Here is a 115343-nt window from a genome sequence, read left to right on the forward strand (position 1 = left end):
AGTGGGATATCAATATGTCTTACCTTGACTCGCATATACAAAAGATTAGCGGTATGAATAAAACTCAGATGCTAGAGTTGAACCAGTGTGTTGAAGATGGTAACACGGCGTTGCGCGAAGTCTCGACGACATTTGCTAAGAACACGGAGGTTCTTCAATCGATTATCCAGACTATCAATAGATAAGTGTTATAGATTAGAAAGGTTATTATGGATAATAGTTTGCAAGCAGTAGAGTCGATAACAAAGCTTATGGCTGATTATGCAAACGAGGTTTTGCAAGGCAAAGAGACCGTTTATCAGGCAAGGGGAATAGAAAGACAAGCAATGGATAGCTTGTACGGTGTTGCTCGCAGTTTTTATCAAAATGGTAAATATGAAGATGCGGTAAGAATTTTCCGCCAGTTGTGTTTCTACGACCACAATAACGCGCATTATTGGATTGGTTTGGGATACGGATTGAAGATGCTAAAAGAATATAAAGAGGCGATGACCGTATTGAGCTTTGTGCTATCGTATTTAGACAGTGGCGATAAAACTGCGGAAGTTTATCTGCAACTAGCCGAATGTTGCGGTTTATTGGGTAGAGATGAAGAAGCTAAGGAATATGTTATGGAGGCAATAAAAGGGGGCAACCAGTCAATAAAAGATAAAGCAAGTGTACTGCGCAATGCGCTGGATGCCCGTTAGTAAATTTTTAAGGGAGGTGCAAAATGGCAAACGACGATGTAAATATAAATAGACCTGCGACCTCATCACTGCAGAATGCGCCGCCAGTGAGTGATGGACAGATACCACCATCCTCGTCGACCTCAAGTCCGCGAGTCGATGCTGGCAATGTTCAGGCAAGCGGAAGAAGTGGACAGGGTGTGTTCAGCAGCGGACCTAATCTTGATTTACCTAAAGTCATGTCGACATCGGCAATGGCTACAATGCTGATGGCACTAGAGCAAAAAATAAGTACGGCTCGTGTCAAAAATGCTAAAGATAAAATAAAAGAAGAGACTCAAAATCAACAAGATGCCGATAAAAAGAGGATAGGCGATATCAAAAAAATGATGAAAGCGAAGGAAAAAGCTCATCACCATGGCCTACTTGGGAAAATATTTGGCTGGGTAGGTGTTGCGCTTACCTATGTTGCTGCGGCTGTGGTAACTGTGGTTACGGGTGGTGCGGCAGCGGCGCCGCTGTTCGCAGCTGCAGTGTTGATGACCGGCTTGATGATCGCACAACAAACTGGTGGCATACACAAGTTTGCTCAGGCGGTTGGTATGAACGACAAAGCAGAGATGGGCTTAATGATTGGTTTAACCGCTGCAGTTTTGGTAGTGAGTATAGTACCAGTAGTGATGAGCGGTGGTGCGGCAGCTATGAGCCTTGGTAGTACGGTTATGAGTATGATTTCGGAAGCGACTGCGACTGGCGCAGAGGTAGGTGCTGGTGCTGCTGAATTAGGTGCGGCTGGGGCAGAAGCTGGTAGTACTGCTGCAGAGATTAGCGCAGATGCAACCGAAGCTGCCGCAGAGGGCGCTGAGGTAAGTACTACATCGGAAGAAGCAAGCACAGCGGCGGTTGATGCGAGTTCGGAAATGGCTGATGCCGGGGCAGAGGCTGGCGACAGCACTACCGAAGTAAGCGAGACTAGTGAACAAGCTAGTCAGACAGCCTCTAAAGCAGATGATGCCGATAGTACTTTAGATGAAGAAGAAGGGAGCGATGTTGTCGAAAAATCTGCCAGTAAAACTCAAAAGGTAGCAGCGCGAGTTGGCAATGTAGTTAATCTTGCATCTGGTGGAGCCCAAGTCGGTAGTGGCGCAACTGGTATTCAACTGGCAGAAGACCAACACGATGTAGCTATGGCAGAAGCGGATGCAACTGATCAGCAAGCAGTCATTGCAAATGTACAAGCACTGCAAGCTGCGACCATCAGGAAATTGAGGAAGATACTTGAAGAGATGCAGGCTAATACTAAAACCATCTTCTCTATTGTGTCTTCATCCAATTTAATGCAGGAAGAGATCAGCAAAGGTTCCTCAGTGTGATAGCGCCAATAACAGGAAGGTTAGGAAATGGATAATTTAGCTTCACGACTTGCAGAAATATCAGCCTTGCCCGATAACAGCGAAGTTAAATGGCAAAACATAGAGGATATAGCTACTAATTTATTCGAAGAAGGTGCGTCTTTAGGTTCTATTAAAGGCTTTACGAATGATGAGATAGAAGCGGCTTATCATATGGCCTATGGCCTTTATCAGCAAGGCCGTTATGACGAATCGGAAAAAATATTTCAATATTTTTCGATATACGAATATACCGATAGGCGGTTCTGGATGGGTTGGGCTGCGTGCTTACAGAAACTCAAAAAATATGATTTCGCAATCAAGGCATATAGTGTTGCAACTATGATAGATGTAGGAAATCCGGATGCGCCTTTTCATGCTGCCGAATGCTACATCGCAATGCAAGATTGGGATAAAGCAAAGCAATCTTTAGAAACAGTGCTGATTATTGCCGAAAATGAGAGTGCGCATGTTGCTTATGCCGAACGTGCGAACAATCTTATGGAACTAGTTGTTAATAATAAATAGGAAAGAGGATTAAAAATGTCAAATAAAGAAAATTTTCAGAGTATATTGAAAAGTTTTGGTGCCGCGATTAATTTGCCAGATTTAAGTTTGGATGAAGACCAGCGTTGTAATCTGTTTTTTGACGAAGTACCAGTGAGTATAGAGTTAAGCCCGAATGAACAGTACATTTATATGTATTCTTATTTAGGCGATGCGCCAATGGCGAGTTCTGCAGGTATAGCAGCTAAGTTGCTGGAAGCTAATTACACATACAACGAGACTGAGCGATGTACACTGGGTATTCAAAGTGTTTCGCGCAAAGTTGCACTGATATGTAATGAAAGGATCAAAGGTATGGAGTTGTCTGATTTTGAGCAATCTTTGGAGAATTTCATTAATGTAGCCGAGTATTGGATGAGAAATATGACTGCCGAACCTTCTACTAAAGGCGATGACACTAGCGAATCAGATGTAGATCCGAGCGCAGTTAAGGTTTAATCTATAAGGACAAGTTATGAGCGAAGAGAAATTATCGTTCTCCCTTGAAGAAAAACTTAGAGAGGATGATACTGGAGAGTTGAAGCGTGAAATAGAGCGTCAGTTAAACGATCAGATTACCGAAATAGATGGATGTATCAAAGACGGCGTCTCTCCGGATCAGTACACTGAGTTAAATCAAGTTAGAATAGGTTTGCAAAGTGCATTGACAGTACTTGAGAAAGTCTGGCAACAATTTCATAAAGATACATCTTGAAAAAGTTAGATTTGGCTATGTGAGCAATGCCCGTTAGCGCTGACAATTTTAGAGATATTTCTAATGCCGCCGGTCGGGTGGCGAGTGCCGGGAAAACCGTACATCTGTCTAAATCAGGGGATGCGCTGGTGATGCGGGGTAGTAGCCGCTTTGGCAGGATAGTGTCTTGGTTCCGCGGTTATAGATCAGCACAGCACAGTGAGGTTAGAAAAAGTTTTCTTGATGCATTGACCTCTGTGTATGGTAAAAATGTTGCTGGGATGACAGCGGCTCAAGTAGGATTAAGCAGTGCTGAGAATATGAAAAAAGCACTGACTTCTCGCGACATCTATCTAGCCTTTCAGATGGCCGATCAGCATAAAAGCAACATAGAAGAGAATAATGATCAAATGGCTACTCGCTATTCTAACACCTCTGATACTTCGCCTAATTCAGTGAAATCCAAAGTATCTGAGATACTATCTAAGGGTGATTCGCAGGATATGCAAAAGGTTCGCGAGCTTATAGATGTCAATAATCTCGGCGACACGATACGAAAAAGTATACAAAGACGAGGCAAGAACGCAAAGCATTGGGTAACTAAAACTGAGGCGGAAAGTATTGCGAATAGTGATATCAGCAACGCAGTAGCTGAAGAGTACAAAAAAATGCTCGTTGATAAATACACCATTCCTGGGGATGCTGTTAAGAAGGATAACGAGGGCTTCCAGCTATTATCTAAATCATACCAACGCCTAGGGATGACTGTGGATGCCGAGAAACTGGGGACTGATACCACCGAATATATTAATGACCAAATATACGAAGCCATTGCCAATGAAGTGCATCGTGGGACAACTTACGAACCTCCGGCAGTGCCTAGTAAAGAGCGGATTGTTGGATTAATTGAGGAACGGCTTGATAAATTTACCGAACAGCGAGCACAAGCAAAGCAAGCAGTTGACGAGCTGGATATTGGTGATAAAAGAGTAAAGGAAGAGCTTAGTTCTTTTGTTAGCCACACGAACATGACTATCGCTGATGTTAAGAATGCTTGGAGTGCAGGTATAGCCGCCAGCCCGCATCTAAAAGTTATTGCTGATGCTGATGCGGTGTCCGAAAAAGAACTAGCACAAGCAGTGAAAGGATATATGGATGCTGTTTTTGCTATCGGAGATCCAACTAGAGAAGAAGACCACAGTATTAAATCGACAAAAGCAAGGAGCTATGTGATGATGTTAGCACAAGGATCGTGGGACACAGCGCTAAAACTGCATTCTCAGATCACCAAACCAGGACCTTTCAGAGATTATAGGAGGGCAATGAATTATTATCGCATCGCGTTCCCTGCTTCTGAAAGTTGCCAAAAGCAAGAAGCTCTTTATTTTCCCTCGTTGCGGAAAGCTCATGAGCTTGCTGCTTGGATGGAAGGATTGGGGATGACTTTAGCTGAACGATTTGAGGGGCCGGAAGCACAAGAACGAATTTTAGATGACGAGGAATTTCCGCAATCACCCGACATGGATGATAGAACACTTACCTTGATGCGTAATACTGGTATCAAAATACCAACTCCGGATCGTTGGAATTGCGAAGGTGAGGGAACTTATTGTGATGAGGCGGTTGGATATATAGAGAAAAAACTAGCTGCCGGTAATTTAGGTAAGGTGAAAGACGATATCTGCGAGCAATTTCTACTGGATATGGGCGTGCGTTCTGATATTTATTTTAATGGTGTACAAGCCTCAGCTAATGATGTGGTGGATAAGTTGAAAGATTTTTGTACTAATGAAAACGGACAATTAGATAGAAACATGATGTTTGGTCTTTCGCAAATACATCAAGCCACATTAGCTCCTCAAATGGATTTATGCTTTAATGAACAAATCGGCCCGGTGCCTGGTGTACCGGTCGGCACAGACAAAACTGCCTATCACTTTGATAAGAATGATGATGGTAGTGTCTCAGTGAGAGCGAGTACCGCAAAAAATAGGGTACCCATAATGTCTTCTATAAGATCAGGAGATGTGCTATTAGATCCTACTAAAAGCAACTTTTCAATCGCATTGGATCTGCACTTGGATCCTAATATATTTACTGCCGAAAGAGATCATTATTTCCCTGCTAAGGTTGTCAATGCAACTTATCAATATAGTCTGTATACCAAGGATGATTGAGGAACGGAAATCGATTTACGATGAAAGTGTTTATTTTTGCGCTTTTGCTTATCAACATAAGCATTGCGCAAGCTCAGCCCTCGCAATCTGCTCAACCTGCCTGGATTCACTCTGATTACGGATATTATTCGCAAAACAAGCCTTTAGCCGAAGTTATCGCTGACTTCGCTGCGGAATTGAAGTTGCCAGTGGTGATTAGTCCGGAAATTGTCGGCGCAGTCAGCGGCAGTTTCCCTACTATGAAAGCGGTAGATTTTTTGTCTCTGCTTGCCCGAGTTTACCGTTTGATGTGGTTTTACGACGGTGCCGTTTTACATATTTATAGTACTAAAGAAATTAAAGAGACGATTATCCCGTTGTCTGCCAAGCGTGCCACTGAACTCGAACAAGCATTCAAGGAGATGAATGTCATAGGCACCCACTATCAGTGGAAGCTTATTCCTAACAGAAATCGTATTGAGTTATCGGGCCCGCCCAAGTTTTTAGAATTAGCACAAGAGGTTATAGGTTCCGTCGAGCCATCCAGCAACATTGCTAAGTTGCCACCTCTGGGCGATGATCATGTAGTCAAGATATTCAATCTTAAGTATATTTATGCACTCGCCGACGGTGAGCAACAAACAATAGATATAGCTCAACTGTTAGGACGAATCATGAATGTCGGCTATTATGTGACCGAAGGTAGTGGTCCTACAGGACAAATAATCAATCCTAGCGGAAAATTATTAGGGAGTGGTGTCTCTCCCAGTTACGGTGCCGACGCGAATGCTACAGCGCAGTCTATGCCGGTAGCAACTGAGGAGAATTCCATGCCAGATAAAGACACAGGAGATGCTTATGTTATCGTTGATACTCGATTGAATATGGTGATAGTGCGAGATAAAGCTGAACGCATGCCGTTATACGAGGCAATCATAGAACAGCTAGATAAACCGCTCGACCAAATAGAGATAGAAGTATTGATACTGGATATTAACGATGATGCAACGAAAAATTTGGGTGTTGAATGGAATTATGAATCAGGTGATTTTGTTTATCAAGGATTGTCAGTTGCCGAAATGACTGCACAGCAGAGTCTCGATTTTAGAATTAGATTGGAAGCTTTGGAAACCGAAGGTCGTGCACGGATATCGGCGCGTCCTTCGGTGTTAACTCTGGATAACCACGAGGCTGAATTTTCTAATCAAGAAACTTTTTATGTAAGGTTGGGTGCTGGTGACGAGAGTCAAGCCGTCGATTTAGTGCCTGTTACTTATGGGGCGACGCTTAAGGTCAAGCCACACATCATCTATAAGTCCGATGATCAACGCGAGATACTTTTGACTTTGGATATAGCGGACGGCCGCCGCTCGGATAATACTCGAGAGGTCGACGGTGTGCCGTCAGTCACCAATAGTACGATTAAAACACAGGCGATGGTCGGTAACGGTAAAAGCCTACTTATCGGTGGCTATAAGGTTGAGCAAGAATCGGTCGGTGTTGAAAGAATACCATTTCTGGGTTATTTACCAGTAGTAGGTTTGTTTTTCAGAACAGAAAGAACGACAGACTTGGATAACCGCCGTTATTTTCTGATTAGTCCTAGGTTAGTTAGATCAGAAGTTGTATTTGAGTCTAATGTAGATGATGAGGAAATAATTCGGCGTGATAATCAAAATCATCAAAATAGATATCCGAGTCTTAAGAATTTAGAAGCATCGCGTGCAAACCTTCAACCTCTGCAGAGCTTCAATACGATTGAGCGTAGCCATGCAGGTCCGCCGTAGATAGATTTTTATAACAGATAGTTGACGAATGAATAGCAATAAAGCATGGTTGTTAAAAGTTTTAACCGGTCCCCATATAGGTTCCGAAGCGATGCTATCATCCGGCAGTTATGTTATAGGAAGCGATGATGACTGCGACATTATTCTGCACGATAGCAGTTTGTCTGGGCGTCATTTTCAATTGACTCTAGATACGGATAAGATAATTCTGAATATTCTTGCACAGGATCATCCTTGCTATATAGACGGTGAAGAAGTAGCTTCCGATGACTCAACAACTGTAATCGAACCCTATCAGGTAATTTCTAGTGGCACTTTTTTTTTCACACTAGGTTTTGTAGACAAAACCTGGCCACCTATAGAATTGCTTGGTGCTGGGCAGAATTTTAAACAGGAGGCAGCACATACAACGAAAGCGGAAACAACTCAAGAGGTGATAGAAAATGCCGATGAAAAATTGCCTCCGCTTCCATTAATGTTATGGCAGAAATTGTCGAGCAACTATAGTTCGGTAAACCGCATCCACTTATTGGTAGGTATCTCTCTCATTAGCATAGCGATTAGTATGTTGCTTATCGTTTTAACGACAAGCGATGTTCATCAAGGGAACCTAGAAACTGAGACTGTAGAAATTAATGAACTGATAGAAACTCATGGATTAGATGCAACGGTCGAAACTATTTTCGTTGACGGTCAAAAAAATCTCTCTATACAGGGTTATGCCAAAACCGAAGACCAACGCCAAGCTTTTATGGAAGCACTGGGTAAAGCCGGGATCAGTGCGCGTACACAATTATACTCTGCCGATAAATTACATTCTGCGATATTGGTTATATTAGAACAAGTCTTAAATGCCGAAAGCGATGAGGTTAAAGTATCTGCGGTGCCTGGTTTCCCTGGTAAAGTTATATTGTCTGGTTATGTCGAGGATAGTAATGTGTGGCAAAACATTCTGGATACAATTAAAACCGATGTGCCGGGTCTACAGGACTACGACGATAGAGTATGGACTATGGATGATGCCGTACAGGCATTGGAACAAATGCTAGCAGACCAGAATCTTTCCGAAAAAGTAGTCATCGATAGGTTAAAGCACACGATTTATCTGACTGTGCACACGCTAAGTGAAGCCGAGCAACAAAGACTAGAGATGATATCAGAGAACTATAAAGCAAAATATGACAATAAACCACAGCTTATGTATCAGGAGCAAGGCACCCCTCCGGTAAAGCAGTTTGAACTTGATGTAGTCATACAATCGGTTAGCTTCGGTCAATTACCCTATTTACAAACTGATGATGGGAACCGTTATATTACTGGCGGGATTATCGGCGATGGTTATACTATAAAAGAAATTAACCAAGATTTTATTCTGTTGTTGAAAGCAGGTGAATTAGGGCGCTACTACTTTTTGGAGAGACCACAGATTACCGCGCCATAGGTCTAAACTGATAACCAATAGGTTGTAATACAATACCTGCCGTCGTAGCGTAGGCAACCTGCCTTTTGCAGGTGTTATGTTGGCACATGTTGTAGGTACGCTACGATAACCGCACATATCATAGTTTAAGGATTGCCGATCCATGCTTCACCAATACCTCTAGGGTCGGATGCCGCATCCATTTTATTGCGACCATAATCCCAAATTACTATCTGCATATTACCGTATGTACCATCGTAAGGTTGGAGTTTATGACCTAAGTTGACTAATGCGCGTTGCGTGTCGACTGATAAAGAACCAGGTTCAAAACTAATTTCGTCGGGTAGATATTGGTGATGATAGCGGCGAGCTGAGACAATTCCGGTAGCACTATCGCCTTCCATAAAGCGCATAATCGCTAATAATACCATTGTAATAATACGGCTACCGCCAGGCGTGCCGAGTATCGCAAGCCTTTTGCCGTCGTCAACGAAAGTAGGTGACATGCTCGATAGCATGCGTTTGCCAGCGGCTATTTCATTCGCTGTAGAACCGACCAAGCCGTATAGATTAGGTACGCCTGGTTTTGCTACGAAGTCATCCATCTCATCGTTTAACAGGATACCTGTGTCCTTTGCGACGAAGCCTGAACCAAAAGCGTAATTGATAGATAGTGTTGCGGCAACGCGATTGCCGTCGGCATCAATAATAGAGTAGTGCGTCGTCTTTTCGCTCTCTGGTATATTTTTTGTAATCTCGGATAGTTCCAAACTTGGAGTCGCTCGATGGCTGTCAATACTGCGGGCAAGTTCACCGGCATAAACATCACTCAATAAACGCGCAATAGGTACATCAACGAAATCCATGTCACCCAAGTAGCGGGCGCGATCGTGATAGGCGCGGCGCATCACCTCTACGGCGTAATGAATCTGGGTTGTTGGGTTTGCTTGGTATGCGTTTAGTTTTTCTAGAGTGTTGAAAATAATGCCTAGCAAAATACCACCTGACGACGGCAGAGTCGCACTGATGATTTCTGTGTCATAGTAGTTTATGCGTATTGGTTGCCGTTCAACAATTTGATACTGTGCGAGATCTGTCAGGCTCCATATACCGCCATTATCGCGCACACTTGTGACTAATTTTTCCGCCACCGCACCTTCGTAGAAACCGGCGGCACCTTTTTGTGCCAGCAGTTGCATGGTGTCTGCAAGATCTTTTTGTATAATCCGCTCGCCTAAGTTTGGAATTTCGTTGTTTACTAAGAAAATATCTGCAGCATCGGGTGATGCACGTAGGGCATCCAGCCGCCGAGCTACCATTTTCCGGTATATCTGGTCAACTGTAAAACCGTCTTGCGCAATTTTAATCGCTGCTGCTAAGGATTGCGCCAGTTCAAGTCGACCGTAATGCTCCGCTAGGTATGCGAGACCTGCAGGTGCACCTGGGATACCAGCCGCTAGAGGCCCATTTACTGATGCACCTTCAATCAATTGACCGTCATCATCTAAATATAATTTCGCATGCGCTGCTAGAGGAGCTTTTTCTCTGGCATCTATCATGACTGTAGAACCATTGCTACGCTGTAGCAACCAAAAGCCGCCACCACCCAAGCCTGAAGAATAAGGTTCTACTACCGCTAAGGTTGCGGCAACCGCGATCGCCGCATCAAAAGCATTGCCGCCTTGATTTAGAATTTCTTTTCCTGCTGCAGTTGCTAACGGATGCGCGGTTGCGATGGCTGGTACACCAGGGCGCATATCGTTGGCTATTGCAGCCGACTCTATGAAAATAATAATTAAAAGTATAAATCTAATCATCATAAGAGATTCTCTATATAACGGTTTAGAGATTACGGTTGAGTGCATGATATTTGGCTTGCAGACTTTCAAGGTCTTCGGAATGTTCAGGGTCTTGAATAATGCAATCGACCGGACAGACTGTAACACATTGTGGGACTGGGTGATAACCCACACATTCAGTGCAACGAGACGGCGCAATTACATAAATCTCATCGCCTTCGGAAATTGCATCAGTAGGACACAGCGGTGCGCACAAATCGCAGTTGATACATTCATCAGTAATTATCAAAGCCATTGTTAACCTCTAATACGGGTCAACATCGCACGCGCAACCTCAGTGGCGACAAAAGCTGATATATCACCACCTAAATACGCCACTTCACGCACCAAAGCTGAAGATAAGAAAGCGTATTTTTCCGATGGAGTCATAAACACTGATTCTAATTGTGGTGCCAATGCGCGGTTCATGCCAGCCAGTTGAAACTCATATTCAAAATCAGACACTGCTCGCAACCCTCGTAAAATCACTTTGGCATGGCATTGCTCTGCAAAGTCTACCAACAAACCTTCAAAAGCCAAGACTTCAACTCGTTTGTGTTTAGCCAGTACCGTCTTCGCTAGTTCAGTACGCTCGGCAACTGAGAAAAAAGCCTCTTTGCCAGACGCCACTGCGATGCCGACTATGACTTTGTCGAACAAGCGCTCGGCACGGCTGACCAAATCAGTGTGTCCGTTGGTCAAAGGATCAAAAGTACCTGGGTATACAGCAATCAAGTTTTATCTCCATAATATACTAGGAGATTATACAGATATTCGCCGAATATATAAAAGAGATGGGACAATCATTTATCTTTCAAACTATTTACCAAATTCCTAAGTCTGCTGATCCTACTAGGGATGAATCAATGCCTGTGCCATAAAGAAAAGTTCATTCATAGGATGACGCAGAATTGACACTGAAGTAACCGACCTTAAAGATATGTCGATATCATCATAGGCTTGATCCTAACAAAAAATAGCGCACTTGTTTAGTCTTAGCAGAACGCATAACCTTCCATTCGGTCTTTGTGATATCCAATTGTTTCGCGATGGGCATTTCAACATAGAGCATTGCCTGAGGGTTTAGTATTGGGTGCTTGGACAGTGTATGCACCAGTACCGACGCCAATTCGGAGCGAAAAGGTGGGTCAATGAAGACGATATCGAAGGTCTCTGAGGTATGGTTGATAAATTGAGTTGCTTCCTGATGGACGATACGGATATTTTTTGCTTCTAGGCGTGCCGCTTGTTGGCGAAGTTTTGCACATACGCGTAGATTATTGTCTACCATGACGACGGATGCTGCGCTTCTTGATAATGACTCAAAGCCGATAACACCACTACCGGCGAATAGGTCTAGGCAGTGGGCTTTGCTAATAGTTGGTGCTAACCAGTTAAATAAGGTTTCTCGGACGCGGTCTGGAGTAGGGCGCAGCGATTGCAGGTTTAGAAACTCAATTTTTCTACCTCGCCATCGCCCAGCAACGATGCGCACTTTAGGCAGCATTTATCCTCCGACGATAACTGCAGTCATTTTGTCTGGTTGTATGTGCTTCTTGAAACTGTTAATGATTTGCTCTTGGCTTACTTGTTCAGTTTTTTCGGTGAAAGTGTTGACATAATCAGTTGTTAGCCTTTCTATGATGGTGCGTCTTAGCCAACTGGAGATTTGTGCGTTGCTAGCAACCCGCAATGGAAAGCTACCTTTGATGTGTTGTTTGCTGAGTTGTAATTCATCAGCGCTAGGTCCGTTTTCTATATATTCGGCAATGAGTTCGCGCACCAATGTTAGTGCATCGTCGGCTTGATCTATGCGAGTTTGAAAACCGACGATAAATGGTCCGCGCATTCGCTGCGGTACAAAATAGCTCCACGCGCTGTAGGCGTATCCGCGTTGGACACGGACTTCTTCTAAAAGGCGAGAACCAAAACCGCTACCTCCCAGTATGTGGTTGCCTACATAGAGTGGAAAGTAATCGGCATCGTTAAACCCTATCGCAAGTTGTGCAACATAAACATGTGCTTGTTGCGAGTCAAAAGGAATACGTATTTCTTTAGCATCAGTTGCTTGTCTGGCAAGCGGAATTGGTGCTGGTCGGGCGCCTACTGCAAGCCCACTTGTCAGACTGTCAGCGAGCTGTTCAGCTTGCGTTGGATTGATATCACCAACGATTGATATTTGTACATTGCTTGCTACAAAATATTCTTTGTAAAAGTTTTGCACATCATCTCGGGAGATTGCCGAGACCGTTTCTTCGCGACCAATGCGAGGGTGTCCGTAAGGATGGTCGCCGTAGAGTGCGTCAAAAAGTGCGATTGAGGCAATCGTCCCAGGTTCCTGGTTTTGCTTGCGTATTGCAGTCAGGATGCGCGCTTTAACTTGTCTCAGCATTGGTTCGGGAAAATCAGGCGCTGACAAGATAGTGGCCAACAGTTCAGTAGACTCTTGTAATTGGTTGGTCAAAGTCCTAAGTCCGACACTGGTTACATCTCTACCTGTATCAGTGCGGTATTGTGCTCCAATGCTGTCAAAAGCGGTGGTAATTTGATCGGCATCCATCCCTCCGGCTCCATAAGCTAGCAATTCAGTGGTCAGATGTGCCAGACCATGACGCGTGCCATCACGTGCACTGCCGGCATCAAAGATAAGCTCTATATCGACCATTGGCAGTTCGCGTTGGTACACATAATAGACTTGTACACCGTTATCTGTTATCCAATTCTCGATATTGAGATTAGCTTGCACTGCGCCGGTATAAATGATGAGACAAATTATAAAGAGCGCACGCAGAATTCGGTGTTTATATTGAGTGTTATCCATAAGGTATTGAATGGCTGGTAAGTTTATTAGGGTGACCTTTGAGATTGATATCAAACTTCAAAGACGGTTCTATTGCAGTCCTCGCATTGTGTATCCGAAATGAAACTTGCCATCCTTCATCAAAAACCATAAAGACGGTATTTTTTGAGTTCGGCTTAAGTGCTGTTTCAATTATCCGACTCGGCAAATTAAGGCGCTTGCCCCATTTCAATGTATTATACATATTAAAAGATTGAATAGATATATTCCCATTTTCTTTAATTATTTTATAAAAGTCATTTTTTCCCAACAGATATTTCATCATTTCCGCTGCGACTGCGTACTCTTTAACCTCTCTAATAAAAGCTTGTAATATCGGAATATAAACACTATTTTCTTTGTCGGATAAATCGCTCCATTTTTGTCCTAGAGGCTCCCGTAGTTTTTTGAAGACTGGTTCGATAGCTTGCCAATAGTTTTGAGAACATTGCACACCGTACCATTCTTTGCCGAAGTCTATCTTTTCGGACAAACGGGAATGTTTTAATGCTTTGTGACGATGTTTCGCAGATATACCAATGGTTTCGCTACTATTCATGGCAACTAAAATATCTCTTACATCCCCACAACGGCCTCGTGCATCACTTTGCATGGTCATGTGTTGTGCATTTTTCAATCGCTTGTCGTAATGACATAAAAAATGGATGGCTTGCTCAGCTGCTTTGTCTATTTTTCTCTGTTCTGCAGGAGAAAATTGGTTATATAAGCACTGTGCTTTATCTCTCGCACTGTTTTGTGTTAACCGAATTTGCAATATGTTGGCACACTTTCGAGCTAGCCCGTATTCCCATGCTTTACCGCTTTGAGTCGGTTTAATATTAGGCATTCAATATTAATAATTCTTTGGAATGTTTATTATCCGACATTCCATAAGTCCATCGTGGCTTAATTTGCTTATATTTTTTGTAGAGTTTTCTAATAGATGGGCAATCATTATAACTCAATATCCAGCCGTCTCTTTGCTTTAGCAAATCCGCTAATTGATCGTGATTAAACCCTTCATGCATATTGCCTCTTTTACCATAGAGCTTGCCGCCGTTGGCATACGGTGGGTCGAGATATAAGAATGTATCATTGTATTTATTTAATGTATTTTTGTAATCTGCGCAGCCAGCATGTAGATTCTTGGCTTTAAATTTTCGCAGCCGATCAATAGCTGATATGGTGAAACGTAAATGACCTGGGGACATACCACCTGATAGAGTCGTGCCGCTATACGAGCTACGATTGAGCACGAAGAAAACCGCTGCTTGTTCTAATACATCAGCAATTTCATTATAAGATTTTTGTAAATAATAAAACTTGTCTCGACTGAGCGGATAATAATGCCGTACTTGTGTCGCCAATAACATGGGCTTATTTTTTGCTTGCTTCCAAAAGTTTATGACTGGTTCGAATGCATCTGTGCCGTACACTTTTATTCCGTCAGCGGCACAAGATAACTCTACGCTGGCACCGCCTAAGAAGGGAGAACACAAGCAATCTATATCGTCCGGTATGTAATGGCGTATAGCTTTAACTGCCCTTGTTTTCCCACCCGGATAACGCAAAGGAGATTTGGTCGTATCCAAGCTTTTTGGGTCTCCGACTAATTCTATCGTCAACTGCTCAGACACATTTCGCATATCACTTAAGGAACTAAGTTTTGCGCTTTCGTTTGCCTAGTGATTAGTCTATCCGGTTTTTTCATTCTATTGAAGAATCGCTATGCAGAGGTAGAGGTTTGAGTTCAGCGACAGTGCGTTGGGATGCGACTAAATACTTGTTAGCGACTTGCTTGATTTGTTCAGCAGTCACAGCTTGTATATGCTGCGGGAAGCGAAAGTGTTCTTGCCATCCTGCGCCGCTGGTTTCAAGGCGACCCAAAGCGGCAGCGCGGTGTTGTATGGAATCTTGTTCGTAGACTTTATATGCGAGCAACCGGGTTTTTATCTTTTCCAGTTCTTCGGCGTCCACCAGCTGTTCTTTTAGTTGCGTCAATTCATCTTCAATGGCGCGCTGCAGTTCGGCGACATCGCTTGTGGTGTTTGGAGCAGCGAAGATGACAAATAGGTCTTGATAGCGATTATATACATCGAAATAAACATTTGCGTAGAACGCGATGCCTTTTCCTCTGATAAGATTTTTAGAAAACCTAGAACTATCGCCAGAGGATAATATTTGTGCCAGCACTGACAGTGCATAAGCGTGCCATGACTCTTCGGCTTGTCCGACCCGTGGTGTTTTGTAAGCGATGGCGATGGCGGGTTGGGTTGTCGGTACTGACAATGTGATGCGTTTCTCACCGTGTTGCGATATCTCCTCACGAGGCTTCCTATCAGGCAGTGGTTGCGGTTTTAAATCTGCGAAATATTGTTGTGCCAATGTATAAACTTCGTTGGCTACCACATCGCCGACAACTATCAATGTGGCGTTGTTGGGGGCATACCATCGGCTATACCAATCCGCTAAATCGGCTAATTTCAAATTAACTAAATCGTTGTCCCATCCGATGACCGGATGCCTATAGGGTGCGCTATCAAAGGCTGAAGCATAAAGCTGTTCGTAGAGTCGAGACTCAGGCTTGTCGTCCACTCGCCATCGCCGTTCTTCTCTGACTACCTCGCGTTCTTTATCAAAATCCTCTTGCTTTAGTTGCAGATTGATCATGCGATCGGATTCGAGCTCAAAGCTCTTTTCCAAATAGCTTTTTTCAAACAATTGATAATAGGCAGTATAATCACGACTGGTAAAAGCGTTATCCCGCCCACCGTATTTTTTGATAGTTTCGGTGAATGCTTGGCGCGGATACTTTTCGGTGCCTTTGAACATCATGTGCTCAAGAAAATGGGAGATACCAGTTATCCCGCCGTGCTCGTCGGCACTGCCGACACGATACCATATCTGCGATACGACTACGGGTGCTCGATGATCTTCCTTCACCAGCAGCTTCAGGCCGTTAGCTAAATTAAACTCGTGGACACCGTAGGCGGTCGTAGCGGATGGCATATCGTTAGTCGGAACATTGCTTTGCTGCGACGCCTCCGCATAGGCCGTCAATAATACTGCCGATAGTAATACAATTTTTAACATAAAAAACACTATGATTGATACAATACCGTATTTAATTTCATAAAAATGATAAGTACAGACCTATTATAAACAATATGAAGTGGCACACCAAACTTAGAGAAAAATTGCAAAGTAGCCGAGGTTATCTAACCTCAGGATTGAGTGCACTTTTCAAAGCACAGCCTGACGAGCGCTTATTAGATGAGCTAGAGCGACGCTTTCTGATGACTGATGTTGGTATGGCAGCTGCTAAAGAGATCATCGCAAAGGTCAAAGTGCGCACACAACGCGAAGGTATTCAAACGCTCGAACGGTTGCTGTCAGCAGTGGAAGAGGAGATTGTAACAATCCTCAAATCATGTGAATCTACCATAGATCTACCGCAGCGAGATAAGCCATATGTTGTTTTAATGATAGGGGTTAACGGTAGTGGTAAGACTACGACTGCGGCTAAGCTCGCATATCATTACAAGCAACAAGGTAAATCAGTGATGCTGGCGGCAGCCGATACTTTTCGCGCTGCTGCTACAGAGCAACTGCAAATGTGGGCAAGTCGTTGTGGTTTACCGTGCATCGCACAGCCGCCTGGTGCTGACAGCGCAGCGATAGTCTACGATGCGATGGCGTCGGCAGAAGCCAAAGGCATAGATATGGTGATTGCCGACACTGCAGGGCGGTTGCATACTGACAAAAATCTGCTTGACGAGCTACGCAAGATCAAACGGGTTGCAGCTAAGCAAAATGCCGCTGCACCTGATGAAACTATACTGGTTATTGATGGTACGACTGGACAAAATGCTCAAAGGCAAGTCGCTGAATTTCACAAAGCTTTAGGCATTGACGGATTGATAGTCACTAAATTGGATGGTACTGCCAAAGGCGGTATTCTGGTTGCTGTCGCGCAGGCGACCGCAATTCCAATACGATTTATAGGTGTAGGTGAGGCATTGGAAGACTTGCAGGTTTTCAATGCCAAAGCGTACGCTGCAGCAATGCTACAAACATAATCAACTCAGGCTATGATCTTTTGCTCGAGCTATAAAGAAATATCACACCAAAACCGCAGGTGTAATGAGAGAGCTCTGCTTGGTATGTTATGGCATTGTGCGAGCGTAGCAACAAACGACATATTTTTGCTATAATAGTATCTGAAATTAAAAATTTGTGAAGAGCCTAATCAATTACATAAGCCATGCGCCCTCAATCTGCAATAATTCACAAGTCCGGTCCACATAGTTTATTTTTGACTTTCAAGGTCAAGGACAGAAGCAAAAAACTCGCCCAAGCTATCGCTGACTTGGACCCATATATAGCTAATGTTAAAAAATTCGACCGAGTGTATAGTGCGATAAGTTTTGGCGAAGCATATTGGAAACATATTACACCATCGTCCGACGGGATACCCGAAGGCATCCGTACTTTTAATGGCATAGAAGGAGATTACCCGGCTCCAGCAACAGGTGGCGATATATTCCTACACTTAAATGGTAAGCATGCTGATTTAAACTACGAGGTTGCTTGGAATTGGTTGCAGTCTACTAAAGGTGGACTTGAAGTGATACACGAGCAGGCTTGTGCACGCTATTTAGATGAGCGAGATATTATTGGCTTTATAGATGGCACTGAGAACCCAGAGAGTAGTCAGGAACGCAAAAAAGCTGCTTTGATAAAAGCTTCCGCCGACAGTAAATTGCTTACGGCCAGTAGCTTTGTTTTTGTTCAAACCTTTCAGCATAAAATTGCCAAGTGGAATGCTCTGACGACATTGGATCAAGAATATGTGATAGGCCGCACTAAAGAAGCAAGTTTGGAATTAGCTGAAGATAGAAAGCCACCGACCGCTCATATCAGTCGCGTGGTTATAGAAGAGGACGGCGAAGAACTTGAAATCGTCCGCCACAGTCTACAATATTTCAAAGTTAGGGGTAGCAAAGGATTGGTTTTTGTTGCGTATACCAGAGACTTGGACATCATAGAAAAAATGCTCGCGCGTATGTTCGGTACAGCTGACGAATTTCACGATAAATTGATGGAATATACAACACCCATAACTGGTGCGATGTTTTTCACGCCTTCCAAAGAATTGCTTGATCTAATCAAAAAAGCAAAGGAGTAGAAAGTGGCTAACAAGCAAGCATTTGCCACCCGTGCTATACATGCTGGAGGCAAGCCTGATCCAACCACCGGTGCGCGTATCACACCCATACATCAATCAACTGCATTTGTCTTTGAAAATGTTGAACACGCAGCAAAATTATTTAATCTAGAAACCGAAGGTTTTATTTATTCTAGGCTGACAAATCCTACGGTAGATGTACTACAGAAAAGACTTGCCGATTTGGAAGGTGGTATTGCCTCAGTGTGTAGTGCATCTGGACACGCGGCTCAATTGTTGGCATTATTTGCGTTGATGGAGTCAGGTGATAATTTTGTTGCTTCTAAAAAACTCTACGGTGGTTCTATTAACCAATTTGGTTATTCATTCAAACGTTTCGGGTGGCAAGTTAAGTTTGTTGACCCCGATGATCCGGAAAATTTTCGTAGCGCAATAGACGAGCGTAGCAAAGCTGTTTTCACAGAAACTATCGCCAACCCTGGTGGGGTAGTTTGTGACATAGAAGCAATCAGTGACATTGCCCATCAAGCTGGTATCCCGTGCATTACTGATAACACGCTTGCAACACCAGCACTGATGTGTCCGATAGAATATGGTGCCGATATCGTTGTACATTCAACGACCAAGTTTTTGTCTGGACACGGTAATGCAATGGGTGGTGTGGTGATTGACAGTGGCAAATTCGATTGGCAACAGAACGATAAATTTAGGACGCTTACCGACGCCTGCCCGGCGTATCACGGGATATCGTTCGCCAAGAATTTCGGCGCCGCTGCATATGCGGTATATACATTGGCAGTGAGCTTAAGAGACTTGGGTCCGACGATGGCACCACTCAATGCTTATCTGACGATTACCGGTACTGAGACTTTGCTACTGCGTATGGCAAAACATAGTGCTAATGCTCTGGCAGTCGCGTGTTGGCTGGAGCAACACCCAAGTGTCTCGGCGGTCTCTTATGCCGGCTTACCATCCAGCCCCTATCATAAATTAGCACAGAAATACTGTCCGACAGGTAGCGGTTCAGTTTTTACTTTTAGCCTCAAAGACGGCTATAAAGCTGGTATTAGATTAGTCGAACGAAGCAAATTATTTTCGCATTTGGCAAACATCGGCGATACTCGCTCGCTGATAACGCATCCGGCGTCTACTACCCATCGCCAACTTTCCGATGAACAAAAAGTATCGGCAGGCGCTGGTCCCGAAGTCGTACGACTGTCGATAGGACTGGAAGATACCGACGATATTATTGCAGATTTAGAACAAGCCCTGGCGTAGAGTTGTTATATTAAAGACTTCTCTGATATTGTCTTTGCTCAATACATCGTAGCTGCGACCGTGTGCGAATATTCGTCCGTTATGTAGTAAGCAGACCTGGTCGGCGTATTGCAAGACTAAATTGAGGTCGTGCAATACGGCTAATATTCCCAAGCCTTTGGTTGCTAGATGGCGTAAATAATCGAGTAGCTTGTATCGGTGTCCCCAATCCAAAGAATTTAATGGTTCATCAAGTATCAGCCACGCTGTTTCTTGGTGACTTAAGCGAGCTTGCAGTATCACTCGCGCTAGTCGCACGCGCTGTTTCTCACCACCCGATAGAGTATGGTATAGCCTATCTCGTAAGTGTTTGATCTCCAATGTTTCGATAATCTCCGCAGTTAGCTCTTTCAGTGGTCTGCGTATAGATTTATCGTTAAACGGCAATGCCGCTAAGTCTACTATCTCGCTGACGCTGAGAATTGTATTGAGGGAGTCGTGTTGCGGCAATACCGCTCGACGGCGAGCGAGTTGTTTAAGATTGAACTGAGCTAAGTTGTTGCCATTTATTAAAATTGAACCTGTGCAAGGTTTTAGAAAACCGGCTAATAATCGCAGTGCTGTAGTTTTACCAGCACCGTTGTTTCCCGTTAGCATATTGATTTGTCCACTATTAAAACGACAATTTATTTTCTTTAACAAGCAAGCATGCCTCGCATAATAGCTTAGGTTATGCGCAGCCAAATAATTCGTCATAAGCGCTCGCTATAGCGTCTCAACACCAATAAAACGAAAAAAGGCACGCCGACCATCGCCGTTAATATCCCTATAGGTAACTCCGAGGGTTGAAGCACTAATCGAGCAAAAGTGTCGGCAGCTAATAGCAGTAAAGCACCGGCTGCCGCAACCGACGGTAATAAAAAACGATGATCGCCACCGACCACCAGACGAAGCAAATGTGGTATGACTAAACCCACGAAGGCAATTATACCAGCGACTGCAACTGATACGCATACACATAACGCGACACACAGTAGTGCTAGTTTTTTAATATGCTCAATATTGAATCCTAAATAAACAGCGTCTTCGTCGCCTAACGATAGTGCGTTTAGCGGTCGTACCATAGATAATAGCAAAACCAATGCGGGTAGCATCAACGCAAAGACAGGTAACAGATACATTCGGTCAATGTCGGCAAAACTACCGAACATCCAAAATATAAAACCGCGTAACTCGGCATCGCTGCTGACATAAGTAATAAAGCCTATGGCTGCCGCTGCCAATGTATTGATAGCGATGCCGATGAGCAATATAACAGCATTGTCTAAGGTGTCGTATCGCTGTGCTAACTGATAAATAAACAGTGACACGATAAACCCGCCCAGAAAAGCTATGGCAGGCAGAAGAAGAGCATACTCAGCAGTCCACGATAAAGGTGCGATTCCTACTACTAGTGCTAAAACAACAGCTAAAGCTCCTCCTGAGGAAACTCCCAGCAACGCCGGGTCTGCTAATGCATTCCTAAATATTCCTTGCATCACGGCACCGGCAACCGCAAGCGATGCTCCGCTAGCAATAGCAATGAGTAGGCGTGGTAACCGCAATTCCCAAAGGATGATTTCTATAGTTGGGTCAACCGACTGGTTGATTAAACCAATTGCCGAAAAAAGATCGTACCAACCGATTGAAACAGTGCCTTGTTTTAGGGCAAACAGTAGGCCGCTTGGTAAGAGTAGTGTCAGAAACAGTACAATCCTGCGACGGGTAGTTATACTGACAGGAAACTGCAAAAGCACTGTTAAGACAGTAGCCCAGGGCTATGTCAAAGTTAAGTTATTTAGCGCAGTGCGCCCTGATCAAAATCGACTTCAATAGTGATATCACTGGTCAACCGACTTTGACACGCTAAAATCATACCTTTATCCAACATTTCTTTGTCAAGCACATAAGCAAAATCATTAAGCGGTTTTATTTTTCCTTCTTTTAAGGTGCATCTGCATGTGCCACAACTGCCAACTCGACAATCGTGCGGCCATTTGATCCCTTCATTCAGTGCAGCCTGCAAAAGATTTATTTTGCCTTGCACTTCAAAAGTTTGACCAGTATTGGCAATGGTTGCCTTAAATTTTTTGGGCTTTTTTTTCAAAAAATCAAACATGAAATTATTTCTACCATAGATAGGTTTATCGTCTTACTGAAGGCTAAATTGCCGAGATCTATGCCGAAGGTAGCGTAGAGCATTATCAGTAAATGCTAATATAGCCGATATCAGTCAGCAGTGTCAAGTTCATGGAACCAGCAGTCGTATTAGAATAATAGCAATGGATTGGAAAGATATATTAACCGAACCCTTGGGAAAGGATTTATCGGAGTTTAGCAGATTTTTATCAGCGCGTGGCATCAACCATCGCATTGTTGAATGTGATGGCTGTCAAGTATTGCGTTCGAGCTATGATCGAGATACTATCAATATTTGGTTTGAGCAATGGTGTGCAGGTCAATTGGATATACCACCGCTGATTCCTAAAAATAATAGTGGTGTTTCCTTTCCCAAGCCGCTAAAAATTCTTGCGCGCTATCCGATTGTTTTAATAACCAGCACACTTGCGGTGTTGATCTATGTGCTAGCGAGGTATAGTGATGCGCCGCTGTTGTGGTTAGCCTTTCAAGATACTAGGATTAACAGTAGTGGTTTTTTATATACCGACGCAGCTATTGATGGTATAGCAAGCGGCCAATGGTGGCGACTCTTAACACCAATATTTTTACATTTTAGTTTATTGCATTTGCTATTTAACGGTCTTTGGTTAATAGAATTCGGGCGCAGAATAGAATCGCTACAATCGCATACTGTATTACTAGTAGTCATTATAACTAGCGGGATCGTCTCTAACCTTTGTCAATACATCTACCAACCATCGGTTTTATTCGGCGGGTTGTCGGGCGTAATCTACGGTTTATTCGGTTATAGCTGGCTATTAGGCTATTGGCAGTCGCGCGTTGAGAATGGAGCGCAACGCAGTATTGCCCCGCCGCCGGGTATTGCGCCATTTCTATTTTTCTGGTTGCTGTTTTGCATGTCAGGTGTTTTGAGAATAGTTGACATTCATGTTGCGAATGCTGCGCATATCAGTGGTCTATTAAGTGGTTTTCTGATGGCAATTATCTATCGTTTTAAATGATGCATAGCGATAACTTAGCAATGTCGTTTTCAGGCTTACAATATAAATACTCGACAGTTTTTCTGCTGTTGATAGTGCTACTTAGCAGCTGTGCTTCTATGGACGGCAAAACTACCATATCTTTAACTTCGCTAGACATAAACCGACAAACGATACAACTTAAAATAGATGTCTATAGACCGTCGGCTCCAGCTCCGTATCCAGTGGTAATAGATATGCATGGTTGTAGTGGTGTAGTTGCGTCGCGTCAACAACTATGGGTTGAACGGCTACGCGCCTGGGGCTATGCGTTAATTAAAACCGATGGTTTTAGCCCGCGAGGTGACAGCAATATCTGCGATGACACGCTTAAAATTTCGCCGTTTGAGCGATTAGCCGATATTGAAAGTATCATAAACTATATACTGGCTAGCGACGAATTTGATCATCGCAATATATTTTTGATGGGTATGTCGCACGGTGCCACTACCGCGTTATTGACGCACCATTATCCTCGCCCTTTGTTTGATAAACTTGGTGGAACAATCGCATTCTATCCATATTGTAGCGGTCGCATACCGGCGTTGCTGAATGACACATTGATTTTAATCGGCGGACGCGACGATTGGACGCCTGCTGAGTATTGCACGCAGACTGTCGTTACCACTGCCGGTGATTATGAGCTTGACATCGTTGTTTATCCTGATGCATATCATAGCTTTGATGTACCGTCAGCTAGAGGATTCTACTACGGCCATTTTTTGCTGTACGACAAAGCTGCAGCTACCGATAGTGGTCGGCGAGTGAGAGATTTTTTATCCGAACACAAAAGATAAATTAGTCGCGGCGTAATCGATCGTCTAGAGCAACTGGCGAGGGATATTTCTTAATGATTAAATAAGGCGATATCATAAAGGTTATCAGCGTCATCGTTTCTATCAGACTCAGAGCCAATTTATCCGCTATACCAAGTTGTGCTGCCAGCGCAATAATCAACAGCGTGAACTCGCTACCTTGCCCCAACCTGAGTCCAACCTCTTTAGCTCTAGCCTTTTCTTCGCCTGATCGATGCAAAAGCCATTCAAAGACCCAAGGTTTTAACGCCAGTAGTATAACTGCCAGTATCAGTGCCGGAAGCCATATTGCGCCTACCGCTCCCGGCTCAATGCTACTACCCAGAGCGAAGAAGAAAATAACCATGAAGAAATCGCGTAGCGGATTTAAGGCATCCGCCACATAAGCTGCAATTGGATGAGTTGCCATCAGCACGCCAGCGATAAAGGCACCGATTTCATAAGAAAAACCTAGCCAAGCAGTGAGTTGTGCAATGCCGAAACACCAACCGATCATCAGTATAAAGACATATTCTTTGATTTTATCATAATGCGACAATAGCTTAACAAGTAGATGTTTTTGTAATAGGTAAGCTAGAGCTACCATCACTGGCAACATCAGCATTTTGATGAAAGGTAGCGACGAATTAAGTTCCTCATTATTACCATAAAATAACCGTAAGCCCAGTATTATTAAAATTGCAATGACATCTTGTAGTAACAGTATACTGATAATAATCTCTCCGGTGGATTTATGGTGTAGCACTGTTGTCGGTAATAACTTTAGACCTATGATCGTACTGGAGAACATCGTCGAAATTGCCAGTAGTGTAATAGAGATAGCGTCAAAGCCCAACAGGTAGCCAATTGCAATTCCAGGTAGTGTGAATATTACTGAACTCACCAGTGTAGGGCCAATAGTTGTTCGCACGACTTTTATGAATTTAATCGGAGACAAGTTTAGTCCGAGCAAGAAAAGCAACAAAACAATACCTATATTTGAGGCAATGCGCATAGCTTCCATACCAGAGTCCACTACCTTGAACACCGCAGGTCCCATGATTAGCCCAAGAATGATATAACCGACCAACATAGCTTGTCTTGCATATAACGCGAAGGTAGCTATCACTGCCGCTCCGGTAAATATAAGGAAAGGGATAATGAGTGGAAAGCTATGATGTTCCATTTATAAGTCGTAGCATGAATAGTAATATAAATTTATACCGTATATGATAAGCTAATTATCCTGCAAAGTATATTTTTGTATGAAGTATTGTAATAGATATACATGAATAGAACGATAGATGATAGATGTCGTGACATACTATAATCCTTTATTTTTATGAAAAGATATTCCGACGATGGTAAAAGAAAATATTAGTGCGGTAATCTTGGCCGGCGGAAGAGGCTCGCGTATGGGCTATACTGATAAAGGGCTGATGACGCTAGCCGGACAGCCTCTGATAGCGCATGTCATAGCACGCATAGTCCAGCAAGTTAACGCGGTTTATATTAACGCCAATAGAAACTTGCCAACATATCAACAATATGGTTATCCAGTTATTACCGACGAGAACGACGATTTTATGGGGCCTTTAGCCGGAATGGCGAGTGCGCTGAGTTGTGTGCAAACACCATATTTGTTAGTTTGCCCGTGCGACACGCCGCATCCTCCTGCTGATTTAGCACACCGCTTGTATGCAAAATTGATTGACAGCGACGCCGATATAGCAGTGGTCAATGACGGCGAACGGATGCACCCCATCTTTTGTCTGATGAAAACAAACCTCAGAGCGTCTTTGTTGCAACAGCTGGCACAAGGTGAGCGTAAAATAGACCGATGGTTTGGCACACTTAAAGCAGTTGATTGCGATTTCAGTGATCAAGCCGATGCATTTAGGAATATCAACAGACCCGAAGATTTGAAAAAAATGGAGATAGAGATGATTAACTTTAACGACCATATTCCGCCGATTATAGGTTTTTGCGCGCATAGTGGCACTGGCAAGACCACATTGCTCAAACAGGTTATTCCGATCTTAAACAAAAAAGGCTTTAACTTAGGTATAGTCAAGCATGCGCATCATAACTTTGATACCGACCAGCCGGGCAAAGACAGTTACGAGCTTAGAAAAGCTGGTGCTAAGAATATGCTGGTATCGTCAAGTAAGCGATGGGCATTGATAAACGAACATTATGACGACGCTGAAGCCACACTAGCAGAATTGGTATACATTATTACTCGCCAAAGATTGGATATTGTTTTAGTTGAAGGTTTTAAGAATGAAGCTTTCCCTAAAATAGAATTACACAGAAGCACTATGGAGCATCAGTATATTTATAGTCAAGACACTCATGTCGTTGCTCTCGCTACTGATGAAAAGCCGCCTTCTGGTATTACGATTACGATTCTGGATATCAACAGCCCTAGCCGCATTGCGGAGTTTATTGTCGAGTATTGTCGGTTAAGCCAAGGTCGTTAAGATACTTCGGCAGGCTGATATGCATTGCACTTTTTTGCCATTCTCGCTTTTATTTTTTTTTTATTGTCGTGTTCAGTAATCAACGAAACCTTCTCTGAACATCTATATGTGGGTTTTAATGTAGTATTCCAATTTTTAGGCGTGCCGATAGGTAGGTAAGCAGTAGGCTCCTGTCCTGGTATAGTTTTCCAAACCCAGGTACTGTCAATAACTGTTCGCCGGCTAAATATCACATTGCTGAGATTTGCTGAAGTAAGGCTTACCGCAAAAAGATTGGCATTGGAGAGGTTTGCATCAGTGAGGTTGGCGCCGGTGAGTCTGGTACCGAAAAGATTCGCGCCAAGCAATCTTGCTTTAGAGAGGTTTGCGCCTGACAAGTTTGCCTTATAAAGCTCCGCTCCAGTCAGGTTTGCGTTGGACAGGTCTACATTATGTAGACGAGCGTCCGAGAGATTTGCATTTGAGAGATTTGCGCCCGACAGATCGGCTTCAGATAAGTTTATACCAGAGAGATCGGCACCGGCAAAATTTACATTTTTTAGGTCCAAGCCTTTTTTAATCTCTAATGCTTCAGGGGAAATATCCAACGCGCGCCAAAGTTCTTGTTCTCCAGCAAAATTAGAGTTAGCGAGCGATACTCTTTTACTGGCAAGATATCGCAATGCTTCTATTCTGTCTGTTATATCGGCGTTTTTGTCAAATAGTATCGTTTGATTCTTCGCTATAGTACTGTCCATAAATATTATCTCTCCGCCTATAGTCACAATGAGTAACACCATCACTGTGAATAAAAAACTAGCACCTCCCAATATTTTATAACGCCGTCTTTTAAGATTAGGTTTCCACATGCTTTATCTCCTTAGTTGAATATTATACATAATACCACGCAGCGTGCCGACGCGTATCTACGACGCGCTAGATAACTTCGTGATATCAGCGATAGTTGTAGCTACCTTGCGTATTCTTATCGCAGATAATTTGCCTTGTCTCAGGCTGTTCTCGCACAGCGCAGTTCTAAAGCCTAAATAATCGGGTTTCATCATCGTCAGTGGTTCAATGTCCTCATATTTTAATGACCCGGCGATGCCGCATAACAATTGGTTGCGTTGTGCAGTTTGCACGAATTCAATAAGTTCGTCGTTGCTTTTCATTGTCCGTAGCGAACCGTTTTTTTTATTTGCCGTATCAACCATTACGCCACTAAACCCGGCAGACTTTAATAAATAGCAAGGCCCTGATAAATCGGCGAAATAATCGGCGAATAAAACACCGACTAGGCTGTTAGCAGTAGCGATAGCTTTCAACCCCGGCAAACATTTTAGTAACCAGTCTTCACCGAATATCCCGATTTTAATATAATCAACACCAAGCTCAGCGGTCGCTTGGGTTTTTTGTGCAACTAGTTTTGCATCGGCTGGTAAATCGCCGATTGTTGCACTTGTTAGACAAGCATCTGCAGCTAATTTTACAATTTCAGCGATAGTGCGAGCATCCAGTGCACCCAAAGCACCTTGTGCAGGGTCTTTGATATCGAGTATTCCGATTGGAGCCTGCAATGCGGTGCGTGCTTCCTCAGTGGTTGAGATGCTAGCCAGTAATTGTGTCATGAGGTATCTGATTGTAGCTGAAGTTTTTGCTCTACACATTCCATCAGCCACGACCATGCCTCAAGTTCATTCGCGCCGGCGGTTTTATCAAGGGCAATTTTCAAATAATCTATCTCAGCGAGGATCTTTTCGGGTGGCAGACGATCTAGGCGACTAACGAGTATTGCCAACTCAATGACCGCGAATTGCGCGCGGTTAAAACCAACGAATGGTGCGTGTATGGCTTCGTGTAAAACCTCGGCGTATAGCTTAGGCCTGACTTCATCATCTTTGCTTTTGACAATTTTAACTTCCATATGACTCAGCGCCACCGCCAATCGCTTAGCTACCATTTGTTCAACTGCGATTAAAGGCCAAGTCTTGCGACCGCTCAAGCAACCAGCAAAAACCCGCACATCGTCAATTCGATTAATCACTGCGTACGGCACACGCATGAGATTGTCTAGAGTTTTAGAGGGTCTGAAAGGCGCTAATACAATATACGAATCCGCTTCCCATACGCCCATGGGTGCCAGATGCGTGCTACCGTTCTCGTTGCAAGTGGCGACAATAGTTTCAAGTATTTTCATTTATTTTATGCTTTTTTCGGTTTTTTATTTTTTCACGGCGCTCTTTTAGAGTCACACCGGCCTCCTTAAAAGCACTAAGATCTTGCTCTTTCGGTTCTACTGCACAACCCCAGAGCAACTCTTCATCCTGATCATAACGCTTTCCCAGTTGCCAGGCGATTTGTGCTCGTGCCAGTTCTACGCCTAAATAAAAAGCGTGTCCGCCGTTATCTGAGACATTAAGGTCGGTGTAAAAATCAAAAGGGTCGGTGGCAACTTTGTAAAGGTCGCGATTATACACATGTATGCCTTTTTCGCTGAGCTGTATTCTATAATTATCATCCTTGATTGATTCGGCAATCGCTTTAATTTCATCAGCACGGTAGGGGAAAGGGTGGCGTTCGTGCAGAGCCATCAAACCATTGGTTATGCCGGCAGGCGGAGAACTGCACAAGCGCGCTGCGTGCATAATGCGTCTAGCTAAATCGACTTCTCGGATCACACAGCGGCAATGTTCGCTAACTTGAGTCGTTAACAGATAGCCGATGTTGAGCTCTGAGATAATGCCCAATAATAGAGTATTGATGCCAGCGGTGTCGGCGTGCGTCAACTCGCTTAAATTACCAATGCCCATCATCATTTCTATGTGCGGATAGTCTTGCCGTAAGCGGTGATAACGCGCCAACGAATCGATAAACCCATAATGTATAGGATCCAATATAGGATCGGCAATAAAAGCTCTATTTTTTTGCTCCAACTGTTCTATGCATTGATAGAGCGTTTCTATTTCCTGAGGTGTGTCTGGTATCACTATAGGCGTTGCTTCGCTTTCGTCGGCAATCCATAGCGTGTCTCGTTTTAAGCTCAGCAAATAATCCGCTCCGTAGTGCGACGCAGCTAATAACTGATCGTTATTATGCGTGTCCACGCTAACCTTAAAATTGTGTTCTTTGAGCAGGGCAATGGTGTCGGCGAGTTGCGGGAAAGGAGTGTCAGGCATAAAGCCTATATCTATCACATCAGCACCGTCGGTTCTATAGCGTAGCGCAATATCTAATGTTGCTTGTGGAGACAAGTTAACGGCTTCGACGATTTCACCGATAATAAGTACATCGCTATCGCTTAAATCGTATTGGTGTTTTTTACCAAAGAAGGCTGGTATGTCTTTGAGTTCCTCAGGGCCTCGCTCAAATGGCACTCCGAAATAGGAGGATAATTCGTCTAAATTGCCACGAAAACGTCCTGGTAAAATAATCCGGTTAAATTGTTCTATATCTTTCAGTCGTCGCTTGATAATATTTGTAGTCATCATAGAAGCGACACTGAGACCCAAGTTACGCACACTGTAAGTGAAAGCATCGCTTTGCATATCTTCCAATATTTGTACCAGGCCAGGATAAGCGAGTTTGCCAGTTAGAAATAAAATATGTTCGGTCTTTTCAATGGTTTTCATGACATAATATCAGTGAGTATAAATTTCACATTGATTTTTATGGATTAGTTGTATAATAATACAGTGCAGGTTGGTAAATCAATAATTTACACTAGCAAGCCTGTATCAGTAAAATAATTCATAGAAATTTTATGATGAACGCCTACGTTCCTTCTAATTATAAAATACCAGTTCCCTCAAAAGCCTATTTTGAGAAGGTGCATACGGTAGTATCGGTGTCCACACTTCCTCGTTCAGGTTCAACTTTGCTAGGTTATTTGCTGACCGCACATCGTAATATGGTCGTGGCTAATGAGCCGGCGGTGAAGCAGGAAAATTTATACGATGCTCTTCCTCTCAAAGCGTTGGCGAATTATATTTTATATATTGACAAGATGAGATTAGCGGACGCAGTAGAATCTAGATTGGGTGTTGAATCGAGAAGTGTTTCGCTAGCGGATAATCCGACAGCTAGAGCTTTTAACAAAAGAGACCGTTATATATTTGTTCCTAATCAGTGGCAAGGTTGTTGTGATTCACTTGAGGTAATAGGAATTAAGAATTCTTTCGGGATGGCGAATAGCTTGTTGAAACAAGATGTTTTGAGAAAATTTGAGTATAAAGTCCTTAAAAATGGACACTTTTTTGAAAAAAAGTGCAAATTCAAATTTATTATTACGATGCGTAATCCGTACGATCTGATTTCCACAGACCTCGTTTATAGAATGAAAAATCCAAACCGTCCGCCGCTTCCCAGAGGTGAAATACCCGCTATAAACAAAGCAATAAAGGCATTCATTGAGCGATACGAAAGTATTAACAGGATTTTTGAATTGATGGCATCGAACCTTATATTGGTAAGTAGACACGAAGATATGGTTTCTAATCCTACTAAGCAATTAACTAATATATGTAAGTTTTTAAAGGTGTCCGCTCCCTCCGATTATCTTAATGATTGTGCTTCTGTGGTTCGTGAAAAAGCTAACAAAAGTCGCTATGAACTGAACTGGGAACAAGAGCAAAAAGAACGGGTTGCGCAGGTAATAGAGAAATATCATTTTCTCTCCGGCTACAGCTGGGATTCATAAAGTATATATAAAAAGTTATGTTTGGGCTTATCAATCATTAGGATTATAAGATACTCGTGTCTGGAAAAAATATCTAGAGAGAATATATAAGCGCAGAATTGTCAACCCAAAGCCACAATATTGCAGCTGCTGAAAAAGTCTCGAGCATAAAGTGATAGTAAACAGCTAATAAGAAGATGAGGTTTTTTATGCAAGGAAGTCATAAGTGTCAACTTGAACTATTTACCCAAATCAGCGATGAGGCGATTATTCCTATCAATCATTTACTATGATGTGTTGCTAAGGTCTTGAGTTTGACCTTTTTAGAAAACTAACTGAAACGAGAGAGTAACAGATCTATTGAAGCTGATGTTTCAACAGCCCCATACCCTATTGTGGAGTGCCAGAGTCAGGTGATGTATAGGTCTATCTGGCAGGGTATCTGATATAATGCAAAGTAAATATTGATAACGATAGTTTCATGTTTACAAGTGATTGCCGAAAAACGATATGGCTAAAAAGGTATTCAAGCTAAAAAGTAGCTATACCCCATCAGGCGACCAGCCACAAGCTATAAAAGAATTAATCCGAGGTCTTAGCGATGGTTTGTCTCATCTAACACTGTTAGGTGTAACTGGTTCAGGAAAAACCTTCACTATTGCCAATGTTATAGAGCGGTTACAACGGCCGACAATTGTATTGGCTCCTAACAAAACTTTAGCGGCACAGCTCTACGGCGAGTTAAAAGATTTTTTTCCCGCCGCCGCAGTTGAATATTTTGTTTCCTACTATGATTATTATCAGCCTGAGGCATATGTGCCGAGTAGTGACACCTATATAGAGAAAGACGCCTCAGTAAACGACCATATAGAGCAGATGCGGCTGTCGGCAACCAAAGCTTTATTTGAACGCCCTGACACCATCATTGTCGGCACGGTATCGGCTATATATGGCTTGGGCGACCCTAAAAAGTATCTGCATATGGTGATACATTTAGATCGCGGTGATACAACCACCCAGCGTAAAATACTAAAACGACTGACTGAACTGCAATATACGCGCAACGATATTGAACTCAGACGCGGGTGTTTTAGGGTGCGCGGCGATGTTATCGATGTACATCCGGCGGAATCAGAGCGGGAAGCGGTACGCATAGAATTATTTGACGACGAGATAGAACAGCTCAGCTATTTTGATCCTCTCACTGGTGAAATTTTAGGTCAGGTGCCGCGTTTGACGATTTATCCTAAGTCGCATTATGTGACGCCCAGACAAACGATACTTGATGCGATAGAAAAAATCAAAGAAGAACTACGCACCCAACTCAATCTATTGACGCGTGCGAACAAACTCGTTGAAGCGCAACGATTGGAACAGCGTACGACTTATGATCTGGAGATGATGCACGAACTTGGTTATTGTTCAGGTATAGAAAACTACTCGCGCTATCTCAGTGGACGCAGTGCTGGACAACCACCGCCTTGTTTGCTTGATTATTTACCAGAAAACGCCCTGATGGTAATGGACGAGAGCCATGTTTCAATACCTCAATTTATGGGGATGTACAGGGGAGATCACTCGCGCAAAAAGAATCTGGTGGAATATGGTTTTAGGCTACCTTCGGCGCTGGATAACAGACCACTGAAATTTGAAGAATTTGAAGCCCTAGCCCCGCAGATGATACTGGTATCGGCAACGCCGGCAAAATACGAGAGACAGAACAGTGGAGTTGTTGTTGAGCAAGTTGTGCGTCCGACCGGGTTGGTTGACCCCGAAACTGATGTGCGACCGGTTGCCTCACAGGTAGACGATATATTGTCTGAAATTAATAAGCGGGTAGCGCGCGATGAACGCGTACTAATAACTACACTCACTAAACGTATGGCTGAAGACCTCAGCGATTATCTCGGCGAACACGATGTGCAGGTGCGCTATCTACATTCGGATATAGATACTGTAGAGCGCGTAGAGATTATTCGCGACTTGCGACTGGGTGTATTCGATGTACTGGTCGGCATCAATTTGTTGCGCGAAGGTTTAGACATTCCTGAGGTTTCCTTAGTCGCTATCTTGGATGCCGATAAAGAAGGCTATCTACGCTCCGAGACCTCTTTGGTACAGACCATAGGTCGCGCAGCCCGTCATATCAACGGCACTGCAATACTTTATGCTGATAAAATCACCCGTTCTATGCAAGCCGCCCTGGACGAAACTCACCGGCGCCGGGATAAACAACGCACCTTCAACAAACAACACGGTATCTCCCCGCAAGGTATACGAAAGAAAGTGAGCGATGTGATGGAAGGGGCACACTTGAAGCAAGCGAGCAACAAGAAGCGACGACGGGTTGCCGAAGTTAAAATTGCTGACTACGCTACACTGACTCCGGATCAAGCTATCAAGAGAATTAAAAAGCTCGAGGAACAAATGTACGCCTGCTCGCGAAACTTAGAATTTGAAGATGCTGCCCGCTTACGCAATCAAGTAGAGTTGATTAAATCACAAACATTTGGCAGTGTAGGTCAATAATATGCGATTGTTGCTAACTATATCAAACTCATTTACTTTGCTTTGTTGCTTATTATTTATGCATTCATAAATATTCTTCTACTTGAATACTGTATGGCGAGATTGTATTGCTTTATAAGGGACTTGAATTAGCCGTATACCACCCATCAAGAACAGCGACCGCTGTTCACCGCATCAAGGCACTCAAGCTATCAATGTAGTCGGTGGATAAGCTACTCATCGATTAAGGCAAAGGACACTGGCCGGCTGTCCATTCTTGGCAAGGCTGGAACCCCGATTATTTGAGTTCTACTTAGGCAAAATAACCAAGTATTATGAGACTTTTAGCATTGTACATAGGACATTTTTACTGCGGATATCTGTACCTTGACCTAGTCAGTGTGGTAAAAAGTAGATTTATGTGGTAAAAAGTAGATTTTTGTGGTATTTTTACTTCTCAATTAGTTTTCATAGAGGAGAGGGGATTATATTCCATGCCTATAACAAGAAGTATTAGAGGGGTCAACAATGTTACGGTAGACCTTAAGGGGCGCATGGGAATTCCTTCTAAGTATCGCCAATGTCTACAAGAACTATGTGACAGCAAATTGACTATAACCGCCAATATAGGCAATAGATCTATATTGATTTACCCAAGGCGTTATTGGGAACCAGTTGAGGAACAACTACAAAAATTATCATCCACCCAAACCAAGGGTTATATGCAGCGCATGATGCTCAGCCATGCCACCGACTGTGAACCAGATAATAACGGCCGTATTTTGTTACCGTCAGCTTTGCGTAAAGACATGAAAATTAAAAACAAATGTGTGTTGCTGGGCTTGGGTAATAGGTTTGAACTGTGGGAACAAAAGATATGGGATGATTATAGAGAACGAAAAATGAAAGAGATAGATGAGCGCGGGGCAGATTCGGTACTTGAAGATTTTCATTTGTGATAGCGAGATGGATAGACATGAACCGATTATGCTGAAGGAATTGATAGCAGCTATTAATATAGACAAGGATGGTTGCTATATAGATGGAACTTACGGAAGAGGTGGGCACAGTGCTGCGGTATTGGCTCGTTTGAGTGATAAAGGAAAATTGATAGCTTACGACAAGGATCTGGATGCAGAAAAGCACGCTAGGCAGCATTGGATAGGAGACCATCGTTTTGAGTTTAGAAGACAATCGCACGCGCGCTTGGGTGATTTGTTAAAACAAACACATCTGAGGGAAAAAGTGAGTGGTATTTTTTTCGATTTAGGTGTATCATCTCCTCAATTAGGGGTTGCCAAGAGAGGGTTTAGCTTTAATTTGGATGGTCCTTTGGATATGCGGATGGATACTACCGAAGGTATCACTGCTGAACAGTGGCTCAATCATGCAAGTCTAGAGGAAATAGAATATGTGTTGAGGTTTTACGGCGAGGAACCTCGGGCTAAAAGAATTGCTCAAGCTATCGTCAGTGGTCGCCCTCTCATGACTACTGGGCAATTAGCGCGAGTGATTGCAGGTAAGGCTGGAGGTAAAAACCATCCAGCCACCTGCACCTTTTTCGCAATCCGTCTTTTTATCAACCAAGAACTAGAAGATTTATCTAAAGCACTGAATAGTGTTTTGGATTTATTGAAAAGCGGTGGGCGGCTTGCTGCTATCGCCTTTCATTCTTTGGAAGATCGTATTGTTAAGCAATTTATTAAAAAGCATAGCGATGTGCCACCTACGGTGCGTGGATTACCAGCCGCGACAGATACTGAGGTAGTGCTACGGTTGAAGAAAATTAACCGCTTGATTAGACCAAGTGCCGAAGAGATAGAGCACAATCCGCGTGCCCGTAGCGCGCGACTTAGAGTTGCAGAGAAAATATGAACTGGCTATATAACGATAGATTGATAATCGCAGTTATTGTAATTGGGATATTTATATCCGCATACGCAATGGTAATCGTCAAGAGTTACTATCTTAGGGCTTTTGTAGAATCCGAATCTCTGCAAAGCGAACGCGATGTTTTACAAGATGAATGGAGTCGCCTACAAACCGAAAATAGCACATTGCGCATGCCTGGCTATGTGGAGAAATCAGTGGCCAAACTTAACATGATTTACCCGCGTAGAGAAATTCCGATTATCGTGCAATGAGTTCTATGAATACTAAGCATAGCAGACGCAAAGAGCCGTTTAATTTTAATAATTTTTGGCGGCGTATGTTTTTAGCGGTACTGTTTTCAATAGCTGCACTTGGCTTAATTGGACGCGCCATATACTTGCAGAACGACCCTCGCTTAGCACAAGAAAATAAAGACAATTCACGTTATTTACGTACTGTTGAAGTACCTGCCTATCGCGGGTCAATCACCGATAGGCACGGTACTTTGCTTGCGATTAGTGCACCGGTTTATGCTGCGTCAATAGATCTTCTGAGATTTAATGATAAACATATAAATGAAATCGCTGAAGCGTTAGACATTGAAGAGAGCAAGTTGCGTACCAAGATAATGGATGCCAAAGGCAGAGAATTTTTGTATCTCAAGCGGCATATTAATCCACAGGTTGCCGAGCAGATAGATTTCCTAAAAGTAGACGGACTTCATTTAGATCAAGTCTATAAACGCTTTTATCCAGCTGGTGAAATTGCTGCTCATGTTGTCGGCTTAACCGATGTCGATGGCATAGGCATAGAAGGCATGGAGATGAATACTGATGAATATCTACGTGCAGTGCCTGGGTCAAAACAGATTATGGTTGATGCGAAAAAGCGTACCATGCGCACGGTAAAGTTGATAGATGCACCTCGCAACGGCAAAACTGTGGCTTTGAGTATAGATCAGCGCATTCAGTATTATGCGTATCGCGCACTTAGGAATGCAATTGCAAAATATAATGCAGAATCTGGATCAGTGGTTGTGGTCAACGCGCAGAGTGGTGAAATCATCGTTGCGGTTAATTATCCCTCGTTTAACCCGAATGATCATAGATATGAATTTGCCGATAGACATCGAAACCGAATGGTAACCGACACTTTTGAACTCGGTTCTACGGTTAAGCCTATGGTCGTTGCTGCCGGCATAGACAGCGGTGCTTTAGAAGAGGATTTGGTTATTGACACTAATCCAGGTTATATTCGGCTAAGTAGCGGTAAGGAAATAAAAGACATACGAAACTACGGAGAACTAGATATCACCGATATTATAGTGAAGTCGAGCAATATAGGTATTAGTAAGATTGTACAAAAAATATCTAGCGAGGTGTTGTGGAATTACTTGAAAAATATTGGTTTCGGCGAGATCCCTGGCACGATATTCCCGGGAGAAGGGATCGGCAAGTTGCGTCATTATGCGAACTGGAGCCCGACTGATCATCAAGTGATATCATACGGTTACGGGGTGTCAGCCTCACCGCTACAACTGGCGATAGCGTATACTGCTTTTGCCAATGATGGTTGGCAGCCTAATCCGACCTTTATAAAGGATAATCCCTATTTTACTAAGCGGCAGGTGTTTGCACCCGCAACTGCAAAGCTTGTTAGAAAGATGTTGCGGAAGGTGGTATCTGAGGAAGGTACCGGTAAATTGGCAAAGATCAAAGGTTTCACAACTGCAGGTAAAACTGGCACAGTCAGAAAATCTACCAACGATCAAGGCGATGACAACGAATATACATCAATGTTTGCTGGCTTCGCTCCTATACAGCAACCTAATTTTGTATGCGTAGTCATCATCGATAAACCTCGTGGTGATGATTATTACGGAGGGGTGGTTGCGGCACCGGTATTTGCCGATATTATGGCGGCAACCTTACGCTTTATGAATTTCAAATATGATGAGTCAATGACATTTGATATCTCTAAGGCATCGTCGTCGCTTGCGCATTGACTAATGAATAGGCATCGGTTATCAATGTTGACGAATGATTTAGTGTACATAAAAGATGTTGATGATGTTGATGTGACCGGCGTAGCTAATCATAGCGCAAATGTGCAACCGGGAGATCTATATATGGCGTTAGAGGGAGAGTATCATCATGGTTTGGATTTTCTACCCGATGTTGTTGAGCGCGGTGCTAATGCGGTGCTCTGGGAAGGTAGCAAAGAACCAATTTATTCGTCTACTATACCAATGGTTAAGATACCGAACCTCCGCTTTAATATGGGTGTCATTGCCGATCGTTTTTTTGATCATCCGTCTGCAGCTATTGATGTGATTGCGGTGACCGGTACTGACGGTAAATCTTCGGTGAGTCATTTTATCGCCGAAGGCCTGTCTGACGCCGAGCAACCATGTGGCTTAGTAGGCACCTTGGGTTACGGTTGCTTTGGCGATTTACAATCATCCACTCATACTACACCCGATGCATTGACTTTACATAGAATAATTTATCAGCTAAAACAACGCGCTATTAACAAGGTAGTCATTGAAGCCTCGTCGCATGGTTTGGTACAAGGACGGCTGAATGGTTTAGCCATAGATACTGCAGTTTTTACTAATCTAGGTCGCGACCATTTAGATTATCACGGCTCGCTCACCAAGTATATGCAAGCAAAGCGCAAGTTGTTTGAATTTGACAGCCTAAAGACAGCAGTAATCAATGCTGACGATACACACTCTGAGACGATGATGCAAGCGTGTCACCGAGGGGTGACGGTTTTGAGTTATTCTAAAAAATCACCGACGGCTGCCGCTTATTTAATGAAAGTTGAGAACCGTAGACAAGGTCTAGCATTGCGTATTTCGGTTTTAGGTGAAATCGTGGACATAGAGACCCGCTTGTTCGGTGGTTTTAATATTTATAACCTTCTGGCAACTCTGTTAGTGTTGATTAATCATGGATTGAGCACTGACCAGGCAGCCGAACGGCTAGCCCAAATTCATACAGTAGATGGACGAATGCAGTGTTTCGCTGGCAATAACGCACCGACGGTATTTATTGATTATGCGCACACGCCGCAGGCTCTGGAGCAGGCTCTAAAATCTTGTAGAGATTATACCGCTGCTGATTTGATTTGTGTATTCGGTTGCGGCGGTGAGCGCGACATTGGCAAACGGCCGTTGATGGGAGAAATTGCCCAAAACTATTCGGATTATATTGTTATCTGCGACGACAATCCTCGATGCGAAGATGCCCAAAAGATTTGCGATGATATCTTAAAGGGTATAGGCAAGACTCTAAAGCATCGCGTGATACACGACCGTGCAGAAGCAATAACAACAGCGATTAAAACTGCAAGACCCGGTGATGTGGTTTTAGTGGCTGGCAAAGGACACGAGCGTTATCAATTAATAGGAGGCGAATGTAAGCCATTTAACGATGCCGATTGTATACAAAAAGCACTAGGGGATTATCAATGATGTGGTTGAGTTTGCGTGAAATTGCCCAGATGACAAAAGGTACTTTATTAGGTGCCGACACCTCTTTGACCGGTGTTGGCATTGACAGTCGTACGATAAATAAAGGAGATTTGTTCGTCGCAATTAAAGGCGCGCGGTTTGATGGTCATGACTACCTGGAGGCTGCAGCTACATCGGGTGCAGTTGCGGCGCTGGTCTCTGAGCCAAGCACCAGCATTTTGCCGCAGGTGCGAGTACCCAATACCCTGCAAGCATTAGCCGATCTAGCTACCCAGTGGCGTCGTCGTCTTAAAATTAAGGTTTTAGCGTTAACTGGTAGTAACGGTAAGACAACTACCAAAGAGATGATTAGAAGTATTTTAGATAATTGTCACCAAGTTATCGCTACACCCGGTAATTTGAATAACCACATAGGCGTGCCGCTGACTTTGCTTTCTATGCGCAAACAGCACGATATCGCAGTAGTAGAAATGGGAGCTAATCATCCGGGTGAGATTGGCCACCTGTGCGGTATCGCAAAACCGGATATCTCGCTACTACTCAATGCTGCAGCTGCACATATAAGCGGTTTTGGCAGCTTAGATGGCGTTGCCAAAGCAAAGGGTGAAATATTAGAGAACTTAGCCGAGTCGGGTACTGCGATATTGAATAAAGACGATACTTACTATGCGTATTGGCGACGACTTATTAAAGGACAGCGAGTGTTGAAATTCGGTTTATCTAACAACGCTGATTTTTATATGCTTGCTAAGCAAGGCTCAATGGTGCGACTGAGTTTAGCAGGGACCGTGCGTAGTTGTCGTATACGATTATTGGGGATTCATAATGTAGCCAATGCCTTAGCAGCGGCGGCAGCGAGTTATGCGGCTGGAGCAAGCATTGATGACATCGTCGTCGGATTAGAGTCAACATCTCCGGTCGCTGGCCGTTTAGTGATGTATAACGGTATAAACGGAGCACATTTAATAGATGATAGTTACAACGCGAACCCCGACTCTTTAGCTGCTGCTCTGGCAGTGCTTGAGCAAGCACCAGGAGAACACTGGTTAGCACTTGGTGCGATGGCCGAGTTGGGTGAGCAATCTGAACTGTTGCACGCAAGTGCTGGTAAACAAGCGAAATCTATGAATGTCGACCGCCTCTTTGCGGTGGGTGACGCGGCCGCAATAGCAGCTGATAATTTCGGCAAAGGTGGCGAATTTTTTACTAGTGTTGATGCTCTAATCCCGCATATTAAAGCGCAACTAAAGCCCGGAGTGAGTCTGTTGGTTAAAGGTTCGCGTAGTGCGACGATGGATCGTCTAGTGTCGGCGTTATTGCCGACTGCCGAAGTTAAACATTAAGGAGGCATGCAGTGTATCATTTGAGCGATTTTTTATTGGAACTGAATAGCGGTTTCAATGTTCTGCAATACATCACGCTACGCACGGTTTTTGCAACAATCACTGCGCTGTTAATTAGCACAATTTTCGGGCCTCGGGTCATCCGATATTTAAGCCACTTAAATATCGGTGAGACAATACGTGAATTAGGTCCGCTCTCGCACTATAAGAAGCAGGGCACTCCGACAATGGGCGGCTTATTAATTATTATCACTGTAGTATTTTCAACTCTATTATGGGTGGATATTTATAATCGTTATATAGTAATAGCATTGGCAACTATGTTGATGTTTGGTGTGTTGGGAGGTATAGACGATTATCTTAAAATCAAGAGAGGCAAAGGTTTATCTATAAAAAATAAGTTTTTATGGCAATCGTTACTTGCCTTTATCATTGCCTACACGGTGTATAGTAGTGCGCAGTACCCCGCCGAATTAGAACTGATAGTACCGTTCTTTAAGGACATTGTTTGGGATATAGGCTGGTGGTTTGTGTTGCTTGCTTATTTGACTATAGTGGGGACCAGCAATGCGGTTAATTTGAGCGACGGCTTGGATGGCTTGGCAGTATTACCGGTTGCGCTGATCGCTGCGGCTTTGGGTATTTTCGCTTATGTTAGTGGACATATTAATTTTGCCAACTACTTGAATTTTCCCTATTTACCCGAAGCAGCCGAACTGACCGTCTTTTGCGGTGCATTAGCTGGAACTGCTCTGGGATTTTTATGGTTCAATACTTATCCGGCGAAAGTGTTTATGGGCGATGTTGGAGCGCTGTCCTTGGGTTCAGCACTTGCAATTATTGCTATCTTGGTACGGCAGGAGTTTTTGCTCGTTATCATGGGCGGTATATTTGTTGCTGAAGCACTATCGGTTATTTTGCAGATAGCATCTTTCCGCTTGACCGGCAAGCGTATTTTTAGGATGGCACCGTTGCACCACCATTTTGAATTAAAAGGTTGGCCCGAACCGACTGTAATAGTTCGGTTTTGGATCATAACTTTGCTGTTGGTACTGGTCGGCTTGGCGACATTAAAAATTAGATAGCCCATCATCAAATGATCATAACAATGACTCAAGCGTATCAATTTTTAATTATTGGTTTGGGTGTGACCGGCTTGTCGGTCGCGCAATTTTTATATCGACGCGGTATCTCTTTTGCAGTAGCCGATCATTGCCAGCAACCATCGCAATACGATGCGTTGCTCGAGTTTGCGCCTGACGCGCAGATATACACTGGCGATATTAAGCGGCAATACATACAACAAGCCGAACAGGTGGTAGTGAGTCCGGGCGTTTCGGTTAAGCATCTAAAAGCCATTCAACCTGATATGAAAAAGGAGCGGTTTATAAGCGATATAGAATTATTCGCTCGTTATGCGCCTCACTGCCCAGTTGCTGCGATTACCGGAACCAACGGCAAAAGCACGACGACTGCATTATTGACTGATGCGGCAAAATGTGCCGGACTCAATGCGGTCGCTGGCGGTAATTTAGTCGGAGATTATCCTGACAGTATGCCAGCATTGGATTTAATAGACCACTGTAACAATGTAGAACTTTATATTTTGGAGCTGTCTAGTTTTCAGTTGGAGACGACTTACAGCTTATGTCCCAGAGTATCAGTGATCTTAAATATAAAGCCCGATCATTTAGATCGGTACGATTCTTTTAACGACTATATAAGTGCAAAATTACACATCCATAAAAACAGTTCAGCAATAGTCGTTAACCGAGAGGATATACCGATATCAATACCAGCGAATGTGCAGTATTTGAGTTTTGGATTTGATAAGGGTTTACCTGGGCATTTCGGAATCATAGTAAAGGAAGGACTTAGATATATTGCTTGCGGAGACCAAACATTAATCTCTGAATCTGATATCGCACTACCCGGCGATATTGGTTTGCTCAATACTATGGCAATGTTTGCGATGGGATATACGCTTGGTTTGTCGGTTGAGGCGATGTGTAAAGCGGCTACTAAATTTCATGGATTGGCGCATCGCATGCAGCATATAGGGCAGCATTCAAGTGTCGATTGGTACGATGACTCTAAAGCGACCAATGTTGCGGCAACTTGTGCAGCATTGCGCTCAGTAGATAGACCAGTTGTACTGATTGCCGGCGGCATGGGCAAAGGTGAAGACTTTAAGCCGTTAGCGGATATGTCGGTACCTAGAGTGCGAGCTCTCGTACTAATGGGTAAAGATGCTGAGGCGATAGCCACAGCGATAGCCGGTCGTATCCCTTATACTCTAGTCAAAGATATGCAACAAGCGGTACGCTGTGCTGCGGATTACGCGCAACCTGGCGATTGTGTATTGTTGTCGCCAGCCTGTGCTAGTTTAGATATGTACTGCGATTATAGGGAACGTGGCGAGGTTTTTACCGCTGCCTATAGGGAATTGAACTGATGCACAGCGCAATCTTCAGGCACGATTTTTACACCGGCTATAACAAGTCTCTTTGCTGGTATATAACAATTTTATCAGGTTTAGGAGTCGTGATGATTGCCTCAGTTTCGTTTGGTGTGGTTGGCGGTGATGCATTTCATCACTCGCTGAGAAAACTGGTATACCTTATGTTATCGTTGGGATTAGCTGCTGTTATATGTTCGCTACCAGCGTCGACGATTTTTAACCGCGGCGGCACCTTGGTATTCTTGTCTATTATCATACTCCTCCTAGTTTTCCTTCCTATAATAGATAAAGAAACCCATGGTAGCCGCCGTTGGTTGGATTTTCAATTTTTTACTGTTCAACCAGCCGAGTTTGTTAAGTTGTTTATGATTATATTTGTTGCTGATTATATTGCTCGCCATTATAAGAAAATTTCGACTGGTTGTTTAGAGTTTGCCAAACCGATATTTGTCGGAATACTTGTTACCGGATTATTATTGCTCCAGCCTGATTTTGGTACTGCGTTTGTTATTTTGGTGGTTATATTAGGTATGCTATTTTTAGCGCCAGTGCGCTTGAGATATTTTTTGCCTAGTATAATGGTTTGCTGTATAGCATTGCTATCGGTAATGATAGCAGCACCGTATAGGAAGGAGCGGGTGCTTACTTTTCTTGATCCTTGGCAGCATCGTTACGATGCAGGATTTCAACTGATAGAATCCCTTATTGCGGTTAAAAACGGTGGTTGGTTTGGTGCTGGCTTAGGCAATAGCATACAAAAATTTTCTTATTTACCCGAAGCACATACCGATTTTATTTTAGCGATTATTGGCGAAGAGCTTGGTATCGTTGGAGTATCCTTGTTGATTTTATTGTTTTTCTTTTTAACGCGGTGTTGCTTTTTAATAGCGCAAAGAGCGCAGGCGCAAGGATTTTTGGCCTATACTTACTACGCTTACGGTATTGGTATTTGGCTCTCTGTGCAGTTTCTAATCCATGCTGGCGTTGTTTTAGGTTGCTTGCCAACCAAAGGTATTACTTTACCATTTATTAGTGCCGGCGGTAGTAGCCTGTTAGCACTGTTCGCGGCAGTCGCACTACTGATGCGTATCAATTACGAGATATCTAACCCGACCAGAGGGCATCTAAAGCGTGGCTATTAAGACGCCATTGGTGGTTATTATGGCAGGTGGTACGGGTGGCCATGTATTTCCGGGTATCGCCGTCGGGCGTAGACTAAAAGCGCGGCGTATAGATGTGTTATGGCTCGGCACACTAAACGGATTTGAATGCAACATTGTGCCTAAGGAGCAGATTAATTTTATAGGTGTGCGCGTAAAAGCTTTGCGCGGTAAGAAGATATTAAATTGGCTGACAGCACCGTGGTTTTTGAGCATGGCGTTTTGGAAGATATTGTTGCAATTTATTAAATGCCGCCCATCTTTAGTGTTGGGTATGGGAGGATTTGTTACCGGTCCTGGCGGCGTCGTTGCTTATATACTAGGCATTCCTCTAATCATCCACGAACAAAATGCGATTGCCGGCTTAACCAACAAATGTTTGGCATTTTTGAGCGACCGTATCCTATGCGGATTCCCCGATACATTTAAGTCTAAAAATGCTGTTTGGGTGGGTAATCCAGTGCGCCGCGAAATGAGAGGTGAACATTTGACCACATCACCACCAACACAGCGGCTACATTTGTTGGTTGTCGGTGGTAGTTTAGGTGCAAGTTTTCTCAACCAAACGGTGCCACAGGCAATCTCTTTAATTGGCGAGGAACTACGCCCTGAAGTCAAACATCAAACTGGCAAAGGACATCTAGAAGAGACTATGTCGTATATAAAAGCAGTTAAAAAAACGAACTATCAGGCGTTTGAGTTTGAACAGCGGATGGACAAACTTTATCAGTGGGCTGATTTAGTTTTGTGCAGAGCAGGGGCTATGACATTGGCAGAGATCTGCGTAGCTGGCTGTCCGGCGATTTTAGTGCCGTATCCGCATGCGGTTGATGATCATCAAACCGCAAATGCTCGCTATCTAGTTGCCAAGAATGCCGCAGTATTAGTCTCGCAAGATCGTTTGACCGCTACCAAACTAGCCGATTTACTGTGCCGATTTATACGAGACAGAAGATATTTATATAAGATGTCCGAAGCAGTTAGGGATCTAGCAGTGCCTGATGCCGATGAAAAAATTGCCGATATATGTATTGCGGAGATGGCAGTGTGAAAACTGGTAGCGATATAAGAGGTATGTACGACAACATGGGCGTAATACATTTTGTCGGTATCGGTGGTATTGGTATGAGCGGCATCGCCGAAGTATTATTTGATATGGGCTGTAAAATACAGGGCTCGGATGTCGCAAGTAGTGCAACAACTGACCAGCTCAAAGCACTTGGAATCAGAGTTCACATAGGTCATCGCGCAGACTATATTGAGGGTTGCAGTGTTGTCGTAGTATCCTCGGCTATCACCAATGACAACCCCGAAGTTCTAGCCGCGCGACTACATAATGTGCCGGTCATTAAACGTGCTGAAATGCTCGCTGAGTTAATGCGTTTTCATTTTGGTATTGCGGTCTCAGGTACGCACGGCAAAACGACGACTACCAGTTTAATCGCCGCGATTCTGACTCACGCCGAGTTGGATCCAACTTTTGTTATTGGCGGTAAAGTAAATAGTCATGGCGCTAATGCTCGTTTGGGAGGAAGTCAGTATCTGATTGCCGAGGCCGACGAGAGCGATGCTTCTTTCCTACATTTGCAGCCGATGATGTCGGTGGTAACAAATATCGATGCCGATCATTTAGTTGCCTACTCAAATAGATTTGATTTTTTACAAAATGCATTCGTCGATTTTGTGCATAATCTGCCATTTTACGGCATTGTGATTGCGTGTAATGAAGACCCTATAGTACGTCGCGTGATCCCTCGTTTAGAGCGTCGTTGCTTGACCTATGGTTTTGACGCAGATAGCGATTTTGTTGCCGAGAATCTGCGTATCGAAGGGATGACTAGTCATTTCGCACTACGGTTGCCCGATGAAGATAAAACATATCAATTCATGTTAAATCTACCCGGTCGACATAATGTATTGAATGCACTGGCAGCGATAGCGGTGGGAATTAAATTACAGGTGGATATGCAAGTAATCGCTGATGCTCTAGCCAAGTTTCAAGGCATAGGACGACGGTTGCAGAGTTATGACATGTTACAAATGACCAACGGTCAGGTGCATCTAATAGACGACTACGGACACCATCCCAATGAGATTAAAGCAGTGCTTAATGCACTGAGCGATATGCAGCGATGGCAGCGTAAGGTGTTGATATTTCAGCCGCACCGCTACACGCGCACGCACGAGTTGTTTAACGATTTTTGTGATGTACTAGGCGAAGTTGACGAGTTAATTTTGCTTGATGTTTATGCTGCTGGTGAGGCACCTATCAAAGGTGCGGATAGCGATACTTTAAGTAAGGCAATACGCGCACACGGACAGTTAATACCTGTTTATGTCAAAGATATCGAAGAGGTGCCAGAAGTTCTGGATGCGGTGGTGCAAGACGGTGATGTTGTGCTGACGATGGGTGCTGGTTCCATCGCTAAGCTCCCGGCACTCCTCGTTAGTCGTTTTCGCACTACGAACTTTCCATCTTAAGGAGTGTCATCGTGATCTTGCAATGCAACACTAATAATCTCAAAGGCATATTGGATTTTAACCATAGTCTAAAGCGCCTGAATACCTGGCGGGTGGGTGGTGCTGCCGAGTGTTTTTTCAAAGCCGATGATATTGATGCTTTGACTTATTTCCTAGAATATTGCGCTGCTGATTATCCTATATTCTATTTGGGTTTGGGTAGCAATGTATTGGTTAGGGACGGCGGTATTAAAGGCATTGTAATCAGTCTTGGTTCTGGATTCAATTGGATAGAGCAGCATACCGAAAAGACTACTTGTGCTGGTGCCGGTGTCAGTTGTGCGCAACTGGCGCGCTTTTATGTTAACTATGGGTTGTCAGGATTGGAATTTATGGCCGGTATTCCTGGTACCCTGGGAGGCGCACTGAGTATGAATGCTGGTGCTTTCGGTAGTGAGATTTGGCAATATGTAGTTGCGATAGAGACGATTGATAGACGAGGAGAGAGACGAAGATGGCTGCGGGATGAATTAGATGTAGGCTATAGGTTTGCAGATATACCTCAGGATGAATGTATTATTTCCGCTGAGTTTAAGCGCCCGGCTATAAGCGAGAACAAAGCTAAATTGCGAGAACAGCTTAAAAAATACTTAGCTATGCGTAATCAAACTCAGCCGATTAATATGCCGAATTGTGGTTCAGTGTTTAAGAATCTACAAGGCAGTTCGGCCGGACAGCTTATCGACGAATGTGGGTTGAAGTCGTATCGTATAGGCGATGCGATGATTTCGGACAAACACGCTAATTTTATAATCAATAGAGGCCGTGCCACAGCTGACGATATAGAAAAATTAATAACGCATATTCAATCGGTTGTAATGGAGCGTAGTGGTGTGTATCTACAGCCGGAGGTTGTAATCGTCGGAGAGCGTGATGACTGAGTTTGGTAAAGTCGGGGTATTGATGGGTGGTTGGTCATCTGAGAGAGCTATTTCTTTAAAGAGCGGTGCTGCAGTGCTTGAGGCATTAGAAGAATCGGCAGTCGATGCGGTTGCCTATGATTTGCAGCCAGCTACCGTAGCTTCTCTGGTTACCGCTTCTCTTGATTGCGCTTTTATCGTAATGCATGGACGAGGTGGAGAGGATGGTACTTTACAAGGTATGTTGGAAATACTTGGAGTGCCGTATACCGGCAGCGGCGTGCTTGCCTCAGCATTGTCTATGAACAAGGTAATTAGCAAGCAAATCTGGTTGAACCAAGGATTACCGACACCACCTTTTGTGATTGTCGATCAACGATCGGATATCGCAGATCTGAGCGCCCAAGTCGGGTTACCTTTTGCACTTAAACCTATCAGTGAAGGTTCTAGTATCGGGGTGTATAAGGTAGAAAGCGAGGGCGACTTTGCGGATGCGAAATCCACTACTATGCAAGTTTCCGAAGCAATATTCGCCGAGGCCTGGATAGCGGGAGATGAATATGCAGTGACTTTATTGGAAGATAGAATTCTACCGCCTATACGCCTGCAACCATCGCGTACATTCTACGACTACACTGCAAAATACGAAGATAGCGGCACGCGTTATCATTGTCCGTGCGGGTTGCCGCCGCAGGCACTTGAAAAATTAGAGGACTTGTGTATGCGAGCATGCCAAGCCTTAGGTATTAAAGGGTGGGGACGGGTTGATGTAATACGCGATCACGAGGGGCAGTTTTGGCTACTTGAAGTCAACACTGTGCCAGGACTCACTAGGCGTAGTTTGGTACCAATGTCGGCTAAAGCGGTAGGCCTCGATTTCAGGAGTTTGATACTTAAAATACTGGCAACGGCGAGAGGTACTTTGCGGTGAACTATTCAATGCCCTATAAACAGTATCGCACGCATAAATTCTTAAGCCACCAGTTGATGAATTATATGCCACCTGCTTTGTTATTTTGTTTTATTATCACTATCTTAGTAGCCGCTGAGTATCTACATATAGACTGGAACCGACTGTTATTTAATCAGGTAAACCAAATACTCATAGAAGGCGAATACAAAAATATTGATGGATTTGAAATAAAGCAATTGTTATTGCCCCTCAGAGGTAGCACTATTAATAAATCGAAGATGGATACCATCGCCAAGCAATTGGAAGAATTACCGTGGGTTAAGAATGCTTTAATCAAGTACAACTGGTTGGATAACACTCTTGTTGTGATCTTGCAGCAGCGCACCGCAGTTGCTTATTGGAGAGGACAAGCTCTGCTTGATGCCGATGCTGAGGTGTTTGTATCAAACTTAGTAGATAACGAAGATATGCCCATACTGGATGCTGATGTCGGTCGTGAAAAGCATATGCTTGATTTTTATAGACAGTTGAGCGAATGGCTGAGTCCGGTCGGTTTCCAAGTCATACATGTGCACGAAGATGCGACCCGCTCTTATACCGTGCAGTTGGCTGATGCTCCGCGTTTGATTTTAGGCAGACACCTAGTTGAACAGCGTATTAAAAGATTTATCGACGCGTATAGAGCTGGTTTTGTTGACTATATAGATCGCGTTGCCTGTATAGATTTGAGGTATCTAGATGGCTTTGCGGTGCGTTGGAAAAAGGATGGAGCGGTGCAGTCGTGTTAGTTGCACTGGACATAGGCACAAATAAAATTGTCACACTGGTCGCAGATGTTCAACAGGACGGTGAACTTAACATTCTCGCATCTGCGATTAATGTATCTAAAGGTATGAGAAGAGGTATCGTGATAGATATGGAGGAAATGGTCTCTGCAATACGTAAATCAGTGGAAGAAGCAGAGATAATGCTAGACGGTAAGATAGACTCAGTCTATGTGGGTATTTCCGGCAACCATGTTGAAGGGGTGTTGAGCGACGCCGTTGCATCTATACACGACGGCGAAGTTTCCGACTTTGATATGAGCAATGCGGTTGAAACCGCCAAAACAATTCAGATACCTGATAATCAAGAGATACTGCATGCTTTCCCTCGTGAATTTAAAGTAGACAGTGAGTCGAATATCAGAAATCCTGAAGGGATGGCCGGGCGACGCTTAGAAGCGACAGTTTATATGATAACTGGTGGTAAATATCAAATCCGCAATATCAGAAATTGTGTTGAAAGATGTGGACTGAGAATAGACGATATAGTGTTGGAACCCATTGCTTCTGGGATGGCGGTGTTGACCGTCGATGAGCGTGAGCTGGGTGTTTGTATGATAGATATAGGTGGCGGTACTACTGATATTGCCATTTATACGAAGGGAGGAATTATAAATACTGGGATTATCCCAGTCGCCGGTGACCATGTAAGCAACGATATTGCCAAAGTTTTGCGCACGCCTCCGAACTACGCTGAGGAACTCAAACTAAAATACGGATGTACTAAACGCTGCGTTAAAAATAGCAATGAGACAGTAGAAGTGCACGCGTTATCTGACGATTGTCCGACAATGAATCGTAAACGGCAGAATTTAGCAGAAGTGATAGAAGCTCGATATGCCGAGATCTTTAAATTAGCATTAGAACATATACAGAAGAATTTTGAAAAAGATGTGATAGCCGGCATCGTATTGACTGGAGGGGGAGCTAAGTTAGAGGGTGTTTGCGATTTAGCTGAGGAGATTTTTAATATGCCGGTGCGTGTGGGAGTTCCGCAGCAACCTAAAAGTGCCCAAAGCTATTTGTCCGATCCGATTTATGCGACTGGTTTCGGCTTATTACTCTATGCCAGGGATTTTACTACGCCGGTGGAGAACAACAAGTCGGCACTTGAGCGTCTTAAAACCTTTTACTTACAAACTAAACGATTTTTTCAAATTCAATTTTAATCCAATTCACTGATAGGAGGTATATACAATGATTGAATTAGCAGAGGATAAAAAGCCCAGAGGTGCCGTCATCAAAGTAATCGGCGTGGGTGGGTGCGGTTGCAATACTGTCAACTATATGATGTCCAAGAGGCTCGAAGATGTTGATTTTATTTGTGCCAATACTGATGTACAAGCTCTATCCGGTAGTACAGCGCAAAATATACAGCTGGGTGCAGACCTGACTAAAGGGTTGGGTGCCGGTGGCAGTCCGCAAGTAGGTAACGATGCAGCAAAGGAAAACGCCGATCAAATACGTCAGGTCGTCGAAGGTTGTGATATGTTATTTATTACTGCCGGTATGGGTGGCGGCACTGGTAGCGGTGCTTCGCCGGTGATTGCCGAGATAGCTAAAGAGCACGGTGTTTTAACTGTTGCAGTTGTCATAAAACCTTTTGAATACGAGAAGGGTAAACGCATGGAAATTGCCGAACACAGTGTTGCCGAGCTGAGCAAGCACGTTGATTCATTGATAGTCATATCAAACGAAAAGTTGTGCTCAGTAGTCGGAGTTGATACTGAGCTGGAAGCTACGATGGAGAAAGCGCACGATGTGCTATACAGTGCAGTGCAAGGCGTCGCTGAATTGATTACTCGCAAGGGATTAATCAATCTAGACTTTGCCGATATCAAGACAGTGATGTCTGCTTCGGGTAGAGCGATGATTAGTTCGGGTTCTGCGGAAGGTGATGATCGGGCAAGCGAGGCAATTGACAATGCCATTCAAAATCCATTACTCGAGGATATGGATTTGAGAGATGTGCGTGGGCTACTCGTCAATATAAGCAGTGCTAATATCACTGTAAAAGAAATCAAAGAGATAGGAGATAGAATAGGAGATATAGTTGCAGACGACGCTGATTTTAAGATGGGAGTTGTAGCCGATGAAGATATGGGTGGTGCGATACGTGTTACAGTGGTCGCAACCGGCATCAATACCGAATCCGACCCTCAGACTGAAGTTGAATCCGCAACCGTTGCTACGGAGGTGCAACCCGAATCGGTAACTTTGACAGCGATAAAAGGTGGTAATGAGTCATCTTCTTCGGCGGATGCCGAAAAAGGTGGCAATGAGTCATCTTCTTCGGTGGATGCCGAGGTAGCTTTCCCCAAACAGCAAGATAAAGATGAGCAGTACAATAAGTTGCTTGACATACCGGCATTCTTACGCAATCAGGTAGATTAGCGCGTTGAATTCTTAAATTAAACCACGAGAGGATGATTATGTTTAACTCAAAATTAGTCAATGCTTTTGCATTGCTGTCGTTAGCTGTGCTGCTGGGTGCTTGTGTGGGTACTACGGAAGTAGATTTTGAACCCGTAGAACCCGTAGCGACCGAAGTTGTAATTGCCGAACCCGCTGAGGAAGAGGTGGTCGTGACTGAGCCGCCCCCGCCGCCTCCGGAAATTAAGGCCTATCAAACGGATATCGTCGCTACCGCCGAACAATTGTATGGCACTGATCCCGGCCATTCTATGAATATTGCATATCAACAGGCTGTTGCCCTCGACCCGACGCTTGGTTATACGGTAATCTATTTTGATTTTAATAGATCGCAGATCAAAGAGGATGCTCGTGATCTATTGTCCCGTCATGCTAGCTTTATGCAAGAGAATCCTACGGTGAGATTGCGTATCGAAGGACACGCAGACCAACGCGGCACCAGCGGCTATAATTTAGCTTTGGGAGAGTCCCGTGCGAACGCAGTGCGTACTTTATTGGTAGCTTATGGGATAGATAGCTCACGCATTTCTATAGTCAGCTATGGTGAAGAGCAACCGGCGGATGACGGCATCACTGAGGAAGCATTTAAGCTCAATCGGCGCGCCGAACTGATTTACCCGTAGCGGTAATGCTTTGTACAGAAGCTATCTATACTATGCTAGTGCTGATTCTCTAAAAAACTGAGGAACTTAGTTCTTCTAGCGAGCGTAGTATATTCGGGTCATCGCTCAGTGCAAGACTGATGCAGTGTTGCACCGCTGCAGGAGCTGCAATGCCAGCGGCGATTAGTTTGGCGGTATGTACCAACAAGCGAGTACTAGCTCCTTCGTCTAAGCCGTTGTCCTTTAAGTTGCGTGTCATATTGGCGAAACGTACTAAATTTTCTGCGGCTTTGCTATCTATGCTAGTTTCTTTGCATAAAATCTCCTGTTCTATTTCGGCTTTGGGGTAATTAAATTCTATTGCCACAAAACGCTGTCGCGTACTTTGTTTGAGGTTTTTCAGCACGCTTTGGTAGCCGGGATTGTAGGAGACTGTCATACAGAAATTTTCATCGGCGTTAATTAATTCACCGCGTTTTTCTATCGCCAGCAGACGCCGATCGTCGCACAAAGGATGAATAACGACAGTAGTGTCCTTGCGTGCTTCAACGATTTCATCCAAATAGCATATACAGCCGTAGCGCACTGCACGGGTTAAAGGACCGTCTATCCAAGCCGTCTCATTGTCTTTTAGTAAATAGCGTCCGACTAAATCCGATGTGCTTAAATCGTCGTGGCACGAGACGGTAATCAGTGGTTTTTTTAGCCGCCACGCCATATATTCTATGAAGCGCGTTTTTCCGCAACCAGTGGGACCTTTGAGTAGAATAGGTAATTTATTTTCAAAAGCTTTGGTATAGACTTCTATTTCATCGCCAGTACCTAGATATAGTGGCTCTTTATTAATTAAGTATTCTTGTACTTCCATCTTTAGATGTGGTCAAATTTTTCTAGTCTTTTATCAATCAAAGTTTTTTTCATTTTCACATAGTTCGGCAAGCCGTTTTCGTAAGGAGGATAGTCTTCGCCTTCGATTAAAGGGCGTATATAGTTCTTGCAGGCTGCTGAGATACCATAGCCACTCTGGTCGATATATTCTTTAGGTAAAGTGTTCTCTTGATTGGCAACATCCTCAAGCTTGGCAGTGCCGACTTTCCATGAATAGGGTTCATCGGACAACCGAACTATGGTTGTCATCACTGCATTATATCCGTCTAAAGCAAGTTCGAGTGCTTTTTTTCCTAACGCATACGCGTGTTCTACATCGGTTTTTGAGGCAATATGTCGCGCTGAGCGTTGCAGATAGTCTGCGACTGCCCAATGATATTTATAACCTAGTTTATCTTTGATTATGCTCGCAATGAGAGGGGCGACACCGCCCAGTTGTGCGTGTCCGAAAGCGTCGTGCGCACCGCTCTCAGAAAGGAAGCGCCCGTCCTGATCTCTCAATCCTTCTGATGCAACGATTACGCAATAGCCTTGTTTATGCACTTGCTCTTTGACTTTGGCTAACACTTTCGCCTCGTCCCATGGCACCTCAGGGAATAAAATCAGGTGCGGTGCATCCTCTTTAGATTGGGCAGCCATTCCTGCAGCTGCAGCAATCCAACCGCTGTGCCTGCCCATGACTTCGAGTACGAAAATTTTAGTCGATGTCAAGCACATTGCTGCGACATCCAGTGCTGCTTCACGAGTGGATATGGCTATATATTTTGCAACGCTACCGTATCCTGGACAACAATCGCTCAGCGGCAGATCGTTGTCTATGGTTTTAGGTATACCAATGCAGTTTAGAGGATAACCGAAGGTGGCACTGAGTTGAGCAATTTTGAGTGTGGTATCTTGCGAGTCACCGCCGCCGTTGTAGAAGAAGCATTGGATGTTGTGTGCTTTGAATACCTCTATCAACCTTTGGTATTGAGCTCTGTTCTCATCTATACCTTTGAGTTTATAGCGGCAAGTGCCAAAAGCGCTGGCTGGTGTGTGGCCTAAGGCAGCGATATTCTCTGCACTTTCGCTGCCAGTATCTATGAGTTCTTCGTTGAGTACGCCGAGAATGCCGTTGTGTGCAGCATATATCTTATGTATTCTTTCGGGGTGTTTGCGAGCTGTTTCTATTAAACCACATGCGGTTGTATTAATAACGGCAGTGGGTCCGCCAGACTGCGCATAGAGGATATTCGCTTTATTCATAGTGCTTATTTATAATATACTATTTTCTTCACTACCCAAGTTGTTATGAGAGTTATTATATTAGGTGCACCAGGTGCCGGCAAAGGCACGCAAGCACGGTTTATATGTGAGCATTATAGAGTACCACAGATATCTACTGGCGATATGTTGCGCGAAGCGGTGGCTAAGCGCAGTGCAGCAGGTCTACAAGCCAAGTCTTATATGGCGGCAGGTGAGTTAGTTGCCGACAGTCTGATTATCGATTTAGTCAAAGAGCGTATTGCAGACCCTGACTGCAAAGCAGGATTTTTGTTTGATGGTTTCCCGCGCACGCTAGCCCAAGCGCGGGCATTAGATACACAAAAAATAGCGATAGACTATGTGATTGAGCTGTTGGTGCCTGACCAAGTGATCGTTGAACGCATTGAAGGCCGGCGCATACACGCAGCATCTGGACGCACCTATCATATAAAATATCATCCACCTAAGCTAGCGGATAAAGACGATGTGACCGGCGAGCCACTGATACAACGCAAAGATGATAAGCCTGAGGTTGTAATTCAACGTTTGCAAAATTATCATAAGCAAACCATACCGATGATTGATTATTATCGTCGTTGCGCAGCCTCAGGTAATTTGGTATACGACACCGTAGACGGAACATTGGATATCGTTAAAGTGCAGGAAAATATTATGCAAATATTGGATTTATGAAGACTCGCGTTATGGTTTGAGATTTACTTGGATTAGATGCCCTATAAGATTCGATTAAAAAACATAAGTAAACAGTTTGTCGTAGAACACGGTGAGACGATATTGGAAGCTGCGCTTAAAGCCGGCTTGAATGTTGCTTACGGATGCAATAACGGCAATTGCGGGTTGTGTGCGGCGCGCTTGCTCAACGGTAAAGTCAGTAAAATCAAGAGCTCAGATTATGCATTTAGCACCAGTCTAAAGGTACAGCATTATTTTTTGATGTGCGCTAACACACCGGCGAGTGATATAGATATTACTGCCGAAGTTGCCGACAGTAGTACGCAGATACCGGTGCAGTATTTTCGCGCTAAGTTGTCTAAGGTGGAGAGGATAGCTGAACGACTGGCGGTGGTACGCATGCGGGTTGCGCGCAGCCATCGTCTTAGGTTTATGGCTGGTCAATCAGTTTTCTTAAAACATAGCGATTATGGCAATCACCGCTTAGCCATTGCAAGTTGTCCTTGCGATGCAGGCGAGCTTGAATTTCATATAAAATGCGACGACAACCAAGCGCCGCGTAGTTTTTGTGAGCAATATCGCATCGGTGAATGGTTTGATGTCGAGGGTCCTTATGACAGCTTCACTTTTAGTGAAGATTTAGCAAGAACAGCAGTGTTAATAGCGTGCGACACTGGTTTTGCTGCGTGCAAAAGTCTGATCGAGCATATCGTTGCTCAAGATAGCGAAGTGCCGGTGCATTTGTATAGAACGAACTTACGGTTGCCTATTTATATGGAGAATCTATGCTTTGCTTGGCGCGACGCATTGGATCAATTTAGTTATTCAACCTTAGCACCAGCGACCAACCCTCAATCCGCAGTGGCGAATTGGAGTCTACAGATTGCCGATGATTACCCTGAGCTGAGAAAGGTCGATTTCTATTTGTGTTTGCCGCATAAGATGTTATTGCTTATGAAACCTGCTTTGATTGAACGCGGTGCTTTGCCGCAACACATTTTTTCAACTGCTGTGGGCGAGACGGATGACACATAAAGAGCGTATTTTCATTGCGTTGCGCCCTGATGCGCATAGCTGTAAGCAGTTGATTAAAGTACAAAAACAAACACCTGTTAGTGGTCGGATGGTACCACCAGAGAGTTTACACTTAACCCTGACTTTTCTAGGCGATTGCGATGTTGTGCGCAAACAATGTGTGTTGGATAAAATCGCTGATATTAAAGTCGCTGCGTTTGATCTGCAGTTAGACGAATTCGGTTATTTTGAACGGTATCGTATTTTCTATATCACATCAAAGATCGTACCGGTGGAATTGCTATCTTTGCATAAACAGCTGAACCGATTGTTATCGCCATGTCGCTTTAAGGCATCTCGCTCATTTAAGCCCCATGTTAGCTTGTTCAGAGGTGTCCGCTCGCCGCCTTTTTGCAGACCCTTGGATAGCGTAGTGCAATGGCAAGTGCGCTCAGTGTGTGTTGAACGCTCTGAGTTAAGCAACAGCGGTGCACACTACACGACATTGAAAGAACAGCCGCTTTAGTTGTTACTGAGTATGTTATTCGACGAGCAACCTATAATGATTTTTAACAATATCCGATGTGCATAGATAACAAATTTCCGTCACCCCCGATCGCTGATTGCAGCCCTAGTGAAATTAGATTGCACGGCGATGTTAGGGTAGACGACTATGCCTGGCTGCGTAGCAAGCACTGGCAGGAATTGCTAAAGGATACAACCCTGCTTGAACCTGAGATCCGTCATCATCTGGACGAAGAGAATGCTTATACTGAGACAGTGATGGCGGATAGCGAGCATGTGCAGCATTCGCTCTACGAAGAGTTGGTGAGCCGTCTAAAAGCAGACGATCAATCAGTGCCAGATAAAGATGGTGATTACGAATACTATCACAGTTATAGCGAAGGTAAACAACACCCTATCTATAGTCGCCGTTTAATTGCCGAGCAAACTGAGGAAGTACTTTTAGATGTCAATCGCGATGCCGAAGGGAAGGATTATTTTCTGGTCGTCGGATTTAGCCATAGTCCGGATCATCGTTATGTTGCATATTGTGTCGATGATAACGGCTCTGAGTATTACACTTTATACCTGCGAGACACACACAGCGATGCACCAGCGCAGCCTTTGTTTGAGGGTCTACAAGGCGATTTGGCATGGTCTACCGACAGCCGTCATTTGTTTTATACCCGACTGAACGAATCCCATCGCCCGGATTCGGTGTGTTGCTATTGCATAGACGACCCGACTGATAAAATCACACTGGTCTATAAAGAGCAGGATCCTGGGTTTTTCGTTGAATTGAGACAAACGCACTCGCGACGATTTATCGTACTGCATAGTCACGACCATGCTACTTCGGAAGATAGGTTAATTCCTGCTGATGTTCCTTATGAGATACCTAAGATAGTGCGAGCGCGCGAGTTGAATGTTGAATATAGGACTGAGGAATGTCGTAATAAGCTGATTATCTATAACAACAGTGCTGGTGCCGAAAATTTCAAGCTGTCGGTTGCTGAGATAGACCAACCGGCGATCTGGTATGACATCTATGTTCCTGGACTAGGCGTGCTGTTAGAAAATTTTTTGGTATTCAACGATTATTTAGTGTGCTTAGAGCGCAAAGATGCATTAACCCGTATTGCACTGATGTCCAACACAATTATTGTTCGCGGTACGGTTGCCGAGCCACACTACATAGATTTTGATGAACCATGCTACGAAGCCGCTTTAATGCATACCTTTGAATACAACAGTAGCATACTTCGCTTTGGATACAGCTCACTTAAAACACCACGCCGAGTTTACGATTACGATATGCATAGTCATCGTCGCACTTTGCGCAAAGAGGAGCAAATTCCGTGTGGCTACGATGCTGATTTATACAATACCCAGCGGCTCTGGGCACACACCGCCGATGGCACTGATATTCCGATTAGTTTATTGCATCTTAAAAGCACTCCGCTAGACGGCACTGCGCCTTTATTGCTCTATGCTTACGGTGCATACGGGTTTGCTGTTCCAGCGACTTTTTCTTCACATCGTTTGTCTCTGGTTAACAGAGGATTTATTTATGCAATTGCTCATGTGCGAGGCGGTATAGAGAAAGGTTTTGCCTGGTACAGAAATGCGAAATTCAGCGACAAGAAAAATACTTTTGAAGATTTCATTTCGTGTGCCGAATATTTGATAACGAATAAAATCAGCTATCACGGTGGCATTGCCATACAAGGCGGATCAGCCGGTGGTATGACTATCGGTTATGCGGTGAACACGGCAGCTGACCTGTTCAAAGCAGCGATTGCCGATGTGCCTTTCGTAGATGTACTGAACACCATGTGCGATGCAAGTTTGCCGCTAACTCCGCCGGAGTGGCAGGAATGGGGTAATCCACTAGACGACTGCGCGCTCTATCACTATATGAAATCGTATTCACCCTATGAGCAAGTCGCTGCGCAGCGTTACCCGCATATGCTGGTCACTGCCGGTTTGACTGACCCGCGAGTGAGTTATTGGGAGCCCGCCAAATGGGTAGCAAAACTGCGTGCCCACAAAACCGATAACAACTATTTGTTGTTGAAAGTCGCTATGGATAAGGGGCACAGTGGTGCTGCCGGCCGCTTTGACGCATTGAAAGAAATTGCCTTCAAATACGCGTTCTTGCTAAAAGTTTTCGGTATACCCTTAAAATAGTAGGTATTAGCTGACACTCATAAAAAAGTATTACAAAATGATACAGGATAGATTGCGACACGACGGTCAGATAAAAAGTCAATATCGTTGTCTATTGAAGCCACAACATTCAAAGCAGGATAGAATATGCGAGTCTAGCAAATAAAGATGTCGTGCTGGTATAATAGCCTTTAGAATATATGACAAACTTTATACTAGAATAATCCAACTTAGAAATATTATGTCAACCGAAAATATTCTGGTAGGCATCGTGATGGGCAGCCGTAGTGATTGGCCAGTGATGCGTTGTGCTGCCGAGATATTGGAGCATTTTAATGTCAGCTTTGAGAAAAAGGTGGTGTCGGCACACCGCACCCCTGAGTTGATGTATCAATATGCCCAAGGTGCCGCAGGACGAGGCTTGCAGTGTATTATCGCTGGTGCTGGCGGTGCTGCCCATTTGCCGGGCATGATTGCGGCGTTGACGGTGTTGCCGGTATTGGGTGTGCCTATACCTTCAACACACCTCCACGGACAAGACTCTCTACTATCTATTGTGCAAATGCCTAAAGGTGTGCCAGTTGCAACCTTTGCTATTGGTGAAGCAGGGGCAGCCAACGCCGCGTTGTTTGCTTGTCGGATGTTGGCGAGACATTCGCAGTCGCTACAAGAAGCATTAAAAGAATACACTCAGACATTACAACAAACAGTGCACGATAGTACACTAGAATCCTAAGCTGGCAATGAAAAGTTTAGCGCCTGGTGCAACACTTGGAGTATTAGGCGGTGGGCAATTGGGTTTGATGTTTGTAGCTAGCGCGCAAGCGATGGGTTATCGCACTGTGGTATGGGATCCATCAATGGACAGCCCGGCTGGATGTGCTGCCGATCTGCATATCAGACAGATGTTCTCGGACCAAGCAGCGGCGGTGCAGTTTGCCAGCGAATGTGATGCCGTCACTCTAGAGTTTGAGAATGTCCCAGTGCAGCTTGTTGAATATTTAGAATATGAGGGTGTGCCGGTAGCGCCTTCCGCTCGAGCATTGTGCGTTGCGCAAGATCGTATCACTGAGAAGACTTTCATACGAGATATCGGCGTTCATACGACACCTTTTTATCCGATACGCCAAGTTGCCGATATAGACGATGCCTTTGAGCATCTATCACCGCCGCTGATATTGAAAACCGCACAGCTCGGTTACGACGGCAAAGGGCAGTATATCGTTGACACTGCAGAGCAAGCTATCTCGTTATTCAACGGGATAGGGAAAGTACCGTGCATCGTTGAGAGTCGTTTGCAGCTAAGCAGGGAAATTTCGGTTATATTGGCGCGTTCACAGCAAAGCGAATGTCATTTTTTCCCAGTTACCGAAAATATGCATCGCAACGGCATATTACATTTATCCAAAGTGCCGGCAAGTGTAGATGAATCTATACGCATGCAGGTATGTGAAAGTGCTCGGCGTATTGCTGATGCCCTTGCATATCATGGTGTATTAGCAGTCGAGTTTTTTATTGCTAAAGATGAAATCACTGGCAACGGCGAGATGTTACTCGTCAATGAAATTGCACCCCGACCGCATAACAGTGGGCATTACACCATAGATGCGTGTTCCAGTTCTCAGTTCGACCAACAAGTGCGGATGATGTGTGGTTTACCAGCATTGGAGACGCAATTACTGCGTCCTGCGGTGATGGTTAATTTACTCGGTGATTTATGGGAGGTAGATGAGCCAAACTGGGAAATCTTGCGTGAAAACCCACTGATTGAATTGCATCTCTATGGAAAGAACCAGGCGCGACCAGGTAGAAAAATGGGGCACTTCTGTTTGTTGGGTGAGAACTTGAATGCTGATATGGAAGCGTTGCAAGCACGCGCTGAACGCTATCACCAGCTATTATTAGCCGACGCATAATTATGATAAAAAACCGCGCATTTCGTATTCATAAAGAACCGTTTCGCGCCGGCTTTGAGACCGTGCAGTTAGGTGACCCTGAGGCAGGTAATGTTCTGGTTAAGATTTATTACTCAGGGGTAAATTATAAGGATGCCTTGGCTGGCACTGGCACTGCACCTATCATCAGAAGAGATGTGTTGACTGGTGGTATTGATTTGGCTGGCGTAGTTGAGCGTAGCACGGTTGCGTGGCTTAAAGAGGGCGATGCGGTGCTAGCTACTGGTAGCGGTTTAGGGGAAATATACGATGGTGGTTATGCATCTTATGCGATTGTTCCAGCCAACATACTTATTCCGCTACCGTCGCAGTTGGACCTGCGCAGTGCGATGATTATAGGCACCGCCGGTTTCACCGCAGCATTGTGTTTGGAACGCATGCTACAAAATGATCAGTCGCCTGAGTTGGGGGAGGTGGTAGTGACTGGGGCGAGTGGAGGTGTTGGCAGTTTCGCCGTACATTTTCTCAAAAAATTAGGTTTTGCAACCGTTGCTGCAACACATAAGAAGCAAGCGAGCGATTACTTGAAGTCTCTGGGAGCGGATAGGGTGATAGATGCGATTGAACCGCAATCCGGTGCGTTGGCTAAAGCGGTTTGGGGTGGTGCAATAGATAACTTAGGCGGTGATACGCTTGCGACTTTGTTAAAAACTACGCATAATGGCGGCAATGTAGTGAGCGTGGGTTTGGCACAATCATCGGCACTGAACACTAGCGTGATGCCGTTGATCATTCGTGGTCTGAGTCTGCTGGGTGTGACTTCAGCCAATTGCCCAATGCGAGTGAAGCAAAAGATTTGGCAAAGTCTGGGTGACAAATACCTACCGACTTCGACCAATGCGATGCTCTGCGAAGAGGCAAGTTTGGAAGATTTACCAACGTGTTTTGAGCGACTGTTAAGCAGGCAAGTGCAGGGTCGTATATTGATAGATTGCCGTAGCTAGGAGCGGCTTCATAGTCGCTAGGGATTTACGGTGTTTTTCATGATGAGATCGGCAACCCTTTGCCACTATTTAATATGTCGTCAGGATCCATGACTTTGGTTAACTGATGCATGAGTTCTATTGCATAAGGGTCTAGTTCTTTTTTGATTAGTTCGCGTTTGCTCAAGCCTATACCGTGTTCGCCGGACAAGCTACCGTTGAGCTTGAGTGTTAGTTCGAATAGTTCAGTCAGTGCTTGTTGAGCATTTTGCTCTTGTTCGGGTTGATAGAGGATGTTGACATGTAAATTGCCGTTGCCGACATGTCCGAAGTTAACGATGCTAACATTGTTTTTTTGACTAATATCGTCCAGTCCTCGCACCAGCTCTGGTAATTCCGATATAGGGACAACTATGTCTTCGTTAATTTTACACGGTTTATAGTTTCTTAATACCGGTGATAGTTGTTTTCTTGCTGCCCACAGTGCTTCGCTTTGCTGGTCATTATCGGCGTGCCATATCTTGTATAACCCTTCGGCTATCGCTACTTGATGTATTGCATCTATAGCATGACTTACCGCGGCTTTGCTACCGTCCGCTTCAACGATTAGAATCGCTTGCACATCGTTGCCAATTTCAAGGTTGGTGTGGGTTTTTAATAGTTGCAAGCACTTGTCGTCGAGTAATTCTAGTGCGCTGGGTGTTTCGTATAGTTCCATAATACGGCACACTGCTTGCAGAGCAGCTTCTACCGACCGATAATCCAAACGCAAGCAAGATTTACTTGGTGGCAGTTTGCTGAGCTTTAGGACAGCTTCGGTGATAATGGCAAGTGTCCCTTCGGAGCCGATGAGTAATCGGGTCAAGTCAAGTCCGACGACACTTTTGCTGGTGATAGCACCGCTACAAAGAGTATTGCCAGCGCCGGTGACCGCTTTGATCTTTAATGTATTCTCGCGGGTTGTGCCATATTTTACTGCCCTCGGACCGGCTGCATTACAAGCCAAGTTTCCACCCAGAGTACAAAAATCGGCACTGCCTGGGTCTGGTGGCCAGAATAATTGTTCGATTGCACAATAATCTTGTATTGCTCGGTTGCTAACACCGGTCTGCGCGTGCAAAGTGCGATTGACGGTGTCTATTTTTAGAATTCTATTCATGTGCTCCATGCAGACCACTACACCGCCGTGGATCGGTAGTGCTGCGCCTGTTGTGTTCGTACCACGCCCGCGTGGTGTAATCGGCAGGTGGTATGTTCTGCATAACTGGACGATTTTGACGACCTCATCGTGGGTTTGAGGCAATACTACTGCTGCTGGCTGAGCATATTGTTTACTATTGTCGCATCCGTAAGGTAGACAGTCGGCGGCTTCATAAAGTACTTGCCCAGGGTGCGGGCAGATCACTCGTAGTTGCGAGATACAGCGATTATCTAGCGCAGTGATTTGATTGGTTTGGGTTCGTTCTTCCATAGCTTTTGAAGTATAACGGTTGCTGTTATCTTTTGCACGAAACTTCTAGGGGCTATCAAATGCTCCGACCAGCCATTGTGGCTTTGCTTTTCCTTGGATTGCGACGATATCAAAGCGACACGGACCGCTCCACGGATGAGTTTGTAAATACTTTTCCGCAGTATTTGCGATGCGCGTTTGTTTTTGATAATCAACACTCTCTATAGCAGTGCCGTAATTATCGTGTTTGCGGTGGCGCACTTCTACGAACACGAGTGTGTCTTTATCTTGCATAACAAGGTCGATTTCACCGTATGTGGATGCATAATTACGGCTAAGCAGTTTGAGTCCGCGTTGCTTTAGGTACTTGAGTGCGAGTTCTTCAAAATGCCGTCCGCTGTTAGAACTACGTTTATTATTCTTGAACCAGTTCAACAGGCTTACCTTTGTTGAATTTTGCCCAGTCTAGACGTCTATGTAAGCGACGGTTTTCATCTACTGACAGGTAGCCGGTCGCACCTTTTAGTTCGGTATTGCTAATCGCGATTCGTCGGATCGTATTAATCAATCGATAAGCATCTTTGCCCAGCGCGTATAGACGAGGAAATTCTTTGATGTTCTTGCTATTTGGATAACGCACCTGATCGATGATAAAAGGAATATCGTTATAGACTAAGCCGTCGAGTTCACGCAGTAATTTCTCTTGTCCGGGTTCGTAAGCATGCGATGATGCATAAACCGGAAGTTCGTCGGCGTAATAAAACTTCATCAGAGGATAAATGAGCGTCGCATTTTGGTAGTTGGCAAATAGCACCGCAGCGTGAATATCATCGCGGATACGCGGCTTAAATTCGAGTTTTTTTCCTACTACTCGCTCAATCTCGGCGTGTCGTTGTATGCTACGCTCCAGATGAAATAGCGATTGCACACTGGAGGCGTAATCGTCGAATTCGGTATCGTAATAATAAACTTCCTTTATGGTGCCGCGCAGTTGGTAGTAAGTTTCAGAAAATCCCTGTACCATACGCCCGCCCCACTCATTGTCAGGTGCCATAATGACGACCGAGTTGTATTCTTTATCGAGTAGCTTTTCGGCGATTTGTTCGGCTTCGTCTTCCGGGTAAAGACCGAATTGAAAAATATCACCTTGTATAGTTTTGGTTGCATCGGTTGCATAGTTGAGCGTAATAATAGGGGTAGTCAACGGGCTATAATTGAGTAATTCATCTACCTTATTTTTAAGTAGCGGACCAACCACCATATCGACACCCTTCTGAGTTGCTTGTTGGTAAAGCTCGACGATACCTAGGTTTTGGTTGGAGTCATACAGATTGATTTCCATTTTCTTCAGTGATAGGGTCGGCGATGTGTTTTGCGACTCCTCCTGCGCAGCGAAAAAGCCTTCTTTGATAATTCTGCCGATATTTGCGTATTCACCAGTGAGCGGTAAGATTAGGGCAATTTTTTCGGGATTAAAATCAAAGTATGCCCATCGCCCAAGCAGTTCTTCATATGCGTAATCGGGCACTTCTAAAAAGTCATACTTGTCAATCCAGTTTTGATAATCTTGCTCAAGTTGAGTGGTATCTATCTGCACAGGTGTAGCTATCTGTGCTAACTCTAACCACGCTCTAAGTTCACGGCTACCGGTTCCATCGGCTAGTCGTTGGCGAGCGTTAAAGGGGTCTATAGCAATTACAGCTTGCCAGATTTTATCGGTATTCTTGGCGTATTCATCTTCGTTGAGAAATTCTTTAATTGCGATGCGCGTAGTTAAGCTCTCTATATATCTTTGTGTATCCTTCAAGCCATCGGCGCGTAACATCAATGCTTCTTTTTTGAGCGCATCGTCACCTTCGTTTATCAATGTTTCAGGCAATAGGGCAAGAATTTTCTCAGGTTGCTTAATTTGTTTATAAAAAACTGCCGATAAGATTCTTTTGTCGAGTACAGCTGCCGGTTCCAGTGCTTGTTCGTCTATAGTGATGAGTTGTTTATGAGCGTTTAATAAGTACTGACCTTTGATGAGCATGCGAGCACTTTCTATTTGCATTATTTCTTTTTGCGGTGACGGTATGCTTGCGGCAGAACTCCATAGCACTTCTGAGGCTTGTAAATAAAGTGCTTGCTCGGCTAGGTTATTCGCTCGCATATACGCATAGTTTAACTTGATCTCGTCGAGAGGATTTAGACCGTGTAGCTGCATACCGGCGCAACCACTGAGTAAAAAGACTATTAGAATAATGATGGCGTGTTTTTCATATCGCATCCTTGTATACCTAGAAAATAAAGGGTTTATTTCTTTTAATTCCTGCTATTCTACTATATATGAAAGCTGTAGATAGCGAAGGTGTATTGTATATAGTTGCAACGCCTATAGGTAATTTGGCCGATTTTAGTCATCGAGCGGTTGAAGTTTTACGCAAAGTAGATTGTATATTGTGCGAGGATACCCGCACTAGTTCGGTATTATTGAAGCATTATAGACTCACTACACCTAAGACGAGTTTGCATGCGCATAACGAAGCGAAGCGATGCACGCCGCTGATTGAAAAATTAAAGCAAGGGCAACGGTTTGCATTGATAAGCGATGCCGGCACCCCGTTGCTGAGTGATGCCGGACGTTTGCTCGTAACCGCTTGCCATAACGAGAGAATTACGGTGGTACCTATTCCAGGTGCTAATGCAGTTGCCACGGCATTATCGGCTGCTGGGTTTGACGGTAGCCGTTTTGTTTTTGAAGGTTTTCTGCCAGCCACTCGTGTTGCACGCATCAAACGACTGCAATATTTAAAGAGGGATAAGCGAACGCTGGTTTTTTTTGAAGCACCGCATCGAATTACTGCTACAATTACTGATATGATCGAAATATTTGGACAACAGCGCACCACTTGCTTGGCTAAAGAACTTACTAAAATTCACGAGCGCATGGTTCGCGGTAATCTGCTCGATATTCAGGCTTGGCTACTCGCCTCAGCAAAGCACACCAAGGGAGAGTTTGTTATACTAATCGGAGATTGCGATGCAATCGCAACCGATGAAGTGACGATAAACACCGACGATTTAGTGCAATTGTTATCTGAGTATCTATCACCTAGCAAGGCAGCGGCGGTTATCGCGAAATTGAGCGGTATGCCACGTAAGTATTTTTATCGTACTAAATCTCACAACCGCAACAGTTCGGAGACACAAGATGCTAAACATAATGACAAAATATTATAGTTTCAAGTTTTTTAGTAATACTCAACGACCGCTCTACGGGCCTTTATTTTTGATACTATTTTTAATGCATTTACAAGTTTTTGCCGAGCAATCACAGCCGCATCCGATTATTGATAAGCAAATGCCGGGCTATAGTAGATCTGAACAACTATCTGAGATGCCGCTCAAGCAGTTACTTGGACTGAGAGACGAATATACTGCGAAAATCGAAGATTTGAATGACATCGTTGTAGAAACGCATAAGGATGATCAGTATCTGATGGATAAGCTCATCGCTTATGATCGCGAACGGCTACGTATCATAGAAATTATTCCGATTTTGATTGAGGATTACAGCATCAAGCCGCCTTTTAGTGAATCGTTGCTTCGTTATGCGCAGACTTTTGAAAAATTAGACAGTAAATACCAAGGGCAACTTAAAACACTGGACGACTATAGATCCTACGATTTTCGTGCCGGTATGGCGTATTTATCTATGATGGCATCCATGCAAGAGCAAACCGACTTGTACGAGCATTTGCACGCCGATATGGAAGACGAGCAGACTACTATAGGAGCGTATGTGAAGCGACTTAACCTTGCTTATGCCGAAGTCGAAAAAGCTAGCGAAGATATCGGAGAGTTGAACACCATACGCCACCTCGAGAAGGAACTTGAACGCATCGAGCAAGAGTTAAAAAGTCGTCGCTGATTTATTTCAAAAGCGCAGTTGCCCGCTGATAGATCTGCTCAGCATCCAAGACCAGTTCGTTGTGTTCAAACAACGCAGCGATGCAAGCCCGTTGTAATTTAAGTTTTAATGCGCCGACCGCAAGCCCACCAAATACCGCGTGGCGGTTGTGATATCGGACATTAAGGTCGGTCATTTGTATGCCTTCTATGCCTAACGGCGGCTGTGTATTGACATCCACCAGAGCTTCTAAAGTGCGATGATTATTCCATTGTTCACCATTGAGTAACTGCACACCAGTTTTACCTGCACAAAATACGATTTGCGCGTCATCAAGGGCGGCGTCGATACTTTCAGAGTCACTACATTCGTAAGGCTGTAGTTCAACATGGTATTCCTTCTCCGCCAGTGCACAGGCTTGTTCGGCGCGCACTCGTTTGCGTGAGGTTAAGCGTACCTGTTTAGCGCCGGCTTGAGCAAGCAAGATGGCGGCGCGTTGTCCTACCGGACCAGTTCCGGCAAGTACTGTTGCGGTCTTACCCGATAGCGTATGGTGAGCGGTTAGCAGTGCGATACCAGCTGCAGCCGTTGTGTTGCAACCGCAGCTATCAAGCATGATAGAGACGCGAAATCCGCTGAAGAATTGTGCTTGTATGGCTTGTTTCAGAGCCTCGCCGGCGTCCAAGTCGTGTCCGCCGATCATTATTGCAGTGTTGCGCTTATGCTTAGGGGGACGCGTGTAGATAGCACCTTCGACTATAGAAGCACAGTTGTTGACATTGATATCGGCATAAGAAATCACATTATCAACACCAGCATCGTAGGCAACTATCGCATCAAAAGCACTAGCCACCTTGTCAGTATCTAAATAAATTAGTATTTTTTTCATATCGGAAATGCCAAAGTGCCTATTTTAGACGATAACCGATATAAATAAAATTATCTTAGTCGATTATGCCAATTCAAGTAGTCTTGCTTAGCACGACAACCTGATGAATAAAAAAGCATTCGTTATTAAAAAGTTTTACTATAAAATGTTTTATCAAAATCTTGCGTTAGCCGTCAAGAATATTAAATCGTCAAGACGACTCTCTGCCTTATCTTAGCGTTTGTTTTTATGAATAACCATGTTCCTATTTATGTAATTAGCTTAAGCCGTACGCCTGAGCGTCGGCTTTATATCAAAAGACAACTCGATGCTCTTGGATTGCAATATCACTTTGCCTGCGTAGACGAGATTGACAGATACCAGTTAGAGTCTAGGGCATATCGTTCCCAGATCGCCGAGTCATTAGAAATTGATGAGGCATTACTGGAGAACAAATATGCCTTGATGGGTTCTGCGACCGGAGAACATAAGGGACAATTAGCCATTGTGCTAAGTCATCTGAAAATTTACAACTTGATGCTAAAGAAGGGTTATTCCGAAATATGTATATTAGAAGATGATGCTAATTTATTGCCGACTTTTCCTGAAGTATTAAAAGTGGCTCCCAAACTATCGTGGGATATACTACAGCTGGCTCAACAGCCGGTTTCCAACGAAGTTGGTCTGATACTAAAATTATCTACTTACAGACCAGGACGACACTTTCGTCCGCATACTAAGAAGGCGATGCTTTCATCGCTCATAAAGTGTTGGCTTAGGAATCATGGGGATGTAGATAAACAAGCTGTGATGCTATACGGGTTTGACAATCGGTTATATTCACAACAATCAAAATATATATTAAAAATAATAAAAGAGTTTCGCTCTAAATATAGAAAGCAAGTAGCACTGGCTATTCTCCGCTATATTATTGATTTCGCGACGATGAATCCCAAGCGACGGGGTCTGGTTGATACGCTCGATTATCATGAGTATCATCATCTGTGGCTTCATACTGTTATGCAACTGGGTGTGCCGTGCAAGAAAGATCGATTAGAATCTATAACGAACGATCATTGTATGATAGAACCACTCAATACCCCTCTCTCGGCTATGGCTTATATGGTGAGACCATCGGCAGTAGCTAAACTGAAGCAAAAACTTTTCACTTCTGCAACTTTGGCGATAGACGAAGCTCCCTGGCCGTTGTATCAAGAAGGACAAGCAAAACTGCGCGTGATTAGCCCGCCGTGTGTAACTGCGACACACAACTATCTTAAGTATTCGCTTACAGTTTTTGGTACCTGAGATAATTAACTTCCGCATAACATTCTATTATTCTGTTCAGCCTGTATAATAAGCGCATTTTAGTGTGTGGGGGTGATTATTAGCTGCCGCGCATTGCTGTGCGTTAATTTAATTAAAAATTTCTACTAGGCAATTAAGCAAGATGACAGATTCTGCCACCCTTTTGTTGAGAGACGGCAGTCGTTTTGACGGCATTTCTATCGGGGCTAGTGGTATCGCTGTCGGCGAGGTAGTTTTCAATACTGCGATGACCGGTTATCAGGAGATTCTGACCGATCCTTCTTATGCGCAGCAGATTGTAACACTGACTTATCCACATATAGGCAACACTGGTGTGAACGATGAGGATGTTGAGTCCGACAAAGTATATGCTGCGGCACTGGTTATTCGGGATTTGCCGGCGTTGGCAAGTAGTTGGCGGCACAAGCAGAGTTTAAGCGATTATTTGACAAATAAGGGGGTGGTTGCGATAGCGGGCATCGATACTCGTCGTTTGACCAGGCATTTACGCAGCCACGGGGTGCAGGACGGTGTGTTGTTCAGTGATACGGTTTCGGTGACAGATGCGCAGCAGATGTTGTCTGATTTTTCTGGGCTCAAAGGTAAGGATTTGGCTCAGCAGGTAAGCACTGTAAAGCCTTATCAGTGGCAGGTATCTGATGTGTGCAAGCGGCATGTGATCGCGTTTGATTTCGGCATCAAGCATAATATTTTAAGAAACTTAGCGCAGCGTGATTGTTGCATCACGGTGGTGCCGGCGAAGACGACCGCAGATGTGGTATTGGCATATAAACCTGACGGTATATTTTTGTCCAACGGACCGGGTGATCCCGAGCCTTGCGATTATGCAATACAAACGATACGCCAGTTGTTGCCGGTCGGTTTGCCGATATTCGGTATCTGCTTGGGGCATCAGTTACTTGGCTTAGCAAGCGGTGCACGGACAATGAAGATGAAGTTCGGACACCACGGAGCAAATCATCCGGTGCTTGATATGGCTAGCAAGCGGGTGATGTTGACCAGCCAAAATCACGGTTTCTGCATTGATGCTGCTGATTTACCCAAGCAGCTAGAAGTTACGCACTTGTCGTTATTTGATCGCACCATTCAAGGTGTACGCCACAAGACTTACTCGGCATTCAGCTTTCAGGGACATCCTGAAGCAAGTCCCGGTCCTCACGATGCACGCACATTGTTCGACGATTTCATTGACCAAATGGAGAGCTGATGCCTAAGCGCAGCGATTTATCGGATGTTCTAATTATTGGTGCCGGTCCTATAGTGATTGGTCAGGCTTGCGAGTTTGATTATTCTGGTGTGCAAGCATGCAAGGCTTTGCGCGAAGAGGGTTATCGTGTGATCTTGGTCAACTCTAATCCGGCAACAATTATGACCGACCCTGATACCGCCGACACTATCTATATAGAGCCTATAGAGTGGCGCACACTTGCAAAAATTATAGAAAAAGAAAAACCTGATGCCGTATTGCCGACTATGGGTGGTCAAACGGCATTGAATTGCGCAATTGACCTCAAGCGTGAAGGTGTGTTGGATAAATTCGGTGTGCAGTTAATTGGTGCTTCGTCGGATGCTATCCGCAAGGCTGAGGATCGTCAGTTATTTCGCAAGGCGATGGAACAGATCGGTTTGCAGAGTGCGCGCTCGGTTATAGTCAAGAATTGGCAACAGGCGCAAACAGCAATGCAGCAGTTGGGTTTCCCAATCGTGCTTAGACCTTCATACACCTTAGGCGGTAGCGGTGGAGGTATCGCTTACAACGAAGTAGACTTTGAAAGTTTAGTCAAGCGCGGTTTAGCTTTGTCGCCTATTGGCGAGGTTTTGTTGGAAGAGTCGCTACTGGGTTGGAAGGAATTTGAAATAGAAGTGGTGCGCGACTGCAGTGATAATTGCATCGTCATTTGTTCTATCGAGAACTTCGATCCTATGGGAGTGCATACCGGTGACTCGATCACGGTAGCACCTGCACAAACCCTTACCGACAAAGAGTATCAAAAGATGCGCAATGCCTCTATTTCGGTGTTGCGTGAGATAGGTGTGGATACTGGGGGGGCAAATGTGCAGTTTGCAGTTAATCCCGAAAACGGTTGTATGGTAGTCATAGAAATGAACCCGCGTGTGTCGCGCTCCTCGGCGCTAGCGTCGAAGGCGACTGGCTTCCCGATTGCTAAGGTAGCTGCAAAGTTGGCGGTTGGTTATAGTTTGGACGAACTACGGAATGAGATTACCGGCGATGCAATGCCGGCATCCTTTGAACCAACGATAGATTATGTGGTCACTAAGATACCGCGCTTTGACTTTAATAAGTTTCCTCAAGCCTCCAATCATCTTACCACGCAGATGAAATCAGTCGGCGAAGCGATGGCCATTGGTCGGACATTTAAGGAATCCCTGCAAAAAGCGTTGAGTAGTTTGGAGTTGGGGTATGCTGGGCTTGCTTCGCTACAAGAAGAAAACGCAGATACTGATGCGCTCTTGCAATGTTTACAGGTTGCGACCTCCGAGCGTATACATTTGATCGCCGCTGCCCTGAGGGCAAATATTAATATAGATCGAATCTTTGCGCTGACCGCGATAGACCGGTGGTTTCTACATCAGATAGCAGAGATTGTTGACACTGAAAGAAAAATTAAAGAGGGTACATTGTCTATTTCGGATCGCCAATGTTTACTTGAACTTAAGCAGCAAGGTTTTGCTGATGCGCATATTGCGAAGTTACTAGCAGTGCGTGAGCACGAAGTCTACGAGCAGCGGCAAAGCTTCAACCTCAATGCCAGTTATAAACGAGTGGATAGTTGTGCAGCTGAGTTTGATACAAAAACCGCTTATTTATATTCGTGCTACGATAAAGAATGTGAGGCACAGCCGAGTGCTAAGCAAAAAATTATCATACTGGGCGGCGGTCCCAATCGTATCGGGCAAGGCATAGAGTTTGATTATTGTTGTGTGCATGCTTCGTTTGCGTTGCGCGAGGTCGGCTACGAGACGATCATGATCAACTGTAATCCTGAGACGGTTTCAACCGATTACGATATTTCCGACCGTCTTTATTTCGAACCGCTGGATTTTGAGCATGTCATGGAGGTAATCAAGACTGAGAGTCGCAATGGTGATCTGAAGGGCGTGGTTGTGCAGTATGGTGGTCAAACACCCTTGAACTTAACCCAGAGTTTGGCTGATGCAGGGGTACCCATCATCGGGAGTAGTGCTGATACCATCGCCTTGGCGGAGGATCGCAAACTTTTTCAGCAGTTAATACAACAGCTCGGATTGAAGCAACCACCTAGCGGTGTTGCACTCACCGAATCAGAGGCTTTAGATATCGCTGCTCGCATAGGGTATCCAATTATAGTTAGGCCTTCGTTCGTATTGGGTGGCCGTGCAATGAAGATCGTATACGACGAAGCTGAGCTCAAGCACTATATGTTGGAGGCAACTCAAGTATCTAAGGACAAGCCGGTGTTGATCGACCACTTTTTATCCGATGCGATAGAAGTTGATGTAGATGCTATCTGCGATGGTCAGAATGTGTTGGTCGGTGGCATCATGCAACACATAGAACAAGCTGGGGTACATTCAGGTGATTCGGCGTGTTCCATTCCACCTTATTCTTTGCCTATTGCTGTGCAGAGTGAACTCACTCGACAGATGAAAGTAATTGCACTAGCACTCAATATTAAAGGATTGATGAATGCACAATTTGCTATAAAGGGTGATGCAGTTTATGTGATAGAAGTTAACCCTCGTGCCTCACGCACGGTGCCGTTCGTCTCCAAAGCTATAGGTTTGCCGCTTGCTAAAATTGCTGCGCGTTGTATGGTGGATATAGATTTGAAAGAGCAAGGCTTTGTTGAAAACGACGAGGGTGTTTATGTAGTCAAGCAGTCGGCGCCAAGTTCTTTTCGTTTTGCGGTCAAGGAAGCAGTTTTTCCATTTAATAAATTTGTCGGTGTTGATCCTATTTTAGGACCTGAGATGCGTTCCACTGGAGAGGTCATGGGCAGCGGTAAAAGTTTTGGTGAGGCTTACGCTAAAGCACAACTAGCGGCCGGCAACAAGCTACCGCGCAGTGGTACAGTGATGATCAGCGTGCGTGATGCCGACAAAAAGGCAGTGTTGGAAATAGCGCAAAGTTTAATAGTCAAAGGTTTTGAGTTGGCAGCAACCCACGGCACGCAGCGCGCGCTCACTGATGCCGGTATAGTATGCCGGCCAGTCTATAAAGTCATTGAAGGGCTACGTCCCAATGTCGTTGATTTGATAGAGCAAGGACAAGTCTCTTTGGTTATTAACACCACCGAAGGCCGACAAGCGATCACTGACTCTCTAACTATACGCAGCAGCGCGGTACAAAATAGAGTATGCTACACTACTACAATCGCCGGAGCCTGCGCAATCGTAGAAGCACTGGAAGCCGCAGACTACGATGTGTATAGTTTATGATGTGGGTTTATGATGCGGGCTTATGGTGCTGGATGTTTCAGCGTATAACAGGTTTATGGCATAACAATGGATGGTTGGCATCTAGTATGCCTAGCTAAAGAGGTCACGATATGAAACTGGAAACTATTGCGGTACACAGTGGCTACGAATGTGAAGCGACGACGCGAGCTGCGGTCACACCAATTTATCAAACCGCTTCTTATACATTTAGAGACACCCAGCACGGCGCTGATTTGTTTGATTTGAAAGAGGTTGGGAATATCTATACGCGAATTATGAACCCGACGACTGATGTTTTGGAAAAACGGATCGCAGCGATGGAAGGCGGAGTCGGGGCGTTGGCGCTTTCATCCGGTATGGCAGCTATAACTGATGCGATACTCACGATCACTAGTAGCGGCGATAACATTATTTCTACCAGCCAGCTCTACGGTGGGACTTATAATTTATTTGCGCATACATTGCCGCGCTTGGGTATAGAAGTCCGCTTTACTGAGGATGAGAAGATAACCGATTTGGTCGACGATAAAACCAAATTGGTTTTTTGTGAGTCGCTAGGCAATCCGGCGGGTAATGTTTGCGATTTGGTGACACTGGCTGATAATTGCCATCAGTGCGGTATTGTTTTAGTCGTTGACAACACAGTACCGACACCGTGTCTGTGTCGTCCTTTTGAACACGGAGCTGATATCGTCGTCCATTCGTTGACTAAGTATATCGGTGGCCACGGCAATAGCATCGGTGGTATCATCGTCGATTCGGGACGCTTCCCGTGGACCGAACACGCCGACCGTTATTCGGTGCTGATAGAGCCCGATCCGTCGTATCACGGTGTTAGTTATACTGAAACTATGGGTACAGCCGCTTATATAGCCAGGGCGCGCGTTGTGCCACTACGCAATATGGGTGGCGCATTATCTCCGCAGAATAGCTTTTATTTTTTGCAAGGTTTGGAAACTATGCCGCTACGAGTAGAAAGACATTGTGCTAACGCGCTTGCGGTCGCCCGCTATCTACAATCACACGCAGGTGTGCAATGGGTTAATTATGCAGGCTTAGACGACCATCCTGATAAAGCATTGGTAGATAGCTATTTGAGCGGCAAGGCTTCCGGTATCCTGAGTTTTGGTATTAAAGGCGGATCTGCAGCAGGCGCAAAATTCATTGATGCTCTGCAGCTGATATTGCGCCTTGTCAATATCGGTGATGTTCGCTCATTAGCGTGTCATCCTGCTACGACGACGCATCGTCAACTCACTAACGATGAACTTAAACGCGCCGGTGTGTCGGCAGATCTTGTGCGATTATCAATAGGCATAGAGCATATAGACGACATCCTTGAAGATATAGAACAAGCCCTTGCTAAAACCGCATAAAAGCGTACACATTCTCTACATTGCATCGGTTAGTAAGTGTAGAAAGGGTGTTTTTTTGTATAGAAAGTGAGGGTTGGGGGAACTTGATTTAGATTCCCGATATTGCCATTTCACCGATGAGTATAGATCCACAACGGATGTTGTGTCGTTCGTCGGTGTCGTTGCCTAGTGCAACGATATTAGCATACATTTTGCGCAGGTTATCGGCAATGGTGATCTCCTCTACCGGATGATCTATTTTCCCGTTTTCTACCCAAAAGCCTGAGGCTCCCCTTGAATAATCACCCGTGATTTGGTTGACTCCCATGCCGATGAGTTCGGTGACGACTAAGCCTTTGTTCATTTCTTTGACTAATCCTTCAAAACTTTGATGCCCGCCGTCTACAGTTACATTTCTTAATCCGCCGCCGTTAGCGGTGGTTTGCATGGCTAGGCGACGCGCTGCGTAGCTGTCTAATATGTAGTTTTTAACGACACCGTTAGCGACGATAACCTGATCTCGGGTGGCAACACCTTCATCGTCGAAAGGCGCACTGTACAGGCCACCTGGTTGGCGTGGTTGTTCCACTAGCTGCACGAACTCAGGAAATACTCTGGTGTTCAGAGTATCAGGTAAAAACGAAGTCCCTTTATATAATGCTCCGCCGCTGATTGCGGAGGTGAAATGTCCGATTAGTGAGATTGCGGTTTCAGGGGTAAACAACACTGGGACTTTGCAGCTATGCACTTTGCTTGCATCTAGTCGCTGTATGGCGCGTTGCGCTGCAAGTCGGCCGATCACTTCTATTGATTGTAAATGTTGTGCATTGCGTCGATTATCAAACCACATGTCGCGTTGCATAGCTCCATTGCGTCCTGCGACCACCGAACACGAGATACTGTGCCGAGTGCCTTGATACGCAGCATTGAAATTGTGGGTGTTGCCATAGCAATAAGTGCTCTGGGTGGTTGATAGCTGTGCGCCTTCGGAATTGACTATCAAAGGCTCGGCGCGAGCAATGGCTTCACATTCGCCGACGAGTTCAATGGCATCGGCGGTATCTATAGTCCACGGATGGTAGAGCTGTAAATCGGGTATCTCAACAGCCATATCAGTTGCGTCCGCAAGTCCTGCATAGCTATCCTCGCCAGTATATTTTGCTATGTTGATGGCTTCTGTGACGAGCTTTGCAATATCTGCAGGTGCGAAGCCGCTAGCTTCGGCAGTGCCGGTGCGATTCCCTAAGTAAACGGTTAAGCATAGGCCTTGGTCGCGACCGTGTTCTAGGGTATCTATGTCTCCCATACGTACTGCGACAGATAGGTTTTGACTGGTTGATGCCGAAACTTCTGCTGCAGTTGCACCACTTCGTTGTGCTCGTTCTAAAATATCGGCTACTATTTCTTTAAGATGTTGTGGCGTTTTAGTTGTTATTAAATCGGAGTGTGCTGCTTTCAAATATCGGTTCCTCCGACTGTCATACCGTCTACGCGTAATGTCGGTTGACCCACACCGACTGGCACTAATTGTCCGTGCTTGCCGCAAGAACCGACTCCGTCATCTAGTTTCGTATCATTGCCGACCATCGTGACCTTAGTCAAGATATCAGGCCCGTGTCCGATCAACGAGATACCTTTGAGCGGTGCACCGACGCGACCGTTTTCTATGCGGTAGGCTTCGCTTGCCGAAAAGACAAATTTACCGGAAGTAATATCTACCTGTCCACCGCCGAAATTAACTGCATAGATACCTTTGTCTACTGAACCTATAATCTCGTCCGCACTATGTTGTCCGTTGAGCATGTAAGTGTTCGTCATTCTCGGCATCGGCAAATGCGCATACGATTGCCTTCGCCCATTGCCAGTCGGTTTGGTGTTCATCAAGCGAGCATTAGTTTTATCCTGCATGTAAGTTTTGAGTATGCCTTTTTCTATCAGTGTGGTGCATTGTGTCGCGGTACCTTCGTCGTCTATGTTCAAAGAGCCACGTCGCCCGCTAAGCGTGCCGTCGTCAACGACTGTCACCTCAGTGGTTGCAACGCGCTCGCCGATGCGATTTGAAAATGCCGAAGTCCCTTTGCGACAAAAATCTCCTTCTAATCCATGACCGATTGCTTCGTGTAATAGTACGCCCGGCCAGCCTGGACCTAAGACGACAACCATCTCACCAGCCGGAGCGGCTACTGCCTCCAAGTTGAGCAGTGCCAGTCTCACCGCTTCGCCAACGATGACCTCAGGTTTGTGTGTAGCCAATAATTCTGGGTAGCTAAAACGACCACCAGCACCGGCATAGCCGGATTCTCTTTTATCTTTATCTGCTACCACCACCGCAACATTAAGACGCACTAGCGGTCTTATATCAGCAGCCCAAGTGCCGTCCGATGATACGACCAATACCACATCGTAGCTGGCTAGCAAAGAGGCTATGACTTGCTTGATGCGTGGGTCTGCTTGTCGAGCCTGTGCGTCTATCGTATAAAGCAAATCAGTTTTGTCTTGCGCTTGCATACTCGCCAGCGGGTCGTCAGAACCGTAGAGTTTTTGGATATTGTCAGATTTCCAGCTTTGCAGTGCACCGACATTACCAGAGCGCGCAATGTATCGTACTGTTTGACTCGCTGCGGTTAAAGACGGCATAACAATTTCGTTGGCATAAGCAAAGCCAGTCTTCTCACCGCTGACTGCTCGTACGCCTACACCTCTATCCAGACTAAAGTCGCCTTCTTTAACGATACCGTCCTCTAAAGACCATGCCTCTCTGCGTCCGTGCTGAAAATAGAGCTCTGCTTGGTCAACCCCCGGCACCATCAATGAGGATAAAACTTTTTGCAAATGGTGTTCGTCTATTTCGGCTGGGGCGAGTAAATCTTGTTTTGCGATATCAAGTGCTTGTTCCATAGTGATAGGCTCGGGAAAATTAGCTGTGTGCGTTATAAATATTCAAAAAATCAAAAGTTGCGTGGCTGTTAATATCTGTTATTATAACTGCAAACCTCTATAACAAATCACTTTTAAGCACAAAACATTTATCATCAATAATATAAGGAGGACTTAAAGATGGCTTCTGTAAAAGCTGAGCCTGGCCACAAAAAGTATGATGATTTGATTGACGAGATGAAAGAAGGTCAGATTCAAATCCCAAAATTTCAACGCGACCTTGTTTGGAGCATAGACAAAACTGCTGATTTATTGGATAGTATCCTAAAAGGATACCCAATTGGAACATTCATTCTCTGGGAGCCGAAGGAGAGATTCGATCAGGTGAAAAAGATCGGTGATTGGTCGCTCCCAGAAATACCGGAAGGTAAAAGCGTGAATTATGTGTTAGATGGACAACAACGAATTGTTTCGCTTTATGCTGTTTATCAAGGTAAGAGCATTACAAAGTCTGGCAAAAAAACAGCAACTGATTATAAAAAAATCGTGGTTAATCTTGATAAGGATGCACTGGCGAGCGATGCAAAGATAGTAACCGCCAAGAGAGTCAAAGGAAAGAGAAGTATTTCGCTTCACAAAGTTCTAAAATTTGATATTACTAAACCTGAAAAACTAGAGGAGAATGTCAGTCCCGATGAGATAGGTATGATAGCCCAGTACCAAAAAAAAATTGAGAATTATCTATTTTCTATTATATTCCTCAAACAAGCAGATATTGACTTAGCTGTAGAAGTTTTCAATCGTATCAACACAACTGGTAAACAGCTAACACCTTTTGAAATTATGTCAGCAAAAACTTACGATGAAGGACGGGGATTTGATATGCAGGACAGATGGGATAAGCTAGTTAAGAAGGAGAATGAGTATGGATTAAAAGATTACAACGGAATATCAAACATGGTTATTTTATATTTATTATCTCTGCTAATTAGTCCTAGCACAGAATGTAAAGCTAAGACTATCTATTCGCTGAAAAAGGATGATATTATTGATAAATGGGATGCTGTAATAGATGCCCTAAAATGTGCCATAGGAGATTTCCAATCATATTATAAAATTCCAGTATCTCGTATACTACCCTATGATTATTTACTAGTACCTTTTGCTTACTTTTTTCACAAAAACGAAAATCAACAACCGAATTATCAACAAAGAAAATGGCTTGACCAATATTTTTGGTCCGCTGCTTTATCAGGTCGTTATTCAGGTCCTGTACAAACAAATTTAGCACAAGATGTTAGAGATATTCAAAAAATTTTGCATGACAATTATCCTGAAATTAGATACAAAGATAACATTCGAATAGCTCCACAGACACTCATAGAAACCCAATTCAATAAATCAAGCAGTTATTGCAAAGCGGTACTTTGTCTGTTGGCATCTAAAGAACCGCATAACTTCGATCGTAGTGGCAAAGTGATTCTTGATAATTCATTTCTTCAACAGTCCAACAGTAAAAATGATCATCATTTTTTCCCTAAGGCTGCCTTAAAAAGCAAAGGTATTTCCAATGAGAATAGCCTAATGAATATTACACTTATTAGCGATGACCTCAATAAAAATGTAATTGGCTCAAAATGGCCGTCCAATTATATTGCTGGATTTAAAGAGGAAAACACTGAGATAGATAGTATTTTGGAGACTCACTTCATAAAACAAAATGGTTTTGGAATTGAAAATGATGATTATAAGACTTTCTTAGAAGCTAGAGCAAAACTAATATCTGCGGCATTGAAATCTAAAATTGACTCTGATTAGATAAATAGCCGTAGTAAAGTTACCATTATTTAACTGAGGCTAGTCGAGGTTAAATAGTAAGGAAAATAAAAGTAAGCATGTTTCTATTTTGGCGTGTAAGCCTAGGTCGGTGATTTTATACATATGTTGCTCCAATTATTTGTTTTCTTAGCAGGTTTGGCTTTAATTATTTGGTCGGCGAATCTGCTCATCAAAGGTGCGGTAGGCATTGCACAACGCTACCGGATTTCCGAGTTGATTATCGGCATGGTCATCGTTGGTTTGGGCACTTCGGCACCTGAGTTTTTCGTTTCTATGCTGGCGGCATTGCAAGGCTCCACCGAAGTTGCGCTGGGCAATGCGATTGGTTCTAATATCGCAAATATAGGCTTGGGTTTGGGGTTGGCTGCGCTGGTCGTGCCGATATATATCAAGCGACCGATCTTGTATAAGAAATTTATCATGTTGGGTGTCGCTATCGTCGCAGTATGGTGGTTGGCGATGGATAGTCGGCTGGATTGGGGAGATACTCTAGTGTTGCTTAGTACACTTGGGCAGACAACCGCAGTGCAGGCAAATTTTGAACTTGACATCAAAGACGGCTTACTTTTGTGGTTGACATTATTCGTGCTGATGTATTGGATGGTGTGTACCGCAGATGCATACGAGGACGACGGACAGCAGCGGCATCACGCTGGTTGGTTGCATATTATAATAGGCTCCGCTATATTGGTGGTAGCAGCGGAATTGATAGTTTGGTCGGCGGTCGGCATCGCCAACCGTTTCGGAGTCAGTGAATTATTGGTCGGTTTGACGATGACTGCACTGGGCACTAGCTTGCCTGAGATAGTTACCTCAATAGTGAGTGCCTGGAAAAAACGCGAGGATATTGCAGTAGGCAATATTTTGGGTTCTAATTTATTCAACGGCTTAGGTGTTATTGGAGCGATTGCTATAGTCGGCGGCGGACAGATGAGCAACGAGATATTGTATAGAGACTTTCTGGTAAGTGCAGTGATAACCATACTACTACTGGTATTGTTCCTGGCTCCGCCGCGCTACAGCTTGTATCGCTTCAAAGGGGTATTGATATTGATTTTTTTTAGCGCCTATATAGCTTTGCTTTATCACCAAGAAGTCAGTTTGGTATTAAAATAGATTTTTTGAACGGACTATTTTATGGCATTCGACTCGGATAAAATCAAACAACTGGCGTTAAAAGTCTTAGATATAGAAGCGCAGGCAATCCGCAGACTGCAACCGCAGATCGACGACAAATTTATTGCTGCGTGTCATTGCTTAATAGAATGTCGCGGTCGTATTATTTTAATCGGCATCGGCAAATCGGGTCATATTGCGAACAAAATCAGTTCTACATTATCTAGTACTGGTAGCAAATCTTTTTATTTGCATCCGGCCGAGGCCAGCCACGGTGATTTAGGTATGATTGATAGCGACGATGTCGCTATCATAATTTCGTATTCGGGGGAGACTGCAGAGATTAATACTTTGTTGCCAGCGTTGAAAAGTATTGCGGTCAAGACCATTGCGTTGACCGGTGCTATCAACTCTACCTTAGCGCGTGCGGTTGATGTTTGCTTGAATACCCATGTTGAACAAGAGGCCTGTCCACTGGGTTTGGCGCCAACTGCGAGTACCGTTGCAGCCCTGGCAATGGGTGATGCGCTTGCCATTGCTTTATTGCAGAGCAAGGGTTTTACGACCGAAGATTTTGCTCGCTCTCATCCAGGAGGGTATTTAGGTAGAAAGTTATTGCTCAAAGTTGCTGATTTAATGCGCACTGGAGATGCTGTTCCTAAAGTACTCGCATCTACGCTATTGATAGATGCGTTGTATGAAATATCAGCTAAAGGTATGGGGATGACTCTGATCATCAGCGATGCCGGTCAGGTGGTGGGTGTTTTTACCGATGGTGATCTGAGACGGGCATTGAACCGTAATACCAAACTTCTACAAACATCTATCGCCCAATTGATGACTCATCCTTACCAATCGGTCGTAGCGGATACGCTTGCAGTAGAAGCGTTGCAACTTATGCAGAAAAAGAAAGTGAATGCGCTTCCAGTTTTTGATCTAGAAGGTCAGCTGTTGGGGGCGATTAATATGCACGATCTCATACAAGCCGGACTCGTCTAGCAGGCTACAGAGCAACACGAGTGCCGCCGAGGCCGCAGTAGCCATTGGGATTCTTCGCTAGATATTGCTGATGATAGTCTTCTGCGTAATAAAAATCGGCAGTTTTGATAATCTCAGTTGTGATTGCCCCGTATCCCGCTGCGTGTAAATTTTCTTGGTAAATGTCGCGTGTGTCCACTGCTGTTTGGTATTGGAAATCGTCAAAACAAAATATCGCCGAGCGGTACTGGCTGCCAACATCGTTGCCTTGGCGCATTCCTTGAGTCGGGTTATGCGCTTCCCAAAAGACTTTGAGTAGTTTCCGGTAAGTGCTATGCCCATCAGTGCTGTGATTGTCACGATAGATGACTAGTACACTTTCAGTGTGCCCAGTATTGCCGCGGCAAACCGATCGATAATCGGGGTTGGTAGTCGTGCCGCCAGCATAACCTACTGCACTTAGGTAGACATCAGTTTGTTGCCAGAAACATCGCTCGGCACCCCAGAAGCAACCAAGCGCAAAGATCGCCGTTTGACTCTCTTCAGGAAAAGGAGGATGCAAAGCACACCCTTTAATAAAATGGTGGTTTAGATTTTTGTTTGCAACAATTTTTATCAAAGCATTAATACCTAATAATTAGATAATGTATTATAATTGATTCTCCCTTCCAAAACCTTATGAAAGTTTATTATGTTAAATCAATTTATAATTATAGCTACGGCGATTTTACTATTTCCTGCCGCATTTATTAGCCTAGGCATTAATGTCGGATACTCTCCGTACAGTGGTCTGGGGGCAGGTTTGGTCATTGCTTTATTGGCTGCTGCCGGGTTATTGCTAAAGAGGCCGACGATGCTCAAAATGCTCGGTCTTTTGATATTGCTATCGTTGATAGTCATTAGTGTAATTGTCACTTATCAGGTGTTCGTGCCGTTACTTAATAATCAGGTGTTGCTGTCCGACGGCTATATGCCGGAGAAGTCTTTACCATTATTGAGTTCGGTAATCGCACTCTATATATTTTATATATTAATCACCTATAGTACTACTTCAGAATACAAACAAAATTTCATGCGTAAACTAGAGGCAATCCTCTCGGGTCCTCCTCTGTTGTTAACGCTAGCGGTTGCCATCATCCTATCGACAACGATACTGCTGATGATTTATAACACTGCAGTGCACTATCCGGAACTGGTTGTGGTGACCAATAAGTTCTTAGCTCGTGGATTTATACCGCCGCTGACCATTCTGTTATTCTGCTGGGGGCTGATTTTACTGATGAGTAAAAGTTATATCTTGTGGAATGAACAGCGACTAATAGAAGAGCCTAACCGTTCGTTATTGATGGCGGCTTACCATAAGTTTCTTGACGAACAACAGGGCATGATGAAGGACAGTTATATAGACTTAATCTGGAAAAAATCGGCAGATTTTTATATCCTGCCACGCTACTTTAACTGGTCGATTCCGATATTGGGTTTTATAGGCACCGTATACGGTATTTCGCTGGCATCCGATGGTATACAAAAGATTATTGGTGAACAGCAAGGTTTAGCCAATTTATCCAATCAACTAGGTGATGCGATAGCACCGTTAGGAATTGCTTTTGATACCACACTTATCGCACTGTCCTTGAGTATCGTCTTAACTTTACTGCAAACGATAGTGCAGCGATGGGAGAATAATCTACTGACCAATTATGAAAACCGCCTGCTCGGAGTTGATCATTAAACATGCTTCGTCGGCACGATAATCTTAGCGATCAAGAGAGGAATAATGCGCCTATGGTTGAGATATTCGGAGGCGTGTTTGCACTACTTTTAGTTTTATTTCTGCTGATCAACACTTTCTCTCAGCTGTCTTTACAGGAACGGCTGGAAGGGCTCAATAGCGAGGGGGATTATAAAGTAAGTTGGGGAGTTCAGGGCACTGGTTTCTCAATACTGGCTTTCCCTGATGAATTGCGTATTGTTGAGACCGGCGATGTCTTAAAAAGAGATCAGATATGTTCGCCCGGCAGTCCTTTTGCAAGTTATACTAGAAAAGTTTACAGCACGCCTAAGCAGCAGCTGATTTTTATCATCTTAGAAGGTAGTGTTAAAACGATGGCCATTGCCCGAGAATGCATGCGTACGACGATGCCTACGCTACGAGACAAATTGACTATCGGTTGGATTATCGCCGATCGCGAACTACTCAAGTCGGTCTCGTTGGACGACATACCACCTTATATAGATCGGGTCATTCAACGGCAGTAGCGAGGCGATGACTAAGGCGCAACCACAAAAAAACAGGCTACTTCCCGGTTTTGCCGGTATTGCGCTTGCCGATATACTGGCGAATAGTGTCGCTATGATTATCATTTTAATCGTCCTGACAATGATGATCAAACACGAACAGGAACAAGCGCGTATCAGCGAGGTCGAAGATATAACAGTCTTGCTTAGCCGTGATCTGGCAACTTCTGTGGTGATGAACGGGCTGCCTACATCAAAGCCGGCTAGATTGCACGATTATGTGAATAGTCCTCTAGATGCCAATCCGCATCCTTCAATTATGCCGATTATTGAATTACACGGCGATTATGTTCGGGATTATTACACCAAAGCAAAATTCACTCGTCAGGAGATGCTTAAATCTAACAATGCGTTTGACAAATTTTTAGCAGCGATGAATGCTATGCAGAAAAACTATATCCGTATAGATATATACGACATCCGTATGTTTTATTTAGCGATGTCTATTATCAGCGACCATGCCCCTATGCCTCGCCATTGGCACTTTATAGGTTATGATGGAAATCCTTCAGCAGATGATAACAAGAGCAGCCCTGGTGCAGCCACGGAGATTAACGAAGTCGACGAAGAAACCGAAGACCAATCAGATGATCCAGGTGATAACAGATCTCCTATGCAACGCGAGGGTGACGAAAATGGTAGCGAAGATATGTGGGAAGAAGTTCCTGCCGGTATTTCTCTAGATACATCATACAGCGAAGAAAATTATCCTTTTGATGATCTTTCTTATGACACTGAACCCGCTAATCGTGATAACGAGCAGCGCAGTGGTGGCGCACCTGCCGATGAGATGTTTGATGCACTGAGCAAGATGATGGCTGAAAGTTTGCAGCCGAGGAGTCGTGGCAATTTCCCGAGTATCATGCGATTTAGGACTGCGACACCGCAATCGGCGAAGTCGTCGTCGGAAATAGAACAAGAATATATATTCTTCAATATGGAGAATGGAGAGGAAGGTGATGCATTAGACTATGCTAGAGTTTTAGCTGCACTTTTTAGATTTATGGAAAAAGCACAACAGGCAGTTACCGAAGGGAATTATCTGATGCTGCAAGATTTTAATTTCTCTAACGACATATTGCTACCTGCGGCGATGATGCCCAAGCTGAGTAATAGCGAGGAGATAAATTTTTACGAATATATAAAGAGCATAATGTTTCCACCTTCGGATGCTGAGCAGCAGCCTCTGCAGCTTACACAGCAGATCGAAGACAATAATATGACAGCACTAACGGTACATCCGAACCAGCTGGTCGAGCGTGCCCAGCTGCTGAATAATGAGGAGCAAACACCGTTGCCGGGTATTCCTGGAGATGCTACGGTTAGCATGCATGTGGGGCTTTATCCGGCAATTTATAAAGGGCTTAAAATTAGGATGGATAAAAATAGCATTATTTTGTTGCCTCGCAAACAAGCCGATCCCGACACATATAAATGGCGCATCGCAACGATCGTATCACCTCAAAGGGACGATTATCTACTTGCTTTTGTTTATGCGGCTATTAATCGCGACGGTAGTCTACGATTTGCCGTTGATCAAAATAATGTTAGTATAAACCAGACGCAAATAGCCACAAATTATCCGAGCATTCCGTATAGAAAGGAAAACCAGGCACTGGTGTTTTACGGGATGGCAGCACTGTTGCTGTTATTGGGTGTGTTGCGTAGATTCATTGTAAAAGGAAGTTGATTATAAAGGAGAGAGAACTATGAGGATGTTTTTGATGTTATTTCGTTTAGTGTTTATGTTATTTCGTCGTAGCGGCGGCATGCGCGGCGGCGGTCTTATGGGTCGCGGCGGTGGCATGATGCGCGGCGGCGGTGGTCTTATGGGTCGAGGTGGCGGCATAATGCGCGGTGGTGGACTTATGAAAAAAGGTGGTAAGCTATTAGCAAAAGGTGGTAAGAAGGGTTTATGACACTACCTTCCGCACTAAGGCATTTACTTGTCGCGGTAATAGTTATAGCACTTTCGGTGTTCAGTTTGTACAAATTGCGTACCGCTTTTTACGACTTTGATACAGTACGAGTGAGTGTATCTAAAATAGAGAGCAATCAGGGACGCGGGGCACAGCTCGATGAAATTTTAATACAGCATCTATACGCATTTGGGCATATACATTCCTTTGATCCAATACTTAGCAAATCGGAGTATGAGATACAGCTGCCGCCACTATGGGTCGATCGTTGCGAAGTACGACAAAAGAGCTTCTATGCTTTTGAAAAATGGTATGCCAACCATCAACCACCTGATATTGCACATCCCGACCAGCCTAAAAAGTGGACTTACAAAAGCGCTAGCCGTGACCATAAAATTAGCGGTCGCTTGGATGCGCCGGCAAACGGGATTAGTTATTATGATGCCTACGCTTATTGTCAGGCGAGTGGCGGACGATTGCCGAGGCGCGACGAATGGCTCGCAATTGCAAGTGGCAGCGAAGGTCGGCTTTACCCTTGGGGAAATAGCTTTAACAGCGAAGGTTGGCCTTATTTGGATCCGCGGCTCAATGCCGCTCAACGTTGTGGTGTGCATAAAGAGATGGATACACCGCAAGGTATACACAATCTTGGTAATGTTGCATCGGAATGGACACAAGGGATGCGCCTTGATGCAGAGCCGAGTATACACGGTGGTAATGCCTTCAATAAGCCGTATCAGATATATAGCTTGAATAACTTTTATCGCACCGTAAGGCCGAACTATCGTTCTCCTTATGTTAGCTTTAGGTGCGTATACGATAATCAGCCTGATAAAATAGCCTGGACCAACGCTGCTCCCGAAACAGTACGCCTGGATGCCGGGCTATATCGCATTGGTATTCCGAGTGATGCGAGAATACCCGGGCTGTTGGCGTCTGGGTTGTCGCGCAACCAGCTGGGCGTAGTTGAAAAGCTACTAGGCAAAGAATACCCCTATAACGAATTTCAAATATTGCGACACGAAGTGACTAGAGCACAATACAGACGCTTTATCAACGATCCACTGGTGCGCTACGGTCTCTATGCAAACGAGAAAGAGCCCCAAGGACACGATTATACTCCGTCCTGGGTGGACGACTATCAAGACGAAGACCTACCAGCGACCGATATAGATTGGTGGTCGGCTTACGCTTTTGCAAACTGGGCAGGTGGACGATTGCCTAGCAGTTTTGAATGGATCACCGCCTCTTCAATGAGTCATTATTCTTACCCGTGGGGCAATGATTTTAATCCTGAATATGCAGCTACTGCTGAGCAGCGGTTGCTAAAGCCACATTCCGCCTTAAAGGAGACAGGGGATATCACCACTGGTGGCGTGATCAATATGGGCGGCAATGTATCCGAGTGGACACAAAGCTTAAGCGCTGCCGGGCAAGGTTTTGCAATGATTGCTAAGGGCGGCAATTATGTATTGCCGGGAGAAAAAACCGCTCGCTTTGATTTTGAAAATCCACTGCCAGCTTCGTTTAAGGCACCGTATCTCGGCTTCAGAGTAGTTTTTGACAGTTAAGTTAAGGGTAACACAGTAAGTCTGTTTCTACAGCGACGATTCAATGATCGCGTAGTTCAAATTTAATGTGCACGCTCGATTTGCTCGCGTTGCCAGGTGGATATCGCCATTGGGAGACTGCCGTCATTGCGGTTTTTTCGAACACTTCGGATGGTTCTGATGCGATAACTTTAGGATTGATGACCGCTCCATTCTCGGCTATCAGAAACTCTATTTTAACCCATCCTTCTATGTTGCGTGCTATTGCGAACATCGGATAGATTGGTTTGACTCTGAATATTGGCTGCAGTCTGATAGGAGAGCGATTTTCACTAGCGGTGGAAGTATGCTTGGCGATCGACATAGGTGCTGGCTTGGGAGCAACACGTGCAGATTCAGGTTGATGTGTTTGTGCTTTGCGAGGATCCTTATCGTTAATAGATGCAGGTTTAGTATGCTTAACTGCAATAGATGCAGGTCTAGTATGCTTAACTGCGGGTTGCGTTTGTTCGCGTTTATCTTTATGTATAGGTATAAAATTGATAGAGATAGAAGGGTAGTGTGTTGTGTCGTTGTAGTTTGTATTTCCGATGTATAGACCTAATGATGCAAATAAACTGTAACTAATCAGCGAGGCTGCTATCAGTGCGAACAACCAACGCAGGGTTTTATCCATCTACTTCGGCGGCGATGGCGATATTTTTAATTCCAGCACGAGATATACTATCTAAAACTCTAATCAAAGCGGCATTATCGGATGCTTTATCTGCCATTATGGTTATCGCACTTTGTGGGTTTTGAATATACATTTTCTCAGCTATGTTTTGTAGCGTTCTGATATCAATCACCTGATTATCCAGGTAGATATCGCCGTAGCGATCAATGCCGATTTGTACCGATACTTGTTCGGAGGTTGCTAATGCGGCTTTTGCTGGGGTGATATTGATAGTGGTTTGTTGAATAAAGGACGCAGTGATGATAAAGAATATTAAGAGTATAAAGACCACATCGAGCATGGGTGTCAAATTGACATCAACTTCGTTGTCGGTAGTCAGGCTTTTCCTCCTTGAATAATATCTAGTCATAATTCAATTCTAAGCCGGAGTCTAGAAGGTAGATAGAACGATTTACGATGCTTTGTAAATGATATGCACCGAACAATCCAGACAGACTAATTAAAAGTCCTGCAGTCGTCGGAATGATAGCACCGGATATGCCGGTTGATATTTGATGATTTATATTGGATGCACTAAATAGTTGGGATTCAAAAATCGCAATCAAACTGAGCACGGTCCCCAACAACCCTAACAGTAGGCTTACTTTACTGAGTTGTTGTATCCATCTGATACCTCGCTCACCGTGCAATCGATATTCTGACAGATAATAGCATTTTAACAACCGCCGCTCGGCCATGGTACGGTGATATACCTTTTGCCATAGTCGTAGGTATCGCGCGCGCAAATATTTATGGTTGAATACAAAATATAAATAGCGCTCAATAATCAGCGACCACATTAGCAGTGCTGAAATTGCCAAAGCTAAAAGTATTTCTATGCCTATAGCATGAAGCCCGTAAAAGAAGCCATATATAAAATACGCCCACTGCATCAGTGTTTTGTCCTATCAAGTTGTTCCATTAAAAGGCCTGCGCTTTGTTCTTCTAGTATATTGTGTATCTCTTTACTATACGACATTGCCCAGGTATAGAGCAATAGCAAGGGGATAGCAACAGACAGCCCCATCATGGTCGTTGTGAGTGCCGTACCAATGCCCTGTGCGATGATTTTAGGATCGTTGGTACCAAAGAGCGCAATTGCTTGGAAGGTTTCTATCATACCGAACACAGTGCCTAATAAGCCTAGAAGAGGTGCTGCGACTATCACTACTTTTATTGTGCTAAACCCCCACTCTAATAGTGGTATTTCTCTTTGCACAGCTTGTTCTATTGCCAACTCCAAACCTTCTATGCTGGCGGTTGTATTGTGGCCAGCGTTCAGAACACGTCCGAGTGGATTATTGCTGTCGTAGTTTGTTTGATACTTTTGTTTGCGCACTGATTTCAGGCATGCCCATAATTGATAAATTTTTATTAGAACTAACAATAAGCTGTATGCGCCTAGTACCAATATAAAATATGAAATCCAACCACCTTGGCGGAAGTATTCTACGGCAGTGAGAGATGCAGCGGATATCGTCAACACTGCACCTTTTGATAGATCCACTGGCGCTTTTACAAAGCTGTCGTTTAGTTCCTCAGTGATGTCGTCTGCGAGTAACGATAAAATTTTGTCTGGGGATTTAGATAGCACGACGGCGCGTTGTACAGATGGTTCGTAGTATAAAAACTTGCCGTTGTATAGTAAAGTGAATGGTCCTATATGCGCGACTCTGTGCTTTGTCGGGGTGCCCCCGGGTAAAATTAATTCGGTATTGAAAAAACCCGTTTGCCCTTGTGCATGATAGAGTTCTATGAATAATTTCTGCAAGACTCCTATATGTTCGATGTCTAGGAATTGATGGTTTTGCAAGATCGGCTCTAGGGCTGTTTGATAATGGGGTAATAGCAACGGCATAAAGGATTTTGATATCATCGCGCGTAGTTCGTGGGCGGTGTTACGGATAACCGTGATGAGTTCTTTAGTAGGTCCCAATCGTTGATAATATGCAGATTGTAATTCAACGGCTTGTTGATTGCTCTGCTCCGCCAACCTCTCTAGAGACGCTATTTCTTGTTCTAGGTTTTGGGATGATTGCGAGATTTGTTTAAATATTGTGGTGTGCTCGGAGGATTGCTCGAGAGACAATCCATCTTCGGAGTCTGTTGCCGAGATTAAATTATCTGCTACCCTCAGTTGTGCCAATTGTACTGGTAACCTGAGGATTTGTGGTTTTGCAAGTTTGCGAGCGATGCTTATAGCCTCCCTGATACTATAATCGTAGCCTAAGTTCAAAGATTCCCATCTTTTTGCATGTCTGTTCCAAACACTTCTTTGGCGACCGTCTAAGGTTCTATATATTAAAATATTTCTACCGACATGTAGAAAGTCTACAACTTTAGCGTTTTCTTTGTCGATCCTTGCCCGGTAGTTTTCAAACATGAAACCGTATTCGGCTTCGATACGATAAGCTTCAAATATGCGACGAATTTTTTCAACCATATTTAATTCGGATGACAATAGCATATTACGCAGATCTGCTATACGCGCCTGCCGTTCTGAACTAAGAAAAGGTAAATCTGCTTCTATCCACTGCGCTAAGCTATCTACCATTTGTTCGGCTGAAGCAAGCAAATCCGATTGACTAGTTTCTGCGCTGCTCAATCGTTCTCTATATATTTTTATCGCATCGTTTTGCTTGGCAATCGTATGCTGTAGTTGCTCGGCATAAATATGCATCGATGGTTCATCGGCGTGTAGTAAAGTCAGCGGGGCGTCGGATATTAAAAATATAAGCAGTAGAGTTTTTGTTGTTTTGATTCTCATGGTACCGATTGCAGAATGGCGCGCCCGAAAGGATTCGAACCTCCGACCCCCTGGTTCGTAGCCAGGTACTCTATCCAACTGAGCTACGGGCGCGTGGTGAGCAAAATATTTTGCTAATATAACACAATATAGCTTTAGCGAATCCTCTATAGTGTAGAGAGGGCTAGAAAGTTTTAGTCACACAATCAAGAGGTAAAAAAGGGGGAAGGTCACACAGTGCGCTAGGCTATCAACCGCCTAGTGTATTTGCTGAGAAATTAGCATGAAAACTCTCTTTGAATGTGGGCCTAAAAAAGGAGGAGGGTCACTTAATAAAATACTACTCTACAGCCTTGATAATGAAATTAAGCTAACAGCCGATAGGATTGTAGTTGTGCGATAATAGGCGTTACAGCTAGCGGTATCCGAAGTTATTCAGGATGATCGTTGCTGCAGACGCAAATATTGCATGAGTCATTAGTTTATGATTCACCCAGGCATAATCAGTGTAGGTTAAAATATCAATCCGAGATAGCCATGCGAATTATCTTATCATTAGTAGTTTTTTTTGCCTTATTATCTTTGCTTGCTGTTGGCTTAAAGTTGGACCCCTCGCGGGTGCCGTCGCCTTTGGTCGGTAAGCCCATGCCTGCGTTTATCGGCGACGATTTACATCAACCAGGGAAGCGTATAGATCAACGCAGTTGGTCTGGACAACCAGCACTGGTTAATGTCTGGGCGAGTTGGTGTGTTGCTTGCTTGAACGAGCATCCGCTATTGATGCAGTTTGCGCAAACTGGCACATTTCCGATCTACGGGATAAACTACAAGGATCAGCGAGACGATGCTCTGCAATGGCTGAAGCGATACGGCGACCCCTATACGACGAGTTTATACGATATAGACGGGCGGGTCGGTATAGATTGGGGAGTCTACGGTGTACCAGAGACTTTTGTGGTTGATGATTTAGGTACCATACATTATAAGCACATAGGTCCGATTAACGAGACACTGATGCAGGATACGCTGATACCGTTGCTTGAGTTCTTGCGCGGTGAGCAGCTCAGTGTCGATGTCGATGAGCAATCCTAGAATGGGCACTAGAATGTATGTAGGCGGATGGTTAGTGGCTGTTGTGTGATAATATGATGTTTAGTAACAGCGCATAAGCAGTCATGATTAGTTTATGAAATATTGAAGTTTATGAAATATTGATAAGGCAGGTTATTCATATAGATGTGCAAGCAAAAGCAATTACCCATAGCGGCGTAAGCTGATGTCATCCACTCATGTTTTTTTATCGCTGAAGGATATTAAACAATCGGCAATCAGCTTAGCTAAAGATTATGCTTTAATTAAAGACCCAATATCAATGGATGGATCAATGGATGAATCAATGGATTACGATTTTTTGGCAGGTTGTTCAAGGCGTCGGTGCTGGTTGTGCGTTTTGACTAGCAGTATAGAGATTTTTGGGATAAGCCAATTGACTTACACGCTAAAACTAATAGCTAACACTTCTGATGTCACCGTTTAATCCGTTGCTTTTCCGTTTAGCCGGTATAATGTGGTTGTCGATACTGCTACCAGCGATAGCCGTCGCGATATCAACAACTGGTTTGTTACCCGAACAAGAGCAACGTTATCATAACTTATTAAGAGAATTACGCTGTTTGGTCTGTCAGAATCAGTCGCTTGCCGAATCCGATGCTGGGTTGGCAACAGATTTGCGTGATGAGGTGAAGGCGATGCTCCTGGCAGGGCAAAGCGATGATGAAATATATAAGTTTATGACTGAGCGTTACGGCGACTTCGTGTTGTACAAACCACCGTTCAAGCCGCAGAACTATTTACTGTGGATTGCACCGTTTCTATTATTGTTGATAGGGTTGACGGTGCTGGCGAGAAGGGTTGCCCGTCTAAAACCCGGCACGAGTGATATAGATCAGTGATAGAGTTTTGGAGTGTTGTAGCGATTGCCTGGTTATTGCTACTGCTTGTCTTACTAAGGCCGCTACTGCGCCGTCCGGCTAGCGGCGCACTAGGACTGATGTCACGAAAAAGCCGTTCGCTAATCAGTGTGTTAGTGGCTACTTTCGTCGTCGCTTCAAGTGCGCTGCTCTATGTCTATTGGTCGAACGGCTATTCCTCACTTGTTGCATCATCCGAGCAACAGAGCGATATGATAGAGTTGACCGAACAGCTGGCTGCTCGGCTCGCACAGTCTCCACAAGACAACCCCGATGGATGGCTACTACTGGCAAGTTCATACGCAGCATTACAGCAATACGATAAAGCAGTCGGTGCCTATGCCCAAGCCGAACTTTATACGACACTGGAAACCTGGGCACAGATTGGTTATGCCGAGGCTCTGCTCATTACTGAAGGCGCACCGAACACTAAAGCGATGGCTTTGCTTGAGGCAGTACTGGCAAGTGATCCAGACGACCAGCGAGGCTTATTTTTGATCGGGATCGCTTATATGGAGCAAGCTAATTATGCGCAAACTGTTTCCTATTGGCAACATTTATTGACCTTACTCAGCGCAGACGACCCGTTAGCGAGAGCGGTAGAAGAGAGACTTGTTGAAGTAAAAGCGCTGGCTACAAAAACAGTTGACGATAACGAATCGCCACAAGCTATCCCAACCGAGCAAACGGAGCAGCCACCGCCGGTGGTACCTAAGCCGCCGGATGCGAACTGCTTTATACGCATTGAAGTGAGGTTGGCATCCGAACTTTCGGCAAATGTGTCTGCGAGCGATACACTCTTCGTTTATGCTAAAGCTGCGCAAGGTCCTCCGATGCCGCTTGCTATTAAGCAATTTCAAGCGGGTGCGCTGCCGCTGGAGACTTGCTTAGGGCCTGACGATGCAATGATACAAGGTATGACCGTAGAGCAATTTAGTCCGCTTATAGTTATTGCGCGCGTTTCAAAATTGACTACCGCAATGCCGCAGCCGGGTGATTTACAAGCCTCAAGTGAACCTATCGTTGCCGAAGCTGGTACTGCGGTCTCTTTGACGATAGACGAGGTGCTGGAATAACGGTGTCGATAGAGTATCTAATTGGCTGGCGTTATACCCGCGGTAAGAAGCATAATAACTTTATTTCGTTCGTATCGTTGATTTCTATCTTGGGTATTGCAGTCGGAATGACCGTTATCATAACCGTGCTGTCGGTGATGAACGGTTTTAAGGAAGAGATTAGAAATAAAATATTGGATGTCGTCTCGCATAACACATTGACTAGCCTAGATGGCACGATAGATGATTGGCAATCTATGCAGCCACGACTTGAACAAGAACAGGGCGTGGCAGCAGTTGCACCTTTTGTTGAGATGCAAGTGATGTTGATGAAAGGCGATAGGGTCAGAGGGGCTTATGCGCGCGGAGTGGTACCCGAACTAGAGAAGCAGGTTTCTAATATTAAAAACTATCTTAAAGAAGGTGCGTTGGACAGCCTGCAACCAGAACGCTATCAAATAGTCGTTGGTCAAACACTCGCTTTTTCTTTACAAGCAGAACTAGGTGATAAAGTCACGCTGATTAGTCCGCAGGCAGCAGTCACTCCGGCCGGGATTTTGCCGCGGATGCGTAGCTTCATAATATCAGGCATATTTGATAGCGGTTTATCAGAGTTTGACCGCGGCATCGTGCTAGTGAATCTGGAGGATGCTCGTCAGCTTGCTCGCCTAGGGGATAAAGTCAACGGTTTGCGTTTGCGATTGGATGATTTATTTGAATCACCGGAACTGAGCAAGCGGCTCAATTTACAATTAGGACCGCATTATTGGATTAGCGATTGGACACGCAGCCACCGAAATTTTTTTAGAGCATTGGAGATGGAGAAATTATTGCTATTTTTAATCATGGCATTGATTATCGCAGTCGCCGCTTTTAATATTATTTCAATGCTGGTGATGGTAGTTATAGAAAAGCAATCCGACATCGCTATTTTAAGAACCATGGGCATGCAGCCGCGACAAGTGATGAAAGTGTTCATTACTCAAGGATGCTTGATAGGTTTGCTAGGAAATATCGTAGGCGTTATCGGGGGTGTGCTACTCGCCAGCTATATTGAAGAAATAGTGACGGCGATAGAAAGCGCCACCGGAGTTAAGTTTTTGTCAGCCGATGTTTATCCGATTACTGAGGTACCTTCGCGGTTAATGGAATCCGATGTTATGGTAGTGGCAACATTGACTTTTGTTATGACTGTGCTGTCAACGATTTATCCAGCCTGGCGCGCGTCACGTTTGAAGCCGGCCGAAGTTTTAAGAAGTAGTTGATTATGGAAGCACTGCTTCAATGTCGATCGGTGACTAAATATTACGATGACGGCGTATCGCGCACCGAAGTTTTAACCGAATTAAATCTGAATGCAAACGCAGGCAGCACTCTTGCAATCGTCGGTGTCTCAGGTTCCGGTAAAAGCACCTTATTGCATTTACTGGGCGGCTTGGATACACCGAATGAGGGCGATATAACCATTCAAGGTCAATGCATCAATCGCATGTCGGAGGCCGAATCTAGTCGTTTTAGAAACCTGCATATCGGGTTTATATACCAATTTCATCATCTGCTGGGTGACTTTAATGTGCTGGAAAATGTGTTGATGCCGCTGCTGTTAAGAGGGCAATCACTCGCTAAAGTTAAAGACTCAGGTATGCAGTTGCTTACTAAAACCGGATTGGCTGCGCGCGCACGGCACAAACCTCATCAGCTATCAGGTGGCGAGCGTCAGCGAGTCGCCATCTGCAGAGCGATGATAACCCGACCGAGTATCCTGTTGGCCGACGAGCCGACCGGGCAACTGGATAGGAGTAGTGCCGAAGCAGTGACCGATGAATTACTACGCTTGAATGCCGACAGTAAAACATTATTGATATTTGCCACCCACGATCAACATTTAGTGAGTCGCCTGCCGACAGTTTATACGCTTGATTCGGGAAAGTTATCTCATCACTAGAGACCGTCCGACAATCGTAATCGGCATTATATTCCGCTGTATAATAACCTATAGCAAATACCCTTTGTTAAGAGAAATATCAACATCCTATGCCTGACACCATTCACTCTGTAGCTGCTAAATCTTTGCGCGGCACGATATATGTCCCAGGTGATAAATCAATATCGCATCGGGCGTTGATATTTGCCGCAATCGCCGAGGGTGTTAGCGAGATAGTTGGTTTTTTAGCTGCTGAAGATTGTCTTGCCACTATGCAGGCACTGATGCGCTTAGGTGTAAGTATCGAGGTTGGCGACAACCTAATGCGCGTGCGTGGCTACCGCAACGGTTTGCATTCGCTTGAACAGCCTATAGATTTAGCTAACTCTGGTACCGCTATGCGTTTATTGACTGGTTTATTGGCCGGCAAAAAGATTTCGGTGACCCTAAATGGCGATGCTTCCTTAAATCGTCGTCCGATGCGTCGCGTCGTTGACCCTTTGCTAAAGATGGGCGCACAGATCCGCACTTCGCAACAAGGTACACCGCCAGTGATTATAGAACCTGCTGAACAATTACACGGTGTGTATACCGAATTGTTAGTTGCTAGTGCACAAGTCAAATCGGCTTTATTGCTGGCCGGCTTGGATGCTCAAGGAGAGACTGTTGTCGTTGAACCTGCGCTGAGTCGCGATCATAGCGAGCGTATGTTGAGCTGTTTCGGGTGTCGGATTATACGACACGGGCTTAGTGTGCGCGTTGTCGGTGGCGACCGCCTTCAAGCGGCTCGGATAATCGTGCCGGGTGATATCTCGTCAGCCACCTTTTTGATAATCGCAGCTACATTGATAGCCAATAGCGATTTAGTCATCGAGCAAGTGGGCTTAAACGAAACACGCCTGGGTGCTTTGAGAATTTTGCGCGCAATGGGTGCTGATATAGAAGTGCTGAAGCAGAATATTGTCTGTCAGGAGCCGGTGGGTGATTTACGCATTCGCTCTGCTACCCTATCTGGCATAGAAATTCCGATTGATTGGGTGCCGTCGGCGATAGATGAATTTCCGGCGTTGTTTATCGCTGCAGCGTGTGCCGAAGGGCATACTTATTTGCGCGGCGCTAAAGAGCTTAGGGTAAAGGAAAGCGACCGCATCGCAACGATGGCTGAAGGCCTACAGGCTTGTGGAATTGCGGTTGAGGTTTACGACGACGGTATAGCGATTGAAGGTGGACGGCTAAAGGGTGCTACGGTGGATAGTAGAGGGGATCACCGTGTGGCAATGGCTTTTGCAGTCGCTGGTGCTGTTGCCGAACAGACTATTTCCATTCAACGATGCCAGAATATTGATACCTCGTTTCCCAATTTTGTTCAAGTCGCTAACACAATAGGCCTTAAACTCTCGCACTAATATGGCAAAAATACCAGTCATCGCAATCGACGGACCTGCTGGTGTTGGGAAAAGTACCATCGCTTGTCGATTAGCAAAGACTCTAGGTTATAACATTTTAATCAGCGGCGTGTTATATCGTATCTTTGGTATGCAGTTGCACCAAAGTCAAATAGCGTCGGATGATAAGTATCAGATAGAATCTTTGATTGCCGGAACTGACCTAAGGTTTGTTTTGAGCGACGATGGCGTACAGATATACTTAAACGATACGCTTATAGGCGACAATATATACCAAGAGAATTATGCCAAGATGGCATCGGCGATCGGTGAGAGTGCAGTTTTACGCACCGCCTTATTACCTATGCAGAGGGGATTTAGGCGACCACCTGGTTTGGTCGCGGATGGTCGAGATATGGCTAGTGTAGTGTTTCCAGATGCTATGCTAAAAATATTTTTACAAGCCGATATAAACGAGCGTTGTCGTAGAAGGCAGCAACAATTGGAACTACGAGGGGTTTATGCTACACTAGACACCCTATATAAAGAACTACTACAGAGAGACCAACGCGATAGCGAGCGGTCCATTGCTCGATTAAAAATCGTTGATAATGCAATCGTATTAGATACAACTAAACTATCTATAATAGAAGTTGTGAATGAGCTTATGGGAGTAGTGGAGAGTAAATTGAACGAGCGAGGCAAATAATTTAATGGAAAACTTTTCCGATATCTTTAATGCGCAAAAGACGCATAGTCCGAAGGTCGATATAGGTTCTCTGATTCAAGGGAAAGTGGTCAGCATTACTGGAAGCAGCGTTATCATTAATGCTGGCTTAAAGTCAGAGGGAATTATACCGATAGAGCAATTTTACAATGTCAAAGGTGAATTAGAAGTTAACGAGGGAGATATGGTAGAAGTTGCGATAGAAAGTCTGGAGGACGGTTTCGGAGAGACGGTGCTATCTCGGGAACAAGCCAAAATTCTTGAGGCGTGGCGACAGTTGGAAGAAGCGCAGGCAAGGGACGAGATTGTTAAAGGTGTCTTGAGTAATAAGGTTAAAGGTGGTTTTACCGTGCATATTTCAGGCATTAATGCTTTTTTACCAGGCTCGCTTGCGGATACACAGCCGGTGCGTGATCTTGAGCACTTAGAAGGCAGAGAACTCGAATTTAAAATTATCAAACTGGATCGTAGTCGTAATAATGTTGTGGTTTCTAGACGAGCGGTCTTGGAAATGCAAGGCGGTTTAGATCGCGAGGAGATCATCGAGGGCTTGGAAAGCGGTAGTGTCGTCAAAGGCATAGTAAAAAACATCACTGATTACGGTGCTTTTATTGGCTTCAACGGGTTTGACGGTTTGCTGCACATTACTGATATGGCATGGAAGCGTGTGCAGCGTCCTAGCGAAATACTGACAGTGGGTGATGAAATAGAAGTTAAGATACTAAAGATTGATAAGGATAAAAATCGTATCTCTTTGGGTCTCAAGCAACTTAGCGAAGATCCATGGGACAAATTGATTGAGCGACACCCGGTAGGCTCAAGTCAGATGGGCAAGGTTACCAGCGTCACGGATTATGGGTGCTTCGTAGAAATAGAAGATAATATTGAAGGTTTAGTGCATGTTTCCGAGATGGATTGGGTTAACAAAAATATCAAACCCTCCGAAGTCGTATCCAAAGGCGATGAGATAGATGTTATGATACTTGATGTAGATGCAGAGAAACGTCGGATATCACTGGGTATTAAACAATGCACGCCGAATCCTTGGGAGCAATTTGCCAAGCAATATCCTATAGGTACTCAGATGGAAGGCGAAATCAAATCTATAAACGAGTTTGGTATCTTTGTTAGTTTAGGCGATCACGGCATTGATGGCTTAGTTCATATTAATGATATTTCTAATATCAAGCCGCCGGAGCAAGCTCTACGTGAATATAAAAAAGGAGATACGGTCAAATTTTCGGTAATCGGATGTGATGCCAAGCGGGGTCGGATTTCTCTCAGCATTAAGGCACTTGAGAGTGATCCTATAGGTGATTATTTGACTGCCCATCCTAAAGGTTCAGTCGTCACTGGTGCTATTGCGGAAATAGGCGATAAGCATTTGATAATTGACTTAACCGAGCAGGTAAAAGGTTATTTACCACACACGGAACTCGCTAGCGAGTCCGATAGCGATGACTCGTTGTCTGGTTTAGAAAAAGGGCAAACAATAGAAGCTAAGATAACTGGTTTTGATAAAAAGAAATTTAGATTTAATTTATCAGTGAAGAAGAAAGAGAGCGACGAACAAAAACAGATCGCTAAAGATTATATCTCTAAGAAACCAGCCAAGACTTCTTTGGGAGATGTAATTAAAGGAATTTTTACTGGTAAAATGCCGCACAAGGAATCTTAAACAAATGTCTCAGTCAATTACCCGCTCGCAATTAATAGAACAAATAGCGAATAGCCAAGATCGGCTACAAAATGAAGATATTAAACTTGCGGTTAAACACTCTTTTGATTATTTAAGTCAGGTTCTGAGTTTGGGCGAGCGTATAGAGATTCGCGGCTTTGGTTCTTTTTCTCTACACTTTAAGAAACCTAAAACGATGCGCAATCCTAGTAGCGGAGCATTGATGGAGATTCCTGGCCGCAACATCCCACACTTTAAGCCTAGCAGTATAGTCAATAAGCGCATCAACGGAACCAATAGCGACAATTTTATTTCTCCCGATGAGGATAGTAGGGATAGTAGCCAACATTAAAGAGGACTTTGCGGCTATATACTTTTGCCTGAGGTGATTTTTCAGGATATATATAAATGGGTGATTTAGTTTTTGATTGGTACTGGGTTTTAGTGCCGATTGCATTATTACCAGTTGCAGCGGTGAGCGGCTGGCGAGCGTGTAGCCAAAGAAATATTCTCAAACGAGCGATTGCGCCGGAATATATCAAAGGTCTGAATTACTTGCTTGATCAGCAGACCGATAAAGCGGTAGAGATTTTTATTAAATTTTTCCAAGTAGATATGACGACTCTAGAGACTCATGTTCTACTAGGGAATTTATTTCGCCGTAAAGGTGAATTGGAAAAAGCGATACGCATTCACGGTAATCTTATACAACGCGATCATTTGAATGACAACGCTAAATCCGAAGCTTTATTTGAACTAGGGCAAGATTATTTACACGCTGGATTATTGAGCAACGCCGAAGATATTTTCAAGCGACTCATAAAGACCGGAAATCCGGCTTTTCTCAAAAGAGGCTACAATTGTTTAATCACAATCTACGAGATGGAGAAATCGTGGCATCAAGCTATAGCGTGTGCGCAGCAACTGCAGAAATTAGGTAACGACTGTAGCCGTTATATAGTGCATTACTACTGTGAACTTGCCGAGAAAGAATTAGCCGATTGTGATAACTACGACAAAGCACAAAAATATCTTGCTAAAGCCAAAGCCTTAGAAAGTCCATCAGTAAGGTTGATGATTATTCAGGGAGATTTGGCATTGGCTAGGTTAGACCGGGATAAGGCACTGGCCTATTATTCGCAGGCCTTTTCGGATTATCCCGGCTATGCCGATATTTTACTGCCTAAACTTAAAAAGTGTTTTTCGCCGTACGATCCAAAGGCATACGCAACCTATGTAAAGAATTTAAATATTAAGGATATGACGGTCTTGTATATAGTCAATTATATACAATCTATGTTTGAGGCTAATCGCATAGACGAAGCCGAGGAGTTTTTATTTTATCTAATTGAAACTAAGCGTGCGCCACTACGGGTATTGAAGATTTTTATTGAGGAGAAACTTAAAGGCACTGATTTATTTGAAGATAAAATAGTACGTCGGATCATTGATGAAATGAACGCGAGTTTAAGTTCGGATTATTTTTATATGTGTAGCAAATGTGGCTTTAAGGCGTATCAGCTTTACTGGCAATGTCCGAGCTGTCATACCTGGGATAGTAGTAACTCTATAGACATAGTCAGTACTTCTCAACCTCAAACCCAATGACTACAGTATCAGTTTAGCCGCACCTAGTGCACCTCAAGAGACATTGGATTTAGGTATCCCTTCATCCTTTCGTGTGCATTTAATTTTGCCGTCTATGACCGTTCGTCGCCTACTAGCTACCGTTCGGCAGATTTTTGAAAAATTTAGGATTTAGTACTTTAAGCTATCTTTTTTCACAACTTAAAGGAGAAAAGATATGAGTGTAATTAAAACTATGATGGTAACGGCAATTTTTTGTTTTGCAACTTTTGCCAATGCCGAAATCAATGTTAACACCGCAACCATCGAGCAGCTTACTGCACTGCATAATATTGGTGCGGTAAAAGCCTTAGCGATTGTTGAATACAGAGACAAACACGGAGCTTTTAAAAGTATTGATGATTTGTTAAGCGTTGAAGGTATCGGAATGGCAATACTGGAAGCAAATAAGGGTATGTTAAGCGTTGGCCGGCAGCTACCGACGAATGCGTCAATAGAAAAGCCGATGCCGGCAAGCAAACATCTCTCATCAGGAGTGTCTTCACCAAGCGTAGCTGAGGACAACTAGCTAGTAGACTCTCTTTATAGATTACTCTTTAGCAATGATACGCAGGTTGGGGTGATGTTTGCATCGCCCCAATTCTTAATTTAGCGCGGTGCACGATAGCACTCTCTGGTGCCGTTTGGTGATAAAACAATCTGCCAGGTGTGTAAGTTTCTTGCCAGAAAAGCACCAGCACAACTTAGTAAATAATACTTCCACATACGATAAAAACGCTCGTCGTAATCGTGTTTAAATTTTTCCCAGTGCTCGTCGAAATTTCTAAACCAGGCGAGTAATGTTTTGGCATAATCAAGGCCGAGATTTTGCCAGTCTTCGATGACGAACAGATTTTCGCAAGCGGTTGTGATTTGTTTTGCTGAAGGGATTAGAGAATTGGGAAATATGTATTTGGCAATCCACGGGTCAGTGACATACTGAGTCCTACTACTGCCGATTGTATGAAGAACCGACAAACCTTGCGGTGCTAGGATGTTGCGCACGGTTTTAAGATAGGTACTATGGTTTTTGTAGCCTACATGTTCAAACATTCCTATTGAATAGATACGGTCGTATTTCTGCTGCAAGGTACGGTAATCTTGTAAGCGTATTTCTATAGGCAACCCGCGGCAATTATTTATTGCGTAGAGTTGTTGCTCTTTAGAGATCGTAATACCAGTCACCGACACCCCATAATGCTCAGCAGCATACTTTGCCGCACCACCCCAACCGCAACCTATATCAAGCAGTTGCATACCCGGTTCTAACAACAGTTTATCAAAAATCAGCTTTAGCTTCGCTTCTTGAGCAGCATCTAGGTCATCTGCCATTTTCCAATAACCGCAGCTATAAATCATTCGTTTATCTAGCATGGACTTGAATAAATCGTAGCTCAGATCGTAGTGTTGTTTCCCGACCTGAAAAGCCCGTTTAATTTTTTGCAAATTGAGTAGCAGTGCGATGAAAAAATCGTATAGATGCGGGAGTGATTTTGCGTTGTCATAAACTTTTGATTGCATAACACGCCGTATCATTTCCTCAATACTCTCGCATTCCCACCAACCTTCCATATAAGACTCGCCGAAACCTAAAGATCCCTGTAATGATACTCTTTTATATAGAGCCTCATTGTGTACTTGGATATCCCACGGCCGGTCACCATTGATTTTTATATCTGCTTTTTCTAGGAGGATTTGATATTTTCTTTTCAATATAGTATTCAACATAAGCGTATTTTACATTCCCTAGCGCATATATGCATCATCGAGAGCGCAATTTTCAAATCAAAGTTCTGTAAGCATAGTCATATTTAAATCAAGTGGGATGTGGTAGGGCAGAATCTTTCCACCCAAGAGAGCATTTCTAATGATGCTCAGATAGATATCAGGTAACTGCGTTATGGCAGCCTAGTGACTGTTTTACTTAAAATTCTGAAATTTACTAAAACAAAGGCATTGGTCATACATTTTTAATAAATTTTAGATTTCAAGAGCACTTGAGAAAAACTTAGCTATTTCGCCTATATAGAATAATTCTTAAATCCTTTTAAGTGTGGATTTAGCCGGTATCGTACAAGTTATTGCAGGATCCTGTTATGTATGATAGGATAAATCATTAGAATTACTCAAGGACGAGAAATCAATTTGTTTGGTTGCACGCGACTAAATGTTAAGGAAGGAATTTGCAAGGACGCAATAACTTTTAATTAAAAGTAATATGGAGGTAATAATGAAAAAATTACTTGTAATTATGACCACGATGGTAGCGATGTTGTTAGGTTCACTTCCGGCAACAGCCGAGCAATACTATGTTCCTATGCCCGTTTACCGAACTGGTCCTTATGCCGCAGGCGGCACTGGTTACTTTGGAGGCATCATCGACTACTACACGCTATTAAACGAGCGTGACGGTGGTATTGGTGGCGTCCAAGTAGTCTGGGACGAATGCGAAACAGAATACAACAGAACTAAAGGTATAGAATGCTATCACCGCCAAAAGAAAAGCGATCTAGGTGAAGCTCTGTACTTTGACCCTCTGAGTGTAGGTATTTCATCCGGCTTAATTGAGCAAGGCCGTCGTGATAAGATTTCCATTATCAGTGTCAACCATGGCAGAACGGAAACTGAGCGCGGCGATGTTTTTCCTTATCAATTCCCGTTAGGCACCAATGCTTACGACTTTGCTTATGCAACGGTCAAGCATATGGGGCAGCAAATGGGCGGTATAGACAAGCTCAAAGGTGAAACTATCGTGACCTTGTATCACGGTTCGCCTTATGGTCGTGAAGCCAATGAATTTTTGACTGGTTTAAGCGAGCAATATGGTTTCACCCATGAACCCATAGAAGTTCCCCATCCTGGCAACGAACAGGGTTCTCAGTGGCTGAAGATTCGTAAACTCAAGCCTGCTTATGTCTTTTTAAGAGGCTGGGGCGTGATGAATCCAGTTGCTATGCAGACCGCTGCGCGTACTGGTTACTCAGTTTCTAACTTAATTGGTAACGAGTGGAGCAACTCTGATGAAGATGTAATCCCTGCTGGTAAAACAGCTGATGGCTACCAAGCAGTGACAGTACATCGTGCTGGTGCTGATTTCCCAGTAGCCCAAGAGATTACTGATCGTCTATACAACCAAGGCAAGGGAGATCTAGAAGATCGCTCTCGTATTGGTAGTGTTTACTATAATCTAGGTCTTTGGGCTGCGGTTATGTCTTCAGAGGCAATACGAGTCGCCCAAAAACGCTTTGGTAAGCAGCTCAACAGTGCTCAGGTTCGTTGGGGATTTGAAAATATTGCTCTAACCCAAGATGATTTGGACAGAATGGGATTAGGTGATGTCGTACCCCCCATACAGGTAACCTGTATGGATCATGCAGCAGTCCACTTGGCACGTTTCCAACAGTGGGATGCAAATGCACGCCAGTGGAAGCTGATCAGCGACTGGATCGATGGTAGCAGTGATTTTTCACGCCAAGTCGTGAATGAAAACGCTGCGAAATATGTTGAAGAGCATCCGGAATTCAAGCAACGCGATTGCAACAATCCGGAAGATAGAGACAACTTTGACGTATAGTAACTTTTGTCATCCATAGTCAATATGGATGTTTAAGTGTTATTAAGTAGGCGGAAAGATAGTCAACTATTTTTCCGCCTTTTTTATAGGGATTTTAAATAATGGCTAAATCAAAAAACGCATTGCTGGCAATACAGAATATAGAGGTTGTCTATAGTCAAGTAATATTGGCTCTGCGCGGAGTAACCTTGGAAGTGCCAGAAGGTAGCATCGTTTCCTTACTGGGTGCTAACGGTGCTGGGAAAACCACTACACTTAAAGCTTGCTCTAATTTATTACACGCTGAACGCGGTATGGTGACCAAAGGATTTATAGAGTACGATGGACAAAACATCGCCGAAATGATGCCCTACGATTTAGTCAAAGGTGGCGTTGTACAAGTTTTAGAGGGGCGTCATTGTTTCCCTCGTCTGAGTGTTGAAGAGAACCTGCTGACTGGTTCTTTTATAAGAAAGACTGCAACCCATGCTGAAATAAAGCAAGACTTAGAGAGAGTATACGAATATTTTCCACGCATACGAGATCGGCGTAAAAGCTTGACTGGTTTCACATCAGGCGGTGAACAACAAATGACTGCAATAGGTCGCGCGCTGATGGCGAATCCTCGCCTCATTCTCCTCGACGAGCCATCTATGGGTCTAGCACCTCAGTTTGTAGAAGAAGTCTTTAGAATAGTTAGAGACTTGAATAAAAATGAAGGTGTTAGTTTCTTAGTCGCAGAGCAGAATGCGGTTATTGCCTTAAACTATGCTGATTATGGCTATGTCATAGAAAACGGTCGCGTGGTTACTAAGGGTACTGCGAAGGAAATGATGGCACGCGAAGATATAAAAGAACTCTATATGGGAGTAGGTAAAGAAGGAAGAACATCGTTTCGCGATGTTAAATACTATCACCGCCGCCGCGCCGCTTTTTATTGATTAAAAGCCCGCCAAAGGGCGATGATTGTTAGTTATCAGTGGTATCCTTGTATACCATGACCTTGCATAATCCCCGCAAACGCTTTGGCCAGCATTTTCTGACGGATTCCGATACAATTTCTCGTATTGTCGATGTCATTGCCTCTAGTTCTGAGGACATTGTAGTTGAAATAGGCCCTGGGCAAGGCGCGTTGACTGAGCCTTTGCTTGATAGAGTTTCGTGTATACACGCAATAGAGATAGATCGTAATTTAGCCACTGTATTAGAACAACGCTTTCGTCACTTAGATAAGCTCCGAGTGCATTGTGCCGATGCGCTAAAAATAGATTTTTCTGAGCTTGCAAAAAAGCAACGCGTCCGTGTCGTCAGCAATCTTCCTTATAATATATCAACTCCGTTGATCTTTCATCTTGCCTCGTTTCACGATAATATTATTGATATGCACTTAATGCTACAACGCGAAGTTGCACAAAGACTAACGGCAACGACCGGCAACAAAAACTACGGTAGATTAAGCGTTATTGCTGGATGCTGTTTCAAAATAGAAAAGCTCTTTGATGTTTTACCCGAATCATTTACACCACCACCTAAAGTTGTATCGAGCTTTGCTTACTTTAAACCGAAACCGATACTTGCTGAAGGAGAATTAAAAGAACTTGATAAAATTGTCCGACTGGCGTTCGCTAATCGGCGCAAAACTGTGGCAAACGCATTGTCCGCTTTATTTAATCTATCGACATTAAAATATTTAGGCATAGATCCTTGCTTACATGTTGATAATATAAAACCGGAACAGTTTTTAGACATGTTAGAATATTGTAATAAACGAAGGAGATGAATATGTTAGCAGATAAAGATATAAAAGTTAGTGTAGAGGCACAATATCTGGATGATCAATCTGATTCATCCGAAGATCGATATGTTTTTGTGTATACGGTTACCATTGAAAACAAAGGGAATATTTCTGCGAAATTGATTGCTAGGCATTGGATCATCACCGATTCTAATCAGAAAGTACAAGAAGTTAAAGGAGAAGGCGTCGTTGGAGAACAACCATACCTGCCGCCTGGCACTCGTTTTTCTTATACCAGCGGCACGGTTCTAGAAACCCCATTCGGGACCATGCGTGGTAGCTATAAAATGATCGCCGAAGATGGTTCAGAGTTCGACGCTAAGATTGAAGAATTCCTACTGTCGGTACCGCGCACCATACATTAGGTGACAGCAGCGAGTAAATTCGGTGTGTGCGCAAGAGTCGGGCACGACTCTTCGCAGTTTTATAACAGCAAAAAATACCAAGGGACTCTTGTAGTCAAGCGGAAAAGACTTGCTAAAGAAGAAACGATAGCGATTAAAAATAGAAATAAGATATTTCATAAATCAAGCGAAAAAATGAGTGAACTACCGGATAACAGCGTTCACTTAATGGTCACTTCTCCGCCGTATAATGTCGGCAAAGAATACGATAACGATTTAACGATAAATCAATACCGAAGCATGCTGCGTAAAGTATGGATAGAAGTTCACCGGGTTTTAGTAGACGGCGGCAGAGCGTGTATAAACATCGCTAACATTGGTAGAAAACCGTATATACCGCTGAGCACGATGCTGGTCGCTGATATGGAGTTTTTAGGGTTTTTGATGCGTGGTGAGATTATATGGGATAAAGCAGCATCGGCAGGCACCTCTTGTGCGTGGGGTAGCTGGCGTTCGCCATCCAATCCTGTATTGAGAGACACCCACGAATATATACTGGTATTTTGCAAAAATACTTTTAGCAGACAGAAACCCGTACAGAAAAACAAAGTGGCGACCATCAGCAAGGAACAGTTCTTGGAATACACCAAAAGCGTTTGGCGTTTCCCTGCCGAGAGCGCTAGACGAGTCGGACATGCAGCACCGTTTCCTATAGAACTACCGCACCGGCTGATACAACTATTCACCTACAAAAGTGATATAGTGCTAGATCCATTTATTGGTAGCGGGACGACCGCAATCGCTGCGGCGCGTAGCAAAAGGTTCTACATCGGCTATGAGACCGAAAAGCGATACATAGAAGTTAGTAAAAACAGATTAAAAAATGAATCAATGCATGCTAGCTTTGTTTGATAATAAAGAATTAATGAGTCAATTGAAAAAAAGTTTGCCCATTGCTTTTAGTATCGCAAGAGAAACCTCAGAAGGAAATCCAGCAGTCGGGTTTTTAAGAGAACATATATTAGTTGGATATTTTCAAAAATGTTTTGCTGTTGATAAAGTTAACACGCCGAGTTCATCAGTGAGCGTGGATATAATGTTATGATATGTGATGAGCCACTTACTCAAGACAGTAACAAAGAAAGATGCAATAAAATTAGTATGGACAGTTGATAATCTAAAGGTGGATAAAGCAATCGAACAATTAAAAATAAGTCTTATGGAAACTCAATGAGTTTATACGCCATAGGTGATGTACAAGGTTGTTACGATGCACTGCGGCGTTTGTTGGATTGTATAAACTACGATCCAGCGGCAGATAAACTGTGGTTTGCCGGCGATGTCGTAAATCGTGGTCGACAGTCTTTGGAAGTGTTGAATTTTATTAGCAGTCTGGGAGAGGGTGCCGAGTGGGTGTTGGGCAACCACGAACTACATTTACTCAAACTCGCCGACGGTTTGATAAGCGCACCGCACAGTACGCTTGACACAGTGCTGAATGCAGCCAACGCCGATTCTTTGTTAGCTTGGGTGGCAAGGCAACCGTTGCTACGGATAGATTATCAACGAAAGCTGATACTGGTACACGCCGGGCTATTGCCGCAATGGGATATTGCTCTGGCGATACAGTTAGCCGAGCAGGTTTCGCAACAATTGCGAAGCACCCAGCGCAAATATTTTTTATCGCAGTTATTAGCCTTAGGAAACAAGCCAGCATTATGGGATGATAGTTTGCAAGGTATTGATCGTGCCGCGATTACCATCAACGCAATGACTACTATTCGTTTTTGTGATAGACAAGGGTGTATGGATTTTTCCGCCAAGTCACCACCCGACGAGTGCCAACCCGATCTCTATCCGTGGTATACGCTAGCTCACCGACGAGATCCCAGTTATACGGTCTTATTCGGCCACTGGGCAGCTCTTGGATATCGCCGCATGGAATCCTATATCGCATTAGATTCAGGTTGTGTCTGGGGTGGTTATCTCAGCGCATATCGCCTAGATCTTGGCAATGAGCAAATTTTCCAAGTACCTTGTGATAAAGTAGCGTGACCGTTCTATGTGACTATGATTGAATACTGCGTTAAAAATCCAATAATCACTAATTTTCTACTGATCTCGGTAGTAGTTGTAGGTGTCTTGTCGTGGAAGATGATGCCGCAGGAAATGTTTCCGGTCATTGAGTCGGATAGAGTCTCGATAAAGACTGAGTACGAAGGTGCGCCGCCGGTTGAAGTTGAACGCCAATTGACGATTCTCATTGAAGACGAGGTTGGCGATATAACCGAGATAGACGAACTACAATCGGTGAGCCTGGAGGGTGATTCACGCATCTATTTGTCTCTCAAACCCAATGTAAATGTAGACGAGGTAGTGCGTGATGTCGAAATAGAAGTGGATTCTATACAGGATTTTCCAGATGATGTAGAGACACCGCGTATCTCTAGAATTAAGACTAATTTCCCAGTTATTAGTGTCAGCGTTTACGGTGATGTCAGCGAAGCCGAATTGATTCGCGGCGGTGAAATAGTCAAACAAGCACTGCAAAAAATTAACGGTGTCGGTGGTGTTGATATCACCGGTGATAGAGATACCGAAGTCTGGGTGATTGTCGACCCTCATGAGATTGCTGCGATGAAAGTATCTTTGACTGAGATCCGCAACGCGCTATCAGCCAACCTCAGCGATCGTCCGGGCGGTTCGTTATCGGCTTTGGAAGGTGATATACAACTGCGCGGAATGAGTGTTGCGGATAATGTTCAGGCAGTCAAAGATATCGCTATTAGAACCAATAGTGATGGTGGGCAGTTGCGAGTCGGTGATATTGCCGATGTTGAAGTGACACTGGAGACCGTACAAACCCAAGGTCGCTTTGCCGGTTTAAATTCCCTGAATCTGGTTGTTACTAAAGATGCCAGAGCATCAACCAACGATATTGCCGCAGAGGTTAGGAGATTGCTCACTGACGAAATACCAGCATTGCTTCCAGTAGCTATCAAAGTCGGTTATCACAGCGATCTCTCAGTGTATATAGATACTCGTCTGAATACCGTTTTTTCATCAGGGCTGATAGGCTTGGTGCTGCTGTTAGCATCGCTTTATGTATTATTAAATTTCAGAGTTGCACTGATTACTGCTCTGGGTATTCCGGTCTCATTTTTAATCGCCGCCATCTGCATCTACTACCTAGGCTTCACCATCAACATGGTTTCTTTATTTGCCTTTTTAATAGCTCTAGGGATGATCGTAGATGACTCTATCATTGTGACCGAAAATATACACCACCATATAGAACAAGGTTTGCCAGCACGCCAAGCCGCATTACGCGGAACGCGTGAGATTGTTGCGCCGGTTATTGCTTCCACCTTGACTACTGTGGTTGCATTTTTACCGATGTTTGCTATTGGTGGTACGATGGGGGAGTTTGTTAAAGTCATCCCGGTTGTCGTCAGTGGTGCATTGCTGGGCTCGTTGCTAGAGGCTTTTTTTGTATTACCAGCGCACGCTAGTTTACTGCTAAAAGATAATGTGATGCCAGCGGCTCGCTCCTTGAGTGCTGCGGCAACACACCCTACGGCGATGTTATCGAGTAATAAAAACCACGGCTTCGTAAATTGGGATAAACTTTTAAAACCCTACAGAAGCTATCTAAGTTGGGGGTTGCACAATAGATATTTTATCTTCATTACTGCCACCTGTATTTTGCTATTGTCGTTGATTATTTTAACCACCCGTATTCCTTTTCAGTTATTCGGTCATGTTGATGTCGACGAATTCTCCGTCAATATAGAAGCACCCAGTAATTACAGCATAGAAGAAACTACCGCGCTAGCATTGCGTGTTGAAGACGAGATCTACAAAGTATTTGACGGCAATGAGCACGAACTTAAAACACTGCTCACCAATGTTGGTCTATTGATGGCTGGTCGTAGCGGTGACCAATCTAAAGTTGGTGATAACTATTTTCAGTTTTCAATCTCACTGAGTAAACAAAAACCTGAAACTTTCATCGATCGTTTCGTGGTGCCGCTGATAAACTTTAAATTTGAGCCTGACGGAAATCGTACGCGCAGCGTCAAAGAAATTATCCAGCTAATACGAGAACGGGTATTGCAAATACCTGCTATCAAACGTTTTTCTATATTACGGGCGCAGGCTGGCCCTGGTGGTTCTGATATAGAGATTAGCATCGCTGGTACTGATTTGGAGAAGCTCGAATCTCGTGCCAACGAACTAATAGAGTATATGCAAGGCATTGCCGGAGTTTATGATCTACAACACGATATGGATAGAGGCAAATTAGAAGTGCGCTATCAAATGAACGAAGAAGGACAACGCTTAGGGATTACCCAAATGCAGATTGCCGATGTCTTGCGCACTGGTTATTTGGGTATCAAGGCAGTGTATGCCAATTGGGGTGACGAACGTTATCCAGTCAGGGTGATTTTTGATGAAGACACACGCAACGACAGTAGTCGATTGATGAAATTACCGCTGACCCTAGCCGACGGTAGAGTTGTTTATCTCAATGAAGTGGCGACGATTAAATTGGATCGCAGTTTTAATCGCTTAAATCGTCTCGACGGTCAGCGTATCGTTACGATTACCGGCGAAGTGGATACCGACAAAGTCACCGCTTTCCAAGTATACAACCAAGTTGACCGTCAATTCGGGCAGCAATACGAGCAAAGTTTAGAATACGATATGATATTTCGCGGTGAGAAAAAACGCGCCGATGAATCTTTTGAAGGTGCTAAAGTTGCCGGTGTTATTGCGCTCATGGCAATATTTTTGATTTTGTTGATATTGTTTCGCACCTTATCAGAACCACTGCTTATATTACTGACCATTCCTTTCGGATTTGTCGGTGTGATTATCGGGCATGCACTATTCGGTTATAACTTGCAATTTGTATCGGTAGTCGGCATAGTTGCATTGAGCGGCATCATCGTTAACGACTCTTTGATTCTATTGGATCAGATTGGAAAATATCGTAAACAAGGTTATGGCTGCGAGGAAGCGGTAGTTGCGGCAAGTTCTCGACGTGCTCGTCCAATTATATTAACTTCGATTACCACTTTCTTGGGTGTGTCGCCGTTGATTTTCTTCGCTACCGGACAGACTCGATTTTTATCACCAATGGCAATCAGTTTAGGTTTTGGCTTAATTTTTGCCACTGTGCTAATACTTACCGTACTACCTTCTCTTTATATGATAGCTGAGGATTTAAAAGGGTATATTAGGAAACGAATTTAGCTATGCGCGTTATCACGCTCAATGTCAACGGCATACGCGCCTCTGCTCGCAAAGGATTTTATCGTTGGCTTGCCCACCAGCGTGCTGATTTTGTTTGCTTGCAGGAGTTACGTATTCAGCCTCAGCAACTTGACGACAAACAATTTTTCCCAGACCGCTTCCATTGCCATTATCATCATGCTGAGAGAAAAGGGTATAGCGGTGTTGCGTTGTATACTACGCAGCGTCCTGACAAAATTATCAAAGCCTACGGTGACCCTGAGTTTGATAGCGAAGGACGCTACATAGAAGGAAGGTTTGGTAATTTATCAGTGGTTTCTGTTTATGCGCCGTCCGGTTCATCAGGCGATATGCGACAGCAAGCGAAGTATCGTTTTATGGATAGCTTTATGGAACATCTGTGCAAGCTGAAGCGCCAACGCAGACATTATATTATCTGTGGTGATCTTAATATTGCTCATCAGGAAATAGATATAAAGAACTGGCGAGGCAATATGAAAAACTCCGGTTTCCTGCCTCGAGAAAGACAATGGTTGGATACCTTATTCTATAAGGTTGGCTATCACGATGTTTTTAGACAGTTATGCTCAGCCGCCGATCATTATACTTGGTGGTCTAATCGTGGTCGTGCCTGGGAGAAGAATGTAGGATGGCGTATAGATTATCAATTAACTACGCCGCGTGCGCCGTATCGTCCGCAAGCAGTGCGCATCTATAAGCATAAACGTTTTTCAGACCACGCACCTCTGATCATCGACTATGTATAGCCGTCAACTAAAATCTTACCAGGATATACGCGTACTGCAAATTTTACTAATAGGAACTATCAGTGGTTTCCCTTGGGTACTGATCGGTTCGGTGATGACTCTATGGTTAAAAGACGAAGGCCTGAGTCGCAGTGCTATAGGTTTGTTCGGCTATGTATTTGCAGTATTCGCCATCAACTTTTTATGGGCACCACTGGTTGATACAATACGTATCCCATATTTAGCACATCGTATCGGTCAGCGAAAAGCGTGGATATTACTGATGCAAGCAGTTATCTTATTAGCATCGCTGGTCATGTATTTGCTATCGGCACAGACCGCTTTAGTCTATGTTGCAGTGACCGCGTTAGTGATTGCCGCCGCCGCGGCAACCCAGGATATTGCAATAGACGCACTGCGCATAGAACTGGTTGCTAAGAGCGAGCAAGCCCTAGTCGTAGTCGGTGCAGCGATGGCAACCGCAGGATGGTATAGCGGCTACAATGCTGGCGGTGCGCTTGCGTTGTACGCAGTGGCCGCCTTAAAAGAGATGGGGGTAGAACAACCGTGGAATCTGGTTTATTTATTAATGACTGGGGTAATCATTTTATGCAATATCGGATTGATGCTTATCCCAGAGAAATCAGCAGCTAAACGGCTACACGCACAACAGCAGACGCGTGCTGCTGTATATTCCGATCTGAAACGAAATGCCGATATTGATCACTACGCAGCAACATTCGTTGCCTGGTTTGTATCTTTGGTATGGAAACCGTTAGCTGATTTTTTCTACCGCAATGGCTTACAGTTATCGCTATTGATATTGGGTTTTATATTCTTGTTTAAGATAGGTGAAGCATTTTTAGGTCGTATGTCCTTATTGTTTTATTCTGAAGTTGGCTTCAGCGAAGCGCAAATCGCAACTTACTCAAAGTTGGTTGGCTGGGGCAGCATCTCCGCTTTCGCTATTATCGGCAGTCTATTCAGTGTACGCTTTGGTTTGTTCAAAGGTTTGATAATCTGCGGAATTGCAATGGCTGCTACTAATCTATTGTTCGCTTTATTAGCGGTAGTCGGCAATGATATTCGTTTATTTGCGGTTGCTGTCATCGGTGATCAATTCACGACGGCAATATCTACGGTTGCTTTTGTGGCTTTTATCTCGCAGTTATGTGGTCGTATTTATACAGCAACGCAATACGCATTACTCGCCTCCCTAGGAAATCTATCCCGTACGGTGCTATCAGCACACAGTGGACAGCTCGTTGATTTCTTAGGTGGCGACTGGCTATGGTTCTTTATCTTAACAACGGTAATGGTTATACCTAGCTTGGTGTTGCTATATTTAGCGAGGCATCAACTCGCCCCCCATCTACGGCTTAGGGAATAAGCCCGGTAGAGGTGTCGGTATAGGACTGCTTCGCTACGGTGATTTTATTAAATCAGCTTCAACTGCGCTTCTTTTTTCTTTGCCGATTAGTTTTTCTATGATTGTCAGAGCGAACTCCATTGCTGTACCTGGACTGCGTGAAGTAATGATATTACCGTCGCATTCGATAGCCTCAGTGGAGAGTTCAGCAGCGGTATTTTGTCCATCTAGTACGCCAGGATAAGCGGTGATTCGCGAATCATCCACCAGACCTGCGTCGACCAGCACTTTAGGAGCAGCACAGATCGCACCCACCCACTTTGTCGCATGATGATGTTTCAGAATTTTGTGAATTCTAGGATCAGTGTTCAGGTTATCAGAACCGGGTTGTCCACCGGGTAATGCGACCATATCAAAACTACGGTTTTTAACTTCGTCCAGTGTGACATCGGCGATCAAGCCGATGTTGTGTGCCCCGCGTACCTCCTTAGCTGCTAATGAAGCAACAGTGACTTTTATGTCCGCACGCCGTAGTAGATCAATGAGGGTGACCGCTTCTATTTCTTCGCAACCAGTGGCGAGAGGGATGAGTACTTCGGTCATGGGTGCTTATTCTTTTGTGCTTATTCTTTTAGGGCTAGCTTTTTTAACTCTTTGAGTGCTTGTTGTACTTGGCTATCATAATTTAGATGCGCTTTTAAATTTTTCCTGCTTAATTTTTCGCGTTCGGCCAGTTGTTCGGTGCTGAGTTCATCAAACTCGAATTTAAGATCCGGTTGAATGCCTATATCTTGGATTGAGATGCCGGAAGGGGTGTAGTATTTTGCGGTAGTCAGTTTGAGCGCATGTTCTTTGTCAAAAGGATGTACTGTTTGCACTGAGCCTTTGCCGAAAGATTTCGTACCTAAAATCAGTGCGCGTTTGTTGTCCTGCAGAGCGCCGGCGACAATCTCTGAAGCCGAAGCTGACCCGTTGTTAATTAACAATATCACTGTCATCCCATCAGTTCTATCGGGACCGGCAGTTTTGTATTCTACAGTAGCACCTTTGATTCTACCTTTGGTATAAACGACTGGTGTTCCGCTTGGTAAAAACAAGTCGGCTACATTTATCGCTTCGTTGAGCATACCACCTGGGTTATTGCGTAAATCGATTATCAGTCCGTTCAGTTGTCTTTTATTCTCTTTTTTTAGTTCTACAATACTCGCCAGTAGCTCTTGACTTGTTTTTTGTTGGAATTTGGAAATGCGTATATAACCG

109 protein-coding genes and 1 tRNA gene (1 of these 110 only partly in view) are annotated in these 115343 nt (G+C 44.2%); 77 read left to right on the forward strand and 33 right to left on the reverse strand.

Annotation, left to right across the window (positions count from 1 at the left end; translation table 11 throughout):
• Nucleotides 1–14: 14 nt before the first annotated feature.
• The 9 genes from GDA45_00100 to sctD are packed head-to-tail and all read left to right on the forward strand — an operon-like array spanning nucleotide 15 to nucleotide 8683.
• Entirely contained in the window at nucleotides 15–185 is a 171-nt protein-coding gene (locus tag GDA45_00100) for a hypothetical protein (GenBank protein MBC6413326.1), read from the forward strand.
• A gap of 24 nt (nucleotides 186–209) precedes the next feature.
• Nucleotides 210–689, forward strand: a complete 480-nt coding sequence (locus GDA45_00105; GenBank protein ID MBC6413327.1) for a tetratricopeptide repeat protein — start codon at nucleotides 210–212, stop codon at nucleotides 687–689.
• Nucleotides 690–712: 23 nt separating this feature from the next.
• Complete coding sequence (sctE, locus tag GDA45_00110; GenBank protein MBC6413328.1) at nucleotides 713–2041, forward strand: type III secretion system translocon subunit SctE; 1329 nt, start codon at nucleotides 713–715, stop codon at nucleotides 2039–2041.
• Between the two features lie 27 nt (nucleotides 2042–2068).
• Nucleotides 2069–2587, forward strand: coding sequence for a SycD/LcrH family type III secretion system chaperone (locus GDA45_00115; GenBank protein ID MBC6413329.1), 519 nt, complete (start codon nucleotides 2069–2071; stop codon nucleotides 2585–2587).
• A 15-nt stretch (nucleotides 2588–2602) separates the two neighbouring features.
• Entirely contained in the window at nucleotides 2603–3064 is a 462-nt protein-coding gene (locus GDA45_00120; GenBank protein ID MBC6413330.1) for a type III secretion system chaperone, read from the forward strand.
• Between the two features lie 16 nt (nucleotides 3065–3080).
• Nucleotides 3081–3320, forward strand: coding sequence for a hypothetical protein (locus GDA45_00125; GenBank protein ID MBC6413331.1), 240 nt, complete (start codon nucleotides 3081–3083; stop codon nucleotides 3318–3320).
• A 26-nt stretch (nucleotides 3321–3346) separates the two neighbouring features.
• A complete protein-coding gene (locus GDA45_00130) occupies nucleotides 3347–5476 on the forward strand; it encodes a hypothetical protein (GenBank protein ID MBC6413332.1) in 2130 nt (709 codons plus the stop codon).
• Nucleotides 5477–5496: 20 nt separating this feature from the next.
• The gene (gene sctC / locus GDA45_00135) at nucleotides 5497–7242 is read left to right on the forward strand and encodes a type III secretion system outer membrane ring subunit SctC (protein MBC6413333.1); all 1746 of its coding nucleotides are present in this window, start codon (nucleotides 5497–5499) and stop codon (nucleotides 7240–7242) included.
• Nucleotides 7243–7270: 28 nt separating this feature from the next.
• A complete protein-coding gene (gene sctD / locus GDA45_00140; GenBank protein ID MBC6413334.1) occupies nucleotides 7271–8683 on the forward strand; it encodes a type III secretion system inner membrane ring subunit SctD in 1413 nt (470 codons plus the stop codon).
• Nucleotides 8684–8808: 125 nt separating this feature from the next.
• Here sctD and ggt read toward each other — a convergent pair whose 3' ends face one another.
• From ggt to GDA45_00180, 8 genes are all read right to left on the reverse strand, one after another.
• Nucleotides 8809–10482, reverse strand: coding sequence for a gamma-glutamyltransferase (ggt, locus tag GDA45_00145; protein ID MBC6413335.1), 1674 nt, complete (start codon nucleotides 10480–10482; stop codon nucleotides 8809–8811).
• A 22-nt stretch (nucleotides 10483–10504) separates the two neighbouring features.
• Nucleotides 10505–10756, reverse strand: coding sequence for a YfhL family 4Fe-4S dicluster ferredoxin (locus GDA45_00150; GenBank protein MBC6413336.1), 252 nt, complete (start codon nucleotides 10754–10756; stop codon nucleotides 10505–10507).
• Nucleotides 10757–10758: 2 nt separating this feature from the next.
• A complete protein-coding gene (gene coaD / locus GDA45_00155) occupies nucleotides 10759–11235 on the reverse strand; it encodes a pantetheine-phosphate adenylyltransferase (GenBank protein ID MBC6413337.1) in 477 nt (158 codons plus the stop codon).
• Nucleotides 11236–11452: 217 nt separating this feature from the next.
• A complete protein-coding gene (gene rsmD / locus GDA45_00160; protein MBC6413338.1) occupies nucleotides 11453–12007 on the reverse strand; it encodes a 16S rRNA (guanine(966)-N(2))-methyltransferase RsmD in 555 nt (184 codons plus the stop codon).
• On the reverse strand, nucleotides 12008–13321 hold the full coding sequence (locus GDA45_00165) for an insulinase family protein (protein ID MBC6413339.1): 1314 nt from the start codon (nucleotides 13319–13321) through the stop codon (nucleotides 12008–12010).
• The gene (locus GDA45_00170) at nucleotides 13314–14186 is read right to left on the reverse strand and encodes a HaeIII family restriction endonuclease (protein MBC6413340.1); all 873 of its coding nucleotides are present in this window, start codon (nucleotides 14184–14186) and stop codon (nucleotides 13314–13316) included. Before GDA45_00170 ends, GDA45_00165 begins: the two co-directional genes overlap by 8 nt.
• Nucleotides 14179–14985, reverse strand: coding sequence for a DNA adenine methylase (locus GDA45_00175; protein MBC6413341.1), 807 nt, complete (start codon nucleotides 14983–14985; stop codon nucleotides 14179–14181). The genes GDA45_00170 and GDA45_00175 overlap by 8 nt, the downstream gene beginning before the upstream one ends.
• Before the next feature lie 61 nt (nucleotides 14986–15046).
• Nucleotides 15047–16432 (reverse strand): insulinase family protein, encoded by a 1386-nt coding sequence (locus GDA45_00180; protein ID MBC6413342.1) that lies wholly within the window; start codon nucleotides 16430–16432, stop codon nucleotides 15047–15049.
• A gap of 74 nt (nucleotides 16433–16506) precedes the next feature.
• On the opposite strand from GDA45_00180, the gene ftsY reads away from it, so the two are divergent.
• The 3 genes from ftsY to GDA45_00195 all read left to right on the forward strand — a co-directional run bounded on the left by ftsY (nucleotide 16507) and on the right by GDA45_00195 (nucleotide 19805).
• Complete coding sequence (ftsY, locus tag GDA45_00185; GenBank protein MBC6413343.1) at nucleotides 16507–17418, forward strand: signal recognition particle-docking protein FtsY; 912 nt, start codon at nucleotides 16507–16509, stop codon at nucleotides 17416–17418.
• Nucleotides 17419–17603: 185 nt separating this feature from the next.
• Nucleotides 17604–18527: a Dyp-type peroxidase gene (locus GDA45_00190; GenBank protein MBC6413344.1), complete on the forward strand. Its 924-nt coding sequence runs from the start codon at nucleotides 17604–17606 to the stop codon at nucleotides 18525–18527.
• Nucleotides 18528–18530: 3 nt separating this feature from the next.
• Complete coding sequence (locus tag GDA45_00195) at nucleotides 18531–19805, forward strand: O-acetylhomoserine aminocarboxypropyltransferase (protein ID MBC6413345.1); 1275 nt, start codon at nucleotides 18531–18533, stop codon at nucleotides 19803–19805.
• On the opposite strand, the gene GDA45_00200 is transcribed toward GDA45_00195, so the two are convergent.
• Genes GDA45_00200 through GDA45_00210 form a run of 3 tightly spaced genes read right to left on the reverse strand, consistent with a single transcriptional unit; the run spans nucleotide 19785 to nucleotide 21942 of the window.
• Complete coding sequence (locus tag GDA45_00200) at nucleotides 19785–20540, reverse strand: ATP-binding cassette domain-containing protein (GenBank protein ID MBC6413346.1); 756 nt, start codon at nucleotides 20538–20540, stop codon at nucleotides 19785–19787. The two genes, GDA45_00195 and GDA45_00200, sit on opposite strands and share 21 nt — an antisense overlap.
• A complete protein-coding gene (locus GDA45_00205; protein MBC6413347.1) occupies nucleotides 20537–21574 on the reverse strand; it encodes an iron ABC transporter permease in 1038 nt (345 codons plus the stop codon). The genes GDA45_00200 and GDA45_00205 overlap by 4 nt, the downstream gene beginning before the upstream one ends.
• A gap of 47 nt (nucleotides 21575–21621) precedes the next feature.
• The gene (locus GDA45_00210) at nucleotides 21622–21942 is read right to left on the reverse strand and encodes a 2Fe-2S iron-sulfur cluster binding domain-containing protein (protein ID MBC6413348.1); all 321 of its coding nucleotides are present in this window, start codon (nucleotides 21940–21942) and stop codon (nucleotides 21622–21624) included.
• A gap of 163 nt (nucleotides 21943–22105) precedes the next feature.
• Here GDA45_00210 and GDA45_00215 point away from each other — a divergent pair, with 163 nt between their 5' ends.
• Both GDA45_00215 and GDA45_00220 read left to right on the forward strand, forming a co-directional pair.
• Complete coding sequence (locus GDA45_00215) at nucleotides 22106–22966, forward strand: rhomboid family intramembrane serine protease (GenBank protein ID MBC6413349.1); 861 nt, start codon at nucleotides 22106–22108, stop codon at nucleotides 22964–22966.
• 98 nt (nucleotides 22967–23064) lie between these two features.
• Nucleotides 23065–23781: a dienelactone hydrolase family protein gene (locus GDA45_00220; GenBank protein ID MBC6413350.1), complete on the forward strand. Its 717-nt coding sequence runs from the start codon at nucleotides 23065–23067 to the stop codon at nucleotides 23779–23781.
• 1 nt (nucleotide 23782) lies between these two features.
• On the opposite strand, the gene GDA45_00225 is transcribed toward GDA45_00220, so the two are convergent.
• Nucleotides 23783–24964 carry a cation:proton antiporter gene (locus GDA45_00225; GenBank protein ID MBC6413351.1) on the reverse strand — a complete coding sequence of 394 codons (1182 nt, stop codon included), beginning with the start codon at nucleotides 24962–24964 and terminating at the stop codon, nucleotides 23783–23785.
• 175 nt (nucleotides 24965–25139) lie between these two features.
• Between GDA45_00225 and mobA the strand changes: the two genes are divergently transcribed.
• Entirely contained in the window at nucleotides 25140–26261 is a 1122-nt protein-coding gene (mobA, locus tag GDA45_00230) for a molybdenum cofactor guanylyltransferase (protein MBC6413352.1), read from the forward strand.
• Here the strand turns inward: mobA and GDA45_00235 are convergent.
• The 4 genes from GDA45_00235 to GDA45_00250 are packed head-to-tail and all read right to left on the reverse strand — an operon-like array spanning nucleotide 26258 to nucleotide 29869.
• On the reverse strand, nucleotides 26258–27109 hold the full coding sequence (locus GDA45_00235) for a pentapeptide repeat-containing protein (protein MBC6413353.1): 852 nt from the start codon (nucleotides 27107–27109) through the stop codon (nucleotides 26258–26260). The genes mobA and GDA45_00235 overlap by 4 nt on opposite strands.
• Before the next feature lie 57 nt (nucleotides 27110–27166).
• Entirely contained in the window at nucleotides 27167–27868 is a 702-nt protein-coding gene (locus GDA45_00240) for a (5-formylfuran-3-yl)methyl phosphate synthase (protein ID MBC6413354.1), read from the reverse strand.
• The gene (locus GDA45_00245; protein ID MBC6413355.1) at nucleotides 27865–28437 is read right to left on the reverse strand and encodes a DUF447 family protein; all 573 of its coding nucleotides are present in this window, start codon (nucleotides 28435–28437) and stop codon (nucleotides 27865–27867) included. Before GDA45_00245 ends, GDA45_00240 begins: the two co-directional genes overlap by 4 nt.
• The gene (locus tag GDA45_00250) at nucleotides 28424–29869 is read right to left on the reverse strand and encodes a dihydropteroate synthase (protein ID MBC6413356.1); all 1446 of its coding nucleotides are present in this window, start codon (nucleotides 29867–29869) and stop codon (nucleotides 28424–28426) included. Before GDA45_00250 ends, GDA45_00245 begins: the two co-directional genes overlap by 14 nt.
• Nucleotides 29870–30000: 131 nt before the next feature.
• Here GDA45_00250 and GDA45_00255 point away from each other — a divergent pair, with 131 nt between their 5' ends.
• From GDA45_00255 to pal, 19 genes are all read left to right on the forward strand, one after another.
• Nucleotides 30001–30936: a sulfotransferase gene (locus tag GDA45_00255; GenBank protein ID MBC6413357.1), complete on the forward strand. Its 936-nt coding sequence runs from the start codon at nucleotides 30001–30003 to the stop codon at nucleotides 30934–30936.
• Between the two features lie 489 nt (nucleotides 30937–31425).
• Nucleotides 31426–33444 carry an excinuclease ABC subunit UvrB gene (gene uvrB / locus GDA45_00260; protein MBC6413358.1) on the forward strand — a complete coding sequence of 673 codons (2019 nt, stop codon included), beginning with the start codon at nucleotides 31426–31428 and terminating at the stop codon, nucleotides 33442–33444.
• Between the two features lie 473 nt (nucleotides 33445–33917).
• A complete protein-coding gene (gene mraZ / locus GDA45_00265) occupies nucleotides 33918–34382 on the forward strand; it encodes a division/cell wall cluster transcriptional repressor MraZ (protein ID MBC6413359.1) in 465 nt (154 codons plus the stop codon).
• A 7-nt stretch (nucleotides 34383–34389) separates the two neighbouring features.
• Complete coding sequence (rsmH, locus tag GDA45_00270) at nucleotides 34390–35298, forward strand: 16S rRNA (cytosine(1402)-N(4))-methyltransferase RsmH (GenBank protein MBC6413360.1); 909 nt, start codon at nucleotides 34390–34392, stop codon at nucleotides 35296–35298.
• Nucleotides 35295–35567 (forward strand): cell division protein FtsL, encoded by a 273-nt coding sequence (gene ftsL, locus GDA45_00275; GenBank protein MBC6413361.1) that lies wholly within the window; start codon nucleotides 35295–35297, stop codon nucleotides 35565–35567. The genes rsmH and ftsL overlap by 4 nt, the downstream gene beginning before the upstream one ends.
• Before the next feature lie 5 nt (nucleotides 35568–35572).
• Nucleotides 35573–37300, forward strand: coding sequence for a penicillin-binding protein 2 (locus GDA45_00280; GenBank protein MBC6413362.1), 1728 nt, complete (start codon nucleotides 35573–35575; stop codon nucleotides 37298–37300).
• Nucleotides 37301–37303: 3 nt separating this feature from the next.
• Nucleotides 37304–38773, forward strand: a complete 1470-nt coding sequence (locus GDA45_00285; GenBank protein ID MBC6413363.1) for a UDP-N-acetylmuramoyl-L-alanyl-D-glutamate--2,6-diaminopimelate ligase — start codon at nucleotides 37304–37306, stop codon at nucleotides 38771–38773.
• Nucleotides 38770–40116, forward strand: coding sequence for a UDP-N-acetylmuramoyl-tripeptide--D-alanyl-D-alanine ligase (gene murF, locus GDA45_00290; protein MBC6413364.1), 1347 nt, complete (start codon nucleotides 38770–38772; stop codon nucleotides 40114–40116). The genes GDA45_00285 and murF overlap by 4 nt, the downstream gene beginning before the upstream one ends.
• An 11-nt stretch (nucleotides 40117–40127) precedes the next feature.
• Nucleotides 40128–41201, forward strand: coding sequence for a phospho-N-acetylmuramoyl-pentapeptide-transferase (locus tag GDA45_00295; GenBank protein ID MBC6413365.1), 1074 nt, complete (start codon nucleotides 40128–40130; stop codon nucleotides 41199–41201).
• A 23-nt stretch (nucleotides 41202–41224) separates the two neighbouring features.
• A complete protein-coding gene (murD, locus tag GDA45_00300) occupies nucleotides 41225–42571 on the forward strand; it encodes a UDP-N-acetylmuramoyl-L-alanine--D-glutamate ligase (GenBank protein ID MBC6413366.1) in 1347 nt (448 codons plus the stop codon).
• Nucleotides 42571–43719, forward strand: a complete 1149-nt coding sequence (gene ftsW, locus GDA45_00305) for a putative lipid II flippase FtsW (protein MBC6413367.1) — start codon at nucleotides 42571–42573, stop codon at nucleotides 43717–43719. The genes murD and ftsW overlap by 1 nt, the downstream gene beginning before the upstream one ends.
• Before the next feature lie 19 nt (nucleotides 43720–43738).
• Nucleotides 43739–44788 (forward strand): undecaprenyldiphospho-muramoylpentapeptide beta-N-acetylglucosaminyltransferase, encoded by a 1050-nt coding sequence (gene murG, locus GDA45_00310; GenBank protein ID MBC6413368.1) that lies wholly within the window; start codon nucleotides 43739–43741, stop codon nucleotides 44786–44788.
• 23 nt (nucleotides 44789–44811) lie between these two features.
• Nucleotides 44812–46218 (forward strand): UDP-N-acetylmuramate--L-alanine ligase, encoded by a 1407-nt coding sequence (locus tag GDA45_00315; GenBank protein ID MBC6413369.1) that lies wholly within the window; start codon nucleotides 44812–44814, stop codon nucleotides 46216–46218.
• Between the two features lie 17 nt (nucleotides 46219–46235).
• Nucleotides 46236–47138 carry a UDP-N-acetylmuramate dehydrogenase gene (gene murB, locus GDA45_00320; GenBank protein MBC6413370.1) on the forward strand — a complete coding sequence of 301 codons (903 nt, stop codon included), beginning with the start codon at nucleotides 46236–46238 and terminating at the stop codon, nucleotides 47136–47138.
• Complete coding sequence (locus GDA45_00325) at nucleotides 47131–48048, forward strand: D-alanine--D-alanine ligase (protein MBC6413371.1); 918 nt, start codon at nucleotides 47131–47133, stop codon at nucleotides 48046–48048. The genes murB and GDA45_00325 overlap by 8 nt, the downstream gene beginning before the upstream one ends.
• A complete protein-coding gene (locus tag GDA45_00330) occupies nucleotides 48045–48818 on the forward strand; it encodes an FtsQ-type POTRA domain-containing protein (protein ID MBC6413372.1) in 774 nt (257 codons plus the stop codon). The genes GDA45_00325 and GDA45_00330 overlap by 4 nt, the downstream gene beginning before the upstream one ends.
• Complete coding sequence (gene ftsA, locus GDA45_00335) at nucleotides 48785–50023, forward strand: cell division protein FtsA (GenBank protein ID MBC6413373.1); 1239 nt, start codon at nucleotides 48785–48787, stop codon at nucleotides 50021–50023. The genes GDA45_00330 and ftsA overlap by 34 nt, the downstream gene beginning before the upstream one ends.
• A gap of 28 nt (nucleotides 50024–50051) precedes the next feature.
• Complete coding sequence (gene ftsZ / locus GDA45_00340) at nucleotides 50052–51248, forward strand: cell division protein FtsZ (GenBank protein MBC6413374.1); 1197 nt, start codon at nucleotides 50052–50054, stop codon at nucleotides 51246–51248.
• A 38-nt stretch (nucleotides 51249–51286) separates the two neighbouring features.
• The gene (gene pal / locus GDA45_00345; protein ID MBC6413375.1) at nucleotides 51287–51910 is read left to right on the forward strand and encodes a peptidoglycan-associated lipoprotein Pal; all 624 of its coding nucleotides are present in this window, start codon (nucleotides 51287–51289) and stop codon (nucleotides 51908–51910) included.
• A gap of 49 nt (nucleotides 51911–51959) precedes the next feature.
• Here the strand turns inward: pal and GDA45_00350 are convergent, their stop codons facing one another.
• Both GDA45_00350 and GDA45_00355 read right to left on the reverse strand, forming a co-directional pair.
• Nucleotides 51960–52757, reverse strand: coding sequence for a CbbQ/NirQ/NorQ/GpvN family protein (locus GDA45_00350; protein ID MBC6413376.1), 798 nt, complete (start codon nucleotides 52755–52757; stop codon nucleotides 51960–51962).
• A gap of 2 nt (nucleotides 52758–52759) precedes the next feature.
• Nucleotides 52760–54022, reverse strand: a complete 1263-nt coding sequence (locus GDA45_00355; protein MBC6413377.1) for a 6-phosphofructokinase — start codon at nucleotides 54020–54022, stop codon at nucleotides 52760–52762.
• A 45-nt stretch (nucleotides 54023–54067) separates the two neighbouring features.
• Here GDA45_00355 and adk point away from each other — a divergent pair, with 45 nt between their 5' ends.
• The 7 genes from adk (at nucleotide 54068) to GDA45_00390 (ending at nucleotide 61301) form a co-directional block, all read left to right on the forward strand.
• Nucleotides 54068–54715: an adenylate kinase gene (adk, locus tag GDA45_00360; protein MBC6413378.1), complete on the forward strand. Its 648-nt coding sequence runs from the start codon at nucleotides 54068–54070 to the stop codon at nucleotides 54713–54715.
• 36 nt (nucleotides 54716–54751) lie between these two features.
• Complete coding sequence (locus tag GDA45_00365) at nucleotides 54752–55750, forward strand: 2Fe-2S iron-sulfur cluster binding domain-containing protein (GenBank protein ID MBC6413379.1); 999 nt, start codon at nucleotides 54752–54754, stop codon at nucleotides 55748–55750.
• Nucleotides 55740–56255, forward strand: a complete 516-nt coding sequence (gene thpR, locus GDA45_00370) for an RNA 2',3'-cyclic phosphodiesterase (protein MBC6413380.1) — start codon at nucleotides 55740–55742, stop codon at nucleotides 56253–56255. Before GDA45_00365 ends, thpR begins: the two co-directional genes overlap by 11 nt.
• 56 nt (nucleotides 56256–56311) lie before the next feature.
• A complete protein-coding gene (locus GDA45_00375) occupies nucleotides 56312–58423 on the forward strand; it encodes a S9 family peptidase (protein ID MBC6413381.1) in 2112 nt (703 codons plus the stop codon).
• 220 nt (nucleotides 58424–58643) lie between these two features.
• Nucleotides 58644–59138, forward strand: a complete 495-nt coding sequence (gene purE / locus GDA45_00380; GenBank protein MBC6413382.1) for a 5-(carboxyamino)imidazole ribonucleotide mutase — start codon at nucleotides 58644–58646, stop codon at nucleotides 59136–59138.
• A 7-nt stretch (nucleotides 59139–59145) separates the two neighbouring features.
• On the forward strand, nucleotides 59146–60318 hold the full coding sequence (locus tag GDA45_00385) for a 5-(carboxyamino)imidazole ribonucleotide synthase (protein MBC6413383.1): 1173 nt from the start codon (nucleotides 59146–59148) through the stop codon (nucleotides 60316–60318).
• 2 nt (nucleotides 60319–60320) lie between these two features.
• Nucleotides 60321–61301, forward strand: coding sequence for a YhdH/YhfP family quinone oxidoreductase (locus tag GDA45_00390; protein MBC6413384.1), 981 nt, complete (start codon nucleotides 60321–60323; stop codon nucleotides 61299–61301).
• 37 nt (nucleotides 61302–61338) lie between these two features.
• Here the strand turns inward: GDA45_00390 and GDA45_00395 are convergent, their stop codons facing one another.
• Genes GDA45_00395 through GDA45_00405 form a run of 3 tightly spaced genes read right to left on the reverse strand, consistent with a single transcriptional unit; the run spans nucleotide 61339 to nucleotide 64999 of the window.
• Complete coding sequence (locus tag GDA45_00395) at nucleotides 61339–62751, reverse strand: FAD-binding protein (GenBank protein ID MBC6413385.1); 1413 nt, start codon at nucleotides 62749–62751, stop codon at nucleotides 61339–61341.
• 45 nt (nucleotides 62752–62796) lie between these two features.
• Nucleotides 62797–63165, reverse strand: a complete 369-nt coding sequence (locus GDA45_00400; GenBank protein MBC6413386.1) for a YraN family protein — start codon at nucleotides 63163–63165, stop codon at nucleotides 62797–62799.
• Nucleotides 63146–64999, reverse strand: coding sequence for a penicillin-binding protein activator (locus GDA45_00405; protein MBC6413387.1), 1854 nt, complete (start codon nucleotides 64997–64999; stop codon nucleotides 63146–63148). Before GDA45_00405 ends, GDA45_00400 begins: the two co-directional genes overlap by 20 nt.
• Nucleotides 65000–65058: 59 nt before the next feature.
• Between GDA45_00405 and rsmI the strand changes: the two genes are divergently transcribed.
• Together rsmI and GDA45_00415 are read left to right on the forward strand one after the other, a co-directional pair.
• Nucleotides 65059–65952 carry a 16S rRNA (cytidine(1402)-2'-O)-methyltransferase gene (gene rsmI / locus GDA45_00410; GenBank protein MBC6413388.1) on the forward strand — a complete coding sequence of 298 codons (894 nt, stop codon included), beginning with the start codon at nucleotides 65059–65061 and terminating at the stop codon, nucleotides 65950–65952.
• Nucleotides 65936–66643, forward strand: coding sequence for a hypothetical protein (locus GDA45_00415; protein MBC6413389.1), 708 nt, complete (start codon nucleotides 65936–65938; stop codon nucleotides 66641–66643). The genes rsmI and GDA45_00415 overlap by 17 nt, the downstream gene beginning before the upstream one ends.
• A 1-nt stretch (nucleotide 66644) precedes the next feature.
• Here the strand turns inward: GDA45_00415 and GDA45_00420 are convergent, their stop codons facing one another.
• Nucleotides 66645–67511 carry a methylenetetrahydrofolate dehydrogenase gene (locus GDA45_00420; GenBank protein MBC6413390.1) on the reverse strand — a complete coding sequence of 289 codons (867 nt, stop codon included), beginning with the start codon at nucleotides 67509–67511 and terminating at the stop codon, nucleotides 66645–66647.
• A 228-nt stretch (nucleotides 67512–67739) separates the two neighbouring features.
• Between GDA45_00420 and GDA45_00425 the strand changes: the two genes are divergently transcribed.
• The 4 genes from GDA45_00425 (at nucleotide 67740) to GDA45_00440 (ending at nucleotide 74635) form a co-directional block, all read left to right on the forward strand.
• Nucleotides 67740–68798, forward strand: coding sequence for a glycosyltransferase family 25 protein (locus GDA45_00425; protein ID MBC6413391.1), 1059 nt, complete (start codon nucleotides 67740–67742; stop codon nucleotides 68796–68798).
• A 142-nt stretch (nucleotides 68799–68940) separates the two neighbouring features.
• On the forward strand, nucleotides 68941–70026 hold the full coding sequence (gene carA, locus GDA45_00430) for a glutamine-hydrolyzing carbamoyl-phosphate synthase small subunit (protein MBC6413392.1): 1086 nt from the start codon (nucleotides 68941–68943) through the stop codon (nucleotides 70024–70026).
• A complete protein-coding gene (gene carB, locus GDA45_00435; protein MBC6413393.1) occupies nucleotides 70026–73259 on the forward strand; it encodes a carbamoyl-phosphate synthase large subunit in 3234 nt (1077 codons plus the stop codon). The genes carA and carB overlap by 1 nt, the downstream gene beginning before the upstream one ends.
• A gap of 110 nt (nucleotides 73260–73369) precedes the next feature.
• The gene (locus GDA45_00440; protein ID MBC6413394.1) at nucleotides 73370–74635 is read left to right on the forward strand and encodes an aminotransferase class I/II-fold pyridoxal phosphate-dependent enzyme; all 1266 of its coding nucleotides are present in this window, start codon (nucleotides 73370–73372) and stop codon (nucleotides 74633–74635) included.
• Between the two features lie 88 nt (nucleotides 74636–74723).
• Here the strand turns inward: GDA45_00440 and pmbA are convergent, their stop codons facing one another.
• On the reverse strand, nucleotides 74724–76049 hold the full coding sequence (gene pmbA / locus GDA45_00445; GenBank protein ID MBC6413395.1) for a metalloprotease PmbA: 1326 nt from the start codon (nucleotides 76047–76049) through the stop codon (nucleotides 74724–74726).
• Nucleotides 76050–76069: 20 nt separating this feature from the next.
• On the reverse strand, nucleotides 76070–77512 hold the full coding sequence (gene tldD / locus GDA45_00450) for a metalloprotease TldD (protein MBC6413396.1): 1443 nt from the start codon (nucleotides 77510–77512) through the stop codon (nucleotides 76070–76072).
• A 159-nt stretch (nucleotides 77513–77671) separates the two neighbouring features.
• On the opposite strand from tldD, the gene GDA45_00455 reads away from it, so the two are divergent.
• The 3 genes from GDA45_00455 to GDA45_00465 all read left to right on the forward strand — a co-directional run bounded on the left by GDA45_00455 (nucleotide 77672) and on the right by GDA45_00465 (nucleotide 81445).
• Nucleotides 77672–79309 (forward strand): DUF262 domain-containing protein, encoded by a 1638-nt coding sequence (locus GDA45_00455; protein MBC6413397.1) that lies wholly within the window; start codon nucleotides 77672–77674, stop codon nucleotides 79307–79309.
• Nucleotides 79310–79465: 156 nt separating this feature from the next.
• Nucleotides 79466–80446, forward strand: a complete 981-nt coding sequence (locus GDA45_00460) for a calcium/sodium antiporter (protein ID MBC6413398.1) — start codon at nucleotides 79466–79468, stop codon at nucleotides 80444–80446.
• Between the two features lie 21 nt (nucleotides 80447–80467).
• The gene (locus tag GDA45_00465) at nucleotides 80468–81445 is read left to right on the forward strand and encodes a KpsF/GutQ family sugar-phosphate isomerase (GenBank protein MBC6413399.1); all 978 of its coding nucleotides are present in this window, start codon (nucleotides 80468–80470) and stop codon (nucleotides 81443–81445) included.
• A gap of 4 nt (nucleotides 81446–81449) precedes the next feature.
• On the opposite strand, the gene msrA is transcribed toward GDA45_00465, so the two are convergent.
• Nucleotides 81450–82052, reverse strand: coding sequence for a peptide-methionine (S)-S-oxide reductase MsrA (msrA, locus tag GDA45_00470; protein MBC6413400.1), 603 nt, complete (start codon nucleotides 82050–82052; stop codon nucleotides 81450–81452).
• Nucleotides 82053–82115: 63 nt separating this feature from the next.
• Between msrA and GDA45_00475 the strand changes: the two genes are divergently transcribed.
• The 5 genes from GDA45_00475 (at nucleotide 82116) to GDA45_00495 (ending at nucleotide 87212) form a co-directional block, all read left to right on the forward strand.
• Nucleotides 82116–83156 (forward strand): hypothetical protein, encoded by a 1041-nt coding sequence (locus tag GDA45_00475; protein ID MBC6413401.1) that lies wholly within the window; start codon nucleotides 82116–82118, stop codon nucleotides 83154–83156.
• A 2-nt stretch (nucleotides 83157–83158) separates the two neighbouring features.
• The gene (locus GDA45_00480) at nucleotides 83159–83683 is read left to right on the forward strand and encodes a hypothetical protein (protein MBC6413402.1); all 525 of its coding nucleotides are present in this window, start codon (nucleotides 83159–83161) and stop codon (nucleotides 83681–83683) included.
• A 7-nt stretch (nucleotides 83684–83690) separates the two neighbouring features.
• On the forward strand, nucleotides 83691–85412 hold the full coding sequence (locus GDA45_00485; GenBank protein MBC6413403.1) for a hypothetical protein: 1722 nt from the start codon (nucleotides 83691–83693) through the stop codon (nucleotides 85410–85412).
• Nucleotides 85413–85431: 19 nt separating this feature from the next.
• A complete protein-coding gene (locus tag GDA45_00490; GenBank protein MBC6413404.1) occupies nucleotides 85432–85641 on the forward strand; it encodes a hypothetical protein in 210 nt (69 codons plus the stop codon).
• Between the two features lie 65 nt (nucleotides 85642–85706).
• On the forward strand, nucleotides 85707–87212 hold the full coding sequence (locus tag GDA45_00495; GenBank protein ID MBC6413405.1) for an SUMF1/EgtB/PvdO family nonheme iron enzyme: 1506 nt from the start codon (nucleotides 85707–85709) through the stop codon (nucleotides 87210–87212).
• Nucleotides 87213–87252: 40 nt separating this feature from the next.
• Here the strand turns inward: GDA45_00495 and GDA45_00500 are convergent, their stop codons facing one another.
• The 5 genes from GDA45_00500 to GDA45_00520 all read right to left on the reverse strand — a co-directional run bounded on the left by GDA45_00500 (nucleotide 87253) and on the right by GDA45_00520 (nucleotide 90766).
• Entirely contained in the window at nucleotides 87253–87867 is a 615-nt protein-coding gene (locus tag GDA45_00500) for a TonB family protein (protein MBC6413406.1), read from the reverse strand.
• A complete protein-coding gene (locus tag GDA45_00505; protein MBC6413407.1) occupies nucleotides 87860–88276 on the reverse strand; it encodes a biopolymer transporter ExbD in 417 nt (138 codons plus the stop codon). Before GDA45_00505 ends, GDA45_00500 begins: the two co-directional genes overlap by 8 nt.
• A complete protein-coding gene (locus GDA45_00510; GenBank protein MBC6413408.1) occupies nucleotides 88269–88799 on the reverse strand; it encodes a MotA/TolQ/ExbB proton channel family protein in 531 nt (176 codons plus the stop codon). Before GDA45_00510 ends, GDA45_00505 begins: the two co-directional genes overlap by 8 nt.
• Nucleotides 88799–90673 (reverse strand): DUF3450 family protein, encoded by a 1875-nt coding sequence (locus GDA45_00515; GenBank protein ID MBC6413409.1) that lies wholly within the window; start codon nucleotides 90671–90673, stop codon nucleotides 88799–88801. Before GDA45_00515 ends, GDA45_00510 begins: the two co-directional genes overlap by 1 nt.
• 16 nt (nucleotides 90674–90689) lie before the next feature.
• Nucleotides 90690–90766, reverse strand: a tRNA-Arg gene (locus GDA45_00520).
• 423 nt (nucleotides 90767–91189) lie between these two features.
• On the opposite strand from GDA45_00520, the gene GDA45_00525 reads away from it, so the two are divergent.
• The 12 genes from GDA45_00525 to GDA45_00580 all read left to right on the forward strand — a co-directional run bounded on the left by GDA45_00525 (nucleotide 91190) and on the right by GDA45_00580 (nucleotide 101546).
• Nucleotides 91190–91744 carry a DsbE family thiol:disulfide interchange protein gene (locus GDA45_00525; GenBank protein MBC6413410.1) on the forward strand — a complete coding sequence of 185 codons (555 nt, stop codon included), beginning with the start codon at nucleotides 91190–91192 and terminating at the stop codon, nucleotides 91742–91744.
• Nucleotides 91745–91928: 184 nt separating this feature from the next.
• On the forward strand, nucleotides 91929–92189 hold the full coding sequence (locus tag GDA45_00530; GenBank protein MBC6413411.1) for a hypothetical protein: 261 nt from the start codon (nucleotides 91929–91931) through the stop codon (nucleotides 92187–92189).
• Between the two features lie 28 nt (nucleotides 92190–92217).
• Nucleotides 92218–92604 (forward strand): cytochrome c-type biogenesis protein CcmH, encoded by a 387-nt coding sequence (locus tag GDA45_00535; protein MBC6413412.1) that lies wholly within the window; start codon nucleotides 92218–92220, stop codon nucleotides 92602–92604.
• A complete protein-coding gene (locus tag GDA45_00540) occupies nucleotides 92601–93698 on the forward strand; it encodes a hypothetical protein (protein MBC6413413.1) in 1098 nt (365 codons plus the stop codon). Before GDA45_00535 ends, GDA45_00540 begins: the two co-directional genes overlap by 4 nt.
• Nucleotides 93695–94942: a lipoprotein-releasing ABC transporter permease subunit gene (locus GDA45_00545; GenBank protein ID MBC6413414.1), complete on the forward strand. Its 1248-nt coding sequence runs from the start codon at nucleotides 93695–93697 to the stop codon at nucleotides 94940–94942. Before GDA45_00540 ends, GDA45_00545 begins: the two co-directional genes overlap by 4 nt.
• 2 nt (nucleotides 94943–94944) lie before the next feature.
• Nucleotides 94945–95622, forward strand: a complete 678-nt coding sequence (locus tag GDA45_00550) for an ATP-binding cassette domain-containing protein (protein ID MBC6413415.1) — start codon at nucleotides 94945–94947, stop codon at nucleotides 95620–95622.
• Between the two features lie 89 nt (nucleotides 95623–95711).
• Nucleotides 95712–97007, forward strand: a complete 1296-nt coding sequence (aroA, locus tag GDA45_00555; GenBank protein MBC6413416.1) for a 3-phosphoshikimate 1-carboxyvinyltransferase — start codon at nucleotides 95712–95714, stop codon at nucleotides 97005–97007.
• Between the two features lies 1 nt (nucleotide 97008).
• Nucleotides 97009–97695 (forward strand): (d)CMP kinase, encoded by a 687-nt coding sequence (locus GDA45_00560; GenBank protein ID MBC6413417.1) that lies wholly within the window; start codon nucleotides 97009–97011, stop codon nucleotides 97693–97695.
• A 4-nt stretch (nucleotides 97696–97699) separates the two neighbouring features.
• The gene (gene rpsA, locus GDA45_00565; protein MBC6413418.1) at nucleotides 97700–99391 is read left to right on the forward strand and encodes a 30S ribosomal protein S1; all 1692 of its coding nucleotides are present in this window, start codon (nucleotides 97700–97702) and stop codon (nucleotides 99389–99391) included.
• A 16-nt stretch (nucleotides 99392–99407) separates the two neighbouring features.
• Nucleotides 99408–99743 (forward strand): integration host factor subunit beta, encoded by a 336-nt coding sequence (locus tag GDA45_00570; protein ID MBC6413419.1) that lies wholly within the window; start codon nucleotides 99408–99410, stop codon nucleotides 99741–99743.
• A 56-nt stretch (nucleotides 99744–99799) separates the two neighbouring features.
• Complete coding sequence (locus GDA45_00575; protein MBC6413420.1) at nucleotides 99800–100999, forward strand: hypothetical protein; 1200 nt, start codon at nucleotides 99800–99802, stop codon at nucleotides 100997–100999.
• Nucleotides 101000–101195: 196 nt separating this feature from the next.
• On the forward strand, nucleotides 101196–101546 hold the full coding sequence (locus GDA45_00580; protein MBC6413421.1) for a helix-hairpin-helix domain-containing protein: 351 nt from the start codon (nucleotides 101196–101198) through the stop codon (nucleotides 101544–101546).
• A gap of 80 nt (nucleotides 101547–101626) precedes the next feature.
• Here the strand turns inward: GDA45_00580 and cfa are convergent, their stop codons facing one another.
• Nucleotides 101627–102745 (reverse strand): cyclopropane fatty acyl phospholipid synthase, encoded by a 1119-nt coding sequence (gene cfa, locus GDA45_00585; GenBank protein ID MBC6413422.1) that lies wholly within the window; start codon nucleotides 102743–102745, stop codon nucleotides 101627–101629.
• A 523-nt stretch (nucleotides 102746–103268) separates the two neighbouring features.
• Here cfa and GDA45_00590 point away from each other — a divergent pair.
• The 10 genes from GDA45_00590 to GDA45_00635 all read left to right on the forward strand — a co-directional run bounded on the left by GDA45_00590 (nucleotide 103269) and on the right by GDA45_00635 (nucleotide 114104).
• Nucleotides 103269–104591 carry an ABC transporter substrate-binding protein gene (locus tag GDA45_00590; protein MBC6413423.1) on the forward strand — a complete coding sequence of 441 codons (1323 nt, stop codon included), beginning with the start codon at nucleotides 103269–103271 and terminating at the stop codon, nucleotides 104589–104591.
• Nucleotides 104592–104692: 101 nt separating this feature from the next.
• Nucleotides 104693–105511, forward strand: coding sequence for an ABC transporter ATP-binding protein (locus GDA45_00595; GenBank protein MBC6413424.1), 819 nt, complete (start codon nucleotides 104693–104695; stop codon nucleotides 105509–105511).
• Nucleotides 105512–105567: 56 nt separating this feature from the next.
• Nucleotides 105568–106350, forward strand: a complete 783-nt coding sequence (gene rsmA, locus GDA45_00600) for a 16S rRNA (adenine(1518)-N(6)/adenine(1519)-N(6))-dimethyltransferase RsmA (GenBank protein ID MBC6413425.1) — start codon at nucleotides 105568–105570, stop codon at nucleotides 106348–106350.
• Nucleotides 106347–106730 carry a Co2+/Mg2+ efflux protein ApaG gene (gene apaG / locus GDA45_00605; GenBank protein MBC6413426.1) on the forward strand — a complete coding sequence of 128 codons (384 nt, stop codon included), beginning with the start codon at nucleotides 106347–106349 and terminating at the stop codon, nucleotides 106728–106730. The genes rsmA and apaG overlap by 4 nt, the downstream gene beginning before the upstream one ends.
• Nucleotides 106731–107621 (forward strand): site-specific DNA-methyltransferase, encoded by an 891-nt coding sequence (locus GDA45_00610; GenBank protein ID MBC6413427.1) that lies wholly within the window; start codon nucleotides 106731–106733, stop codon nucleotides 107619–107621. It abuts the gene before it with no gap.
• Nucleotides 107614–107814, forward strand: coding sequence for a hypothetical protein (locus GDA45_00615; protein MBC6413428.1), 201 nt, complete (start codon nucleotides 107614–107616; stop codon nucleotides 107812–107814). Before GDA45_00610 ends, GDA45_00615 begins: the two co-directional genes overlap by 8 nt.
• Nucleotides 107815–107939: 125 nt before the next feature.
• Nucleotides 107940–108764, forward strand: coding sequence for a symmetrical bis(5'-nucleosyl)-tetraphosphatase (locus GDA45_00620; GenBank protein ID MBC6413429.1), 825 nt, complete (start codon nucleotides 107940–107942; stop codon nucleotides 108762–108764).
• A gap of 15 nt (nucleotides 108765–108779) precedes the next feature.
• Complete coding sequence (locus GDA45_00625) at nucleotides 108780–111968, forward strand: efflux RND transporter permease subunit (GenBank protein ID MBC6413430.1); 3189 nt, start codon at nucleotides 108780–108782, stop codon at nucleotides 111966–111968.
• Between the two features lie 2 nt (nucleotides 111969–111970).
• On the forward strand, nucleotides 111971–112735 hold the full coding sequence (gene xth / locus GDA45_00630; protein ID MBC6413431.1) for an exodeoxyribonuclease III: 765 nt from the start codon (nucleotides 111971–111973) through the stop codon (nucleotides 112733–112735).
• Nucleotides 112728–114104: an MFS transporter gene (locus tag GDA45_00635; GenBank protein MBC6413432.1), complete on the forward strand. Its 1377-nt coding sequence runs from the start codon at nucleotides 112728–112730 to the stop codon at nucleotides 114102–114104. Before xth ends, GDA45_00635 begins: the two co-directional genes overlap by 8 nt.
• Before the next feature lie 33 nt (nucleotides 114105–114137).
• On the opposite strand, the gene GDA45_00640 is transcribed toward GDA45_00635, so the two are convergent.
• Complete coding sequence (locus GDA45_00640) at nucleotides 114138–114686, reverse strand: DJ-1/PfpI family protein (GenBank protein ID MBC6413433.1); 549 nt, start codon at nucleotides 114684–114686, stop codon at nucleotides 114138–114140.
• 20 nt (nucleotides 114687–114706) lie between these two features.
• Nucleotides 114707–115343, reverse strand: the 3' end of a protein-coding gene (locus GDA45_00645) for a S41 family peptidase (protein ID MBC6413434.1). 656 nt of this gene lie beyond the right edge of the window; 637 of the gene's 1293 nt are visible here — the last part of the coding sequence; its start codon lies off the right edge, out of view; its stop codon occupies nucleotides 114707–114709.

Source organism: Chromatiales bacterium, assembly GCA_014323925.1.
Taxonomy (GTDB): Bacteria; Pseudomonadota; Gammaproteobacteria; order Poriferisulfidales; family Oxydemutatoraceae; genus SP5GCR1.

Coding starts and splice junctions, on each gene's coding strand:
- GDA45_00100 (MBC6413326.1), top strand. CDS start 15: ATGTCTTACCTTGACTCGCATATACAAAAGATTAGCGGTATGAATAAA.
- GDA45_00105 (MBC6413327.1), top strand. CDS start 210: ATGGATAATAGTTTGCAAGCAGTAGAGTCGATAACAAAGCTTATGGCT.
- sctE (MBC6413328.1), top strand. CDS start 713: ATGGCAAACGACGATGTAAATATAAATAGACCTGCGACCTCATCACTG.
- GDA45_00115 (MBC6413329.1), top strand. CDS start 2,069: ATGGATAATTTAGCTTCACGACTTGCAGAAATATCAGCCTTGCCCGAT.
- GDA45_00120 (MBC6413330.1), top strand. CDS start 2,603: ATGTCAAATAAAGAAAATTTTCAGAGTATATTGAAAAGTTTTGGTGCC.
- GDA45_00125 (MBC6413331.1), top strand. CDS start 3,081: ATGAGCGAAGAGAAATTATCGTTCTCCCTTGAAGAAAAACTTAGAGAG.
- GDA45_00130 (MBC6413332.1), top strand. CDS start 3,347: ATGCCCGTTAGCGCTGACAATTTTAGAGATATTTCTAATGCCGCCGGT.
- sctC (MBC6413333.1), top strand. CDS start 5,497: ATGAAAGTGTTTATTTTTGCGCTTTTGCTTATCAACATAAGCATTGCG.
- sctD (MBC6413334.1), top strand. CDS start 7,271: ATGAATAGCAATAAAGCATGGTTGTTAAAAGTTTTAACCGGTCCCCAT.
- ggt (MBC6413335.1), bottom strand. CDS start 10,482: ATGATGATTAGATTTATACTTTTAATTATTATTTTCATAGAGTCGGCT.
- GDA45_00150 (MBC6413336.1), bottom strand. CDS start 10,756: ATGGCTTTGATAATTACTGATGAATGTATCAACTGCGATTTGTGCGCA.
- rsmD (MBC6413338.1), bottom strand. CDS start 12,007: ATGCTGCCTAAAGTGCGCATCGTTGCTGGGCGATGGCGAGGTAGAAAA.
- GDA45_00165 (MBC6413339.1), bottom strand. CDS start 13,321: ATGGATAACACTCAATATAAACACCGAATTCTGCGTGCGCTCTTTATA.
- GDA45_00170 (MBC6413340.1), bottom strand. CDS start 14,186: ATGCCTAATATTAAACCGACTCAAAGCGGTAAAGCATGGGAATACGGG.
- GDA45_00175 (MBC6413341.1), bottom strand. CDS start 14,985: ATGCGAAATGTGTCTGAGCAGTTGACGATAGAATTAGTCGGAGACCCA.
- GDA45_00180 (MBC6413342.1), bottom strand. CDS start 16,432: ATGTTAAAAATTGTATTACTATCGGCAGTATTATTGACGGCCTATGCG.
- ftsY (MBC6413343.1), top strand. CDS start 16,507: ATGAAGTGGCACACCAAACTTAGAGAAAAATTGCAAAGTAGCCGAGGT.
- GDA45_00190 (MBC6413344.1), top strand. CDS start 17,604: ATGCGCCCTCAATCTGCAATAATTCACAAGTCCGGTCCACATAGTTTA.
- GDA45_00200 (MBC6413346.1), bottom strand. CDS start 20,540: ATGACGAATTATTTGGCTGCGCATAACCTAAGCTATTATGCGAGGCAT.
- GDA45_00210 (MBC6413348.1), bottom strand. CDS start 21,942: ATGTTTGATTTTTTGAAAAAAAAGCCCAAAAAATTTAAGGCAACCATT.
- GDA45_00215 (MBC6413349.1), top strand. CDS start 22,106: ATGGATTGGAAAGATATATTAACCGAACCCTTGGGAAAGGATTTATCG.
- GDA45_00220 (MBC6413350.1), top strand. CDS start 23,065: ATGGACGGCAAAACTACCATATCTTTAACTTCGCTAGACATAAACCGA.
- GDA45_00225 (MBC6413351.1), bottom strand. CDS start 24,964: ATGGAACATCATAGCTTTCCACTCATTATCCCTTTCCTTATATTTACC.
- mobA (MBC6413352.1), top strand. CDS start 25,140: ATGGTAAAAGAAAATATTAGTGCGGTAATCTTGGCCGGCGGAAGAGGC.
- GDA45_00235 (MBC6413353.1), bottom strand. CDS start 27,109: ATGTGGAAACCTAATCTTAAAAGACGGCGTTATAAAATATTGGGAGGT.
- GDA45_00240 (MBC6413354.1), bottom strand. CDS start 27,868: ATGACACAATTACTGGCTAGCATCTCAACCACTGAGGAAGCACGCACC.
- GDA45_00245 (MBC6413355.1), bottom strand. CDS start 28,437: ATGAAAATACTTGAAACTATTGTCGCCACTTGCAACGAGAACGGTAGC.
- GDA45_00250 (MBC6413356.1), bottom strand. CDS start 29,869: ATGAAAACCATTGAAAAGACCGAACATATTTTATTTCTAACTGGCAAA.
- GDA45_00255 (MBC6413357.1), top strand. CDS start 30,001: ATGATGAACGCCTACGTTCCTTCTAATTATAAAATACCAGTTCCCTCA.
- uvrB (MBC6413358.1), top strand. CDS start 31,426: ATGGCTAAAAAGGTATTCAAGCTAAAAAGTAGCTATACCCCATCAGGC.
- mraZ (MBC6413359.1), top strand. CDS start 33,918: ATGCCTATAACAAGAAGTATTAGAGGGGTCAACAATGTTACGGTAGAC.
- rsmH (MBC6413360.1), top strand. CDS start 34,390: ATGGATAGACATGAACCGATTATGCTGAAGGAATTGATAGCAGCTATT.
- ftsL (MBC6413361.1), top strand. CDS start 35,295: ATGAACTGGCTATATAACGATAGATTGATAATCGCAGTTATTGTAATT.
- GDA45_00280 (MBC6413362.1), top strand. CDS start 35,573: ATGAATACTAAGCATAGCAGACGCAAAGAGCCGTTTAATTTTAATAAT.
- GDA45_00285 (MBC6413363.1), top strand. CDS start 37,304: ATGAATAGGCATCGGTTATCAATGTTGACGAATGATTTAGTGTACATA.
- murF (MBC6413364.1), top strand. CDS start 38,770: ATGATGTGGTTGAGTTTGCGTGAAATTGCCCAGATGACAAAAGGTACT.
- murD (MBC6413366.1), top strand. CDS start 41,225: ATGACTCAAGCGTATCAATTTTTAATTATTGGTTTGGGTGTGACCGGC.
- ftsW (MBC6413367.1), top strand. CDS start 42,571: ATGCACAGCGCAATCTTCAGGCACGATTTTTACACCGGCTATAACAAG.
- murG (MBC6413368.1), top strand. CDS start 43,739: ATGGCAGGTGGTACGGGTGGCCATGTATTTCCGGGTATCGCCGTCGGG.
- GDA45_00315 (MBC6413369.1), top strand. CDS start 44,812: ATGTACGACAACATGGGCGTAATACATTTTGTCGGTATCGGTGGTATT.
- GDA45_00325 (MBC6413371.1), top strand. CDS start 47,131: ATGACTGAGTTTGGTAAAGTCGGGGTATTGATGGGTGGTTGGTCATCT.
- ftsZ (MBC6413374.1), top strand. CDS start 50,052: ATGATTGAATTAGCAGAGGATAAAAAGCCCAGAGGTGCCGTCATCAAA.
- pal (MBC6413375.1), top strand. CDS start 51,287: ATGTTTAACTCAAAATTAGTCAATGCTTTTGCATTGCTGTCGTTAGCT.
- GDA45_00350 (MBC6413376.1), bottom strand. CDS start 52,757: ATGGAAGTACAAGAATACTTAATTAATAAAGAGCCACTATATCTAGGT.
- GDA45_00355 (MBC6413377.1), bottom strand. CDS start 54,022: ATGAATAAAGCGAATATCCTCTATGCGCAGTCTGGCGGACCCACTGCC.
- adk (MBC6413378.1), top strand. CDS start 54,068: ATGAGAGTTATTATATTAGGTGCACCAGGTGCCGGCAAAGGCACGCAA.
- GDA45_00365 (MBC6413379.1), top strand. CDS start 54,752: ATGCCCTATAAGATTCGATTAAAAAACATAAGTAAACAGTTTGTCGTA.
- thpR (MBC6413380.1), top strand. CDS start 55,740: ATGACACATAAAGAGCGTATTTTCATTGCGTTGCGCCCTGATGCGCAT.
- GDA45_00375 (MBC6413381.1), top strand. CDS start 56,312: ATGTGCATAGATAACAAATTTCCGTCACCCCCGATCGCTGATTGCAGC.
- purE (MBC6413382.1), top strand. CDS start 58,644: ATGTCAACCGAAAATATTCTGGTAGGCATCGTGATGGGCAGCCGTAGT.
- GDA45_00385 (MBC6413383.1), top strand. CDS start 59,146: ATGAAAAGTTTAGCGCCTGGTGCAACACTTGGAGTATTAGGCGGTGGG.
- GDA45_00390 (MBC6413384.1), top strand. CDS start 60,321: ATGATAAAAAACCGCGCATTTCGTATTCATAAAGAACCGTTTCGCGCC.
- GDA45_00395 (MBC6413385.1), bottom strand. CDS start 62,751: ATGGAAGAACGAACCCAAACCAATCAAATCACTGCGCTAGATAATCGC.
- GDA45_00405 (MBC6413387.1), bottom strand. CDS start 64,999: ATGCGATATGAAAAACACGCCATCATTATTCTAATAGTCTTTTTACTC.
- rsmI (MBC6413388.1), top strand. CDS start 65,059: ATGAAAGCTGTAGATAGCGAAGGTGTATTGTATATAGTTGCAACGCCT.
- GDA45_00415 (MBC6413389.1), top strand. CDS start 65,936: ATGACAAAATATTATAGTTTCAAGTTTTTTAGTAATACTCAACGACCG.
- GDA45_00420 (MBC6413390.1), bottom strand. CDS start 67,511: ATGAAAAAAATACTAATTTATTTAGATACTGACAAGGTGGCTAGTGCT.
- GDA45_00425 (MBC6413391.1), top strand. CDS start 67,740: ATGAATAACCATGTTCCTATTTATGTAATTAGCTTAAGCCGTACGCCT.
- carA (MBC6413392.1), top strand. CDS start 68,941: ATGACAGATTCTGCCACCCTTTTGTTGAGAGACGGCAGTCGTTTTGAC.
- carB (MBC6413393.1), top strand. CDS start 70,026: ATGCCTAAGCGCAGCGATTTATCGGATGTTCTAATTATTGGTGCCGGT.
- GDA45_00440 (MBC6413394.1), top strand. CDS start 73,370: ATGAAACTGGAAACTATTGCGGTACACAGTGGCTACGAATGTGAAGCG.
- tldD (MBC6413396.1), bottom strand. CDS start 77,512: ATGGAACAAGCACTTGATATCGCAAAACAAGATTTACTCGCCCCAGCC.
- GDA45_00455 (MBC6413397.1), top strand. CDS start 77,672: ATGGCTTCTGTAAAAGCTGAGCCTGGCCACAAAAAGTATGATGATTTG.
- GDA45_00465 (MBC6413399.1), top strand. CDS start 80,468: ATGGCATTCGACTCGGATAAAATCAAACAACTGGCGTTAAAAGTCTTA.
- GDA45_00475 (MBC6413401.1), top strand. CDS start 82,116: ATGTTAAATCAATTTATAATTATAGCTACGGCGATTTTACTATTTCCT.
- GDA45_00480 (MBC6413402.1), top strand. CDS start 83,159: ATGCTTCGTCGGCACGATAATCTTAGCGATCAAGAGAGGAATAATGCG.
- GDA45_00485 (MBC6413403.1), top strand. CDS start 83,691: ATGACTAAGGCGCAACCACAAAAAAACAGGCTACTTCCCGGTTTTGCC.
- GDA45_00490 (MBC6413404.1), top strand. CDS start 85,432: ATGAGGATGTTTTTGATGTTATTTCGTTTAGTGTTTATGTTATTTCGT.
- GDA45_00500 (MBC6413406.1), bottom strand. CDS start 87,867: ATGGATAAAACCCTGCGTTGGTTGTTCGCACTGATAGCAGCCTCGCTG.
- GDA45_00505 (MBC6413407.1), bottom strand. CDS start 88,276: ATGACTAGATATTATTCAAGGAGGAAAAGCCTGACTACCGACAACGAA.
- GDA45_00510 (MBC6413408.1), bottom strand. CDS start 88,799: ATGCAGTGGGCGTATTTTATATATGGCTTCTTTTACGGGCTTCATGCT.
- GDA45_00515 (MBC6413409.1), bottom strand. CDS start 90,673: ATGAGAATCAAAACAACAAAAACTCTACTGCTTATATTTTTAATATCC.
- GDA45_00525 (MBC6413410.1), top strand. CDS start 91,190: ATGCGAATTATCTTATCATTAGTAGTTTTTTTTGCCTTATTATCTTTG.
- GDA45_00530 (MBC6413411.1), top strand. CDS start 91,929: ATGTCATCCACTCATGTTTTTTTATCGCTGAAGGATATTAAACAATCG.
- GDA45_00535 (MBC6413412.1), top strand. CDS start 92,218: ATGTGGTTGTCGATACTGCTACCAGCGATAGCCGTCGCGATATCAACA.
- GDA45_00550 (MBC6413415.1), top strand. CDS start 94,945: ATGGAAGCACTGCTTCAATGTCGATCGGTGACTAAATATTACGATGAC.
- aroA (MBC6413416.1), top strand. CDS start 95,712: ATGCCTGACACCATTCACTCTGTAGCTGCTAAATCTTTGCGCGGCACG.
- GDA45_00560 (MBC6413417.1), top strand. CDS start 97,009: ATGGCAAAAATACCAGTCATCGCAATCGACGGACCTGCTGGTGTTGGG.
- rpsA (MBC6413418.1), top strand. CDS start 97,700: ATGGAAAACTTTTCCGATATCTTTAATGCGCAAAAGACGCATAGTCCG.
- GDA45_00575 (MBC6413420.1), top strand. CDS start 99,800: ATGGGTGATTTAGTTTTTGATTGGTACTGGGTTTTAGTGCCGATTGCA.
- GDA45_00580 (MBC6413421.1), top strand. CDS start 101,196: ATGAGTGTAATTAAAACTATGATGGTAACGGCAATTTTTTGTTTTGCA.
- cfa (MBC6413422.1), bottom strand. CDS start 102,745: ATGTTGAATACTATATTGAAAAGAAAATATCAAATCCTCCTAGAAAAA.
- GDA45_00590 (MBC6413423.1), top strand. CDS start 103,269: ATGACCACGATGGTAGCGATGTTGTTAGGTTCACTTCCGGCAACAGCC.
- GDA45_00595 (MBC6413424.1), top strand. CDS start 104,693: ATGGCTAAATCAAAAAACGCATTGCTGGCAATACAGAATATAGAGGTT.
- rsmA (MBC6413425.1), top strand. CDS start 105,568: ATGACCTTGCATAATCCCCGCAAACGCTTTGGCCAGCATTTTCTGACG.
- apaG (MBC6413426.1), top strand. CDS start 106,347: ATGAATATGTTAGCAGATAAAGATATAAAAGTTAGTGTAGAGGCACAA.
- GDA45_00620 (MBC6413429.1), top strand. CDS start 107,940: ATGAGTTTATACGCCATAGGTGATGTACAAGGTTGTTACGATGCACTG.
- GDA45_00625 (MBC6413430.1), top strand. CDS start 108,780: ATGATTGAATACTGCGTTAAAAATCCAATAATCACTAATTTTCTACTG.
- xth (MBC6413431.1), top strand. CDS start 111,971: ATGCGCGTTATCACGCTCAATGTCAACGGCATACGCGCCTCTGCTCGC.
- GDA45_00635 (MBC6413432.1), top strand. CDS start 112,728: ATGTATAGCCGTCAACTAAAATCTTACCAGGATATACGCGTACTGCAA.
- GDA45_00640 (MBC6413433.1), bottom strand. CDS start 114,686: ATGACCGAAGTACTCATCCCTCTCGCCACTGGTTGCGAAGAAATAGAA.